Annotated in this window: 114 protein-coding genes, 1 tRNA gene and 2 pseudogenes; 55 read left to right on the top strand and 62 right to left on the bottom strand. The window is 38.2% G+C overall.

The annotated features are described in order from the left end of the window. Nucleotide 1: 1 nt before the first annotated feature. Nucleotides 2-478, bottom strand: coding sequence for a cyclophilin-like fold protein (locus HJG58_RS02570; RefSeq protein WP_170247822.1), 477 nt, complete (start codon nt 476-478; stop codon nt 2-4). Nucleotides 479-763: 285 nt separating this feature from the next. Here HJG58_RS02570 and HJG58_RS02565 point away from each other — a divergent pair, with 285 nt between their 5' ends. Then, entirely contained in the window at nt 764-1,654 is an 891-nt protein-coding gene (locus tag HJG58_RS02565) for a LysR family transcriptional regulator (protein WP_170247821.1), read from the top strand. Here the strand turns inward: HJG58_RS02565 and HJG58_RS02560 are convergent. After that, the gene (locus tag HJG58_RS02560; RefSeq protein WP_170247820.1) at nt 1,632-2,837 is read right to left on the bottom strand and encodes an MFS transporter; all 1,206 of its coding nucleotides are present in this window, start codon (nt 2,835-2,837) and stop codon (nt 1,632-1,634) included. The genes HJG58_RS02565 and HJG58_RS02560 overlap by 23 nt on opposite strands. Before the next feature lie 261 nt (nt 2,838-3,098). Here HJG58_RS02560 and HJG58_RS02555 point away from each other — a divergent pair, with 261 nt between their 5' ends. After that, nucleotides 3,099-3,383, top strand: a complete 285-nt coding sequence (locus tag HJG58_RS02555) for a GNAT family N-acetyltransferase (RefSeq protein ID WP_005069864.1) — start codon at nt 3,099-3,101, stop codon at nt 3,381-3,383. 120 nt (nt 3,384-3,503) lie between these two features. Here HJG58_RS02555 and HJG58_RS02550 read toward each other — a convergent pair whose 3' ends face one another. Beyond that, nucleotides 3,504-4,442, bottom strand: a complete 939-nt coding sequence (locus HJG58_RS02550) for a LysR family transcriptional regulator (RefSeq protein WP_170247819.1) — start codon at nt 4,440-4,442, stop codon at nt 3,504-3,506. A 91-nt stretch (nt 4,443-4,533) separates the two neighbouring features. Here HJG58_RS02550 and HJG58_RS02545 point away from each other — a divergent pair, with 91 nt between their 5' ends. Further along, on the top strand, nt 4,534-5,175 hold the full coding sequence (locus HJG58_RS02545) for a LysE family translocator (protein ID WP_170247818.1): 642 nt from the start codon (nt 4,534-4,536) through the stop codon (nt 5,173-5,175). An 89-nt stretch (nt 5,176-5,264) separates the two neighbouring features. Here the strand turns inward: HJG58_RS02545 and HJG58_RS02540 are convergent, their stop codons facing one another. Then, on the bottom strand, nt 5,265-6,002 hold the full coding sequence (locus tag HJG58_RS02540; protein WP_170247817.1) for an SDR family oxidoreductase: 738 nt from the start codon (nt 6,000-6,002) through the stop codon (nt 5,265-5,267). A gap of 125 nt (nt 6,003-6,127) precedes the next feature. Here HJG58_RS02540 and HJG58_RS02535 point away from each other — a divergent pair, with 125 nt between their 5' ends. Next, the gene (locus tag HJG58_RS02535; protein ID WP_170247816.1) at nt 6,128-7,048 is read left to right on the top strand and encodes a LysR family transcriptional regulator; all 921 of its coding nucleotides are present in this window, start codon (nt 6,128-6,130) and stop codon (nt 7,046-7,048) included. Between the two features lie 38 nt (nt 7,049-7,086). Here the strand turns inward: HJG58_RS02535 and yghU are convergent, their stop codons facing one another. From yghU to HJG58_RS02520, 3 genes are all read right to left on the bottom strand, one after another. Further along, entirely contained in the window at nt 7,087-7,947 is an 861-nt protein-coding gene (yghU, locus tag HJG58_RS02530) for a glutathione-dependent disulfide-bond oxidoreductase (RefSeq protein ID WP_170247815.1), read from the bottom strand. 32 nt (nt 7,948-7,979) lie between these two features. Then, a complete protein-coding gene (gene yfcF / locus HJG58_RS02525) occupies nt 7,980-8,606 on the bottom strand; it encodes a glutathione transferase (RefSeq protein WP_170247814.1) in 627 nt (208 codons plus the stop codon). A gap of 120 nt (nt 8,607-8,726) precedes the next feature. After that, nucleotides 8,727-9,632 carry a LysR family transcriptional regulator gene (locus HJG58_RS02520; RefSeq protein WP_170247813.1) on the bottom strand — a complete coding sequence of 302 codons (906 nt, stop codon included), beginning with the start codon at nt 9,630-9,632 and terminating at the stop codon, nt 8,727-8,729. A 110-nt stretch (nt 9,633-9,742) separates the two neighbouring features. On the opposite strand from HJG58_RS02520, the gene HJG58_RS02515 reads away from it, so the two are divergent. Then, complete coding sequence (locus HJG58_RS02515) at nt 9,743-10,174, top strand: CidA/LrgA family protein (RefSeq protein ID WP_171545197.1); 432 nt, start codon at nt 9,743-9,745, stop codon at nt 10,172-10,174. An 11-nt stretch (nt 10,175-10,185) separates the two neighbouring features. Beyond that, nucleotides 10,186-10,875, top strand: coding sequence for an LrgB family protein (locus tag HJG58_RS02510; RefSeq protein WP_033850199.1), 690 nt, complete (start codon nt 10,186-10,188; stop codon nt 10,873-10,875). A gap of 7 nt (nt 10,876-10,882) precedes the next feature. On the opposite strand, the gene pdxR is transcribed toward HJG58_RS02510, so the two are convergent. Further along, a complete protein-coding gene (gene pdxR / locus HJG58_RS02505) occupies nt 10,883-12,373 on the bottom strand; it encodes a MocR-like pyridoxine biosynthesis transcription factor PdxR (RefSeq protein ID WP_170247812.1) in 1,491 nt (496 codons plus the stop codon). 115 nt (nt 12,374-12,488) lie between these two features. Here pdxR and HJG58_RS02500 point away from each other — a divergent pair, with 115 nt between their 5' ends. From HJG58_RS02500 to madM, 11 genes are all read left to right on the top strand, one after another. Continuing rightward, nucleotides 12,489-13,124, top strand: coding sequence for an FMN-binding negative transcriptional regulator (locus tag HJG58_RS02500; protein ID WP_086266156.1), 636 nt, complete (start codon nt 12,489-12,491; stop codon nt 13,122-13,124). A gap of 42 nt (nt 13,125-13,166) precedes the next feature. Further along, on the top strand, nt 13,167-13,760 hold the full coding sequence (locus HJG58_RS02495; protein ID WP_170247811.1) for a GNAT family N-acetyltransferase: 594 nt from the start codon (nt 13,167-13,169) through the stop codon (nt 13,758-13,760). A 169-nt stretch (nt 13,761-13,929) separates the two neighbouring features. Next, nucleotides 13,930-15,609, top strand: coding sequence for a malonate decarboxylase subunit alpha (gene mdcA, locus HJG58_RS02490; protein ID WP_170247810.1), 1,680 nt, complete (start codon nt 13,930-13,932; stop codon nt 15,607-15,609). Next, complete coding sequence (locus HJG58_RS02485; protein ID WP_170247809.1) at nt 15,609-16,493, top strand: triphosphoribosyl-dephospho-CoA synthase; 885 nt, start codon at nt 15,609-15,611, stop codon at nt 16,491-16,493. The genes mdcA and HJG58_RS02485 overlap by 1 nt, the downstream gene beginning before the upstream one ends. Before the next feature lie 2 nt (nt 16,494-16,495). Then, nucleotides 16,496-16,795: a malonate decarboxylase subunit delta gene (locus tag HJG58_RS02480; protein WP_170247808.1), complete on the top strand. Its 300-nt coding sequence runs from the start codon at nt 16,496-16,498 to the stop codon at nt 16,793-16,795. Next, nucleotides 16,788-17,639 carry a biotin-independent malonate decarboxylase subunit beta gene (locus HJG58_RS02475; protein WP_170247807.1) on the top strand — a complete coding sequence of 284 codons (852 nt, stop codon included), beginning with the start codon at nt 16,788-16,790 and terminating at the stop codon, nt 17,637-17,639. The genes HJG58_RS02480 and HJG58_RS02475 overlap by 8 nt, the downstream gene beginning before the upstream one ends. Beyond that, entirely contained in the window at nt 17,636-18,463 is an 828-nt protein-coding gene (mdcE, locus tag HJG58_RS02470) for a biotin-independent malonate decarboxylase subunit gamma (protein ID WP_170247806.1), read from the top strand. The genes HJG58_RS02475 and mdcE overlap by 4 nt, the downstream gene beginning before the upstream one ends. After that, entirely contained in the window at nt 18,454-19,062 is a 609-nt protein-coding gene (locus tag HJG58_RS02465) for a malonate decarboxylase holo-ACP synthase (RefSeq protein ID WP_170247805.1), read from the top strand. Before mdcE ends, HJG58_RS02465 begins: the two co-directional genes overlap by 10 nt. A gap of 12 nt (nt 19,063-19,074) precedes the next feature. Next, entirely contained in the window at nt 19,075-20,007 is a 933-nt protein-coding gene (gene mdcH, locus HJG58_RS02460) for a malonate decarboxylase subunit epsilon (protein WP_170247804.1), read from the top strand. 53 nt (nt 20,008-20,060) lie between these two features. Further along, a complete protein-coding gene (gene madL / locus HJG58_RS02455; RefSeq protein WP_170247803.1) occupies nt 20,061-20,462 on the top strand; it encodes a malonate transporter subunit MadL in 402 nt (133 codons plus the stop codon). 42 nt (nt 20,463-20,504) lie between these two features. Beyond that, the gene (gene madM, locus HJG58_RS02450; RefSeq protein WP_002133212.1) at nt 20,505-21,266 is read left to right on the top strand and encodes a malonate transporter subunit MadM; all 762 of its coding nucleotides are present in this window, start codon (nt 20,505-20,507) and stop codon (nt 21,264-21,266) included. Nucleotides 21,267-21,320: 54 nt separating this feature from the next. Here madM and HJG58_RS02445 read toward each other — a convergent pair whose 3' ends face one another. From HJG58_RS02445 to HJG58_RS02425, 5 genes are all read right to left on the bottom strand, one after another. Next, the gene (locus HJG58_RS02445; protein ID WP_019458888.1) at nt 21,321-22,238 is read right to left on the bottom strand and encodes a LysR family transcriptional regulator; all 918 of its coding nucleotides are present in this window, start codon (nt 22,236-22,238) and stop codon (nt 21,321-21,323) included. A 100-nt stretch (nt 22,239-22,338) separates the two neighbouring features. Next, complete coding sequence (locus HJG58_RS02440; RefSeq protein WP_170247802.1) at nt 22,339-23,757, bottom strand: aminotransferase-like domain-containing protein; 1,419 nt, start codon at nt 23,755-23,757, stop codon at nt 22,339-22,341. 98 nt (nt 23,758-23,855) lie between these two features. After that, the gene (locus HJG58_RS02435) at nt 23,856-23,990 is read right to left on the bottom strand and encodes a hypothetical protein (RefSeq protein ID WP_000749813.1); all 135 of its coding nucleotides are present in this window, start codon (nt 23,988-23,990) and stop codon (nt 23,856-23,858) included. Nucleotides 23,991-24,004: 14 nt separating this feature from the next. Further along, on the bottom strand, nt 24,005-25,012 hold the full coding sequence (gene cydB / locus HJG58_RS02430; protein WP_170247801.1) for a cytochrome d ubiquinol oxidase subunit II: 1,008 nt from the start codon (nt 25,010-25,012) through the stop codon (nt 24,005-24,007). Next, nucleotides 25,005-26,450: a cytochrome ubiquinol oxidase subunit I gene (locus HJG58_RS02425; protein ID WP_170247800.1), complete on the bottom strand. Its 1,446-nt coding sequence runs from the start codon at nt 26,448-26,450 to the stop codon at nt 25,005-25,007. The genes cydB and HJG58_RS02425 overlap by 8 nt, the downstream gene beginning before the upstream one ends. Before the next feature lie 643 nt (nt 26,451-27,093). Here HJG58_RS02425 and HJG58_RS02420 point away from each other — a divergent pair. Beyond that, on the top strand, nt 27,094-27,912 hold the full coding sequence (locus HJG58_RS02420; RefSeq protein ID WP_170247799.1) for a hypothetical protein: 819 nt from the start codon (nt 27,094-27,096) through the stop codon (nt 27,910-27,912). Between the two features lie 118 nt (nt 27,913-28,030). Then, nucleotides 28,031-28,207: pseudogene (locus HJG58_RS02415) on the top strand (monooxygenase); the annotation flags it as partial. Nucleotides 28,208-28,341: 134 nt separating this feature from the next. On the opposite strand, the gene HJG58_RS02410 reads toward HJG58_RS02415, so the two are convergent. Beyond that, nucleotides 28,342-29,526, bottom strand: a complete 1,185-nt coding sequence (locus HJG58_RS02410; RefSeq protein ID WP_170247798.1) for a hypothetical protein — start codon at nt 29,524-29,526, stop codon at nt 28,342-28,344. Nucleotides 29,527-29,967: 441 nt separating this feature from the next. Between HJG58_RS02410 and tauA the strand changes: the two genes are divergently transcribed. The 4 genes from tauA to tauD are packed head-to-tail and all read left to right on the top strand — an operon-like array spanning nt 29,968 to nt 33,568. Then, nucleotides 29,968-31,008, top strand: a complete 1,041-nt coding sequence (gene tauA / locus HJG58_RS02405) for a taurine ABC transporter substrate-binding protein (protein WP_170247797.1) — start codon at nt 29,968-29,970, stop codon at nt 31,006-31,008. A 9-nt stretch (nt 31,009-31,017) separates the two neighbouring features. Further along, nucleotides 31,018-31,812 (top strand): taurine ABC transporter ATP-binding protein, encoded by a 795-nt coding sequence (locus tag HJG58_RS02400; protein WP_170247796.1) that lies wholly within the window; start codon nt 31,018-31,020, stop codon nt 31,810-31,812. Beyond that, the gene (gene tauC, locus HJG58_RS02395; RefSeq protein WP_017481613.1) at nt 31,809-32,678 is read left to right on the top strand and encodes a taurine ABC transporter permease TauC; all 870 of its coding nucleotides are present in this window, start codon (nt 31,809-31,811) and stop codon (nt 32,676-32,678) included. The genes HJG58_RS02400 and tauC overlap by 4 nt, the downstream gene beginning before the upstream one ends. Nucleotides 32,679-32,686: 8 nt before the next feature. Beyond that, a complete protein-coding gene (gene tauD / locus HJG58_RS02390) occupies nt 32,687-33,568 on the top strand; it encodes a taurine dioxygenase (protein ID WP_001099243.1) in 882 nt (293 codons plus the stop codon). A gap of 67 nt (nt 33,569-33,635) precedes the next feature. Here tauD and HJG58_RS02385 read toward each other — a convergent pair whose 3' ends face one another. After that, nucleotides 33,636-34,370, bottom strand: a complete 735-nt coding sequence (locus HJG58_RS02385) for an aspartate/glutamate racemase family protein (RefSeq protein WP_170247795.1) — start codon at nt 34,368-34,370, stop codon at nt 33,636-33,638. Beyond that, nucleotides 34,367-35,836 carry an NCS1 family nucleobase:cation symporter-1 gene (locus HJG58_RS02380; protein ID WP_170247794.1) on the bottom strand — a complete coding sequence of 490 codons (1,470 nt, stop codon included), beginning with the start codon at nt 35,834-35,836 and terminating at the stop codon, nt 34,367-34,369. The genes HJG58_RS02385 and HJG58_RS02380 overlap by 4 nt, the downstream gene beginning before the upstream one ends. Nucleotides 35,837-36,234: 398 nt before the next feature. Here HJG58_RS02380 and HJG58_RS02375 point away from each other — a divergent pair, with 398 nt between their 5' ends. Next, entirely contained in the window at nt 36,235-36,984 is a 750-nt protein-coding gene (locus HJG58_RS02375; protein WP_170247793.1) for a GntR family transcriptional regulator, read from the top strand. Nucleotides 36,985-37,024: 40 nt separating this feature from the next. On the opposite strand, the gene HJG58_RS02370 is transcribed toward HJG58_RS02375, so the two are convergent. Beyond that, complete coding sequence (locus HJG58_RS02370; RefSeq protein ID WP_170247792.1) at nt 37,025-37,918, bottom strand: LysR family transcriptional regulator; 894 nt, start codon at nt 37,916-37,918, stop codon at nt 37,025-37,027. A gap of 197 nt (nt 37,919-38,115) precedes the next feature. On the opposite strand from HJG58_RS02370, the gene HJG58_RS02365 reads away from it, so the two are divergent. The 3 genes from HJG58_RS02365 (at nt 38,116) to HJG58_RS02355 (ending at nt 41,003) form a co-directional block, all read left to right on the top strand. After that, nucleotides 38,116-38,802 (top strand): hydrolase, encoded by a 687-nt coding sequence (locus HJG58_RS02365; protein WP_003651277.1) that lies wholly within the window; start codon nt 38,116-38,118, stop codon nt 38,800-38,802. A 107-nt stretch (nt 38,803-38,909) separates the two neighbouring features. Then, nucleotides 38,910-40,784 (top strand): amidohydrolase, encoded by a 1,875-nt coding sequence (locus HJG58_RS02360; protein WP_170247791.1) that lies wholly within the window; start codon nt 38,910-38,912, stop codon nt 40,782-40,784. A 57-nt stretch (nt 40,785-40,841) separates the two neighbouring features. Further along, nucleotides 40,842-41,003: a DUF1427 family protein gene (locus HJG58_RS02355; RefSeq protein WP_000784879.1), complete on the top strand. Its 162-nt coding sequence runs from the start codon at nt 40,842-40,844 to the stop codon at nt 41,001-41,003. Between the two features lie 69 nt (nt 41,004-41,072). Here HJG58_RS02355 and arsC read toward each other — a convergent pair whose 3' ends face one another. Then, nucleotides 41,073-41,501 carry an arsenate reductase (glutaredoxin) gene (gene arsC, locus HJG58_RS02350; protein WP_170247790.1) on the bottom strand — a complete coding sequence of 143 codons (429 nt, stop codon included), beginning with the start codon at nt 41,499-41,501 and terminating at the stop codon, nt 41,073-41,075. 85 nt (nt 41,502-41,586) lie between these two features. Between arsC and HJG58_RS02345 the strand changes: the two genes are divergently transcribed. From HJG58_RS02345 to arsH, 4 genes are read left to right on the top strand one after another with little or no spacing between them, the layout of a single operon-like run. Continuing rightward, nucleotides 41,587-41,916 (top strand): metalloregulator ArsR/SmtB family transcription factor, encoded by a 330-nt coding sequence (locus tag HJG58_RS02345; protein ID WP_005069740.1) that lies wholly within the window; start codon nt 41,587-41,589, stop codon nt 41,914-41,916. Between the two features lie 4 nt (nt 41,917-41,920). Then, a complete protein-coding gene (locus HJG58_RS02340; protein WP_130118462.1) occupies nt 41,921-42,394 on the top strand; it encodes an arsenate reductase ArsC in 474 nt (157 codons plus the stop codon). Nucleotides 42,395-42,404: 10 nt separating this feature from the next. Continuing rightward, nucleotides 42,405-43,451, top strand: coding sequence for an ACR3 family arsenite efflux transporter (gene arsB / locus HJG58_RS02335; RefSeq protein ID WP_170247789.1), 1,047 nt, complete (start codon nt 42,405-42,407; stop codon nt 43,449-43,451). After that, nucleotides 43,438-44,151, top strand: a complete 714-nt coding sequence (arsH, locus tag HJG58_RS02330) for an arsenical resistance protein ArsH (RefSeq protein WP_068564293.1) — start codon at nt 43,438-43,440, stop codon at nt 44,149-44,151. Before arsB ends, arsH begins: the two co-directional genes overlap by 14 nt. Nucleotides 44,152-44,208: 57 nt before the next feature. On the opposite strand, the gene HJG58_RS02325 is transcribed toward arsH, so the two are convergent. Further along, entirely contained in the window at nt 44,209-45,111 is a 903-nt protein-coding gene (locus HJG58_RS02325) for a LysR family transcriptional regulator (RefSeq protein ID WP_033849754.1), read from the bottom strand. A 101-nt stretch (nt 45,112-45,212) separates the two neighbouring features. Here HJG58_RS02325 and HJG58_RS02320 point away from each other — a divergent pair, with 101 nt between their 5' ends. From HJG58_RS02320 to ahpF, 3 genes are all read left to right on the top strand, one after another. Continuing rightward, nucleotides 45,213-45,773 carry a chromate transporter gene (locus tag HJG58_RS02320; protein ID WP_001017026.1) on the top strand — a complete coding sequence of 187 codons (561 nt, stop codon included), beginning with the start codon at nt 45,213-45,215 and terminating at the stop codon, nt 45,771-45,773. Continuing rightward, nucleotides 45,773-46,294 (top strand): chromate transporter, encoded by a 522-nt coding sequence (locus HJG58_RS02315; protein ID WP_000501457.1) that lies wholly within the window; start codon nt 45,773-45,775, stop codon nt 46,292-46,294. The genes HJG58_RS02320 and HJG58_RS02315 overlap by 1 nt, the downstream gene beginning before the upstream one ends. A gap of 180 nt (nt 46,295-46,474) precedes the next feature. Next, on the top strand, nt 46,475-48,040 hold the full coding sequence (ahpF, locus tag HJG58_RS02310) for an alkyl hydroperoxide reductase subunit F (protein ID WP_216076488.1): 1,566 nt from the start codon (nt 46,475-46,477) through the stop codon (nt 48,038-48,040). Between the two features lie 52 nt (nt 48,041-48,092). Here the strand turns inward: ahpF and HJG58_RS02305 are convergent, their stop codons facing one another. The 8 genes from HJG58_RS02305 to HJG58_RS02270 form a co-directional block, all read right to left on the bottom strand. Continuing rightward, complete coding sequence (locus tag HJG58_RS02305) at nt 48,093-50,099, bottom strand: esterase/lipase family protein (protein ID WP_170247787.1); 2,007 nt, start codon at nt 50,097-50,099, stop codon at nt 48,093-48,095. Between the two features lie 116 nt (nt 50,100-50,215). Continuing rightward, nucleotides 50,216-51,157, bottom strand: a complete 942-nt coding sequence (locus HJG58_RS02300; RefSeq protein ID WP_216076487.1) for an ABUW_2363 family tetratricopeptide repeat lipoprotein — start codon at nt 51,155-51,157, stop codon at nt 50,216-50,218. A gap of 105 nt (nt 51,158-51,262) precedes the next feature. Then, on the bottom strand, nt 51,263-52,075 hold the full coding sequence (gene cysE, locus HJG58_RS02295; protein WP_170247786.1) for a serine O-acetyltransferase: 813 nt from the start codon (nt 52,073-52,075) through the stop codon (nt 51,263-51,265). Continuing rightward, nucleotides 52,068-52,907, bottom strand: coding sequence for an RNA methyltransferase (locus HJG58_RS02290; RefSeq protein WP_171545196.1), 840 nt, complete (start codon nt 52,905-52,907; stop codon nt 52,068-52,070). Before HJG58_RS02290 ends, cysE begins: the two co-directional genes overlap by 8 nt. A gap of 14 nt (nt 52,908-52,921) precedes the next feature. Further along, entirely contained in the window at nt 52,922-56,485 is a 3,564-nt protein-coding gene (gene dnaE / locus HJG58_RS02285; RefSeq protein WP_170247785.1) for a DNA polymerase III subunit alpha, read from the bottom strand. A 198-nt stretch (nt 56,486-56,683) separates the two neighbouring features. Continuing rightward, on the bottom strand, nt 56,684-57,751 hold the full coding sequence (locus HJG58_RS02280; protein WP_170247784.1) for a type II asparaginase: 1,068 nt from the start codon (nt 57,749-57,751) through the stop codon (nt 56,684-56,686). 680 nt (nt 57,752-58,431) lie between these two features. Then, nucleotides 58,432-59,739, bottom strand: coding sequence for a dicarboxylate/amino acid:cation symporter (locus tag HJG58_RS02275; protein ID WP_170247783.1), 1,308 nt, complete (start codon nt 59,737-59,739; stop codon nt 58,432-58,434). A gap of 473 nt (nt 59,740-60,212) precedes the next feature. Further along, a complete protein-coding gene (locus HJG58_RS02270; RefSeq protein WP_170247782.1) occupies nt 60,213-61,643 on the bottom strand; it encodes a pyridoxal phosphate-dependent aminotransferase in 1,431 nt (476 codons plus the stop codon). A gap of 239 nt (nt 61,644-61,882) precedes the next feature. Between HJG58_RS02270 and msrB the strand changes: the two genes are divergently transcribed. From msrB to HJG58_RS02250, 4 genes are all read left to right on the top strand, one after another. After that, nucleotides 61,883-62,302, top strand: coding sequence for a peptide-methionine (R)-S-oxide reductase MsrB (msrB, locus tag HJG58_RS02265; protein WP_002114184.1), 420 nt, complete (start codon nt 61,883-61,885; stop codon nt 62,300-62,302). After that, the gene (locus HJG58_RS02260; protein WP_005069704.1) at nt 62,299-62,784 is read left to right on the top strand and encodes a glutathione peroxidase; all 486 of its coding nucleotides are present in this window, start codon (nt 62,299-62,301) and stop codon (nt 62,782-62,784) included. The genes msrB and HJG58_RS02260 overlap by 4 nt, the downstream gene beginning before the upstream one ends. Nucleotides 62,785-62,792: 8 nt before the next feature. Then, nucleotides 62,793-63,629, top strand: a complete 837-nt coding sequence (locus HJG58_RS02255) for an AraC family transcriptional regulator (RefSeq protein ID WP_170247781.1) — start codon at nt 62,793-62,795, stop codon at nt 63,627-63,629. A 64-nt stretch (nt 63,630-63,693) separates the two neighbouring features. Further along, nucleotides 63,694-64,326, top strand: coding sequence for a LysE family translocator (locus HJG58_RS02250; RefSeq protein ID WP_170247780.1), 633 nt, complete (start codon nt 63,694-63,696; stop codon nt 64,324-64,326). A gap of 54 nt (nt 64,327-64,380) precedes the next feature. On the opposite strand, the gene dapC is transcribed toward HJG58_RS02250, so the two are convergent. From dapC to HJG58_RS02220, 6 genes are all read right to left on the bottom strand, one after another. Beyond that, entirely contained in the window at nt 64,381-65,550 is a 1,170-nt protein-coding gene (dapC, locus tag HJG58_RS02245) for a succinyldiaminopimelate transaminase (protein ID WP_170247923.1), read from the bottom strand. 25 nt (nt 65,551-65,575) lie between these two features. Then, nucleotides 65,576-68,239, bottom strand: a complete 2,664-nt coding sequence (glnD, locus tag HJG58_RS02240; protein ID WP_170247779.1) for a [protein-PII] uridylyltransferase — start codon at nt 68,237-68,239, stop codon at nt 65,576-65,578. A gap of 27 nt (nt 68,240-68,266) precedes the next feature. Beyond that, on the bottom strand, nt 68,267-69,484 hold the full coding sequence (gene purT, locus HJG58_RS02235) for a formate-dependent phosphoribosylglycinamide formyltransferase (RefSeq protein ID WP_170247778.1): 1,218 nt from the start codon (nt 69,482-69,484) through the stop codon (nt 68,267-68,269). 102 nt (nt 69,485-69,586) lie between these two features. Continuing rightward, entirely contained in the window at nt 69,587-69,976 is a 390-nt protein-coding gene (locus tag HJG58_RS02230) for a tautomerase family protein (protein WP_170247777.1), read from the bottom strand. A 127-nt stretch (nt 69,977-70,103) separates the two neighbouring features. Next, the gene (ygaH, locus tag HJG58_RS02225) at nt 70,104-70,445 is read right to left on the bottom strand and encodes an L-valine transporter subunit YgaH (RefSeq protein WP_170247776.1); all 342 of its coding nucleotides are present in this window, start codon (nt 70,443-70,445) and stop codon (nt 70,104-70,106) included. A gap of 1 nt (nt 70,446) precedes the next feature. Next, the gene (locus tag HJG58_RS02220; RefSeq protein ID WP_170247922.1) at nt 70,447-71,169 is read right to left on the bottom strand and encodes an AzlC family ABC transporter permease; all 723 of its coding nucleotides are present in this window, start codon (nt 71,167-71,169) and stop codon (nt 70,447-70,449) included. Nucleotides 71,170-71,290: 121 nt separating this feature from the next. On the opposite strand from HJG58_RS02220, the gene HJG58_RS02215 reads away from it, so the two are divergent. Further along, on the top strand, nt 71,291-71,761 hold the full coding sequence (locus HJG58_RS02215) for a hypothetical protein (protein ID WP_025464664.1): 471 nt from the start codon (nt 71,291-71,293) through the stop codon (nt 71,759-71,761). A gap of 74 nt (nt 71,762-71,835) precedes the next feature. Here HJG58_RS02215 and HJG58_RS02210 read toward each other — a convergent pair whose 3' ends face one another. Together HJG58_RS02210 and HJG58_RS02205 are read right to left on the bottom strand one after the other, a co-directional pair. Then, on the bottom strand, nt 71,836-72,171 hold the full coding sequence (locus tag HJG58_RS02210) for a hypothetical protein (RefSeq protein ID WP_170247775.1): 336 nt from the start codon (nt 72,169-72,171) through the stop codon (nt 71,836-71,838). Nucleotides 72,172-72,342: 171 nt separating this feature from the next. After that, nucleotides 72,343-73,050: a Crp/Fnr family transcriptional regulator gene (locus HJG58_RS02205; protein WP_170247774.1), complete on the bottom strand. Its 708-nt coding sequence runs from the start codon at nt 73,048-73,050 to the stop codon at nt 72,343-72,345. 92 nt (nt 73,051-73,142) lie between these two features. Here HJG58_RS02205 and HJG58_RS02200 point away from each other — a divergent pair, with 92 nt between their 5' ends. Beyond that, complete coding sequence (locus HJG58_RS02200; protein WP_170247773.1) at nt 73,143-73,664, top strand: Mpo1 family 2-hydroxy fatty acid dioxygenase; 522 nt, start codon at nt 73,143-73,145, stop codon at nt 73,662-73,664. Nucleotides 73,665-73,716: 52 nt separating this feature from the next. Here HJG58_RS02200 and ychF read toward each other — a convergent pair whose 3' ends face one another. The 7 genes from ychF to HJG58_RS02165 all read right to left on the bottom strand — a co-directional run bounded on the left by ychF (nt 73,717) and on the right by HJG58_RS02165 (nt 81,352). Beyond that, nucleotides 73,717-74,808: a redox-regulated ATPase YchF gene (ychF, locus tag HJG58_RS02195; protein WP_170247772.1), complete on the bottom strand. Its 1,092-nt coding sequence runs from the start codon at nt 74,806-74,808 to the stop codon at nt 73,717-73,719. Nucleotides 74,809-74,901: 93 nt separating this feature from the next. Continuing rightward, a complete protein-coding gene (locus tag HJG58_RS02190; RefSeq protein WP_170247771.1) occupies nt 74,902-75,561 on the bottom strand; it encodes a methionine ABC transporter permease in 660 nt (219 codons plus the stop codon). Further along, complete coding sequence (locus tag HJG58_RS02185) at nt 75,542-76,618, bottom strand: methionine ABC transporter ATP-binding protein (RefSeq protein ID WP_170247770.1); 1,077 nt, start codon at nt 76,616-76,618, stop codon at nt 75,542-75,544. Before HJG58_RS02185 ends, HJG58_RS02190 begins: the two co-directional genes overlap by 20 nt. A gap of 5 nt (nt 76,619-76,623) precedes the next feature. Beyond that, entirely contained in the window at nt 76,624-77,454 is an 831-nt protein-coding gene (locus tag HJG58_RS02180) for a MetQ/NlpA family ABC transporter substrate-binding protein (RefSeq protein ID WP_170247769.1), read from the bottom strand. A gap of 14 nt (nt 77,455-77,468) precedes the next feature. Next, on the bottom strand, nt 77,469-78,881 hold the full coding sequence (locus HJG58_RS02175; protein ID WP_170247768.1) for an LLM class flavin-dependent oxidoreductase: 1,413 nt from the start codon (nt 78,879-78,881) through the stop codon (nt 77,469-77,471). Then, nucleotides 78,881-80,104, bottom strand: a complete 1,224-nt coding sequence (locus tag HJG58_RS02170) for an SfnB family sulfur acquisition oxidoreductase (RefSeq protein WP_170247767.1) — start codon at nt 80,102-80,104, stop codon at nt 78,881-78,883. The genes HJG58_RS02175 and HJG58_RS02170 overlap by 1 nt, the downstream gene beginning before the upstream one ends. 12 nt (nt 80,105-80,116) lie before the next feature. Beyond that, nucleotides 80,117-81,352: an SfnB family sulfur acquisition oxidoreductase gene (locus HJG58_RS02165; RefSeq protein ID WP_170247766.1), complete on the bottom strand. Its 1,236-nt coding sequence runs from the start codon at nt 81,350-81,352 to the stop codon at nt 80,117-80,119. Nucleotides 81,353-81,696: 344 nt separating this feature from the next. On the opposite strand from HJG58_RS02165, the gene HJG58_RS02160 reads away from it, so the two are divergent. The 5 genes from HJG58_RS02160 (at nt 81,697) to HJG58_RS02140 (ending at nt 86,262) form a co-directional block, all read left to right on the top strand. Next, nucleotides 81,697-82,461 carry a glutathione S-transferase family protein gene (locus HJG58_RS02160; protein WP_170247765.1) on the top strand — a complete coding sequence of 255 codons (765 nt, stop codon included), beginning with the start codon at nt 81,697-81,699 and terminating at the stop codon, nt 82,459-82,461. Between the two features lie 533 nt (nt 82,462-82,994). Next, nucleotides 82,995-83,888, top strand: a complete 894-nt coding sequence (locus HJG58_RS02155) for an amino acid ABC transporter substrate-binding protein (RefSeq protein ID WP_170247764.1) — start codon at nt 82,995-82,997, stop codon at nt 83,886-83,888. Between the two features lie 94 nt (nt 83,889-83,982). Continuing rightward, complete coding sequence (locus tag HJG58_RS02150) at nt 83,983-84,825, top strand: amino acid ABC transporter permease (protein ID WP_170247763.1); 843 nt, start codon at nt 83,983-83,985, stop codon at nt 84,823-84,825. A gap of 2 nt (nt 84,826-84,827) precedes the next feature. Further along, entirely contained in the window at nt 84,828-85,505 is a 678-nt protein-coding gene (locus tag HJG58_RS02145; protein ID WP_032062410.1) for an amino acid ABC transporter permease, read from the top strand. 13 nt (nt 85,506-85,518) lie between these two features. Continuing rightward, nucleotides 85,519-86,262, top strand: coding sequence for an amino acid ABC transporter ATP-binding protein (locus HJG58_RS02140; protein WP_032062408.1), 744 nt, complete (start codon nt 85,519-85,521; stop codon nt 86,260-86,262). A gap of 50 nt (nt 86,263-86,312) precedes the next feature. Here the strand turns inward: HJG58_RS02140 and HJG58_RS02135 are convergent, their stop codons facing one another. After that, entirely contained in the window at nt 86,313-87,626 is a 1,314-nt protein-coding gene (locus tag HJG58_RS02135) for a DcaP family trimeric outer membrane transporter (protein ID WP_309171744.1), read from the bottom strand. Nucleotides 87,627-87,970: 344 nt separating this feature from the next. Between HJG58_RS02135 and HJG58_RS02130 the strand changes: the two genes are divergently transcribed. Next, nucleotides 87,971-88,441 carry an Lrp/AsnC family transcriptional regulator gene (locus HJG58_RS02130; protein WP_002050132.1) on the top strand — a complete coding sequence of 157 codons (471 nt, stop codon included), beginning with the start codon at nt 87,971-87,973 and terminating at the stop codon, nt 88,439-88,441. A 44-nt stretch (nt 88,442-88,485) separates the two neighbouring features. On the opposite strand, the gene HJG58_RS02125 is transcribed toward HJG58_RS02130, so the two are convergent. The 3 genes from HJG58_RS02125 to HJG58_RS02115 form a co-directional block, all read right to left on the bottom strand. Next, on the bottom strand, nt 88,486-89,235 hold the full coding sequence (locus HJG58_RS02125) for a YebC/PmpR family DNA-binding transcriptional regulator (RefSeq protein ID WP_170247762.1): 750 nt from the start codon (nt 89,233-89,235) through the stop codon (nt 88,486-88,488). Between the two features lie 161 nt (nt 89,236-89,396). Further along, nucleotides 89,397-89,942: a 1-acyl-sn-glycerol-3-phosphate acyltransferase gene (locus HJG58_RS02120; protein ID WP_170247761.1), complete on the bottom strand. Its 546-nt coding sequence runs from the start codon at nt 89,940-89,942 to the stop codon at nt 89,397-89,399. A 140-nt stretch (nt 89,943-90,082) separates the two neighbouring features. Then, nucleotides 90,083-90,655 (bottom strand): TetR/AcrR family transcriptional regulator, encoded by a 573-nt coding sequence (locus HJG58_RS02115; RefSeq protein WP_170247760.1) that lies wholly within the window; start codon nt 90,653-90,655, stop codon nt 90,083-90,085. Nucleotides 90,656-90,934: 279 nt separating this feature from the next. On the opposite strand from HJG58_RS02115, the gene HJG58_RS02110 reads away from it, so the two are divergent. Next, the gene (locus HJG58_RS02110; RefSeq protein WP_216076486.1) at nt 90,935-91,798 is read left to right on the top strand and encodes an iron-containing redox enzyme family protein; all 864 of its coding nucleotides are present in this window, start codon (nt 90,935-90,937) and stop codon (nt 91,796-91,798) included. A 169-nt stretch (nt 91,799-91,967) separates the two neighbouring features. Here HJG58_RS02110 and HJG58_RS02105 read toward each other — a convergent pair. Together HJG58_RS02105 and HJG58_RS02100 are read right to left on the bottom strand one after the other, a co-directional pair. After that, a tRNA-Ile gene (locus HJG58_RS02105) sits at nt 91,968-92,044 on the bottom strand. Between the two features lie 1,113 nt (nt 92,045-93,157). Then, nucleotides 93,158-94,042: a LysR family transcriptional regulator gene (locus tag HJG58_RS02100; protein ID WP_170247758.1), complete on the bottom strand. Its 885-nt coding sequence runs from the start codon at nt 94,040-94,042 to the stop codon at nt 93,158-93,160. Nucleotides 94,043-94,131: 89 nt separating this feature from the next. On the opposite strand from HJG58_RS02100, the gene HJG58_RS02095 reads away from it, so the two are divergent. Next, nucleotides 94,132-94,569 carry a PACE efflux transporter gene (locus tag HJG58_RS02095; protein ID WP_086264525.1) on the top strand — a complete coding sequence of 146 codons (438 nt, stop codon included), beginning with the start codon at nt 94,132-94,134 and terminating at the stop codon, nt 94,567-94,569. A gap of 60 nt (nt 94,570-94,629) precedes the next feature. Here the strand turns inward: HJG58_RS02095 and HJG58_RS02090 are convergent, their stop codons facing one another. The 3 genes and pseudogenes from HJG58_RS02090 to HJG58_RS02080 form a co-directional block, all read right to left on the bottom strand. Then, nucleotides 94,630-96,045, bottom strand: a complete 1,416-nt coding sequence (locus HJG58_RS02090; protein WP_170247757.1) for a purine-cytosine permease family protein — start codon at nt 96,043-96,045, stop codon at nt 94,630-94,632. 241 nt (nt 96,046-96,286) lie between these two features. Beyond that, the gene (locus HJG58_RS02085; RefSeq protein WP_170247756.1) at nt 96,287-96,751 is read right to left on the bottom strand and encodes a hypothetical protein; all 465 of its coding nucleotides are present in this window, start codon (nt 96,749-96,751) and stop codon (nt 96,287-96,289) included. A 237-nt stretch (nt 96,752-96,988) separates the two neighbouring features. Then, nucleotides 96,989-97,917: pseudogene (locus tag HJG58_RS02080) on the bottom strand (DMT family transporter). A 94-nt stretch (nt 97,918-98,011) separates the two neighbouring features. Here HJG58_RS02080 and HJG58_RS02075 point away from each other — a divergent pair. Further along, nucleotides 98,012-98,863 (top strand): LysR family transcriptional regulator, encoded by an 852-nt coding sequence (locus HJG58_RS02075; RefSeq protein ID WP_170247755.1) that lies wholly within the window; start codon nt 98,012-98,014, stop codon nt 98,861-98,863. Nucleotides 98,864-98,954: 91 nt separating this feature from the next. On the opposite strand, the gene HJG58_RS02070 is transcribed toward HJG58_RS02075, so the two are convergent. From HJG58_RS02070 to HJG58_RS02040, 7 genes are all read right to left on the bottom strand, one after another. Then, nucleotides 98,955-99,581, bottom strand: a complete 627-nt coding sequence (locus HJG58_RS02070) for a sterol desaturase family protein (RefSeq protein ID WP_080026919.1) — start codon at nt 99,579-99,581, stop codon at nt 98,955-98,957. A 97-nt stretch (nt 99,582-99,678) separates the two neighbouring features. Continuing rightward, the gene (locus HJG58_RS02065) at nt 99,679-100,683 is read right to left on the bottom strand and encodes an AraC family transcriptional regulator (RefSeq protein ID WP_170247754.1); all 1,005 of its coding nucleotides are present in this window, start codon (nt 100,681-100,683) and stop codon (nt 99,679-99,681) included. Nucleotides 100,684-100,767: 84 nt separating this feature from the next. Next, on the bottom strand, nt 100,768-100,947 hold the full coding sequence (locus HJG58_RS02060) for a hypothetical protein (RefSeq protein ID WP_003651366.1): 180 nt from the start codon (nt 100,945-100,947) through the stop codon (nt 100,768-100,770). A 561-nt stretch (nt 100,948-101,508) separates the two neighbouring features. Next, nucleotides 101,509-102,528 carry a fimbrial protein gene (locus tag HJG58_RS02055; protein WP_170247753.1) on the bottom strand — a complete coding sequence of 340 codons (1,020 nt, stop codon included), beginning with the start codon at nt 102,526-102,528 and terminating at the stop codon, nt 101,509-101,511. Further along, entirely contained in the window at nt 102,525-105,065 is a 2,541-nt protein-coding gene (locus HJG58_RS02050; RefSeq protein ID WP_456263972.1) for a fimbria/pilus outer membrane usher protein, read from the bottom strand. Before HJG58_RS02050 ends, HJG58_RS02055 begins: the two co-directional genes overlap by 4 nt. Nucleotides 105,066-105,120: 55 nt before the next feature. Further along, the gene (locus HJG58_RS02045) at nt 105,121-105,864 is read right to left on the bottom strand and encodes a fimbrial biogenesis chaperone (protein WP_170247752.1); all 744 of its coding nucleotides are present in this window, start codon (nt 105,862-105,864) and stop codon (nt 105,121-105,123) included. Nucleotides 105,865-105,937: 73 nt separating this feature from the next. Continuing rightward, nucleotides 105,938-106,474: a fimbrial protein gene (locus HJG58_RS02040; RefSeq protein WP_431832713.1), complete on the bottom strand. Its 537-nt coding sequence runs from the start codon at nt 106,472-106,474 to the stop codon at nt 105,938-105,940. 445 nt (nt 106,475-106,919) lie between these two features. On the opposite strand from HJG58_RS02040, the gene HJG58_RS02035 reads away from it, so the two are divergent. Together HJG58_RS02035 and HJG58_RS02030 are read left to right on the top strand one after the other, a co-directional pair. Further along, nucleotides 106,920-107,270: a hypothetical protein gene (locus HJG58_RS02035; protein WP_017386793.1), complete on the top strand. Its 351-nt coding sequence runs from the start codon at nt 106,920-106,922 to the stop codon at nt 107,268-107,270. 63 nt (nt 107,271-107,333) lie between these two features. Beyond that, nucleotides 107,334-107,546, top strand: coding sequence for a hypothetical protein (locus HJG58_RS02030; RefSeq protein WP_170247750.1), 213 nt, complete (start codon nt 107,334-107,336; stop codon nt 107,544-107,546). 46 nt (nt 107,547-107,592) lie between these two features. Here the strand turns inward: HJG58_RS02030 and bioB are convergent, their stop codons facing one another. Both bioB and queG read right to left on the bottom strand, forming a co-directional pair. Beyond that, nucleotides 107,593-108,582, bottom strand: coding sequence for a biotin synthase BioB (gene bioB, locus HJG58_RS02025; RefSeq protein ID WP_017386794.1), 990 nt, complete (start codon nt 108,580-108,582; stop codon nt 107,593-107,595). 87 nt (nt 108,583-108,669) lie between these two features. Then, nucleotides 108,670-109,770, bottom strand: a complete 1,101-nt coding sequence (gene queG / locus HJG58_RS02020) for a tRNA epoxyqueuosine(34) reductase QueG (protein WP_171545201.1) — start codon at nt 109,768-109,770, stop codon at nt 108,670-108,672. Nucleotides 109,771-109,796: 26 nt separating this feature from the next. Here queG and HJG58_RS02015 point away from each other — a divergent pair, with 26 nt between their 5' ends. After that, complete coding sequence (locus HJG58_RS02015) at nt 109,797-111,257, top strand: NAD(P)H-hydrate dehydratase (protein WP_170247749.1); 1,461 nt, start codon at nt 109,797-109,799, stop codon at nt 111,255-111,257. Nucleotides 111,258-111,260: 3 nt separating this feature from the next. On the opposite strand, the gene ruvC is transcribed toward HJG58_RS02015, so the two are convergent. Then, nucleotides 111,261-111,806: a crossover junction endodeoxyribonuclease RuvC gene (ruvC, locus tag HJG58_RS02010; protein WP_002121356.1), complete on the bottom strand. Its 546-nt coding sequence runs from the start codon at nt 111,804-111,806 to the stop codon at nt 111,261-111,263. Nucleotides 111,807-112,003: 197 nt separating this feature from the next. Here ruvC and HJG58_RS02005 point away from each other — a divergent pair, with 197 nt between their 5' ends. Together HJG58_RS02005 and HJG58_RS02000 are read left to right on the top strand one after the other, a co-directional pair. Beyond that, nucleotides 112,004-112,597, top strand: coding sequence for a helix-turn-helix domain-containing protein (locus HJG58_RS02005; RefSeq protein WP_017386796.1), 594 nt, complete (start codon nt 112,004-112,006; stop codon nt 112,595-112,597). Then, entirely contained in the window at nt 112,594-113,139 is a 546-nt protein-coding gene (locus HJG58_RS02000) for a GNAT family N-acetyltransferase (protein ID WP_170247748.1), read from the top strand. Before HJG58_RS02005 ends, HJG58_RS02000 begins: the two co-directional genes overlap by 4 nt. Before the next feature lie 75 nt (nt 113,140-113,214). Here the strand turns inward: HJG58_RS02000 and HJG58_RS01995 are convergent, their stop codons facing one another. After that, nucleotides 113,215-114,036, bottom strand: a complete 822-nt coding sequence (locus HJG58_RS01995; RefSeq protein WP_170247747.1) for an OXA-213 family carbapenem-hydrolyzing class D beta-lactamase OXA-1310 — start codon at nt 114,034-114,036, stop codon at nt 113,215-113,217. A gap of 410 nt (nt 114,037-114,446) precedes the next feature. Between HJG58_RS01995 and HJG58_RS01990 the strand changes: the two genes are divergently transcribed. Beyond that, a complete protein-coding gene (locus tag HJG58_RS01990; protein WP_017386799.1) occupies nt 114,447-115,013 on the top strand; it encodes an FxsA family protein in 567 nt (188 codons plus the stop codon). Nucleotides 115,014-115,072: the final 59 nt, after the last annotated feature.

Below are 115,072 nucleotides of genomic sequence, written 5' to 3'. Positions count from 1 at the left end.
CTTATTTCATTTGGGAAATTGAAATTTTGATGGGTTGTTTTTGCTTGAACTCTTGGGGAATAGCCTCAATTTTCCCAAGCAAAATAAGACCATTTGCGTACCCAACAGTTGAGTCTTTATAGAAAAAAGCCAGATTACCCCAAGGGGCGTAATAGGTAAGATCACCAGCTTGTCCTGCATAGCCATTGGGTGCATTCTGTGTAGTTAGCTTGGTGGGTAGGTCGGCTATTTTTTCAGTAGAGTCATAATCTTTAAGGGTTAATGTCAACGGAAGCTGCTTGGCAAAATCTTGAACAGTCGGTGTCATGGGTAATGTTGCAAATAGCGATTGCTTTGATCCCTCAATATCAATACGGATTTTCATCATCGATAACCTTTGTTGATTGTTGCCCGTAGGCCTTGTGGCATAAGAGATAGATATGGCTGAAAACGAGAAAAAGATGCTGAGTAAAGCGAGAAAAAACTTCTGATTAGCCATATCGAAGAACCTCATTTCTTTAAGAGAACGCACTTAAATACAGTGAAATTATTCAATTTCTAGCGTAAAGGTATGAGCTGAATTTATTAGTTTTAGATAATAATAAAATCAGGTACTTTTTATGCTTGAGCTCATCTAAATCTTGATGCTCACTGCTTGATATCGATTTTAATGAATCTTCTTTATAATAATTAGCCTAAAAAACAAACATGGACTTATGAGCAATATTCATAAATAGTTTTATCTTTTATAATTAAATTAAACCGTGAAAAGAGATAAAAGCAGATGATAAACAAAGAAAACTATAATGATCTTTATGCTTTTTTAATGGTGGCTCGAGAAGGGAGTTTTACGAAGGCCGCAGGAAAAATGGGAATTTCGCAGTCTGCGCTAAGCCATACCATTCGCGGTTTAGAAGAACGTTTAGGGATGCTACTTCTGACTCGAACCACACGAAGCGTTTCGCCGACAGCCGCGGGTGAAAGGTTAAAGCAAACCATTAGCGCCAGTTTTGACCAGATTGATAATGAATTATCGCTTTTAACATCATTTCGGGATCAACCCGCTGGTACGGTTCGTATTAATGCCAGTAGCCATGCGATACGGGAAGTGCTGATTCCAAAACTTGAAAAGATTGCTGGTGATTATCCTGATGTACAAGTTGAGCTAGCTGCCAATAGCGGTATGGTGGATATTGTTGCAGAGCGATTTGATGCAGGAGTTCGTTTTGGAAGTCGTGTAGCAGATGGCATGATTGCGGTACGTATTAGCGCAGATGTCAAAATGGCGGTGATTGCAACGCCACAATATTTTGAGAAATATGGAATTCCTGCAACCCCCAAAGATTTAATCAATCATCAATGTATTGGCTTTCGTTTAACCACCCAAGGCAGTGTGTATGCATGGGAGTTTTTGAAGGATGGGCAAGAAACAAAAATCAAAATTCAAGGACAATGGATATTTAATGAAAGCTACGATATTGTCGAGGCGGTTAGAGCTGGGTTTGGATTGGCTTACATTCCGCAAGAGCTGATCCAACAAGATCTAGATCAAGGCAAACTTGTTCAGGTATTGGAAGAGTACAGTATCCAGTTTCCCGGATACCATCTGTACTATCCACATCGTAGACAGCTTTCGCCTGCCTTAAGGTTGGTTATTGATGTGTTGCGTGAGTAGCACTTCGCCATGTAATAAAAGCAATGATAGCACCCAATAACAACACAATAGCGCTCATATAAAACGTAGCACTATAGCCTTGTGAGTCATATAGCAAGCCGCCTAAAGTTGCACCTAAAGTAATTGCAAATTGGATAATCGCAACCATCAAACCGCCACCAACCTCAGTATCTTGATGCAACGTCTGTGCAAGCCATGTGTTCCATGCGACAGGTGCCGAAGTTCCAATAAAGCCCCATAAACCCATCAATATTGCGACCAACCACAAGTGCTGACCACCAAGTACGAAGGCATAAGCAATGCTTGCCATCATTAAAGGAATAAGGATGAGGTAGCGATAGACATGTTGATGAAGAATAAAACTAATCACGAATGTGCCAGCTAAACCCGCGATACCTAATATGAGTAATAAAATGGATAACATGGCCGCATCGACATGACTGACGGTTTCTAGAAATGGGCGTAAGTAGGTAAATAGCGCAAATTGCCCCATAAATAACAATAAAATCCCTGTCATGCCATAAAACACAATCGGACGTTTCAGTAGTCCAAAGGGATTTTCTGACTTTTCAACAGACATCATTGCTGGAAGAGCGGGCATACTTTTAAATTGCCATACAAGCGCAATAATCGCGATAGGAACGATACAGAAAAAAGCACCGCGCCAGCCAATGATTGAACCTAGAAAACTTCCTAAAGGTGCGGCTATTGTGGTTGCTAGCGCATTGCCGCCATTTAATAGACCGAGTGCTTTAGGTACTGACAGAGGTGGAACAAGTCTCATCACAATCGAAGTCGACATGGCCCAAAAACCACCAATCACTACACCTAAAATTGCACGACCCGCCATGAATAACGCAGCAGAGTGAGCAAATGTAATCAGCATGCCAGAAATGATCATGAGTAAGGTAAGTAACAGCATGATATGACGGCGATCCCATGTCTTAAATACACGGCTAATAGTTAAGCTGGTAATAACAGCGAAAATGCCTGAAATTGCGATCGCCTGACCGACCTGGCCTTCACTCATATTTAAATCTGAAGAGATTGGTGTGAGTAAACTTACGGGCATGAATTCTGAGGCAATTAATACTGCGCAGCATAGTGACATTACAAATACAGCACCCCATGCAGGTGTGCTATTCTCATGTGCATCTTGCTCAATTTGATGGAAAGAAGACATAAAAGTTCCGACTTTAAAACCGTTAAATGTTCATAAAAGAAATGAATAAATCTGGTTGCAGAGCTTATCAGCAATGGTTTGAGAGGATTAGGCACAGAATTACGAATAGAATTATGAGTTTTATGCATGAATTGTATTTAAAAAGCATACAGACTCACTGCTAAAAATAGTCTATTTTTTTACACTTAAATTTGTTCTTATAGATAAAGATATATAAAGTCATTTTTAAATAAATTTGAGCCATAATATGAGGAATTCATTGTGAATATTCAACAAAAAGATGATGCAAAACACGGCAGCTTTAGCTTACTTGATGGTGAAACTGTTGCAGGCGAAATGACTTATACATGGGCAGGCGAAGGCATGCTGATTATTGATGCTACAGATGTAAATGAAAATTATCGGGGACAAGGCGTAGGTCGCCAATTACTGGATGCTTTGGTGGCTTTTGTTCGTGAAAAAGACGTAAAGGTGATTCCGCTTTGCCCATATGCTAAATCGGTTTTTGATAAAGACCCAAGCATTGGCGATGTACTTAGAAAATAAGCAGTAGATTAAAAATTATTTAAGAAAAATCGGGCGTTGGTGTCCGATTTTTATTGGATGTTATGAAATTGTGATTTATAAGATAACTTTAGGATTTGCAGATAATTTTAACTAAGTTAACTACACAAATGCTTTTAATAACGTTGGTTCTGCTGCTAGTTTATCTGCTAAATATTGAATCAACACACTTAATTTAGGCGGGACATGCCGTGTTGGTGGGTAAAGTAACCACAGCCCACCGCTATAATAGGTTTTAAAATCCCAGTCTGGTAAAACCTGAACTAAGGTACCTTGTTGTAGAGCATGGCGTGCAACGAAGTACGGCAAGCTCGCAATACCTAAATGCTGTAATGCAGCACTCAAACGCACACCCGTATGGTTTGCTGCATAACGACCACGCACAGCAACACTTATCGATTTATTTCCTTGCTGAAATTTCCATTTTGAGTCACTGGCTTGTTCACCTAAGTAAATACATTCATGCTGCTTTAAATCATGAGGATGGTTTGGTGTACCATACTTGGCCAAATACTCAGGTGTAGCACAAACCAAGTGATCAATATCAATCAGCTTTCGGCCCATAAGGCCACCCGGTGGTTGCTCTGTAATCCGAAGTGCTAAATCGACTCCATCATCAATGAGATCTACATAACGATCTTCTAAAAGCATTTGAATATCAATTTTCGGGTAGCGTTCTAAAAATTCGGGTAAATGCGGATGAATCATAAAATGTCCCACAGCTTTTGGAACACTCATGCGAATAATACCTTCTGGCTCGACATGAAATTGGCCTGAACTTTCCATGACTGCTTGCGCAGCATTCACCATGTCTAAACAGCGTTGATAGACCTGTTGTCCACTTTCACTTAAACGAAGTTTCCGTGTAGTCCGATAGAGTAAGCGGGTGCCTAAAGCACGTTCTAAACGAGCAATCGCGCGGCTCACAGCAGAAGGTGTTGTACCAAGCTGGCGGGCAGTTTCAGAAAAGCTTTCCGACTCGACAACCTTAACGAAAGTCGCCATTTCATTTAACAGAACCAGATTTTGATTTGTGCTCATGAGGCAAAAGTTATTTAGATTTTAATTGGATTATCGCGTCTAAAAAATCGCAATACAATCTTTTAGGTGATTTTCAGGAAACTAAATTGTTATGTGGCAGTTGTATGGACATGAGTTTTTAACGCTAGCTCTTATTCACTTTATGGCGGTGATTTTACCGGGACCAGATTTTGTGATTACGGTAAGACAAAGTGTACGTTATGGTTATTTGATTGGATGTTTGACCGCAATTGGTATTGGCGTCGGGATTTCGGTGCATGTGTTTTATACGCTTGTTGGCATTGGTTTTTTGATTCAACAAAGTGAATGGCTCATGTCACTGATTAGAACAGCGGGAGCATCCTACTTGCTGTATTTAGGATGGCAGTGTTTACACAGCCAGCCGAATACCAACAATATTGAGATTAATGGTCAAGCAGACAGTGACACGCCGAGTTTATTTAAAGCCTTTACGATGGGTTTTCTGACGAATGCGCTAAACCCCAAAGCCACTATCTTTTTTCTGGCAATTTTTACGACGATTGTAAGTACGACCACACCGATGAAAGTTCAGGTCTTTTATGGGGTGTGGATGTGTATGGTCAATGCCATCTGGTTTATGATAGTGAGTGTGCTGTTTGCACAGCCTATTGTACGGAAACGTTTTTTGGAGTTTGGGGTTTATTTTGAACGGGTAATGGGAGTTTTATTAATTGGAATTGCATTGAGATTGATTTGGGGGTTGTTTGTTTAATTTAACTTGATACGTTCTCATCACATTCATTTGATAAGTTTGAAATATATTTTATATATTCCAAACTTAGACTTTCTAAAATATAGAAATTAAGCAAATCCACCATTTACCCGAATGACTTGAGAATTTACCCAGCTCCCATCTGGACCAGCCAGCATGGCCACTACGCCAGCAATTACTTCAGGTGTTCCGATTCGTTCCAATGGAGCAAGTTTTGCGATAGCTGCTACTTGCTCATCAGTTTTTCCATTATAAAAAAGGTCAGTACCTGTCGGGCTGGGTGCAACAGCATTTACTGTAATATTTCGTCCACGTAACTCATTTGCTAACACATGTATTAAACCTTCGACACCTGCTTTTGAAGCAATATAAGGACCATATGCCGGAAAAGATTTGGCAATTACACTGGTTGAAAGCGTAATAATCCGACCACCATCTGGCACTGTTTTGGCCGCATGCGCCAATATTAAAAACGCACCACGTAAATTGGTATGAATCACTTTGTCGAAATCTGGCAGGCCTTCAGGTGTAATTTTTGCCATAGGCATAATACCGGCACTATGAACTACCACATCTACTTGACCGTTAATGGCCTTTGCCTCTTGAAATAAACGGCTCACCTCATGTTCATTTGCAACGTCCGCTTGAATAGCTAAGGCTTGACCACCTTGCTCAATAATATGTTCTACAGTGGCTTGGGCATGCACTTTATTGCCAGCATAATTAACAATCACATAAAAACCATCTTGAGCTAAACGTTCTGCAATAGCACGGCCAATACCACGTGATGCACCAGTAACCAGAGCTGTTTTTCTTGAAATATTCATTTTTAAATTGCCTGTTTGAGTAGGTATGGCTTATTTTAATAATATAGAAATATGGGATAAATCGTCAAAATTGGATAAGATAATTCCATATAAATTAATAATGGATAGGGTTAAAAGCGAGCACCATGGACAAATTTGATACCTTGCAACTTTATACCCGCATCGTAGAACTGGGTAGTTTTAGTCAGGCAGCTGATCAACTAAATATCCCACGCGCTACAGCAAGTAATGCCATTAAGAAGTTAGAGAGTAACTTACAGTGCCGTTTACTAGAACGGACGACTCGGCATGTAAGGCCATCGCTAGATGGGCAGGCATTTTATGAACGCTGTACACAAATATTATCGGAACTCGATGATGCCGAATCATCTTTACGTAATGTAATTGCACAGCCCCGAGGTTTACTACGTGTCGATTTATCAGGCGCACATGCGACTAAAATTGTTTTACCCAATATCGATCAATTTCATCAGTTATACCCCGACATTGAACTTGTAATTAGTACGGGTGACCGCTTGGTTGATCTGATTAGGGAAGGGATAGACTGTGTGGTGAGAGCGGGCCGTTTAGATGATTCCACTTTAATTGCTAGACATTTGGTCGATATGCCACAAGTGATTTGCGCGAGTCCTGACTATTTAAATAAACATGGAACGCCACAGCAACCAGAAGATTTGTTATCACATTATTGTGTCAATTTCTTTTCGACATCAGGCGGACGGAATTATCCATTTGAATTAATGGTGAATGGCAAAAAACAAGATTATTTTTTGAAAAGTTGGATTGCGGTAAATGACGCTGAAAACTATGTATTATCTGCTTTACGTGGGGCAGGTTTAATTCAAGTACCGCGCTACCATGTGGCAAATGAGCTCAAAAATGGGCGACTGGTTGAGGTTTTATCTGAATGGGAAATCCCGAAGATGTCAGTTTCTGCTTTATATCCGCAGCATCGGCAGCTCTCGCCACGCGTACGAGTTTTTGTCGCTTGGCTGAGTGAGTTATATATTGGGTATTTTGCCAACTTTGAATACCCGCAAAAATGAAATATCTTGCGGGTAAGTCAAAAACTGAATGATTTTTTTTAAGACTGATTCTGCAATTTATCTTGAGTCTTGGTCTCAAAATCACTCGCATCATGGCGTTCATGCAACTGCGTAGCTAAATCACCAAAAGTACGGTTGACCATACGACCACGTTGTACCGCAGGGCGCGCTAAAATCGCATCTGCCCAACGTTGAACATTTTTATATTGATCGACACCTAAAAACTCCGCGCCGTTATACACCCAGTTTTTAACAAGACCACCATACCAAGGGAATGCTGCAATATCAGCAATCGAATATTCAGAACCTGCCAAATATTCATGCTTTGCTAGATGCTGATCTAACACATCAAGTAAGCGTTTTGTTTCCAAGGCAAAGCGGTTAATTGCATATTCAACTTTAACGGGTGCATAAGCATAAAAATGCCCAAAACCGCCACCTATGTAAGGTGCGCTGCCCATTTGCCAGAATAACCAATTAAGGCATTCAGTACGTGCAGCAATATCAGTTGGAATGAAAGCTTTAAACTTTTCAGCCAAGTAAAGCAAAATTGAGCTAGATTCAAATACTCTTAATGGCGGGTTTTGGCTATGGTCAACCAATGCTGGAATTTTAGAGTTTGGATTAATTTCTACAAAGCCACTGCCAAATTGCTGACCTTCACCAATTTTAATCAGCCATGCATCATATTCAGCATCTTGATGTCCTAATGCTAAAAGTTCTTCTAGCAAAATAGTGACTTTTTGGCCATTAGGCGTTGCTAAAGAGTAGAGCTGGAGCGGATGTTTACCGACGGGAAGTGTATGCTCGTAACGCGCACCTGAAGTCGGTTGGTTTAAATCGGTTTTTTCTCCAGTCCATTGCCAAACTTGTGGAGGAATATAGGTTGAATCACTCATTTTTTATCTCGTGTTTGGTGTAAATAAAAGGCTTAGTTATTTCGCAAGGCGAGCCATTTTTGTACAGTCGGACGTTGCCATTGCTTTAATGCATAGTTTTTTAAACGTTCTGGTACAGCATCACCATTTTGGATAAGGCGTTGCAACATCAGGGCAAGTTCAGCATCCACAATGCTCCATGAACCAAAAAGAAATTCGGCATCAGACGCAAGAAGTTTTTCTGCAACAAAGAAAAGTTTCTCCGCAGCTTTTTTGCCTTCTTCTGAAAGTGGAGTGGACGTGGGCTGAATAAAAATAACATCGGTTGGACGTTCAGTTCTTATGGCAACTAAGTCCGATCTGAGCCATGCCTGAATTTGTCTTGCTCTTGCGCGTGCTTGAATATCTTTTGGATAAATAGATGTGTCTGGATAAAGCTCTTCTAAATATTCCAAAATGGCGGAGGATTCTGATAAGGCAAAATCATTATGCTCGAGTACAGGCACTTTGGCAGTTAATGACTTTGCTACATAAGATTTTTCAAACTGGCCTTGTTGGCCTAAGTTGATGGTCGCTATTTCAAATGGGATTTGTTTTTCATGTAGCCCGACAAAAACAGTAAATGCATAGGGGCTTAGAAATTGTGAATCTGTGTACAGCATAAAATGTTCATTATTCATTGTTATTGTCCATGTCATAAAACAATCGGATTTAGTCTAAGTGAGCTGATCCAAGATTGGGTAGCTTTTTTGTGGAAAAGCTTTATCAGTTTTTGAATTAAGCCATTTCAGTTTTCAACGTTAGGACTTAATGTGCTGAAAATGCTGACGAACAATACTAAGCCAAGCTTGTACTGCTGGTGAAACAGGAAGATTCTTTTTCCAAGCCATGACTAAGTGCCATTGAATATTTGGTTTTTCGAGTGGTACTGCTGCAAATAAATTAGGGTCAAGCATGTCGGTATAATATTTCGGGAGAAGCGCAATCCCCATTCGTTGTAACACCATATCTGCCAAAAGGTGCCATTGGCTGGTACGGCAAGCAATGGTTGGGTAGAAACCATGCTGTTTACATGCATCAAGGATAATACTGTTTAAAGAGAAATTTTCAGGAAACATTAAAAATGATTGGTGTTGTAGTTCTTCTAGATTTATTTTTTTGCGGGTTGCCCAAGTTGCATCACGCCGTAAAAGGACCATTAAAGGGTAGTTACATAACTCGATGCTATTGAAAATTTGGGTATCAAAGGGTTGCAATAAAACGCCAACGTCTAGTTCATTGTTAAGCAAAGCTTGCTCAATACCACGTGAACCAACCTCCATAAAAGCCAATTCAATATCTGGTAATTGCTGATGATAATCAAATAGGGCAGTGGTTAGGAGCTGCGAACCCAAAGGCGGAACGCCGAGTTTTAAAGTTCCTGTTTTTAATTCTTGATAGTTTTCAATTTCAAGAAAGATGTTCTGTTCTGCCTGAAGAAGCTCAATCGCATGTTGATAAATGCGCTCTCCAATTTCAGTTAATTCAATTTGTCTTTTACGGCCGTGATCGGGTTTAACCAAAAGTTGGACCTGGAGCTGTTCTTCAAGCTGCTGTAATATTTTACTAATAGTCGGTTGAGTCAGATACAACTCTTCAGCAGTACGGGTAAAACTTTTAGTTTTAACCAGAGTAACAAAGCACTGTAATGATTTTAGAGAAAGCATAATAAAGAATAGATTATTCCATTTTGGAATAATATTAACATGAATAATTCATATTTAGCAGGTTTAACCAAGCTAGCATAATAGTGTAGTTAACCATTTAATTTCGAAAAATGAGTATTGAATCTGCTTCTGGAACACCCTCACAACCATCACTGTTCGTGTTAGTTAAACAAATTCTCATATTGGCTGGATTTTGGTGGATCGGATATCTCTTACATCAAAAACTTGGTGTGCCTGTATCGGCAGGCATTTTAGGTATGTTTTTATTGCTTTTATGCCTGTTCTTTAAAATTATCAAAATGGATCAGGTGGCAGTGGGAGCAACTGTTGTTTTAGGTGAACTGTTGCTGTTTTTCGTGCCTGTTGTAGTCGCCGTTGTTCAGTATAAAACTTTGTTTATGACCGAAGGCTGGCAAATTGTGTTGAGCATTGCGGTTGGGACCATTTCTGTCATGCTCAGTACGTGTCTGACTATTCACTATTACAATCGTTTAAAGGCATATTTACAGGCTCGAAAACGTCTTCAACATAAGCATATCTAAGAGAAAATGACATGAATATCTGGTCAATTCTTTGTCTGATCTGGACTTTGTCAGCCTATGTTGTGGCAAAGCGAATCTATCAGAAAAATCCAAAACTTTGGTTATCACCCGCGATTAGTGTACCTGTACTCACCATTATTTTGATGACGATTTTTGGAATTTCCTATCAAACTTATGCAGAAGATACGCAGTGGATTGTTAATTTATTAGGGCCTGCAACAGTTGCTTTCGCTGTACCGATTTATCGTTATCGGGAAACGATTCGTAAAAACCTTGGCGTCCTTTCGATTGCAATTATTGTGGGCATGAGTGTAGGTGTGATGTCAGCCTATGAGATGGCGCAGTGGTTCCACTTTAGCCCTGAAGTGACCAATAGTTTGATGGCACGTTCTATTTCCACACCATTTGCCATGATTTTAGCGGAAGATATTCACGGTTCGGCAGCATTGGTTTCTTTATTTACTGTCATTACGGGTTTGGTCGGTATGATTTGTGGTGATGCAATTTTAGCGATTACTAAAATTCGTTCTAATGTGGCCAATGGGGCAGCCTTCGGAAATGCAGCCCACGGTTTTGGTACAGTTAGAGCACAGCAACGCAATAGCGAAGAAGGTGTAATTGCCAGTTTAACCATGGTCATTGCAGGTATTTTAATGGTACTGATTGGGCCATTTGCGATTCATCTATGGTTGCTGTTGTAGATTTTATCTAACTTGATTTGTCATGTTGTTGAATAATTCTTGATAATTTTTTTATGGCTTGCCTCATCAGTTCGGGTTCAAAATCGCCTAAGCCGACAATTAAACCCGAACGTCGCCGCTCTTTTGAAAATGTCGGTGAAATTGCTTTGATGGCAATACCTGCATCGACTGCCGAGCTTGCAACGTCAATATCATTAATATGTTGAGCAAGCCATAACACCATATGCATGCCTTGATCGCCCGGCTGTAACCAAGCTAGTTCTTGAGGTATGTATTTTTCAATCAGATCAATAATGTATTCTCGAACTTCTGCATAGACATTTCGAGTACGTCGAATATGCCGCTCTAAATAGCCCTCTTGAATAAAAGTAGCCAAAACGTGTTGGTCAGCAGCAGGCGGGTGTCGATCAATTAAGACTCTAAGCCCACAAAAAGGTGCTACCAATTCTTTAGGCAATACTGCATAACCAAGTCTAAGTGATGGAAATAGAACTTTGCTGAAAGTTCCAAGATAAATCACTTGGTCGGGTGCCATACCTTGTAAAGATGGGAAGGGTTGACCGTTATAACGGAGTTCACTGTCATAGTCATCTTCAATGATCCATGCATTTTGCTGTTTTGCCCAAGCCAATAAAGCAGTACGTCTTGCTAGACTCATCGGCATGCCAAGTGGATATTGGTGAGATGGTGTCACGAATGCGGCACGTGCATGTTTAGAAAGCTTAATTCCAGTTTCCACCTGAATGCCTTCTTCATCGACAGGAACACGTACCATCCGAATGTTTTGTACAGCATGCTCAAAAATGGCCGTTGTCCCCCGATAAGCCGGATCTTCAACCCAAACTTCATCTTTTGCTTCAAATAAAATTTGGCTGCAAATATAAAGTGATTGTTGAATGCCGGGCGTAATCACAATTTGTTCAGGTTCGCAGTGGACAGAACGTGACCGTCGTATATAGTCTGCTATAGCAATTCTTAGTGATAATACCCCTTGAGGTTCACCATAACCTGATGGAGCACCTGCACCCCGAGATCTAAATTTATTACCAAATTTACGCCAAATATCACTTGGTTGAGTACGTCCAGCGGGGACAGATACCGCAAAAGGAACATGGGGAAGTGGCTTAAATTCATCAAGCACTTTGGCATATGAACGTGCCGATTTGGTCAAAGAGATCAAGTTAGGTTTATTTTCTTTTGAAGAATGTTGTATTACAGATGTTTTAACCAAAGCATGAGACACATAAGTGCCAGTTCGTGGTTGAGAGTCAAACACACCTTCAGCTAAAAGCTGATCATAAGCTTCGATAATCGTTCCGCGAGCGACCCCAAGTGTTTGAGCCAGTTCGCGTGAAGAAGGCAACGGATCGCCGGGCTGTAAATCACCACTTTGTACAGCTTCACGTAAAGCTTGAGTCAGTTGAGCACTTATCTTCCCTTGTCTTTTATCAATCTTCGCAATAGACGGAAGTTCAACAACTTTTGCCATTCTGGCCATAATTCTGGTCTACTTAAAAAAATACAAAGTGGTTCTTTTTAATAAACCACATAAACCAGAAAATTTACAACACAAAATATAAATAACCCTGATATTTACAGTGAGGTTTTGAGCCATGTATATCCCCGATGATTATGCAGAAAACCGTTTGGATGTATTACATTCTCTTATTACCGAATATCCATTTGGTGTGCTTTTTACTCATGGAAGTAATGGCTTAGATGCAAATCATCTTCCATTTGAATTGCTGGTAAATGAAGAGAACTTGGGTGTGCTACATGCGCATGTGTCTAGAGTTAATCCTGTCTGGCAGGACATTAAAAATGGAGATGAGGTACTCGTCGTGTTTCAAGCGGGCGATGCTTATATTTCACCAAACTGGTACCCATCCAAACATGAACAGCACAGACAAGTACCGACATGGAACTATAGGGTTGTGCATGCATATGGCAAAGTGACGATTCGAGATGATGAGCGATTTGTCCGTGGCGTGGTGGCTCGTTTAACCCGTACTCATGAGGCATCTCAACCTGAACCATGGAAAATGTCAGATGCACCAAAGGACTATCTTGAACCAATGTTAAAGGCGATTGTGGGAATAGAAATTGAAATTACCAAGCTGCAAGGAAAATCAAAACTTGGGCAAAATAAAGAACGTCGTGACATTTTAGGCGCGGCAGATGGCCTATCGAAATCTGGTCATCAAACTATAGCGGACGCTATGTATAGTGTCGCTGAGTTAAATAAATAATTTTGAAAATATAAAAGCTTAATATCAATTGAGGAGATAAAGATGTCTTTGACTACACCTGTTGAGTTATTGGGTGAACACGTTATTTTAAAGCCGCTAGATGTAACTCAAACTGACTTACTGGCAGAGGCCGTTTGCGATGGGGAGCTCTATAATCTTTGGTATACCCGTGTGCCAAGACCTGAACAAATGGCTGCTGAAATTGAAAGGCGTCTTGGTTTACAAAAATCCGGCTCTATGCTGCCATTTTATATTGAAGATCGAAAAACGGGACGGGCGTTGGGCATGACAACACTAATGCATATTGAAGAAGCACATCGCCGTGTAGAAATTGGTTCGACATGGTACCGCAAATCTGCACAGCGTACGCCTGTAAATACTGAATGTAAGAAGCTATTGCTCGCTCACGCATTTGAGACTTTAAACTGTATTGCTGTTGAGTTACGCACATCTTCTTTAAATGTTCAAAGTCAAGCCGCGATTGTACGCTTGGGTGCAAAGCTCGATGGTGTGCTAAGAAGCCATCAAATTGTGAAAGATGATATTTTGAGGGATACCCATGTTTATAGCATTTTAAAACATGAGTGGCCTGCGGTTCGCCAAAATCTGGAATGGATGTTGAATAAACCACGTTAAAAGGAATTTTAAGCAAGCTGTTTTTCTCTTTTTGGGCTTAGCCAGAAGAGAGAAGCTGTGACAATCATTAACCTGAAGTTAATAACTACCGATGTAGGTTGATTGATCAAAATTCCATAAAGCGCTTTTATAGATTCAGAACAAAACTGCGATCTATATAGGTAAGCACATGGAAGGATCAGTTCAGAATAAAGAACGATTATGGACAAAGCGGCGTCATGCCAAACAGCTAAAACTGGAGATGGCAAGCCAATATACCGATGGTGTGGTCATTCCAACCCAAGACATTATTAAAGTCTTAGAAACCTTGATTACACCGGGTGACAGAGTCGTACTTGAAGGGAATAACCAAAAGCAAGCAGATTTCTTATCTCGATCTTTGGCACAAACCAATCCAGATGTTTTGCATGATTTACATATGATTATGCCAAGTGTCGGGCGTTCGGAACATCTTGATCTATTTGAAAAAGGTATTGCACGCAAGCTCGATTTCTCTTTTGCTGGCCCGCAAAGTTTACGTATTAGCCAGTTAATTGAAGATGGCCTGTTAGAGATTGGTGCCATTCATACCTATATCGAGTTGTATTCACGTTTGGTGGTCGACCTAATTCCAAATGTGGTGCTCTCGGCGGGTTTTATGGCGGACCGCCAAGGCAATATCTATACAGGCCCTAGCACCGAAGACTCTCCAGCACTCATTGAACCTGCTGCTTTTAGTGACGGTATCGTGATTGTTCAGGTCAATGAACTGGTCGATGACGTTTCAGATTTACCACGTGTCGATATTCCTGCTTCTTGGGTTGATTATGTGGTGGTGGCAGATCAGCCATTTTATATCGAACCGTTATTTACTCGTGACCCGAAACACATCAAGCCAGTGCATGTGCTTATGGCGATGATGGCAATTCGCGGAATTTATGAAAAGCATAATGTGCAATCGTTAAACCATGGTATTGGTTTTAACACTGCGGCAATTGAACTGATTTTACCGACCTATGGTGAGTCTTTAGGTTTAAAAGGAAAAATTTGCCGAAACTGGACTCTGAATCCGCATCCAACCTTAATTCCAGCGATTGAAACTGGATGGGTTGAAAGCGTGCATTGTTTTGGTACTGAACTCGGTATGGAAAAATATGTTGCAGCTCGTCCCGACGTGTTCTTTACAGGTCGTGATGGCGCTTTACGTTCCAACCGCATGATGTGTCAGCTTGCAGGTCAATACGCTGTTGATCTATTTATTGGCGCAACTTTGCAAGTTGATGGCATGGGGCATTCTTCGACTGTCACCAAAGGTCGTTTGGCTGGTTTCGGTGGGGCACCAAATATGGGGCATGATCCACGCGGACGTCGTCACGATACGCCAGCATGGCTAGATATGCGCTTGCAAGGTGCCAATGAAACAGAAACCTATTTGGCACGTGGTAAAAAGCTGGTGGTGCAAATGGTCGAAACCTTCCAAGAGGGTGGCAAGCCAACTTTTGTAGATCGTCTTGATGCGATTGATGTTGCTAAAACAGCAGGTCTGCCTTTAGCACCGATCATGATTTATGGTGATGATGTCACCCATTTACTCACCGAAGAAGGCATTGCTTATTTATATAAAGCAAGCAGCCAAGAAGAGCGCCAAGCCATGATTGCTGCGGTGGCAGGTGTGACTAGCATTGGTTTAAGCCAAGACCCGAAAACAACAGCACGTTTAAGACGTGAAGGTTTGGTGGTATTTCCTGAAGATTTAGGTATTCGCCGTACCGATGCCACACGTGAACTTTTAGCTGCTAAAAATATTGCCGACTTGGTGACATGGTCTGATGGTTTATATCAACCCCCTGCAAAATTCAGGAGTTGGTAATGATGGCACAAGTTAAATATCAAACGCTCAGCGATAGTCATATTTTGGCAAGTTTAGCGGTCGAAGCGTTAATTGATGAAGTTAATCTGACACCGAAACCAGCTTTGGTTGATCGGCGTGGCAGTGGCGCACATGATGACCTGACTTTGGAATTAATGGAGCGCTCTGCAAAAAGTTTAGAACCTATGTTTGAGGCAATGGCTCAAGCAGCCATACATCATGGTGAGGTTTGTTTAGCCTTGCGTGAACACATTGGAGAAATCGGTCGCCAAGGTGAAAAGACCATGATGTTGGCAACAAATGGTGTAAATACACACCGCGGTGCAATTTGGGCCTTGGGTTTAATGGTGACGGCCGCAGCATTGGCACGCACGAATCAACAATATTTATCGGCTGTTGAGCTATGCCATTTAGCTGGTCAGATTGCTCAGCTTGAAGATCGCTTTATTCCAAAGAAGGCTTTGAGTCATGGCCAACAAGTACAGAAAAAATTAGGCATCTTAGGTGCCAAAGAACAGGCACAACAAGGTTTTCCAACTATTGTGAATTTTGGGTTAAAGCAGCTTTACCAAAGTCGTAGTAAACCAATGAAAGAAGAGTTCGCTCGCTTAGATGCCTTACTTGCCATGATGACTGACCTGACCGATACCTGTGTGCTTTATCGCTCGGGAACATCGGGTTTAAAGCGTATGCAACAAGGTGCTCAGCAAGTACTTGATTTGGGCGGCAGCTCAAGCTTAGAAGGTCGCCGAGCTTTGCATCTTTTAGAGATTGATCTACTTCGGATGAAAGCCTCCGCTGGTGGTGCCGCAGATTTGTTGGCAACAACATTGTTTATAGATCGTGCTCAGCAGTCATCTTTAAAAAATAAAGAGGGATTTTGATTATGGAAACACTTCATTTTGAATTTGTTGCAACAGAGCCACCTGTAAAAAAAGCGTTGGTAGGATGTGTCGGCTCTGGCGATTTAGAAATTTTGATGGAACCTGGTGAAACTGGAAAAGCTTCTATTCATGTAGTGACTTCGGTAGATGGCAGTGCAGCACGTTGGCACAATGTTTTTGAACGAATTTTTACTGCGCAAATACCACCTGCCGTCAATATTGATATTCATGACTTTGGTGCAACTCCCGGTGTCGTGCGCTTACGTCTGGAACAAGCATTAGAGGAGATTGCGCATGACTGATATCCAAAGTTTATTAAATAAACAAGATTTTATTGAACTCAGCGCCAGAGAGCGTGCTAAAGCATTATTAGATGAAGGGACTTTTCGAGAGTTACTCGACCCATTTGCCCGTGTTATGTCGCCTTGGTTGGTTCAGCAAAATATTGTCCCACAAGCCGATGATGGTGTAGTGATTGCAAAAGGATCTATTCAAGAACGCCCAGTGGTTTTAATTTCAATTGAAGGCTTATTTCAAGGTGGAAGTTTAGGCGAGGTGGGCGGTGCCAAAATTGCGGGAGCCTTAGAGCTTGCAGTTGAAGACAACCTGAAAGGCATTCCAACAGCAGCAATCTTACTTTTAGAAACGGGTGGCGTTCGTTTACAAGAAGCAAATCTGGGTTTGGCAGCCATTGCTGAGATTCAGGCTGCAATTGTGAACTTACGTCAGTATCAACCTGTGATTGCAGTAGTTGCAGGCAGTGTAGGGTGCTTTGGCGGTATGTCAATTGCGGCTGGCCTATGTAGCTATATTGTAATGACACAAGAAGGGCGTTTAGGCTTAAATGGCCCGCAAGTAATTGAACAAGAAGCTGGTGTTCAAGAATATAACGCCAAAGATCGTCCATTTATATGGAGTATTACTGGTGGTAATCAGCGCTTCACTAGTGGTTTGGCAGATGCTTATGTAGACGATGATCGCCAGAAAATTCGTCAGCAAGTCATCGATTATTTAACTCAAGGCGTACCTCACCAGCATCGTAGTTCAAATTACTCATTCTATTTAGAAAAGCTACAACAAGTTGATACTGGTGAGCAAATTACCCCAGCACAAGTTCAAGCTTTGTATCAAGGAGAGCAAGCATGAATATCGCCGTTGATACATTAAAAGCATCTACTCGTGGTGCACATTGGTTTAAAGCACTGACACAAGGCTTTAAGACAGTTGAAGGTTTTCAAGCTTCTGTTTGGGTAGCTGATGGTCAGATTGATCAGCAAGCAGTGCGTGTGATTGCAGTTGTGCAAGATAGTAATAATCTGTTCCCACGGGCAAGACAAGGCGAAGTTGGACTCTTAGAAGGCTGGAATTTAGCAAAAGCGGTTGATGAGGTGATTCAAGCCGATGCAAATGCAGAAACTAAACGCGGCATTTTATGTCTGGTTGATGTTCCAAGTCAGGCCTATGGGCGCCGTGAAGAATTATTAGGCATTCATCAAGCTTTAGCGGGTGCAGTAGATAGCTATGCTAGAGCCAGATTAGCAGGCCATCCTATTGTTAGCTTGTTGGTTGGTAAATCGATGTCGGGTGCTTTCTTGGCGCATGGATATCAAGCCAATCGTATTATTGCCTTAAAAGATTCAGGTGTTATGGTGCATGCGATGGGTAAGGAATCTGCTGCACGCGTTACCTTGCGATCAGTTGATGAGTTAGAGCAATTGGCCTCAAGCATTCCGCCAATGGCTTATGACATTGAAAGTTATGCCACGCTTGGTTTGTTATCTGAACTGTTATCTGTTGAAAACCCTGAACAACCGACAAATGATGATCTTTTGTTAGCGAAGCAGGTGATTGCTCAAGCATTTAAAGAAATTAATGCTGAGCAGTCTAGAGGACTGGAACAAAGACTTCACGGACAAAACCGTCAGATGTCTAAGAAGGTTCGTGAATTATTGCGTGAGCAATGGTCATGAAACTTAATCTCGAAGCCCATGATTTGCTGTGGGGCATGACAGCCGACTGCTTGGCTGATGATGCTCCGCTTTGGGTGAAAGAGGTGTTACTACGCGGTGATCCCGTTGTAGTTCGACGGGAAATTACTCCTGAAGATCAGGTGGCTGTGGGTATAAGGGGGCAATTTCGTCATCAACGATATGCAGCGCAAATGCCACGATCTGCAATTAGCAGACAGCTTAAACCCGAAGAATTGACTCATGTAGATATGCAGCAGTTTGCACACTTGGCAGAACGTTTACAGAGCATTTCCAGCATTATGAAAAAATTTTCAGGATGTTGGGGATATACAGGAAGTTTCGGGTTTGAACTGGCAACTGGCATTAAAACAGTAACCCAACAAAGTGACATAGATCTGTTGATTCGAGCTGAACAATCTTTTGCCAAAAAGCTGGCAATTGAGCTACTCGAAAATTTTCAGCAAGCAGCGCTTAATGTGGATATACAACTGCAACTACCACAAGGTGGTTTGGCATTAAAAGAATGGGCTGAGAACAGTGGAAAAGTTCTATTGAAACGTTCTGATGGTGCTGTTTTATTAGAAAACCCATGGAATTAGGGAATAGATATCATGGCTTCAATTTGGGTATATCCGGGGCAAGGTGTGCAACGAAGCAATATGTTGCACGACTTACCTCAAACCGCTCTAGTTAAAGAATACCTTGAGCGTGCATCGGATGCACTCAAAGAAGATGTCTTGATGCTAGATAGTCCGGCTGCATTGCAATCGACACGTGCAGTACAGCTTTGTTTACTGATTTCAGGTGTGGTGAGTTCTGCACTATTAAGTGTGGAAAACTTAACACCAGATTATGTTGCGGGCTTATCAATCGGTGCATGGTCAGCGGCGGTTGTAGCGGGAGTTTTATCCTATGAAGATGCTATTCGTTTGGTTGCCTATCGCGGTGAACTCATGCAAAACGCCTATCCGGTGGGCTATGGTATGACCGCCTTGATTGGTGCAGATCGTTCAGCAGTAGAAGTATGGGTCAAACAGATTTATGAAATAACGCCACAGGTGTTTGTTGCAAATATTAATGCACATAACCAGATCGTTATTTCAGGAAGCTTTGAAGCCATGTACCAAGTTGCTGTTTTGGCAAAGCAACAAGGCGTGGTGGCAAAAAAATTAGATGTATCGGTGCCATCGCACTGTGAATTATTAAGTCAGCAAGCAAAGCAACTTGCAGCGTCTATGGAGGGAGTGACTTTAAAGCAGCCTAAAATACGTTATTTAAGTGGTACAACGGCTCGTACGCTTAGCAGGCCAGAACAGATTGGTGATGACTTGGCTTTTAATATGAGCCGAACTGTAGATTGGGAAAGTACCATCCAAGCTGCATGGGAGCGAGGTGTGAGGTTGCAGATTGAAGCTTTACCGGGAACGGTGCTTACTACACTTGCACGTCGAATATTTAAAGAAGGAACTGTATTGTCATTTCAGGGAACACGTTTAGACAGCATTCAGTTAGCAATGCAAAATGAAAATAACGCTTCTTTGTAATTACAATATAAATTAAAAATTGAGTAATAACCCAAGGATATGAGGGATTTACAATGATTATATATGGAACAGCAATATTAGCGATCTGCCATTTATTAGGCGACTATCTTGGCAATACCTTAGGCATGGTATTAGGTGTTAAAGCGAATGTCGGTGGCGTTGCTATTTCAATGATTCTGTTGATCTTATCTAAAGAATTACTGGCAAAAAAAGGTTACTTACCTCAAGTCACACAATTCGGCATTTTGTATTGGTCAGGTATGTATATTCCGATCGTTGTTGCGATGTCGGCAGGTCAAAATGTCGTTGCAGCTTTATCGGGTGGCATGTTAGGGCTGATTGTCTCTATTGCATCGTTAATCGGTACGGTTTTAGTCATCCGTTATTTAAATAGAATTAGTGGTGACTATGAAACCTATGAATGGACAATAGAATCTAAGGAAAAAATAGCCTAAGCAATAAAACTACAAGAAGTTCAATCAAAAAGGATTTAAATGATGGACGCTATAATTGCTGTGTTATCAAAAAATGCATTAGTTACTGCTCTTGCCGTAACGGGTTTAATGATGTTTGTTTCCCATTTACTCTCAAAATATTTGACGAAGGGAAAATTACAAAGCTCTGCAATCGCGATTACTTTAGGTTTGGTTGTTGCTTACTTTGCAGGAGTTTATACGCAGGGAACCAAAGGTGTTTCGGACATCGCTATTTTTTCTGGTTTTGCGCTCTTGGGCGGAGCCATGATTCGTGATTTAGCTATCGCTTCAACTGCATTTGAAGTTGATGTGAAAGAGGTGAAGAAAGCAGGCAAAATTGGTCTAATTGCATTAATGCTTGGTTGTGTTGTGCCTTTTGCAATTGGAGTTCTGGTCGCATGGGGCATGGGGTATCGAGATCCAATTTCGATGACAACGATCGGTGCAGGTGCAATGACTTATATTGTTGGTCCGATTACAGGAACCGCAATTGGTGCAAGCTCTGATGTGATTGCTCTTTCTATTGCAATTGGATTAATCAAGTCAGTTTTCTTTATGGTAGGGACGCCATTGCTTGCGAAATTTATGTATCTAAAAAGTCCGCGCTCTGCCATGGTCTTTGGTGGTTTGGCTGGAACAACCAGTGGCACCGCAGCAGGCCTAGCTGGCACTGATGTACGACTTGTACCTTATGGCGCTTTGGTTGCAACCTTCTATACAGGACTTGGCTGTTTACTTGGACCTTCTGTATTTTTCTTAACGGTTAATGCGATTTTTGGATAAATTTTTGAAAATCCTATAACGGCAACTCATTATTCTTTAATAAGTTGCCGATATTTATCTTTTAAAATTAGTGGCGAACATACGACATTCAGCAATCAGAGCAAGTAAGTTTGGGTCGCGTTCTTTACTTTTTAGAAAGACTAAACCGATTTCTTGTTGCATATGATATTGCTGTTTTAGTGGAATAAGTTTTACTGAACTTTCATAGACGGCAGAAATACGACCGGGTAGTAGAGCAAAACCGACACCTGAGCTGACCATACTAATGAGGGTAAAAATATCATTGACCTGTAAAGCAACTTTTGGTGAAAAACCTGCTTTTTTAAAAATGATGTCGCTGTCGTTATGAGTTGCAAAACCCTTAGTTAAAGTTAAAAAAGTTTCTTCTTTTAAAAGGCTTAAATCAATATCTTTAAAATCGGCATATTTTGAATCTTTATTGACTGCCAGAAAGATATCGTCTGAAAACATCGGCAAAATTTCAAAGTCATCATCTTGAGTGGTTTCATTTAAAGCCACGATAATTGCATCCAGCTCAGTTGCTTTAAGCTTTTTCACCAAATCCTGATTCGAACTCAGCAACAGTTGAATATCAAGCTCACTGCGTCTGAGTTTAAGGCCGCTAATCACATTTGGAATGGTGTTTACCGTCAAAGAATAAAGAGAACCTAGATGTAAAACCTTGGCTGCAAAACCTGCTGCTTCTCTGGTTTTATTTACGGTAATAAAAATGTCTTGTACGATTTTCTGTGCCCGTTCTTCAAAGACATAAGCACTTTTTAAAGGAATGAGGTTACGGCCTTCATTTTTAAAAAGAGGGCAACGTAAAGCACTTTCTAAAGAATGTAAGGCTTTATGAACACTGACATTGCTCAACTGCATTTCTGTGGCTGTTTTAGACAAATTTCCGCAGCGCATGAAAGCTAAAAAAATCTGTATTTTTTTAAGGGTGAGTTCTTCATCAATTTCCATATTAATTCCTTGAACCAGTTTCCCTTAACACTATAGATTTGAGCTATAAAGTTAGCACAAAATAAAGACTATAAAATTGTGCTTAGGTCGAAGCATATCTTTATAAACTTGCTTCAACTCTTTGTTGAATGGTTTTGATAACCTGATCTAATGCATTTTGAATTTTAGTGTTCCATTCAAAAGAGCAATTGATTCTTAAATAATATTGCTGTGCAGGTAAAACACTAAACAAAGGGCTTGGCGCAACGCCAATGTCTTGCTGAATCAATTCTTCATAAACTTGCATACTGTCCAGCGTACTAGGAAGTTTGACCCATAGAAAATAACCACTTGGGTAGTAATACACTTCACAAGAGCTAGGTAAATGTTGTTTTAAATAATGATAAAACTGCTTTTTATAACGCTCAAGTGAAAGCCTAAGCGTACGTAAGTGTTTTTCATAATGATGATGAGACAAAAACTCAACCAATGCATTTTGAATGAGTGCATTCACTGAAATAGTACTCATGAGCTGTAAGTGTTGAATATGGTCTGAAAATTTACCCGCATAGACCCAACCGACCCGAAAACCTGCACCTAATGTTTTAGAAAAAGACGAACAGTGCAGTACCAGATTTTGTTGATCAAAATACTTCATTGAAAGTGGTTTTTGCCCACCGTAATAAAGCTCTTCATAGACATCATCTTCAATTAAATAGATTTGATGTTCGTGAAGCAACTTAGCAATTTTATATTTAATGTCATCACTGACTGTAAAACCAATCGGGTTGTGGCTATTTAACATGAGCCAACATACTTTAATTGGATATGTATGAATAACCTGTTCAAAAGCCTCTAGATCAAAACCATGTTGCGGATGCTCAGGAATGGTAATCACTTTAAGTCCTAAACGCTCAGCGGCTTGCCAAGCGCCGTAAAACACGGTTTGTTGCAATAGAATATAATCGCCGGGTTGAGCGACAGCTTGTAGCGAAAGGTTTAGTGCATCTAAACCTCCAGATGTAATGACAATGTCATCTGGATCGGTCTGTATACCTTGCATACAGTAGCGCTGAGCAATCAGTTTTCTTAACGCTAAATTACCAGGAGGCAAGCTTGTGGTCTGGTCATAGCTTTGTCTTTTGCGCGCAAGTTGCCCCATAATTTGAATAAGTTTAGGTGCTGTTAAAAGCTGACTGTCTGGAAAAGCTGAGCCAAAAGGTACGACAGACTCATGTTGAATTGACTTAAGATATTTAAAAACTAAGGAATTAATTTCAATTTTAGAGTTTAGTGAAACAATTGAATATTGTTCGAGTGGCTTTAGTGCAATTTGCTCGGCAACAAAGTAGCCAGATTTTTCTTTTGAATAGATCAGACCTTGTGATTCAAGCTCCTGATAAGCATTCATGACGGTCATTAAACTAAAACCAGAACGTTGTACCTGATCTCTCAATGACGGTAATTTCTCATGTGCATTTAAAGTGCCGCTCTCAATGAGTTGGCGAATGCTATGAGCGAGTTGTTCTGATTTATACATGTAGGGGCTGCACGAAATAACAAAATGAAAGAAGCACTTAATCAATAATAAATGCCGTTTGCAGAATCTACAAACGGCATTTGTTTAGAACAATAGATTTACTTTAAGTAAGGGGCTGCATAAATCAAGATAACTTTAAACAATCCCGCAATCACAGCTAAGGCTAAAAAACCACCGAGCCATAGCAAAATAAACCATTGGGTTTGATTGAGTTTAACGGATGACTTTTTCATAAAACCCTCCATACTTAGTGATAGCCTTCGTCACCTACACGAACTTTGTCTCTAAATACCCAGTAAGACACAATGGTGTAAGCAATAATGATCGGAATCAGAATAAGTGCGCCAACCAAAGCAAACATCTGGCTTGAATGCGGTGCTGCGGCTTGCCAGATTGTGACTGATGGCGGAATAATATATGGCCATAAACTAATCACAAAACCAGTAAATGCAAGGAAAACGAGAGCCAATGTATATGCAAATGGTTTGAGGTCATGATCTTGCTTTTTACATGCCAATAAAATCAGGCCAACAAACAATAAGACCAAAATCGGTACAGGACTAAAATAGAACAGATTTGGTAAAGAGAACCAACGATCTGCAATTTCAGGATGAGTCAACGGCGTATATAAACTCACGCCACCAAAAATAATGAGCAGCGCAATAATTAGCTTTGGCATAAGCTCATACATACGTTGCTGCAAACCTTTTTCGGTTTTTAAAATCAGCCATCCACAGCCTAAAGTAGCATACATGGCAACTACGCCAATACCTGTGAAGATCGTAAACGGAGAAAGCCAATCAAGAGACCCACCAGCAAAAATACCATTTTCGGTTTTGATTCCTTGAATATAAGCACCCAAAATAATCCCTTGAAGGAAGCTCGTTAAAACTGAACCCCAAATAAAAGCCAAGTCCCAAAGATGTTTGGTACGGTGAGCTTTAAAACGGAATTCAAAAGCAACGCCACGGAAAATCAGGGCAATTACCATAAAAATGATCGGTAAATATAGTGCGGATAAAACTGTTGAATAAACCAGCGGGAAGGCAGCATATAGACCAGCACCACCGAGAACCATCCAAGTTTCGTTACCATCCCAAACAGGAGCGACGGTATTCATCATGACATCACGTTCTTGGCTGTTCTTAATGAAAGGGAACATAATTCCGATTCCTAAGTCAAAACCGTCCATGACCACGTAAATTAAAACACCTAAACCAATAATACCGACCCATATTAAAGAAAGATCAATCATGATGTTTCTCCCCAGATTTTTGATTATCGTCAATGTTTTCATCGACCGCACTGAGTGGACGCATTGGTGTTTTAAAGTGTCCAACGCCACCAGTTTCAACATTTGGTGTATCGATAAATACAGGGCCTTTATTAATCAGTTTTAAGGTGTAGTAGATACCGCTACCAAAAACGATGGTATAGACCACCACAAAAATAAACAGGCTAAGTCCGACCTGATCTGCGGAAACAGTATGTGAAAGCCCGTCTTTTGTGCGCATAATGCCGTATACAACCCACGGTTGACGACCGACTTCAGTTGTTACCCAACCTGCAAGCATGGCAACGTAACCAGAAGGCCCCATTACTAAAGCAAATTTATGGAACCAAGATGTTTCATAGAGTTTTCCACGCTTACGTAACCAAAGCGCAATTAAAGACAAAGTGACCATGAGTACACCAAGACCCACCATCACACGGAAGCTCCAGAAAACGATGGTTGAATTTGGACGATCTTCTGGTGCGAAATCTTTTAAACCTGTCACTTGGCCATCTAAGCTATGCGTTAAAATTAAGCTACCCAAATAAGGAACACCTACTTCGAAGTGGTTACGTTCTTCTTTCATATCGGGAATTGCAAATAGCAATAATGGCATTGGTTCATTGTGATTAGTTTCCCAATGTCCTTCCATTGCTGCAAGTTTGGCAGGTTGATGTTCACGGGTGTTTAACCCATGGTTATCGCCAATCACTACTTGCAAACATGAAGTCACAAGTACCATCCAGAGACCCATCGAGAACGATTTTTTCACCAACTCATCGCGACGGCCTTTTACTAAATGCCATGCAGATGTTCCGACGACCAATAATGATGAAACTAAGAAAGCTGCTGCACCCATGTGGGCAAAGCGGTAAGGGAAGGATGGGTTAAAGACAATTGCAAACCAGTCTTTTGGCACAATAATGCCATTTTCGATAGCAAAGCCTTGAGGGGTCTGCATCCAGCTATTCGAAGATAAGATCCAGAACATGGAAATACATGTTCCGATGGCAACCATAAGTGTTGCGAAGAAATGGGCTCGAGGACCAACACGGCCCCAACCAAATAACATAATGCCTAAGAAACCTGCTTCTAAGAAGAAGGCACTCAAGACTTCATAGGTAAGTAAAGGACCAGTAATACTTCCGGCGACACGTGAAAATTCACTCCAGTTCGTACCGAACTGGTAACTCATGACTACGCCCGAGACCACACCCATACCAAAGGCAACGGCAAAGATCTTAATCCAGTATTTAAATAGATCTTTATAAATCGGGTCTTGGGTTCTTAACCATTTCCACTCTAACACTGCTAAAAAGCAGGCAAGACCGATGGAAGTGGCCGGAAAAATAATATGGAAGGATACTGTAAAAGCAAATTGTATTCGCGCTAATTCTAGAGCGGTTAGACCGAGGCTCATAAACTTTCCCCCTGTGAACTAGCTGATGATGATTGAATGAGTTAAATACTTATTTTCAGGCAACAAAGTATTTTGGCGATTAAACTTACTTCTGTGATAAATGTTCTTAGCAAGTAAAATGCCAACAGGGTTAAGCAATATAATTGCTTGATATTCCAAGAGAATAGACTGATTGATTGTTCTCAATCTGTTAACAAAGTTTATGCTTGATGTTGCATTTGTAAAAATGCATGTTGCATTGAAACATTGATGAAATATCTGGCGATATGCAATAGATCGTCTCATGAAAACTACCTACCTTAAGAAGTTTCCCTAATCATGCACTTACTCTTTTTGTATATGTAGATACAGAAATTTTTTATAAAACTATAACAGTCTGGAGCAGTCATGAGGTGTGCTATAGTTTTTTTTCAATTATCTGTAGCTATGTATCCATTCTTCAAAAGTCCAAAATAAATGAACAAGATTTACGAATGGCCAAAATCACTCTCCAAAACAAAGTGAATGCGACTTTGGGTAATAAGCGCAGAATAGTTTCTTCTCTTTTATTCCTTTGTTGTTTTGCGTGAGGTCTGGTTGTTACGTAGGTTATTAAAGACCTGATTTAAGTGTAGCTCTTCTAAAATAGCTTGGATGTTAAAAAATGTTTATTACTTCTCAACTCAATGTCCTGCATAAAATTATTAAAAATCAGCCTATTCCTGTATCTACATTAGTTCAGTTAGAGCAGACTTACGTTAATTTTGAAGCTACTTTATTAAGAGCGAAAGTACTCAGAGACTTTTCTAAATCTGAAACTGTATATTTAATCCAATCTCATATTGAGCCACAGCAAAGTAGTGTGGCTTATCTATTTTCACCATTTATTTTTGCTAACCTAAATAAGGCTGCTATTTATACAACGCCTGCGACTACGCCTGTGCTTTCTATTCTTAATAAATATTACCAAGCTGAAAAAAAAGCCTTATTCAAAGTAGATGACGTTTTAGAAAGTCTAAAAATTTATATCGATTTGGAACTTGCAGAGCTTAATGAAGTCGAATTTATTTATCTAAGCTTAATCAAGGCACTATGCCGAAGTGATATCTCTACAGTTTTTTTAATAACATATTTAGAAATTGATTTAGAGGCTCTAAATCAACTTGAACAGTTTTTAAAAATAAAAATTTATTGGATTAAAACCACAAAACATGATGACTTAAAAAACCTCAATGGCTTAGAAATGCGGAAATTATTATTCAAAAATAAAGATGAAACTTATGTCAAATTATGCGCGAAATTTGCTCAAATGAATGCTGAATTGGTAGGACTCTGTGACACTTTCACGACGCCTCAAATGACGCATTTAATTGACGACATGTTTTATTCAGAACATATTTTTGAAAAGTTATCTGTCTATTCAGAATATATGCAAACCTTATTGCAAAGTCAGCATAGTCTTAACAAGAAAGAGATTGCTTAGCGCTTTCAGGCTTTTGTTTTGCTTTATATAAAGAATGAATACAGTTATAAAAAAATAATCGTTTTCATGTGAAATAAATATTTTATGGTAAAAGCAAAGCAATATTGGTTTTACTTACATGAGAAATTTAAATTTTGAGCATCATCTCGGTTCACTAACGCATGCAGCACTTAGTCAGGCCTTAAGTATTTCTCGCGTGTGGGGTGAAGCAGTCATCACGTTATGATGAATTGGCAGAAAATTTCAGACCGACTTTTGCCCGTATTAAAAAAAGGGGGCTTTAATCCGTGAGCAGTATACGAAGATGTCAATGTTATCGATGAAGATAAAACAGAACTTCCTCTCAGCAATTCACCAGTAATTGATTAGAGTGAAAGTAAATCTCTAAATAAAATAAAGGCCAACATCTGTTGGCCTTTATTTTTAGAGTTAGAAGTAATAAGCAAAAATTACAAACGCTTTTTTATTCCATTTATCGTTAGTTCCACCAGCTGCCAGACCCTCACTATCACCTAAATATGGGTCATGTTTGCCCATCAACAACTCGGCTTGTACTGTCAATTTTTGATAGTTAAAGGCAATACCGGGTATAAAACGGGTTGAGTCTTTAAAGCCATCTTGTTCTTTTCGGTAAGAACTATAGTTTAGGTACGGGCGGACAGAGGTAATCGGGCCAAACTGCTGAGGAAATAAATAGCTCAGTTCGGCTGAATAAATCTGACCTTTGGTTGCAGAGTTAAATGAATAATCGAAACCGCCCAGAGTCAGATGATCTTTATATTGAGTGTCGGCATTATCAATGTCTTGATAACCGGCCAAAAGCTGTAAATTCCATTGGTTATAATTGGTATTGCTAAAAACCGAATAGACTTGGCGATCGCCATCTTGCCCTGAACGTTTATTTTCAATGGTGGAATACCATGCAGATGCACCCAGTTGAGTAGAGAAATTTTCTTGGCCTAAGACATTTTTAAAGGTATGAGCACCGCGAACAACAATGGAGTTCTTTTCTTTAGTATTGGTGCCTTGTGGTACAGAGTCATCCGCATTGATAGGGTTGATACTAAATCGACTCGAGTCTTTGCTTTTACCTCTATAGGTGCCACCATCGGTAGGATAAAAGGCGAGTTGTGCTTCATTGATTCCATCATTGAAATCATATTTCACCCCAAGGTTGTGTACATCTTCCCAACCAGCACTATTGGCAATGCCTAAATAATAAGTATTTCCCCAAAAGCGACCCAAGCCAAAAGGAACGGGGTTTAAGCCAGCAATAATTTTACTGTTATCATTAATTTTATAACCTAACCATGCATCGGTGAGCCAATTGGCATCGCCTAGACGTCCGTAATATTCATAAACTCGATAATCTAAACGACCAATCCATTTCGGAGAGTTATAGTCCAGCCATAATACTGCGTCATTAAAAGAAAATTTACTGGTAGTGGGATCAGAGTCAAAATCATAAACATATTTAGCTCGAACAGTACCGCTTACTTTAAGTTGACCTTCTTCAGCATTGCCAAAGGTAAGCGCTGCATGACTTGAAAGGCTGAATGTAAGCAAAGATGTTGTAATTAATGTTTTTGTCAAAATTTGAGAATGTTTAAACAAAAGAATTTTTCTCCTCTTAAAAAATAAAAATTAAATTTGCGTCATGTATAAACCAGAAAAAGATTTGTCCAAATCTCAATATTTGCAGAGGTTTTAAGATAAAAAGATAATAAAATCTAAACCTTATATAAAAGAAAGAAAATTAATTAGATGCAAAACTCTGGATACAATAAGCAAAAATAAAAATGATCAAATATCAGAGGATAAAATACTAAAGGGCATATGTCAGGCTTTCACAATCATATGATTTGGGAATGTCGTTTTTACTTATTGATATATAAGTATTTTAATTTTGTATCTATTCTATAAGATTATTTAAAATTTGCTTTTTCCCAAAAGATAAAAACTTATAAGGAAAAGTTATTTATAAAAACCTGATAAGCAACTCATATTTTTTTATTTTTCATTATAAAGCCGGCTGCATACCATGGGCTTATATTATTGAAAGATCATGAAATTATGAGCACAAAGACCAAACCGTTGATTATCACGGCAATTGTGGTTGTAGCAATTGTTGCATTTATCGTATGGCAAAATAAGAAAGATAATAATACGGGTGCTTTAGTTCGTGACAACAAACCTGTCGTGATTGCTTATCAAACCGGAGTTGACCCAAGCAAAGTTGCACAGGCGAATGGAGACTATGAAAAACATAGTCAACGTATCATTCAATGGAAAAAATTTGATGCGGGTTCAGATGTTGTAAACGCACTTGCTTCAGGTGATGTCGTACTTGGCAATATTGGCTCAAGTCCACTTGCTGCTGCAGCAAGCCGTGATTTACCGATTGAAGTATTCTTAATTACATCAAAACTTGGTGGATCTGAAGCATTAGTAGTAAGTAATAAGTCAGGAATTAAAACTCCTCAAGATTTAATTGGCAAAACCATTGCTGTACCGTTTGTTTCGACAACCCATTACAGCCTTTTGTCTGCACTTAAACATTGGAACATTCCAGAAGACAAAGTAAAAATTATTAACTTGCGTCCACCTGAAATTTCAGCGGCGTGGGAACGTGGTGATATTGATGCTGCCTATGTTTGGGAACCTGCTTTAAGTAAAGCCAAAGCATCTGGTACGGTTTTAACCGACTCAAAACAAGTCGGTGAATGGGGCGCTCCAACTTATGACTTATGGGTTGTACGTAAAGATTTTGCAGAGAAAAATCCTGACTTCTTGAAAGCTTTTGTTCAAACCACACTTGAGCAACTCGAAAAATATAATCAAGACCCAGCCGCTTACGTTAAAGATGCCGATAACGTGCAAAAAATTGCGCAGCTCACAGGTTCTGATGCAAAAGATATCCCGCTTTTATTAAGAGGAAATATTTACCTTGACCACGCTCAGCAAAAACAAACGTTAGATGGTGAATTTGCGCAAAATATTTTTGATACAGCGAAGTTCTTAAAAGGTCAGGGCAAAGTCGATCAACTGAAAGCCGATTATAAAGGCAATGTGAATTCTTCATTTTTGCAGCCTTAAGGAGTTGTCATGAGTGTACTAGAAGCCAAACATATTCATCTGACTTTTCCTAAACAGCAAAAGCCAGTTTTACAAGACATTAACCTAACCATTGAAGAAGGTTCTTTAACCGTGATTTTAGGTGAGTCGGGTTGTGGCAAAACAACTTTGCTTAATATCTTGGCAGGGTTTCAAAAGCCGAGTTCAGGTGATGTGCTTGTAAATCATGAAGTCGTAACTGGACCAGATGTAACTCGTGCTGTTGTATTTCAAGATCACGCCTTACTTCCTTGGTTGAATGTTGCAGATAATGTTGGCTTCGCTTTGCAGTTAAAAGGTTTAAAGCGCGCGGATATCGAAGCACAAGTGAACGCAATTTTAAAAATTGTGGGTTTAAGTCACGTTGAAAAAGCCAATATCTGGGAACTTTCCGGTGGTATGAAACAACGTGTTGGTATTGCCAGAGCTTTGATCAGTCACGCGCCGTTTATTTTATTAGATGAACCTTTTGCCGCATTAGATGCTTTTACGCGTGAAAACATGCAGCAGTTAGTGCTCGATTTATGGATTCAACAAAATAAAAGCTTCTTTTTGATTACTCATGACATTGAAGAAGCATTATTGCTCAGCAATCAGCTGGTACTAATGACAGCGCATCCAGGCAAAATTGTAGAAACTCTACATCTCGATTTTGCCCAACGATATCGTCAGGGCGAGTCTATTCGCTCAATTAAATCGGATTCTCAATTTATTCAGCTCAGAGAACAGCTATTTGAAAGTTTAAGGGTACAAAAACAAAGCGGTAAGGAGGCGTTACCTACATGAACACTAAAGATAACGTCTATGAATATGACAAGGCAGAGCTAAAAATTAAGCCAGATGTACAAACAGAAAGTGCTTCTTTTCTATCGTCATTCTTTGAGAAGCATCGTACTTTGGCGGTCAGCATAATCAGTGTGGGAAGTGTAGTTGCACTCTGGTTCCTCATTACTGCTTTGCATGTTGTACCTGAACTGTTTTTACCGAGTCCACAGGCAGTCTGGCAAAAATTTATATCGGTCAGCCAAGAAGGCTTTATGAAAGCAACTTTGTGGCAACATTTGGCAGCCAGCATTTCTCGTGTATTTTTAGCTTTGATTGCTGCCGTGGTGATTGGTGTTCCGCTGGGTTTGTGGATGGGGCTGAACAAATGGGTTCGTGCTGTTCTAGATCCTTTGGTTGAATTGCTACGACCAATTCCGCCGTTAGCTTATTTGCCGTTACTTGTTATTTGGTTCGGTATTGGTGAAACCACAAAAGTACTTTTGATTTTCTTCTCGATTTTGGCGCCTGTCATTATTAGTAGTGCGCATGGTGTGTTAAGCCATCAGCTTAATCGTGAACGTGCAGCATTGTCGCTAGGGGCAAGTCAGTCACAAGTCTTTTGGCATGTCATTTTACCAACAGCCTTACCTCATATTATTACCGGTATTCGTATTGGTCTTGGGGTGGGTTGGTCAACATTAGTTGCAGCAGAGTTGGTTGCAGCGGACCGTGGTATTGGTTTTATGGTGCAATCGGCAGCACAGTTCTTAATTACCGATACGGTGATTCTGGGCATTATTGTGATTGCGATTGTCGCAGTTAGTTTTGAGCTGTTTTTACGTTGGTTACAAAAACAGTTTTCTCCTTGGTATGGTCAGCAGTTGTAGTAAAGAAGATGAATACAGTAGTAGCAAACTTAAATATAGAAGTGATCAAGCCTACCATTGGCGCAATTATTCACGATATTGATTTGAATGCGTTAAATGAACAGACAACGCAACAAATCCAGCAGGCTTTGCTTGATCATCAGGTCATTTTTTTTCGAAAGCAACAATTAGCACCACAAGCACAAGCAGACTTGGCCCGTAGTTTTGGCACATTGCATGTGCACCCGATTTATCCTTCAATTGAAGATGTACCTGAGGTGATGGTGCTCGACAGTTGGAAACAAGATTTGCGTGACAATGAACTTTGGCACACAGATGTGACTTTTAGTAAAACTCCACCTTTAGGTTGTGTGTTGCAAGCTATTAAAATTCCACCTGTAGGTGGTGACACGTTGTGGTCGAGCAACACAGCAGCTTTTAAAGGGCTTCCGCTTGAGTTACAGCAAAAATTGCGTGGCTTAACTGCAACACACGATATTCGTAAGTCTTTTCCACTTGAGCGTTTTGCTCATAACGAAGAAGAACGTGAAAAGCTGTTACAAACCTTTAAGCGTAATCCTCCAGTGGTTCATCCAGTGGTGCGTACCCATCCGGTCACAGGCGAGCCTTTGTTGTTCGTAAGTGAGGGTTTTACCACACACATTAATGAGTTACCCGAACAAGAAAGTGAGCAATTACTTAATTTCTTGTTTGAACATGCGACCCAAGAGCAATTTCATTTACGCTGGAAATGGCAAGACGGTGACGTCGCGATTTGGGATAACCGTTGCACACAACATAAAGCATTATTTGATTACGGAGATGCTCATCGAATTATGCACCGCGCAACTATTAATGGCGATGTGCCATTTTATAAAGAAGAACAACAGCCAGAGTTAGCAGAGGCTTAATTCCTTTAATTATTCTTTATTTCAATTCCAACTCTGAGTTTTGAGCTGGAATTGAAATATTAACTCTTTAGCGCATTCCAAATCCTGACAATATGCCTGTGTAGTTCTTTACAGGAGGTGAGGCCCAATCACCAACTTTGCTGGTTTTTAAATTTAACTGAACTAACATTTCAGCTTGTTTAACTGCTGCTGCAACGCCGTCAATAACGATTACGCCTAACTCGTTTTGTAGCTTTAGACACAAATCACTCATACCTGCACATCCTAAAACAATCGCATCGCTTTTATCTTCAGCGAGTGCTTTTTTGCATTCATCTCGTATGGTTCGATAAGCATCTGAGTCAGGAAGCTCCAATTCTTCAACGGCAATGTCACAAGCTCGAACATTTTTGCAAAATGGCGTAGCCCCATAGCGATGAGCCAGATGCCAGCTCATATTCACTGTGCGTTGTAAGGTTGTCACCACACTAAAACCAGTACTGACATAACTTGCAGTTCGCATGGCTGCTTCGGCAATCCCAATCACAGGTGCCGAAGTGATTTCACGGGCGGCATAAAGCGCAGGGTCGCCAAAACAGGCAATAACATAAGCATCTACATTTTGCTGTTCACCTTGGCAGATTTCCTCCAGCACACCTACGGCACTTAGGGCTTCATCATAATAACTTTCAATCGTTGCAGGGCCCATTTGAGGACTCACTGCAATAATTTGAGTACCAGAACTCGCGACTACCTTTGCTGATGCAGCAATTTTGTCTGTCATGCTTTGAGTAGTATTAGGATTAATAATTTTAATTTTCATTGTACTTTTACCTTAGTCATTGCCGATTTAGCATGGGCAAGCGGTTGGTTAAGAAATCGGTAAATGACAAAACCGAATCCCATCCCAATAAACCATGTGAAATTAGCAAGCCCCGACAGTTGTGGTAAAAGTACGCAGAGAATAGGAATTAATGAAGCAGGAATTAAGGCATAAAAGGCAGAGTGGTTATAACCATTTTTGTACCAATACGAACCTTTGGTATCTAAGGTATATAAATCATCTACCACAATTTTTTGTTTTTTAATGAGGTAAAAATCGGCGAGCAATATACCAAAAAGTGGACCGATAAATGCGCCTAAAATATCAATGGTGTAATGGATCACTTGAGGATTATTAAACAAATTCCATGGGGTAATGAAAATCGAACCAACTGCTGCGATCATTCCACCCATGCGCCAGCTAATTTTGCTCGGTGAAACGTTGGAAAAATCAAAGGCAGGTGAAACAAAGTTAGCGACAATATTAATCCCAATCGTGGCAATCATTAAGGTCAAACTACCTAGAATCACCACAAAGGTATTATCCAGTTTACCAACCATCTCGACAGGGTCTGTAATGAGCTTGCCGTAGACTGGAAGCGTTGCCGCAATACATACAACAGTAAGTAAAGAAAAGCCTAAGAAATTAATTGGTAGTCCAAGAAAGTTGCCCATTTTAATCGCGTTAAAGCTTTTGCCATAACGAGAGAAGTCACCAAAATTCAGCATCGGACCTGAAAAATATGAGACAACGAGAGCAATAGCACCAATCATGACAGGTACAACCGCAAAACCGTCGTATTGAACACCACTTAGGTTTAAATCAATATTCTGCCATCCAGCTTTCCATATGAGCCAGACTGCCATCGCAAACATCACAACGTAGACAGCCGGACCTGCCCAGTCAATAAATTTACGAATGCTGTCCATGCCAGACCAAAAAACAATCGCTTGCAGTAACCAAAGCAGCATAAAGCCAACCCATCCTAAATAGGAAAGCCCAAGAAAGCCGTAATTTGAAACATCGGCATAGACGGACCATTCTGGAAAGAACTTTAAAATGACCAATAAGAATGCACTTGAGGCCAAATAGGTTTGAATGCCATACCATGCGACAGCAATAAGCCCACGAATAACAGCAGGAATATTTGCACCAAGCACACCGAAGGTTGCACGGCAAATAACAGGATAGGGCGTGCCAGTTTGTTGACTAGACTTGGCAATCAGGTTTGTAAAAAACTGAACAATGGCAATGCCGATCAGTAAAGAGAGAAGTACCTGCCAGCTATTGAGCCCAAGTGCAAAAAGGCTCCCAGCCATGACATAACCGCCGACACTATGAACATCAGACATCCAAAAGGCAAAAATATTATAAGCGCCCCAAGTTTGCTTTTTTAAAGGAGCTAGGTCTTGATTTGTTAGCTTTGCATCATAAGAAGGTTTAATTATTGCTTCGGTATTATTCATCTTGAACACTCACTTCCCTATGTTGGGCGGGCACGTTCTTCAGCAGCTTGAAACTCTGACTAAAAGAAAGAAGTTAAAATTGTGCACAATGTGTTATTTTGATTGTGCACAATTCTATTGAGCAAAAGTTGTGCCAAATTCGCGGGTAGCATTGATGAGATTGTTTAAACTGGTACGGAATTTGGATATAAAGAGACAGTTTTATAAAATGAGAAGAGATTAATTTTTATAAAAAGTACATAAATTTAGTTATATAAGCTGATATTTTAAGGTTTATTTTTGAATTGTTCAGTAGCACATAGATGCTGCGGAAATGAGAGTAATATTCCCAAAAGGTTAAGTTAAACTTACACTACAGTTAGTAGATAAAGTTTTAAAAAGAGGAGGCGTTAACAAAAATGGAGAAATCAATGCCATCGAATGCACTAAAAAAAGCCGTAGAAAAGAGCAATGATGAAATTGATGACCATATATATAACGCTATTGTTGATGCCATTTTAAATAGGCAACTTACACCCGGGGCGCGTTTGGTTGAAGCACCCCTATGTGAGGCATTCGGTGTAACGAGGGGAGTGTTAAGACGTGTTTTCGTAAAACTTGCCCATGATAAGGTCATCGAAATTCAGCCCAATCGTGGGGCACTCATCGCAAAACATAGTGCTCATGAAACAAAAGAAGTCTTTGAAGCACGCAGCATGCTTGAAATTGTCACTGTAAAAAAGTTAGCTCAAAAGTCTCATCACTTAGATTTTAGTGAGCTTCGAGCCTTAGTCGATCAAGAGTCGCAAGAGCGATTAGCTGGTAATTGGGCTGAGTGGATTAAGCTATCAGGACAATTTCATTTGAAATTGATTGAAGCAAATCAGAATACGATCATGACTAATTATTTGCAGACACTTATTGCGAGAACTTCGTTATTAATTGGGTTATATGAAATTCCAAAACATAATAATTGTTCGGCAGATGAACATCGTGCAATTTTAGATGCAATTGAGCACGGTGATGAAAAACGAGCAACTCAATTGATGGAAGAGCATTTAGAAAACTACGCGACCACATTTATTGAAGAAGACAGCACAACGTCAGCAGAACAAAATTTATTAAATTTATTTAAAAATAAGAAGATTGAAACAATTCAAACTAACTGAAAATCAAGGGCCAATTTCCTATGGAAAAGGCCCGGATTGGTTATTTTATAGGAACGATTTGACGTGTTAAAAAATCAATAAATAATTTTACTTTCTTCGACAAAATCTTACGGTTTGGCCATGTGACATATAAGTGAAGCGGCTGACTGGTGTAGTCTTCCAAACATTTCTGTAATTTACCTTCTTTGTAGTAAGGCTCTGCAATAAACTCTGGAAGAAAGACAATACCGTGATCTTTTAGACACATATCTAATAATAATTCACCATTATTACAGGTCATCACAGGGAAACAATTAAAAGACACTTCTTTTTGATCTTTTTGGAAAATCAACTTCTTATGACGGCTATCTTGATAATAAATTAAAAATTTATGATCTTTGAGTTCCTCTAAAGAAGCGGGTAATCCATGCTGATTAAAATACTCAGGCGTTGCGTATAAGTAACGTTGATAGGTATTTAATATTTTACTATTTGCCAAATTTGGAGGAGAGCCATCTACACGAATGGTTAAATCAAATTTATTATTATTATTCATGTCTAATAGCTGATCTGTCATGAATAAATCAATTTTGATACTAGGGTATTTTTCAATAAAGTCTGAAATTATATTTTGAAGAAAAATATTGCTAAAAGACATGGGGGTATTGAGCTTGAGTTCACCTTCAGGGTACTGCTGATTGTAGTTAATTTCATAGGCAGCCCATTCAAACTCACTTAAAATGACTTTGCTATGTTGATAAAACTTTTCTCCACAAGAGGTGAGGTTCATCTGTCTTGTGGTTCTGGTTAATAGTGTAGTTTTTAGGTCATTTTCGAGGTAGCAAACGCGCTTGGCAACCAAGTCACGAGAGATATCGAGTGCTCTGGCTGCACTACTAAAATTACCATGTTCTACGACACTTACAAAAGTGGAAATACAGTCTAATCGATCCATGGATAAGCGAAAGTTAAAAAAATATATATCAATGATTAAACTATAAAAATTAAAAAGCAATCATTGTTTTTATTGTATTCATGCAGGATACAGATTCGTGCTGATTTGCTGTCTATGCTTTTACATTTTTATCTGTTTTGATAATGACCAGTAAGCAATTTTAATGCATTACTCATAAGGAATAATGGAGTTTACCCATGAATAAATCACTTTTAGAACAACTTTCACCAACGAATTGTCAGGTTATTTTTATTGATCACCAGCCACAAATGGCTTTTGGTGTGCAGTCAATAGACCGCCAAGTATTAAAAAATAATACTGTAGGGTTAGCAAAAGCAGCTAAAACGTTCAATATTCCTGTCACCATTACTACGGTTGAAACTGAAAGCTTCTCTGGCCATACCTATCCTGAGCTTTTAGATGTATTTCCCGATGCTCCATTATTAGAACGTACTTCAATGAATTCATGGGATGACCAAAAAGTACGTGATTCACTTGCAAAAAATAATCGTAAGAAAGTGATTGTTTCAGGTTTATGGACTGAAGTGTGCAATAACACTTTTGCTTTTGGTGCTATGCTTGAAGGCGATTATGAGATTTATATGGTTGCGGATGCTTCTGGTGGTACATCGAAAGAAGCGCACGATTATTCTATGCAACGTATGATTCAAGCAGGTGTTGTTCCAGTAACTTGGCAACAAGTATTACTTGAATGGCAACGTGATTGGGCACACCGTGATACCTATGATGCAGTTATGGCAATTGTACGTGAGCATTCTGGTGCTTATGGTATGGGCGTTGATTATGCTTATACGATGGTACATAAGGCACCTGAACGTACCACATCAAAACACGAAGTACTTGCACCAGTTCCTGCAAAATAAAATACTACTGATTTGGTAAAGGCATGTCTAGTATTCAATATTTAAGTGATATTAATACAGATATGCCTTTATTTTTAGAACGATAATTCACAAGAATGGAGTTCAGAATGACCGAAATAAATCTCATACTCAAAAACGGTAAAATCACAACTTTAGATCCAAAAAATCCAGAAGTACAAGCAATTGCCATAGCAGGCGGTAAAGTCGTATGCACAGGTACGAATGATGATGTCATGAAGCTCGCAACAGCGACGAGCAAAGTAGTAGACTTAAATGGCCGTCGCGTTATACCGGGTTTAAATGACAGCCATCTACATATTATTCGGGGTGGCCTGAACTACAATATGGAGCTGCGCTGGGAAGGTGTGCCATCCGTTGCTGATGCATTACGCTTACTCAAAGAACAAGCAGATAATACCCCAGCTCCACAATGGGTACGTGTGGTTGGTGGTTGGACTGAATTCCAGTTTGCCGAAAAGCGTTTACCGACTTTAGAAGAAATCAACAAAGCTGCACCAGATACTCCAGTATTTGTTTTACATTTATATGCTAGCGCCTTGTTGAACCGAGCGGCACTTGATGTCTTGGGTTTTAATAAAGACACACCAGACCCGCCCGGCGGCAAGATTGTACGAGATGAAAAGGGTGAGCCAACGGGTCTGTTGCTCGCAACTCCATCGGCTATGATTTTGTATTCGACCTTAGGGAAAGCACCGAAATTGCCAGTTGAAGATCAAGTCAATTCAACTCGTCATTTCATGCGTGAATTGAACCGATTAGGTATTACTTCTGCAATCGATGCGGGTGGCGGTGGGCAAAACTATCCTGAAGATTATGATGTGATTAAGCAATTGCATGATCAAAATCAAATGACAGTGCGAATTGCTTACAATCTATTTGCTCAAAAGGCAGGCCAAGAGCTTGATGACTATCGCCGTTGGACAGAAATGACATTCCCAGGCGATGGTGATGAGTTATTTAGAATGAATGGAGCAGGTGAGAACCTGACTTGGTCAGCGGGTGACTTTGAAGATTTCTATGAGCCACGTCCAGATTTACCAGAAAAAATGGAAGGTGAACTAGAAGCTATTGTAGAGCACTTGGCTGAAAAGAAATGGCCATTCCGTATTCATGCAACCTATGATGAAAGTATTAATCGTTTGCTCAATGTATTTGAGAAAGTAAATTCAAAACAGCCTTTTGCAACTCGATTTATTATTGACCATGCCGAAACTGTATCTGAGCGTAATATTGAACGTTTAGGTGCGTTGGGTGGTGGTATCGCCATTCAACACCGTATGGCCTACCAAGGTGAGATTTTCGTAAAACGCTATGGTGCCGAGGCTGCTCAGGCAACGCCACCAGTTAAGAAAATGTTAGAACTTGGTGTTCCTGTTGGTGCGGGCACAGATGCGACTCGTGTTGCCTCTTATAACCCTTGGGTGTGTTTGTATTGGCTAAGTACTGGTAAAACAGTCGGTGGTTTACCACTCTATGATGAAAAAAATCTGTTAGATCGCCAAACAGCGCTTATGCTCTGGACCAAAGGTTCGGCTTGGTTCTCTGGTGAAAAAGATGTCAAAGGTTCACTAACAGCAGGGGAACTCGCTGACTTGGTCGTGTTGTCTGATGACTACTTTAAAGTGGAAGCAGAAGATATCCAGTGGATTGAGTCTGTACTTACTGTCTTAGGTGGCAAAGTGGTCTATGCAGGGGCAGAGTTTAAGCACGACGATCCGCCGTTACCACCAGCTTCACCAACATGGTCACCAGTAAAGCGCTTCGGTGGTCAGTGGCGGTTATCTGAGAATCGTAATGCACCTTCTAATCAATCATTACAGTCACAAAGTGCTTTGTGTGCATGTGCTAGCAGCTGTGGTATGCATGGGCATAGCCATGCTTGGATGCTTGATATTCCTGTAAATGATAAGGACAAAAAATCTTTCTGGGGCGCACTTGGGTGCTCGTGTTTTGCATTTTAAATAAAACAGTATGGGAACCTGCTTCATTAAATGGCTTAACTCTCTAAGGTATGTACGATGAAAATGTACTTGTTATCTTTGGCTGTAGGGTTGCTTGTTGGTGTCTTATATTATGTTCTAAATGTTAAGTCACCAGCTCCACCTCTTGTTGCATTAGTCGGTTTATTGGGCATGGTGATAGGAGAGCAACTTCTTCCTTTCATTAAGTCTTATTTTTAACCTGTTTAATTCAAAAAAAGCTAAATGGTGTTATGCCATTTAGCTTTTTATATTAATAAGTATCTTTAATTACTTTATACGATGACCTTGCTCATCAATGATCACTTCGCCATCTTCTTTTGCGAAATAGCCTAAGTTTTCTACATCTAAAATATCAAGGACAATTTCAGAAGGGCGGCAAAGTCGTGTACCTTTTGGTGTAACCACGAAAGGACGATTAATTAAAATTGGATACTCCGCCATAAAATCAATTAACTGTTCCTCAGTCCAGTGACCTTGTTCCAACTCTAAATCTTTGTATGGATCAACATTTTTACGAATTGCTTCACGTACAGTTAAGTTTGAATCCTGAATGAGTTGTACCAGTTCAGCTTTCGTTGGAGGCGTTTGTAAATATTCAATAACGATAGGTTCAAGGCCTGCATGATGAATAAGCGCTAATGTATTACGTGAGGTTCCGCAAGCAGGGTTATGGTAAATCTTCACAGGATTTGTCATGACGAATTCACAATAAGTTGAGATATTGCATTTATATATGGATATGCGTATATTTGCAATAACAGATATTAAATGAGGAGCTGACATGGTCAACCAAGTTGATTTTTTTAAGTGTCTATCCGATTCAACACGACTAAACATTCTAAAACTTGTGTTAAATCAACAAAAAATTTGTGTTTGTGATTTGACCGAACAGCTTGATTTAAGCCAGCCGAAAATTTCAAGACATTTAGCATTGCTACGCACACATGGCATCTTACTTGATGCACGACAGGGACAATGGGTTTATTACAGTTTGAATCCCAATTTACCTGAGTGGGCTGTCGACGTTTTAAAAATTATAGGCGTGCAAGATGAAGATTCGATGAAACACCAATCTTCACAGTTTTCTTCTATTTCTACCTATTGTGAGTGAGGCCATGAAATTTTTATTTTTATGCACTGGAAACAGTTGCCGTAGCATTTTGTCAGAAGTTTTATTTAACAGCCGTGCACCAGAAGGTTGGAAAGCTTATAGCGCTGGTAGTAAACCATCAGGACAGGTACATCCATTAACGATTGAAACACTTGAAAATTTAGGCCTTCCCACAGATGGATTATGGAGTAAAACTATTGATGACTGTGAACAATATCAACCAGATGTTGTTATTACAGTCTGTGACTCCGCTGCACAAGAAGCATGCCCATTATATTTAGGTGGTGCGATCAAAGCACACTGGGGTTTAAGTGACCCATCTCACTTGGATTTGCCGAAAGAAGAAAAGCTTAAAGCATTCCAAGAGACCGTAGCTCATATTAATCGTCGTTTAGATGCATTGTTTGCACTTGATGTTGCGAATCTAAACCGTTCACATTTAATTGCTGAGATTAATGAAATCTCTCATATTGAGTAAGAGAGCAGACATGACTAAGCAAAAGCTTTCCTTTTTAGACCGAAATCTGACGCTATGGATTTTTATAGCCATGGCCTTAGGCTTGGCTATTGGAGTTTTCTTTCCTCAGGCCTCGGTTTCTTTGAACCAGATGAGTGTGGATAACGTTAATATCCCAATCGCAATCGGCTTAATTTTGATGATGTATCCACCTTTAGCAAAGGTTGACTACGCTACGTTACCGGAAGTATTTAAAGATAAAAAAACGTTGGCTTTGTCTTTAGTACAAAACTGGTTAATTGCTCCAATTTTGATGTTTGCTTTAGCGATTATTTTTCTCCATAACTATCCGGAATATATGACAGGTTTAATCCTGATAGGCTTGGCACGATGTATTGCAATGGTATTGGTCTGGAACGGTTTGGCATGTGGGGATAACCAATATGTTGCTGCTTTAGTTGCTTTTAACAGTATTTTCCAAATTTTATTTTTCAGTACCTATGCATGGTTATTCTTGACATTTTTGCCGCCTTATTTTGGTGTGGCTGGACAAGTCATTGATGTGAATTTCTGGACCATTACCCATGCGGTTTTGGTGTATTTGGGTATTCCATTTTTAATGGGGTTCTTGACGCGTTTGATTTTAGTCAAGTCGAAAGGTTTGGAATGGTATCAAACTAAATTTTTACCAAAAATTAGTCCGATTAGTTTAATTGCTCTACTTTTTACCATCGTGGCGATGTTTAGCCTAAAAGGTGGTGATGTAGTGAGCTTACCTTTAGATGTATTACGTATTGCAATCCCACTGACGATTTACTTTGTGTTGATGTTCTTCATTAGCTTCTTTATGAGTAAACGTATGGGGAATAACTATCCACGTACCACTGCTATTTCGTTTACTGCGGCTGGTAACAATTTTGAGTTAGCTTTAGCGGTTGCCATTGCAACATTTGGTTTGGCATCACCTGTGGCATTTACCACAGTGATTGGACCATTGGTTGAAGTTCCCGTTTTAATTTCACTCGTTACCGTTTCTCTTTGGTTAAAGAAAAAGTATTTCTCAGATGAACAGTCTTAATAATGATTTATCAAATGTAGTATTAGATCTTCTTGATAAGCCTACATTTGAGCAAGTGCAAGCACAGCAGCTTGAGCATCCACCTCGCATTTTATTGCTATATGGTTCTAATCGTGAACGTTCTTATAGTCGTTTTGCTGTGCTGACTGCTGGTCGAATCCTTGAATACTTAGGTGCTGAAGTCAAAATCTTTCATCCTAAAGGTTTACCTTTACCTGAGGATGCAGGAACTGATCATCCGAAAGTTCAAGAATTACATGCGCTTTTGGCTTGGGCAGAAGGTATGGTCTGGTGCTCACCTGAACGTCATGGTGCAATGAGTTCAATTTTAAAAGCCCAGATTGACTGGATTCCTTTGGCAGCCGGAGCAATCCGTGCAACTCAAGGTAAAACCTTGGCAGTCATGCAAGTTAGTGGTGGTTCGCAGTCATTTAATGCGGTCAATCAAATGCGTATTTTAGGGCGTTGGATGCGCATGATTACCATCCCAAATCAGTCTTCAGTTGCTAAAGCTTTTTTAGAGTTTGAAGAAGATGGCAGTATGAAACCATCCTCTTACTATGACCGAATCGTTGATGTTATGGAAGAATTGTATAAGTTCACTTTATTAACACGTGGGCAAAAACAGTATTTGACAGATCGCTATTCTGAGCGCAAAGAATCAGCAGAAGAGCTGTCAAAACGAGTAAATCAAAAATAAATAGTTTCATAAAAAAGTGCTCCACTCGGGGCACTTTTTATTGCTTAGTTTTTACACTCAGGCCATTGTGGGCAAAAGTTTTTGTAATAGTTCAATAAAATTTGAAACTTTGGCAGAGCTCTCATTTTCTCTTGTAATCAAGTAAATAGGCGCATTCATTTTTATTGAATCATCAAAATCGCGATACACAATTTCATGTTCCCAAAAGTTATGCATTGAGGCTGGCACAATCGTTATACCAATCCCAGCAGCAACTAAATTTAATGTTGCAGTTGGCCGAGGTGCTTCCTGAATAATACGTGGACTAAAACCTGCTTGGTAGCAACTATATAAAATATTGTCATATAAACCTTGTCCTGAAGAACGACGGTATAAAACAAAATTTTCATTTGATAAGTCATTTGAGCTAATTTTTTCTTTTTGTGTAAGTGGGTGGCCTATAGGCAATGCCACCATCATTGGTTCATCTAATATATGAAGATGTTTTAACCCGATATCACGGCTGATCGGTGCTCTTAAAAAAGCAATATCAAGTTTCTCGGAGATTAACCAATCTAACTGTTTTTGGCTGCCTGCTTCTTCAAGTTTGGTTTGTACCTTTGGATATATTTCTCGATATGAGCGCAATACTAATGAAATAAGAGGATGCAAACCTGCGGAACTTGTAAAACCAATATTGAGTTGACCAGTTTTACCTTGGCTAACATCTTGGACTAATTTCGGAATATGTCTGGCATGTTCTAATAAAAGTTGTGCTTCTTTAAATAAGGCTAAACCAGCCTCAGTTGGTTCAATTCCTCGAGGCTGGCGAATAAGTAATTGTGTGCCGAGTTCTTCTTCCAGCTTTTTAAGTAAACGCGTTAGAGGTGGCTGTTGAATAAACAATCGGTTTGCGGCATGCGTAATATTCCTTTCTTCAACTACCACAACAAAGGCATGGAGCTTATGTAAATCGAGCATAGGAATACCTTTATGGTATGGCAGATGAAAATAAAAGCATTTGTAGATATATCACAAAAGTATCATTCTATCTTGGTCAGATAAAGTGAAAAGTAACGAAAATGAACCATGTTGAGATTGCTGTGCAGAAGGAGAGTGTCCCGACCTGCACAGAGTTATTTTTAGGTTTTTTAACATTAGGTTTAATTGGATTCGGTGGCGTGCTGCCTTTAGCCCGTAAAGTTATTGTAGAGCAGAGGCAGTGGTTAAGCCCTGAAAAATTCACTGAGTTACTTGGTCTGTGTCAATTTTTACCAGGCGGCAATATTATTAATTTATCGGTTGCGATTGGCATGGAGTTTCGCGGTGTTCGTGGGGCAGTGAGCTCACTCATTGGTCTGATCCTTGCACCTACGATAATTGTTGTACTTTTACATTATGTTTATGAGCAGTTCCAAGATAATTTAATGGTTAAGCATCTTTTTGAAGGTTTAGCTGCTGCTGCGGCTGGGCTTCTAGTTGCAACAGGTTTAAAAATGCTTAAGCCATTGTTACGTAATCCATTAGCGATTTGCGTAGTGGTTGCTGCAATTATCAGTATTGCTTTTCTAAAAATCTCTTTACTAGTGACTATGCTGATTTTGTTGGCATTTTACTCGGCAATCATTTGGAGACGTGTGTAATGGGTGCAGTTCTACTTACTTTAGCGATCATTTTTACTCAATTGTCTCTTATTGCATTTGGTGGTGGAAATACGATTTTGCCTGAGATGCAACGCCAAGTAGTTGATATTCATCACTGGATGACGGCGCAAGAATTTAGTGCATTGTTCGCCATGGCCCAAGCTGCACCCGGTCCGAACATGATGATTGTACCGTTGGTGGGATGGCATGTAGCAGGGTTGTCAGGTCTACTTGTAACGTCTACCGCTAAATTTTTACCTTCATCTCTAATTACTGTATTTGTGATGAGAGGCTGGTCAAAATTTAAAGATAAAAAATGGAGACGTGTTTTACAGCTTGCTTTACAACCTGTCACTGTGGGAACTGTACTTGCTAGTGCTTGGATTATTTCTGAGGCAGCGGCAATAAATACGTTACTCATTATTATGGTAGTCATTGCGACTTTATTATCTTTAATTAAAAAGGTTCATCCTTTACATGTCTTGATTGCTGGGGCTGTATTTGGTGTGGTCTTACTCTAGTTTAACCAGTTTGCCGACCTGCGCTGGATGAGTTCAGGTTGGCTTTTTTGATTTGAAGTAAATAATAATTAAATCTAAAAAACCGATCAAATATATAAAAACATACTGTTTTACCTATTTTATGTTTTCACGTACTATGCATCTATTGAAAGAATTTGGATGCATTGGAGTAAAAAACAGATGTTAGATCAAAACATTAAAACTCAATTAAAAGCTTACTTAGAACGTCTAGAAAGTCCAATCGAATTAGTTGCTGCTTTAGATGAATCAGATAAAGCTGCTCAAATTAAAGAACTAGTGAGTGAAATCGCTGAGCTTTCTGACAAAGTGACTGCCCGTTTTGACGGTAACAATACACGTCGTCCAAGCTTTGGTGTGGCTAAAGCAGGTGAACAGCCTCGTGTGTTCTTTGCAGGCTTACCAATGGGCCATGAGTTTACGTCTTTGATCTTGGCGCTGTTACAGGTGTCTGGCTATGCACCTAAAGTGTCGGATGAAGTGCTTAACCAGATTAAAGGTTTAAACCTCAAAGCCAACTTTGATGTGTTTGTATCACTCAGCTGTCATAACTGTCCGGATGTGGTACAGGCGCTTAACCTGATCGCGATTTATAATCCGAACACTACAGCAACCATGATTGATGGTTCATTCTTCCAAGACGAAGTGGAACAACGCAAAATCATGGCTGTACCAATGGTATTCCAAGACAATGAACACATTGGTCAAGGTCGTATGACCATTGAAGAGATTGTGGCAAAACTTGATACCAACTCAGCTGAAAAAGATGCAGCAGCACTGAATGCCAAAGATGCTTTTGATGTGTTGGTGATTGGTGGTGGCCCTGCAGGTGCAACAGCTGCAATCTATGCTGCACGTAAAGGTATTAACACAGGTATCGTGGCTGAACGCTTTGGTGGTCAGGTCATGGATACCATGGACATTGAAAACTTCACTTCTGTGCAAAAAACTCAAGGTCCTAAGTTTGCTGCTGAAATGGAAGCGCATGTTCGTGAATACGATGTTGATATCATGAATTTGCAACGTGTCAGCAAAATCGTTGGTGCAGATCAAACTGCAAATGGCTTGGTTGAAGTTGAACTTGAAAACGGTGCAAAGCTTGAATCGAAAACAGTGATCCTTTCAACAGGTGCACGTTGGAGAGAGATGAATGTACCGGGTGAGCAAGAATACCGTACCCGTGGTGTCGCGTACTGCCCACACTGTGATGGTCCGTTGTTCAAAGGTAAACGTGTTGCTGTGATTGGTGGCGGTAACTCAGGCGTAGAAGCTGCAATTGATCTTGCAGGGATTGTTGAGCATGTAACTCTGGTTGAGTTCGACACTAAACTTCGTGCAGACCAAGTGTTGCAAAACAAATTGCATAGCTTGCCAAACACAACGGTGATTATGAATGCCTTAAGTACCGAAGTGTTAGGCGACGGATCACAAGTGACTGGCCTTAAATATAAAGACCGTGCCACTGATGAAGAGCATGTGGTCGAGCTTGCAGGGATCTTTGTACAGATTGGTTTACTCCCAAATACTGACTTCTTGAAAGACAGTGAAGTTGAATTAACTAACCGTGGCGAGATCATTGTGAATGACCGCAACGAAACCAATGTACAAGGTGTATTTGCTGCGGGTGACTGTACCACTGTACCTTACAAGCAAATCATTATTGCTACAGGTGAAGGTGCTAAAGCATCACTCTCTGCGTTTGATTACATCATCCGTTCTGGGCAGTAAAATTTAATCCCAAAACGAAAGAGCCAAAGGGGAACCTTTGGCTCTTTTCTTTTTATGGTTTATATAACCCGTGTTCGACTAAATGCTCTCGTAAAATACGGCGCAATTCTAATACAGCTTGAGGTGTAAGCTGGATGGAATGACCACCTGGAAGAACTTTCTCAGATTTTGCTCCGTCTAAGTGAGCACTTTTGTACGGGACGATGCCATCGGTAATCACATTTGGATCATCACTCTTAGTAATATTTCCCATAATTGAATGGAAAACTAATCCTTGGTGTGGATTAATATTTTTAGTCAGCTCCATAAATTTAGATTGATGACTTAAATCGCTTGGTCCATTTTGAATCAAACCATTATCAATATTACTCAAGAAATCCTTAACATCTAAATTTTCGGTTGTCAGTGACGTGGCAACAGCCGACAAAAATGCACCAGGTAAACGAATAATTTTACGCGCTGCTAAAGTAAACCAGCGATCAGCATAATCTGTACCGCGATGAGGGGAAGCCAAGAAAATCGCACGATCAAAATTATTGATTGAATGCATTTGCAATCGTTCAGTGACCATTGGATGTTTCTTAAAGCGGTTTTGCTGACGGATCGTCATTAACTCTAAGGCAGGTTTAGTAATATCTCCATCACTGACCAGTAAACGGCTGATAATGCCTCCCATGCTATGTCCAACAAGAACAGCATCATGTGCGGCAGGGTCACTTGGGTTTAGTGAACTAAAAGCTTGTTTAAGCAGAGCATAAATCTGGAAACGGCTTTCTAAAATCGGCATGTTAGTCGAATAAAAAACTTGCCAAACTTGATAATTATCTCTTAAAACCGTATCGCCCATAACATCATTGGTGAGTGCAATCCACGCTTCGGGACTACTGGCTAAGCCATGTACTAACACAATAATTTTCTTATTGGGATTGTATGGTTCAAGCATGTAGAGATGCGGCATAGTTAAATGCTGATCGCGGTCAATCAGAGTTAAATAAGCTGCGACCCCTAAATTATTTTCGGCCAACCATAGACCGTAAGGCGCAGAAAAGTTAGCAGCTAGAGGATATTGTTTCCCCGCTACATTAATATTATCTGTTCGATAAGGATCATAAACTCGGATCACGAATTCTGGATTATTAATGATTTCTTCGACGGTAGTCGCATGTTTGGGTTCAGCAACAATAGTCGCAGCCAAGTAGCGTGCATGATGAATATTTGGATTAACACCATTTTTGTAATTGTATTTAAGTGGATCTAAAATATATTCATTAATATCTTCTTTTCCTGAGCTAGGAAAAACAGCAACAAATTCAGATCCAAAACCATCACGGCGGTTAATGGTTCTTAAGCCTGAAAAATTTAAGTTATAACTCGAAATTAATTTTTCTAATTTTTGGCCTGATAGTTGTTTATGAAATTCAAAATCAATTGAGTAAACACTTTTACCAATATGAATTTGCGGTTCAACAACATTTTTTTGTGGGTATCTTAAATCATAAATACTCACCATTTTTGCTATGGCTTGGTTATAGAAGTCACGTATTTGAACTTGTCTATTATCAAAAATACGGTCATTAGGCTGACGTTTTGTTGAAAACAAATACGCATAGCTATAGCGAATACTTTTATCCAATAAACTCAATTGATGATCTAAACAATCATCATATCTATTTTGGATATTCTTTTGTTCTTCTTCAGACTTATGCTTAGTAAATCTACTTGTTTTACAATCAGATGTATTTGATAAAGTCATAGCTTTTGCCAAATACATTTCACTTGCAGCTGATAAGAATTGCTCATCTACAATTTGGGGAAGATTTTTGAGTTGATTTACGCAAATCTCTGGTTTATCTGTACAAACTTTAGCTTCCTGACCAGACATGGATAAAACATTCAGGCTCGCTTCGCTGAGTTTGTCTTGCGTTAGAATGCTATTACGTTCATTAGCAATAGTTACATTCAAATCTTGCTGTTTAACATTTACGACTTGACAACCACTCAGAATTGAACCGAGTAGTATGACCGTCAACTGTATTTTGCTTCTTTTTATTGAAAACATTATGGTCAAAATATAGTGGCTCAATGGTAGGTAGATCATACAAATTTTAAGATATTTTTCAAATGATCAAATATAAAAAAGGGCTGTCAAATCAGCCCTTTTTTATAGCATTAAGTTTATTTTTTAGGTTCGGCTGCGGAAGTTGTTGCTGACATTGCTGGGTTAGTTAAAACTTGCCATACGTTCCAACGGCCTTGTTTTTCAATTTCTTGAATTAAACGATCCGCAATTTCGGCTTCATCTGGATATTTAACTTTATAATTCTTGAGCGTCTGGATAGCATTTTTCTTCTGCTCCATCGCAATATAATTATTTGCAGCAGCTAAATATGCCTCTTGAACATTAGCTTTAATTGCTTTGTTTAAATATGGAATGGCTTCACGTTGGCCACCACCTTCAGATAAACCAAAACCGAACCAGAAATTTGTTTCCGCGTCATCAGGACTAATTTTCAAAAGTCTTTGAGCATATTCTAAAGATTTAGTTGTATGAACAGTACCTAAATCAAGGTTACGTGCAAGAACACTTGCTTTAAAAGCACGAATTAGAATATCAAATGATGCATTTGGATTTGCAGCAAGTGTATCCAGTTGCTGTGTAACTTCTTTGAGTTTACTTTCAAAGCCTTTACGTTCTTGACGGTCAGTAAAGCGTGGTGGGTAGTGACGTGCTTTACCTTCTACTAATTGTAAAAAGTCATCAATAGTAGTCACGTCAATTTCATTCTCACCAGCTAAAACTGCATATTTCATTGAACGTTGTGAATTATTGACAGTCGGAACGATCAGCTTATTGACGTCGAGAGTAAGTTGTTTAGTTGGGTCATCTTGACGATTAACCACCATTTTCGTTACAGGCTGTGCAGCAGCTTCTTTTAATGCAACTTCAAATGCTGGGGGCTGATCATAGTTAAAAGGATTTAGTGCATAAAAAGGAGGAGTAAGCTCTGGTTCCTTGAAAACAAAAGGCTCAATTTTTTGTTCTTTTAGGGGGGCCATTGTACAAGCGGTTAAACTTGAGGTCGCAAGGATTATATATGCCAAAGGCTTAAAATTCATAGGATCTTCCGTTCATTTTAGTAAAGTCAGATTTGGTACAGGTAAGTCTAGGAAAAGCTAAACAGACATGCAAGGGTAAGCGTGTTACAGTATGAATCAAGAATATTACGTTTTTGATGTCTTATCTTGTGCACCGCATTCACGACGAACTTCTTCAATATTTTTTAGTTCTTCATCGCTAAAAGGCTGTTCATCCTGACTTTCTTTTTTGAAGCTAGGATCTAGCTCTGATAAACGCTGGCATAAATTATTCATACGTGTTTCGTTGTGCTGAATACGATCAAGTAAAACACGCATACCTTCTAAAATAGGGTCTGACTGATCAGCAGTTGTCGCATATGGGGCAAAGCCAATACTTTGTGCATAATCACGACGACGTTCTTCATCTTTATTCTTGTCGGTGGCATCTTTATAAATATAGCGAGCAGGGTTTCCTACAGCGGTCACACCAGCAGGGACTGCTTTAGTCACTACAGCATTTGAACCGACTTTAGCGCCTTTACCAACTGTAAATGGACCTAAAATTTTTGCACCAGCGCCAACAACCACACCATCTTCTAAAGTTGGGTGACGTTTGCCAGTCTTCCATGTTGTACCACCTAAGGTCACACCATGATAAAGCGTAACATCATCACCAATTTCAGCCGTTTCACCAATCACAACACCCATGCCATGATCAATAAAAAAACGTTTACCGATTTTGGCACCTGGGTGAATTTCAATACCTGTTGCAAAACGACTAAATGAAGAAAGAAGGCGAGCAGCACCTTTACAATCTTTTTGCCATAATTCATGAGCAACACGATGCATCATGATCGCATGAATGCCAGGGTAGGTCGTGAGAACTTCGAGAGTATTGCGGGCAGCAGGATCTCGCGCAAATACAGCCTTTATATCTTCTTTCAGCTGTTTAAGCATTGGATTGATCCTCCTTGTCAGATAATGTCTTTTTCCATTTACCACTGGTTAGGGCTTGTACACGACTAAAAATACCGCGAAGTAAATGATATTCCATACGATCTAATTGTATACGACCAAATAAACGACGCAAGCGTAAAGGTAATAAACGTGGATTGTCTGGATCTAAAAATTCAATTTCAGTCAGCATTTTCTCTAGATGAGGATAAAACTCTTCCATTTGTCGCTGAGTAACCAGAGGCTCATCCCATTGCATACTTTGGCCTTGCACTAGTGGCATTTCATCTGCATCTTGATCCACGTTTTGTTGTTCCAGAGCTGACATGCGAAGCTCGTAACATACAACTTGAATCGCTTGCGCAACATTTAATACGCCATAGTCAGGATTGACAGGAATCGTTAAATGATAATTTGCTAGTGCTAATTCTTCGTTGGTTAAACCACGATCTTCACGGCCAAAAACAATCGCAATTTGTTGTCCTTGAGTAGTAGCCTTAATAGCTTCTTTGGCAGCAGGTCGCACGTCAAGTAAAGGCCAAGGAATAGTACGGCTACGTGCACTTGTTCCAAATACTAAATGGCAATCTTTAATAGCATCTTCTAAAGTATCGACAATCTCAAGATGTTCAAATAAATCTTGGGCACCAGCAGCAAGCGCTTGTATGTCTGGGTGGGGATATGTTTTAGGCGCAACAAGAACTAATTTAATTAGCCCCATTGTTTTCATAGCACGTAACGCACTGCCAATATTGGCAGGTAAGGTTGTGTTTACCATGACAATACGCACTTGTGCTAATTGTTTTGACACAGTGTTGTGATCAAACGAACTCATAAGATTTCCAGAAATTACGAATATTGAGAAACTTCGCTTTGGTATAAATCCAATGCATCGTCCATAGTCATGTCCGCGTGAGGGGAAGCAACGGTTTGCGGACGAGTAGGTTCTGCTGCTTTAGCTGCTTTCGACTTTACTTGATATTCAATGTAAATATTATCTTTACCAAAATAATCTCTGAGTTTAGCAAGTAATTCATCGAGAGGAGCAACTTTCCATTGCGGACCAAGTTGAAGCTCGGCTTGAGCATAAGGTTGATCAATCTGTAGCTGTAGAGTGATATGTTGATGCATATCTACATTGCAAAATGGCAAGATTATGTTTTGTAAATCTTTTGCCAAAGTGGCTTGCATAAACTCTTCTGTTAATTTGATCTGAATACTGTTAGCACGTTTTTGTCGTATTTCATTTAAAGTAAAAGCCTTAGTTAAACGGCCCATCGGACGTTCAAAGCCTTCTCTTTCATAAATTTCGCCTTCAAAGACAACAACACGTTCAACTTGAATAATATCTTTAAAACGTTGGAAACGTTCATGGTTGCAACTTACTTCAATACGAGCTGTACCATCATCTAGTATAATAACTACGCGATTTGGGAAGTTTGCGACGTCAATGACTAAACCTGCATAGACTGTTGTAACACCACGACGTGTAGCCGTAATTTCATTAAGTTTTACAGGAATAAAAGCTTTAAGCTCTTGGCGGTAAACATCAATTGGGTGACCAGTGAGATATAGACCAAGCGTGTCTTTTTCGCCTTGTAGACGAACTTCATCACTCCACGGTTTAACAGGTTTAGCTGGCTTACGCTGAACTTCATCAACCTCACCAAATAAATCCATAATACCGCTTTCACGGTTACTGCGCGCTTGTTCGGCAGCTTGAACAGCTTCAGGCAATTGCGCCATTAAGCTTGCGCGTTCAATTCCTAAGCAATCGAGTGCACCTGCACGAATCAACGCTTCAAGAGTACGCTTATTGATTTTCTTCAAATCAATACGATGGCAAAAATCGAATAGATCTGAATAAGGACCAAATTGTCGACGAGAGTCAATAACTGACTGCATCGCTTGTTCGCCAACGCCTTTAATTGCACCTAAACCATACACAATAGTTTTATCATCGCTCGCATGGAAATGATAAGTTGACATATTGACGGATGGTGGTAAAACTTCCAGGCCATTATTTCGGCAGTCATCAATTAAAAATACAACACTGTCGGTGTTCTGCATTTCCGATGACATTACCGCTGCCATAAACTCAGCAGGATAATGTGCTTTTAACCATGCAGTGTGATAAGCAACGAGGGCATAAGCTGCGGCGTGAGATTTGTTGAAACCATAGCCTGCGAACTTTTCCATATAGTCAAAGATATGGTTGGCTGTACTTTCATCAATCCCTTTTTCTGCAGCACCTGCCAAGAAAATTTGGCGCTGCTTAACCATCTCCTCAGGTTTCTTTTTACCCATTGCACGACGTAGTAAGTCCGCGCCACCGAGCGTATAACCCGCACAGATCTGTGCAGTCTGCATCACCTGTTCTTGGTAAACCATAATCCCGTAAGTTGGCTCTAATACACCTTCAAGAAGTGGGTGAAGATATTCAAAATCTCCACCATGCATACGGTGAATAAAGTCAGGAATAAGATCCATTGGACCAGGACGGTACAATGATACGAACGCAATAATCTCTTCAAATTTACTTGGACGTGCTTCTTTAAGCATTCGTTTCATGCCGACGGATTCAAACTGGAATACCGCGGTTGTATTTGCATCGGCAAAGACAGAATATGCTTTAGCATCATCAAGTGGAACATGCGAAATTATGAGCGGATTATTACTATCGCGATTTTTATTAATATTTTGAATTGCGTCTTCAATAACGGTTAAGTTACGTAAACCCAAGAAGTCGAATTTGACGAGACCTGCTGCTTCTACATCGTCTTTATCATATTGAGCAACACGGCTGGTTCCGTCTTCATCACAAAGCACAGCCGAGAAATCGGTAATCTTACCTGGTGCAATAACAACACCGCCGGCATGTTTACCAGTATTTCGAGTGATACCTTCCAATTTTAATGCCATTTCCCAGATTTCACTCGCGTCATCATTATCTGGGTTAGATGGGTTGGTAACGATATCTTTAAGCTGAGGTTCCATCTCGATAGCAGTGGCTAAGTCCACACCCAGCGGTTTAGTGGGCACCATTTTTGAGATACGGTCAGCTAAACCGTAAGATTTGCCTAATACACGGGCAACGTCGCGAATTGCACCTTTTGCCGCCATCGTACCGAAAGTTGCAATTTGCGACACGGCTTCACGTCCATAGGTACGGGAAACATAATCAATGACGCGGTCACGTCCAGCAATACAGAAGTCGACATCAAAGTCGGGCATCGAAACACGTTCTGGGTTTAAGAAACGTTCGAAAAGTAGATCGTAACGAAGAGGATCAAGGTCGGTAATTTTTAAGCTATATGCAACGAGTGAACCCGCACCTGAACCACGGCCAGGTCCGACAGGAACGCCATTATTTTTTGCCCACTGGATGAAGTCCATGACGATAAGGAAGTAACCAGGAAAACCCATTTTGAGGATAATGCCGACTTCGTAATCAATTCGTTCATCGTAAGGTTTACGAATCTCTGGCCAGTCTTCACCACGTTTTTCAACTGGGTAAAGATAATCTAAACGTTCTTCTAGACCTACTTTTGATAAATGCTCAAAGTAAGTGTCAATGGTAAAGCCATCTGGAATTGGATAGTCAGGTAAAAAGTAGGTGCCGAGTTGTAGGCTAACATTACAGCGTTTTGCAATATTGTAGGTATTTTCGATAGCACTTGGGATATCTGAAAACAACTCAATCATTTCGTCCGAGGTTTTAAAATGTTGCTCAGGACTATATAAGCGTGGACGACGGTCATCTGCTAATACATAGCCATCAGCAATACAAACACGGGCTTCGTGAGCTTCAAAATCTTCTTTTTCTACAAAGTGCACATCATTATGTGCAACTACACCCACATTATATTGAGCAGCAAGTTTAGCGGCTTCTTGAATAAAGTCTTCTTCACCGGGACGATCGGTACGTGTTAAAGCCAGATAAACACGGTTACCAAATTTTTCGATCCATGCTTCTAAAAGCGGAGCTGCTTTTTGAGGGTTAGATGAGCAAAGCATCTGACCCACATCACTATGTTGACCAAGTAAAACAATAATATCTTGATGCTGTTCAAGCACCCATTCTTTTTTTACACATGGAATACTAAGTTGTTGACCTTCAATAAAACCGCGTGAAACGATTTCGGTGAGACTTTTCCAGCCTACATTACTCATTGCAAGTAAAGTTGCACGATGTTGAGCATCGTCAAGGCGGATTGTGCTACCTAAAAGCGGTTTAATTCCTTTTTTTAAACAAGAATTATAAAATTTTACGGCTGCATGCAGGTTTGATAGATCGGTTAATGCCAGCGCAGGCATTTGGTCTTTAACCGCAGCGTTGACCAAGTCAGGTATGCGAACTATCGACTCTGTAATCGAAAATTCTGTATAAATACCGAGATGAACAAACTGCATAAACCAATCCTTAATACGACTGCAGCATAGTTTAGCACGCAAAGTTAAAACGAAATGCTTAATATTTTGGCAAACTGTTAAGGATTTTATTATTTAAGAAGAATGATTTGAATATCTATTGTACAGATTTAATATAAAAGAGCTTATTTTTAAGAAATAGGACCAACCCAAACTTTGTGTTTGGGCTGGTTGAAAAACTTAGTACTGCCAGAATATGCGCTGAATTTCTTTCGTGTCATTCGTCTTAGTAAGAGCTAAAGCTGCAAGAAGACGCGCTTTTTGAGGGTTTAAATCATGTGCTGCTACCCAACCATATTTAGAGTCAGGTTGTTCTGCATCACGTAATACGAAACCTTGTGCGACACGTGATGAACGGATAATTTGAATACCATTTTTGTCGTGAAGATTTTGTAAGGTTGGTACGATATATTTTGGTACAGAACCGTTACCAGTACCTGCATTAATGATCGCTTTAGCACCAGCTTTTGCATAAGCTTCATATGCATCTGGAAGCATAGAGTCCGAACCATAAACGATCTGTACAGTTGGAAGTGCATCGCCTTTAATATTTTCAATATTAAATTCTGAAGTATTTGTATGACGTTTTACAGACTGTCTGAACCAGTATGGTTTGCCTTCAACTAATGTACCTAAAGCGCCCCATTGGCTAACAAAAGCATTTGTATGAATATTAATACCTTTAGTTACATCACGTGCAGCAAAAATAGAGTCGTTCATAAGAACCATAACGCCTTTATTTTTTGCATCATCTGAAGCTGCTAAAGCAACTGCACTATAAAGGTTAAGTGGACCATCAGCTGAAAGAGCAGTTGAAGGACGCATTGAGCCAACAAGTACAATCGGTTTATCAGTATGAACAACCAAATTTAAGAAAAATGCTGTTTCTTCTAAAGTATCTGTACCGTGTGTAATTACCACACCATTAACAGATGGCTTTTTAACAAGCTCATTCACTTGACGAGCAATTTCTAATAATTCCTTGTCAGTAATACTCTCAGAAGCGATTTGTAAAGCTTGAATACCAGTTACATTTGCCAAATCTTTGATTTGTGGAACTGCGTTAATTAGGGTGTCAACAGGAACTTTTGCAGCAGTATAAGTTGCACTATTTGCCGAGCTTGCGCCAGCACCAGCGATAGTACCGCCAGTGGCAACTACGACAACATTATTTTTTGCATAAAGTGGGAGAGAGCAGGCTAATAAGCCCATCGCTAAACCTAAAGATTTAACAGTTTTAGTCAACATCGAAAATATCCTTATGAAGTGACGAAGTAAAAGTTTGTCGAATATGTGTGCTTTTCCTAAGCAAAATACATACCGTGTAAGACATATTCCAAACTTGTTTGAATAAAAAGCATCCCTGAATAGCAGTTTGTTTCATCAACAATTGCTTAGTCATTGCTTTTATTTAGCGCTAATAAATAACATGAATAAAATAAAAAATCTATTAAGTTTTTCTAATTTATCTCGATTTGTTTATTTTTTAAGATAAGTAAATAAAATGGTTTATTTATCTTTATAAAATTAAAAAATAATGGAGGGTTTTAGTTCTTGCTTATTGTTTGATATATGCAATTTATTGATTTTTAATTGGATAGTCTGAATTTAAATTTATGGAAATGTTTTTCATATAAGCTGAATAATAATATCAATAGTTTAATGTGAATAAGTCTTAGTAAATTGAATTAAAATTTAGTCATTTGATGTTTATTTTTTAACGTATAAATTTTATTTGTGTAGATTTTATTCTGTTTTTAAGGTTTTGATTGAATAAATTTAATAGGGCTAATAGTTATTATTGGCCTAATATTTAATATGGGAATACAGATAAATTTTTATTGTTTAATTTTAGAATAAAAAAAGAGCAATTTTATAAGGTCATATAAAATTGCTCTTAAGTTGGGAGAGTGGGAGAAAAGAGAAACTTATGCGGTCGTTTGTTCTTGAGTTGATTTAATTAATACTGGCTCTGGTAGTTCTTCAGTATCAGCCACTTTATCGCCTTCAAGCTTGGCTACAACGGCGGTAGCAATACTGTTACCTACTACGTTTGTTGCAGTACGGCCCATATCAAGGAATTGATCGATACCGAGTAATAAGAGAATTCCGGCTTCAGGTAAATGGAACATAGTGAGTGTTGCTGAAATAACCACAATTGAAGCTCGTGAAACACCAGCAATACCTTTACTTGTCACCATTAGGGTTAACAAAATTAAGACTTGCTGAGTAAAGCTAAGATCAATATTGTAAGCTTGAGCAATAAAGAGCACTGCAAATGTGGTGTACATCATTGAACCATCTAGGTTGAATGAATAACCTAAAGGTAGTACAAAGCTCGTTACTTTTTTAGGCACACCAAATTTATTTAGTGCATCCATAACTTTAGGATAGGCTGATTCACTTGAAGCTGTAGCAAAAGCAAGAGTTACAGGTTCACGAATTAATTTACCTAAGCGGAAAATATCTTTTTTAAGTACGATTGCACCTACAGAGAATAAGATGATCCACAGTAATAAAAGACCGAAGTAGAACTCTGCGATTAAAATGCCATAGTCAACAATCAAGCCTAAACCTTGTACTGTAATTGCTGAAGCGATTGCTGCAAATACTGCAACAGGTGCAAACATCATGACGTAATCGGTAATGCGGAACATGATCTTGCTGAGTTCATCAGTCAAACGAATGATAACAGAATCTTTTTCTTTGCCTTGATTTACAAAAGCAAGGACTGAGCCAAAGAAAATAGAGAAAACAAGCACTTGCAAAATATCATTGTTTGCCATTGCTTCGGCAATACTGCGTGGGAAAACATGGCTTAAAAATGATTGTAGAGTGAAACCTGCGGTTGCTGGAACAGAAGAGCTACTCAGTTGTTGTGCAGTTGGTAATACTAAATCTAAAGCTGCACCAGGTTGGAAAAAGTTTGCCAAACCCATACCAATAGCAAGCGATACGAATGAAGCAGTAATAAACCAAGTCATTGATTTAAGGGTGATACTGCCGATTGATGTAGATTTCCCCATTGAGACAATGCCTGAAACAATTGTGGCAAATACCAATGGAGCAATAATCATTTTGATAAGGCGTAAAAAGATATCTGTAGGTATGTTGAGATAAGAAGCGATTTGCTTCAGTTGTTCACCTTCATTAAAGAAGTGGTGACAAATCCAACCTGTCAGTATGCCAAGTAAAATAGCAACAACAATATACTTGAGCAATTTCTTTTGCTTCATGTGAACCTCTATCCATTTGATTCAATCATCCTTTGATGGGAGTTGGATGATCGAAAGCTTTCCTTGTTAGTTCAGTCCGGTCGTTCTAACGATGTTATCTTCCTAGATTTGTATCTGTTTTAACCGAATTGAATATGGCGATGTTGTTATGGAGATGGATTGTTGCTCGATTTTGAAGCAGTGTGAAATGCAAAAAAATATTGATCCATGCATTTTTTGCATAATTAAAATTTGCTAAGTGGACAGAATATAAGTAGTTTTGAACGTATGGTAAAAATATAAAAATAAAAAATTGAACTAATTTTTCAAATTAAAAGAATGAGAAATTTTATAAAAATAATTTAACTTCAATGTCTTATTTTTAGATGGTGCGGTGTAGTGAAAATATGTAATTCTTCTTTTGTAAAAATGAATAAAATAAAATTATAAAAAAAGCACCTAGTTTAAGATGCCTTTTTTATTATGTATTTTTTTTAACGACGATTGGCTAAGAAACGCCCTAGTCGTGTAATTGCTTCACGTAATTCATTTTCAGCAGGTAGGAAAACCACACGGAAATGATCTGGAGTTGGCCAATTAAAGCCTGTACCTTGAACCAATAAAACTTTTTCTGCACGTAGAAAATCAAGCATTAACTTTTCGTCATCTTCAATTGGATAGATGTTCGGGTCGAGGCGAGGGAAACAGTACATTGCTCCATCTGGTTTTACACAGCTTACACCTGGAATTTCATTAAGCATTTCCCAAGCAATATTGCGCTGTTCGTATAAACGGCCACCAGGACGAATCAAGTCATTAATTGATTGATAACCGCCTAGGGCAGTTTGAATCGCATATTGAGCTTGAACGTTTGCACATAGGCGCATTGATGCCAACATGTCTAATCCTTCGATATAGTCAGCAGCACGGCTTTTATCACCCGTAATTGCCATCCAACCTGAACGGAAGCCTGCAATACGATAAGCTTTTGATAAACCATTAAAAGATACACAAAGCTGGTCGCCGGCTAATGATGCTACTGAAACATGTTCAATACCGTCATAAATAATTTTGTCGTAAATTTCATCAGCAAATAAAATTAGATCATATTTTTTTGCAATCGCTACAATCTGTTCAAGAATATGGCGTGGATATACCGAACCCGTAGGATTGTTTGGGTTAATGATGACAATACCGCGAGTATTTGGAGTAATCTTACTTTCAATATCAGCAATATCTGGGTACCAGCTATTTTCTTCATCACATTTATAATGAATTGCTGTGCCACCTGAAAGATTAACTGCTGCTGTCCAAAGCGGATAATCCGGCATTGGAATCAGCATTTCGTCTCCGTCATCTAATAAGCCTTGCATAGCCATTACGATGAGTTCAGATACGCCATTACCAATATACACGTCATTGACATGCATATTGAGAATTCCTTTTTGCTGGTAATACTGACAAATTGCTTTACGAGCAGGGAAAATACCTTTTGAGTCAACATAACCAATTGCATTTGGTAAGTTTAAAGCAACATCATTAATAATTTCTTGTGGCGCTTCAAATCCAAAAGGAGCTGGGTTACCAATATTCAACTTGATAATCTTATGTCCTTGCTCTTCCATTTCATTGGCGGCTCGTAAAACTGGTCCACGGATGTCATAACAAACATGCTCAAGCTTCGATGATTTTTTGATTTCTCGAGTAGATGGCATGGAATGGATGGTAGCAGTATTTTTAGACATAACGGGATTCACTTTTGCATATCGGTATAAATAACTTTTAAATGTTTTAACTGTTACCAAATTTAGATCATGTTGATCTTTCAATAGTTCAACAATTTTTTCATGGGTAAAACCCGATTGTTGATATTGTTTAATAATTGGTAGTAGTTGTTGGAAAACCACACTTTTTTTCTGAGACATGTTCTGTCCTATACAACCGTGCGCATTTAGAATAGCACTATGTTTGCTTGCTTTAAAGAGGATTAGCAATAAATTTGCTTACTTTTAATTTTGCATTTTGCTTACTTTTTGCTTTTTGTTCTTTATATGTTTAAATTCCAACAAATTTTACGTTCAGTGACTAGTGTTTTTGTGATGAATGGCGTAAATATAAAACTCGATCATCAGAAATGTTTACTTCAGAATAAAAGGTGTATGTCATGGGAAAAGTCAATAAAACAGACCGGGAATGGCAAAGAGAGTTATCACCAGAAGAGTATCGGATTACACGACAAAAAGGCACTGAACCTGCATTTACGGGGCAATACTGGAATACTAAGCAACATGGTACCTATGTTTGCCGTTGCTGCGGCGCAGAGTTGTTCTCATCAGATACCAAATATGATAGCGGTTGTGGTTGGCCAAGTTTCTTCCGTCCTATCAATGGTGCAGTCATTGATGAACATGAAGATTTAACGCATGGTATGGTCAGAACTGAAATTGTTTGTCATGATTGCGAGGCTCATTTAGGGCATGTATTTGAAGATGGACCACAGCCGACTGGTTTGCGCTATTGCGTAAACTCGGCATCATTACAACTGAAAACAGAAGAAAAAAATGATGAGGAAACCTATCCATGAGTAATATTTATCAGTTTGAAGCTGAGCTATTAGAGGGTGAAGTTAAGCAGTTCGCTGATTACAAAGGTAAAGTTTTATTAATTGTAAACACTGCGAGTAAATGTGGTTTTACCCCACAATTTGCTGGTCTCGAAAAACTTTATGAAAAATATAAAGATCAAGGGTTGGAAGTTTTAGGTTTTCCCTGCAACCAGTTTGGTGGGCAAGATCCAGGAAGTAATAAAGAAATTGGTAGCTTCTGTCAGCGTAACTATGGGGTGAAATTTCCTATGTTTGCTAAAGTTGATGTAAAAGGTCCGGAAGCCCATGTAATTTTTAGATATTTAACACGTGAAGCTAAAGGTATTTTGGGCAGCAGTAGCATTAAATGGAACTTTACTAAATTTTTAGTAGGTAAGGATGGCGCTGTTTTAAACCGATATGCGCCTACCACTAAACCTGAAGCTTTAGAAGCTGATATTGAAAAAGCTTTAGCGAGTTAATTGTTTAAATGAACGCTATTCCTCAACCTTTTGAGTTTTGGCAAGATGTGCGAATGCCGTATGTTGAAACCAGAAGGTCCTGTTTTAGCCGAACATGTTATAAGTCTCATAGTCATCCAACGTTTTCTATCGGGGCTATAGACGAGGGGAATAGCGTTTTTCAAAGTTCATTTGGTACGCCCCAAAAAATTGATGCTGGTACTTTGGTGATCGTACCCGCACATATTGAGCATTCATGTAACCCTTTGCCAGATCAGGCTTGGAGTTACCAGATGCTACATTTGGATACAAGGTGGTTAAATCAGCTTTATTCAGAATTTCGAGAACATGGTTTGGATTTGCTTCTGCCACAGCATAAGCCGCTCATAATAAAAGAAGAAAATTTATATCAGGCTTTTTCTCATATGAATGAAACTTTATTTGATCCTGAAAAATTAATTCTGGAAAAAGAACAGTCGCTAATCTATTGCCTTACACAGTTGCTACTTCCTCATTTCGTATTAGAAGAAATACAAAAAACTGAATATTTGTATGAAGATTTTTTGGACTTAATTCATATTATTAAATCGTCAGAACAATTTATTTCTCTTGAAGAGCTTGCAGAGTGGGTTGGTCTTAGTCGATATGCAATCATTCGTTTATTCAAGGCCAATGTTGGTCTAACCCCACATGCATTTCAAATTAATTTAAAGATTAATCAAGCCAGAGCTCAATTAAAACAAGGGATTTCACTCGCAGAGTTAGCTGTCAATTTAGGCTTTAGTGATCAAAGCCATTTTCATAAAGCTTTTAAAGCACATACAGGAATTACTCCTCGACAGTTTCAACTTGCAGCAGCGCAATAATTTACAAGAAATTATTTTTCTCTATTTTTAAGCTACTCCATACAGTTTTAAAGATGAAATCGTTATGGAAGTTTTTTTGGTTATCGCCTTTACTCACTTTTTAGCACTCCTATCTCCGGGACCAGATTTTTTTCTAATTCTGACCAGTCTTTTGCAAAAAGGAGCGCGTTATACCTATGGCGTTATTCTGGGAATTACTTTGGGTAATGCTCTTATCTTAATGGTATGTATATTTGGATTTATGGTGCTTGGTAATTTAAGTACAACGATTCTTTTAGTACTTAAATGGCTGGGGGCTGGATATTTAGCTTATTTGAGTTTTCTTTGTTTTAGAGCCACTCAAGGAACAAACTTAAATATTACTGTTGCTGAAAATAGTTTGGTTGAACAAGAGTCTAGTTATAAAAGTAAAGTTAAAAGCTTAGCTCTGGGTTTGCAATCCAGTCTTCTTAATCCTAAAAATATTATGTTTTATAGTAGTTTAATGCTGCTTATTCAACAGGAATTTAGCTTATTTCAAAAAATACTAATGAGTATATGGATGACAGGAGTGGTTCTTGGATGGAATTTATTATTGGTTCGTCTATTACGTCAAGAGCAGGTATTAGCACAGATTAAACGTTCTGCCAGAGGAATCTATTATTGCTCTAGTCTGGCTTTCATTTTTTTCGCAGTGTTATTGATTGGCTATAGTTAATGTAGATTGCATAGCCTTCTAAATAAGACTGAAGGCTATACAATTTTGCTGGGTTTAAAGAATCGCTTTTAAACGTTTAACCACTTCTTCGCATTGTGCCAAATCTGCTACTAAAGCCATACGCACATGGTTGGCACCAGGGTTACCTTGTTTTGTATCACGAGATAGGTAACGGCCCGGTAAAACTTTAATATGTACTTTTTCCATCAGCATTTTGGCAAAAGTTTCATCATTATCTACTTTTAACCAGTAATAAAAACCAGCATCAGGTTTTTGTAATGGGAGCAGATGGCCTAGCTCAGATTGGAATAAATCAAACTTTGCGCGATATTGTTTACGGTTTTCTTCAACATGGTTTTCATCGTTCCACGCTGCGATTGAAGCAAGCTGGTGTTGTACTGGCATTGCAGCGCCGTGATAGGTACGGTATTGCAAATATGGCTTTAACAGATCGGCATCACCCGCTACAAAACCTGAGCGCAGACCCGGTAAGTTTGAACGCTTTGAAAGTGAATGAAATACGATACAGTTTTTGTAGTCATCACGACCAAGCTCAGCACATACTTCTAATAGACCAGTAGGTGCTTGGTCAAACCAAAGCTCTGAATAGCATTCATCAGAAGCAATAACAAAATTATATTGATCAGATAAGGCAATTAGCTTTTTAAATTGTTCTTTAGAAAGCACAGTACCTGTTGGGTTACCCGGTGTACATACAAAAAGAAGGGCTGTCTTTTCCCAAACTTCTGCTGGTACAGCATCAAAATCACCTAAATAGCCATTTTCTTCTGTGCAATTAATGAAGTAGGGCTTTGCACCTGCAAGTAAAGCCGCACCTTCATAAATTTGATAAAACGGATTCGGCATCACCACATAAGGTGCATCTTCACGATTAATTAATGCCTGTACAAAAGAGAAAATCCCTTCACGAGTACCAGAGACAGGCAAGATGTGGTTTTCAGCACTGATGCTGTTAAGTTTAAAGCGCTTAGTTAACCAATCTGCAATGCTTTGGCGAAGCTCTGGTAAGCCTTTGCTGTTTGGATAAGTTGATAGGTGGTTAAAGTTATCAATAATAGCCTGTTTAACAAACTCTGGTGCTGGATGCTTAGGTTCGCCAATTGATAGAGGAATCAAGGGGAGGTTAGCAGGAGTAGTATCCTTAAAAAGTTGGTTTAACTTTTCAAATGGATACGGGTGTAATAACGACAAGCTAGAGTTCATTAAACAGTTACCAAGTAGTTGAGTTTCAGTGCTGACAAATTTGATTAGATGCTTCATCTAATGCAGCTTTCAGTTTTTCAGAGAAGAGTTTGACCTCTTCGTTATTCAGTGGTTTACCATCTTTTTTGGTGACAAAGAAAATATCTTCGGCACGTTCACCTAAAGTTGCGATTCGGGCTGAATGGATGTCTAAGCCTTGCATCATAAATAAACCACCCACGCGTGCAAGTAGGCCGGGATGATCGAGTGTTGAAATTTCGACCATATTTTGTTGTAAGGCTTCATTTAATGTTACATCTACTGTGTTTTCAATGTCGAAGTGACGTAACTGTCGTGGAATACGACGTTGCATGAGTCCCGGATATTGGTCTGGTTGGCTAAGCGCTTTCACTAATGCATTTTTAACGGTTTCTTCACGCTCTGGGTCGGTAAGCAATGTACCGAAACGATCAAGTACAACATAAGTGTCTAAGCTAAACGCTGTACTTGCTGTGATAATTTTTGCGTCTTGAACATCTAGGTTCATTCGGTCTAAAACGGCAACAGTGGTGGCAAAGAGGTTAGGTTGATCGCGAGTATAAATAAAGATTTGCACCGCATCTTGAGCTGCTTTACGGTGAGCACGCAAGAGCACTAATGGCTCTGGATTATCACCATGTTTTAAGATTGCTTGTGTGTGCCATGCAATTTCGTCTGCTGATTCTTTAATGAAGTATTCATCACCAAGTTCTTGCCATACCTTTTCTACATCTGCCAAGGCGAAGTTATTTACCAGTAATTCACTTGCTGCAAACTTGGTGTCTTCAATCAGCATTTGGTAGTCAACAGGGCGGCCTAAGCCAGTACGAATTACATCACGAGCGTGCGTATAAAGTTGACGCATAAGTGATGCACGCCATGTGTTCCATAGTTTTGGATTTGTCGCGTTAATATCGGCAACTGTTAAAGTATAGAGATAATCAAGATGCTCCATGTCGCCAAGTTTTTCTGCAAAATCTTTCACGACGTCTGGATCAGAAATATCTTTTTTCTGAGCTGTAAGTGACATGAGCAAATGGTTTTGAATAAGCCATGCAATTAATTTGCATTCACGCTCTGTAAAGCCATGTGCACGTCCAAACTCAATCGCGTCTTCTGCGCCAAGTTCACTATGGTCACCACCACGGCCTTTTGCGATGTCGTGGAATAAAGCAGCAATAAAGACAATATCTTGACGGGCAAGACGTTGGAAAACTGAACTTACTACAGGGAATTCTTTAGCGAATTCAGGTTCTCTAAAACGATTTAAATTACGCAGCAATAATAATGTGTGAGCATCGACCGTATAGATATGGAACAGGTCATATTGCATAAGGCCCATAATTTGGCCAAAAGCAGGAATATAGTTTCCTAAAACACCATATCGTTTCATCGCAACCAAGGTATCGTATAAACGATATGGTGAGCGAATAATCGACATAAACAGTGCTTGATGCTCTGGATTATCGCGATAACTTTGGTTGATTCGTTTCGCAGCAAGAATAAGTAAGCGTAAAGTCCGAGCGCGAATACCTTCAATATCTGGTCGATTGGCTAAAATATAGAATAACTCTAAAATCGCGCTTGGATGCTCTGCGAATATTTTGTGATGTTGTACGGCAAGTTTATTATCGACAATTTTAAAGTGATCGTTAACAACTTCAATTTTGCGTTCATAGTTGGGGAGACGAGGAGTAATTACCGATTCGCTAAAATACGCCAGCAACATTTCATTGAGTGTTGAAACTTGCTGCGCCGTACGATAGTAGCGTTTCATGAACTGCTCAACACCATAATTTACAGGTTGGCCTTCTTGACGCACATATCCAAATTTGGCGGCAATTTCCCTTTGATGATCAAAGAGTAAACGGTTTTCATCACGTTTAGCTAAACGGTGTAAATGATGTCGAATTTCCCAAAGAAAACTTTCAGCTTCTTCTAAAACTGCCAATTCAAACTCTGAAATGAAACCTAAATGCACTAAGTCATAAATGCGGTTTACGCGGAAGTGGCGTTTGGCAATCCAGCCAATTTGGTTAATGTCACGGATACCGCCCGGTGCATTTTTAATATCGGGTTCTAAATTACTTTCAGTATTGTTGTGTTGATGGTAACGCTTGGCTTGTTCGGCCATTTTTGCGTCATAAAATGTTTTATCTGTCCATGTCTGCGAAACAATACGGCGAGGCCATTTCGCAAGCTGATTATTACCAGTAATTAACCGCGCCTCAATTAAAGTTGTTGCAACGGTTAAATCGGTAGCGGCCTGTTCAACACAGCTTTGAATCGTGCGAACACTAATGCCGGGTTTGAAATTGCCAACGTCCCATAAAGACGAAATAAATGTAGAGATACGTTTTTCGTTTTCTTCATTAATTTCATGCTCCGATAGGATCATGATATCGACGTCAGAATAGGGCAACATTTCACGGCGTCCATAACCGCCTACAGCAAAAAGGCCCAGTTCTGTCTGATCGAGTTCAGCATGTTTCCATAAAAAGATCAGTGCTTCATCTACTAAATCTGAACGGGCTTTAATGATTTCACGAATAGATTGCCCATTTTCATATGAATCTTGCAACTGCTTTTCTACATCCGTTCGCCATTGATTAATGGCTTTAATATCATGATGACTTGAGACATAGTTCAACAATGGCGATATATTGATCATGAAAATGGGTCTACCAATAAGTAAAAATTAAGAGTTTGTTTGAACGCTTACTTGATCAGCGGTTTCTTTCGCTAAAGTACGAGCAAGATCAGTATTTTCGGCACGAGTGGTTGCTACACCCATACGACGACGTTTGAAACCTTCCGGTTTGCCAAACAGGCGTAAATCGGTGTCTGGGTGTGTTAAAGCCACATTAAGGTTGCTATAACTTAAATTGTTAGCATCAACTCCAGCATAAATTACTGCACTTGCTGCAACACTGTGGCGTGCTGTGTTTACAGGTAAACCTAAAATTGCACGTGCATGCAGTTCAAATTCACTTTGAAATTGTGATGCTAAAGTTACGAGTCCTGTGTCGTGTGGACGAGGTGAAACTTCACTGAACCAAACCTTGTCACCTTTAATAAACAGTTCTACACCAAAAATACCACAGCCACCAAGTGCAGTTGTCACTTTATTTGCAATACGTTTTGCTTCTTCGAGTGCCGCTGCCGTCATTGGTTGAGGTTGCCAGCTTTCTACATAATCCCCGCCATCTTGGCGGTGACCAATTGGGTCACAGTAATGAGTTTCGATTTCACCAGTTTCAGGGTTTTTAGCGCGAACGGTAAGTAATGTAATTTCAAAATCAAAATCAATTTGAGATTCAATAATAACCGTGCCTTGGTTAACACGGCCACCTTGCATTGCATATTCCCAAGCTGCATCAACTTCATCGAAACTTTTTACACGAGACTGACCTTTACCTGAAGATGACATGACCGGTTTTACAAAGTTTGGATAACCAATGTCATCGCAAGCGGCGCGGAAGCTTTCGAGCGTATCAGCAAAGCGATAAGCAGAAGTAGGTAGGCCAAGTTCTTCAGCCGCAAGACGGCGGATGCCTTCACGGTTCATTGTGAGGTTTACAGCTTTAGCAGAAGGGATGACAGTTGCTGTTTTGCTCGCTTCAATTTCAAGTAAAACTTCTGTCGCAATTGCTTCAATTTCTGGAACAATTAAATTTGGTTTAATTTTCTCGATGAGTTGTTTTAATTGGGCAGGATCTGCCATGTTTAATACATAAGAAAAATGTGCAACTTGCATTGCTGGTGCGTGATCATAACGGTCGGCTGCATGTACTTCTACACCAAGGCGTTGTAAGGAAATTACAACTTCTTTGCCAAGCTCTCCTGAACCTAACAATAAAACTTTAAATGCAGAAGATTGAAGTGGGGTACCGAGTGTCACGCTCATGCGAATCATCCTGACAAAATTATTTTTTTAAGCATAGCAGAACTTATGGTGGAGTTAAGCCTTATCATGCATAAAAAAAGTAATTTTGTCGGACAATTAAAAAAGTGGTTTTTAGACATTAACCTGATAGTTTAAAAGCAATTCATCAGCATTTTTACCACGGATGCCCCAATTTTCTTTAGGTGTTTCAAAAATAGTAATTTCAATGTCTTGTGGAGAAATTTTGCATTGTTCTTGAATATTACGGAATAAGGTTTGAATAAGTTGCTTTTTAGTGGCTGGACTGCGGCCTGCAAACATTGAAAGTTCGATGATAATGTAATGCTGGCTTCTGTCAGATGGATAAATAAAATTCTCAGGTTTAAGACTAATGAAGCGTTGAAATCTTTTCTCGACAGGATACTTCAATTCTTCAATAAGTGCTTGATGGATCGCATGAGAGAGCAGTTCGCGATACTGAATAATGGTTCGTTCATTTGCATAAATTTTAACTTGTGACATTTTTATCTCTAATCGCTAGATGGATTTATCTTTTAATAAATTTCAAAAATGAGTTTTTTGCTAGAAGTTATTATTCTTAATCACTTCTGGCATTTATATATTATATAAGGTTGATCAGTTTATCTATTTATAAAGGTAAATAAGTATAGATCAGGCCATAAACGATTGCGGCTGTTAAGGTGGCAGGAACAATTTTTTTAAATTTAAAATAAAGACCAGCTAGAACCATAAAACCGATAAGCATTGCTAAACTCTTATTTGGGGTTTCAAGTAAAGGTGGAAGAGTAGCAACTACAAGCATGGCGCTAATTGCAGATATTCCAATACTTCCTAAGGCAATTTTGAACCAGATTGAGCCGCGTCTTTGCTGTGAACCTTGTAATTTTTGTATTACGAAAAAAGGTCCAAAGCGTGAAGCAAAGTTGGCAATACCCACAATAATGCCGACCAGAATAATTTGTAGGTTCATATTAAGCCTCAACCTCATCATGTTGTTTCAGCACATAATGTTTAAATAGACCAGCTAAAATGCCTGAAAAAATACCTATAAAAATAGCCGCTGATAAGTTAATCCAATAACATGCCAAAGCTGAAACTACTAACGATACAGCAACAACAAGGCTATGCTTTCGTTCAAATGCCGCTAATAAAAAACTTAAAAATAAAGCAGGTAATAAGAAGTCTAAAGCTGCTTGTAAAAACTTTGGTAAATGAGCAACTTGATCGGCGAATAATCCACCTAACAAAGAGCCACTTGCCCAAGCCATCCAACTAAATAGACTTAGGCCAAGCATCCAAGACTCGGACCATTGTTGTCTGCGCTGTGAAAGTTGGATCATTCCACTGGCAAAAACTTCATCCGTTAAGCCCCAAGCCCATACTGCCGTTTTCTTAAGATTTAATTTGTTTGGAATCAGGTTGTATAGAGCAGGTCCATAAAGGACATGGCGAATATCTAGTGCAATAACTGTTAATGCTGTTAGCCAGATGGATGAACCACTAGCCAAAAGCGCGACAACCAAAAATTGGCTAGCGCCGGCATACATTGAACAAGATAGGAAAAAAGCTTCCCATGGCGTAAAACCAAACTGAGATGCAGAAACGCCAAAGGCAAAAGAAACGGGTAAATAGGTGAGTACGATAGCTTGGCTATCTTTGGCGCCTTGCCAAAAAGTTGCTGTTTGGGCAGTCATCAATTGTTGTTCGGACACAATACACCTTGGCAATAAGCCAAATGATAAAAATACTTGAAAGATTGAGTATTGTAGCCGAATTTAATAGCATAGTGCCGAAATGTTTAATCGGCAGTTTGATATGTTCAAGGCAAAGATTCGTTTAGTTTATATCGCCATGATGAGTGCAGGTATTTTTACATTGCAGGGCTGTGATAATGGTAATCAAGGTGCAGAAAAAAAAGTAGAAATTAAGCCAGCACCGAAACTAACCAATGATGCAACTGTTTATGCTCAAAAAGCATGGACATTAATTAACACGGTTGAGCATTTAGTTTATGAAAAACAACTCAGCCAAATTGATGACAAAGTACGTAAACCTTTACGCCAATTGAGTACAGACTGGCGCATTAATGTAAAAATGACGGACTCAGTGACAGAAGGGAAATATGCACTCTGTCGTAAGGCCTTGACAAGTTTAGATATATGGGCACGCGAAACACTAGAAAACAATAGTTCAGTTGCCCAAAAGCAAGCGGACTATGAGCGAGATAAGGCTCAATGTAAGGATGCGATCGATACGCCAAATCTTGGAAATACTTCGCCAAAATAAAACTAATGAATGTAAAAAAGCGAGATGTTAAATCTCGCTTTTTTTGCTTTTAAACGATAATGAGTGAATGTGAATTACGGTTTTGTGGCAGCTTTAGCGGTGTTTGCAGTTTTCACAGCATCTTGTTTCATTTGATGAGTCATTTGCTGTGATTCATGTTGAGCATGTGTCGCGCTGATCATTGCATCATGTTTTTGAGTGCTTAAGTCTTTTTTAACATCCTGTTTAGTTTTAGTTACCTCTTTCTTGGCTTTTTGAGCTGTAGTTTTTCCATGTACCGCTACACATTTTCCACCTTTGTGATTCGGTCCTGTACCGCCTTGTAGTTGAGTTCCTTTTGGACATGCAAATGCCGAAACACTTAACATAGCCAATACGCCTGATGTAAGAATTGTTGATAATTTTTTCATGTTAATCAGCGCCTTGTTGAGTATTATTGCTCAGCTTGAGTGTAGGGTGTAAATATCTGCTTTAACACATTTATTTTGTGGAAATAGAGTTTGACCAATGTGTTGTTTTGCAGTGTTATCTAATTTTTTAATTTAATTTTAAGTTTTTATTATTTAGCCGCTTTTAAAAAATTAGCATTGTGCTTGAGCAACTACTTTCAATTTCTCAATATCTAGAATCTCAATTTTTCTGAAAGCAATTTTGATGATTTTCTGTTTTTCGAGCAGGCTCAGCTCATGATTGATCGTCTGTCTAGATGTGGTCAGCATATTTGCCAACTGTTCTTGAGAAATATGAATTTGATGATCTTGAATAAGAATATGGTTACCGTATCCCTCTAAAATGAACAGAAGACGCTGAGCAAGCCGTTGAGAAATACTACGTGTTTGGATAGCAATCTGTTCTAAGAAAACATACCTGAGTTTTTGGCTCGTTAAACGTGCGAAAAAATACCAATAATATGGATTTTCCTTGAGTAGATCATTTAATGGTTTTGCAGGAATATGTAGAACTGTACTTTTTTTCAAGGCAATGGCATCGTGTGAGCGCGGTTCATGGTCAATTAGTGATATTTCACCAAACCACATAATCGGCTCAGCAATTGCAGAAAGAGCTTCATTACCATTTACATCGACATAACCCAAGCTAATTGAGCCTTCAAGTACGGTATAAATGCCATCAAACTCATCTTGAGCGTGGAAAACGTAGCTATTTTTATCAAAAATAATTTGCTTGCCATGTTCTAAAATAAAATTTTGGAATGTTTCTGGAAGCACACTAAACCAAGTGTTCTCTTTTAGTCGGTTAATATAAATTAGATCCAAAATTCGGTCATCCATGAAAAAATTCTTTACTTTGTCAGATAGCTGACAACTTTAAGTTTTCCTTATTTGTACAGTATGACTATATGTTGATGAATAGGGAATAACTCATGTCAAATCTGGAGCAACAGCTTAGCAAATATGCGGCTTATCATTTAAATCATAAAAATATATTGACGCATTTTATTGGTATTCCGCTTATCGTGTTTTCAATTTTGTGTTTAACCGCAAGAGCAGGCATCGATATTGGTAGTTTTAAACTGACTTTAGCCATAGTACTGATTGCAGCTAGTACGATCTATTATTTTATTTTAGATAAAGTATTTGGCTTACTCATGCTCGTTCTTTTAGTCGCTGTGTATCCACTAGCCAATCAAATTGCACAGTTATCTTTTGGAGAGTGGTTGGCAGCAAGTATTGGCTTCTTTGTTGTCGGTTGGGTCTTTCAGTTTGTGGGACATTATTTTGAAAAGAAAAAACCTGCTTTTGTTGATGATGTGATAGGACTTGTGATAGGACCATTATTTGTATTGGCAGAATTTATATTTATGCTAGGTTTTAGAAAGTCACTGCATGAGCGTATTTTACAAGAGGCGCGTAGTAAACGAGAGACGATGGATTTAAGTCATTAAATATAAAAAAAGCCCCAACATATTGGGGCTTTTTCTTTCTTAAGTTTAAAACTTAAACGTTAAAACGGAAGTGCATTACATCACCATCTTGAACAACGTAAGTTTTACCTTCTAAACGCCATTTTCCAGCTTCTTTAGCGCCGTTTTCACCGTTGTATTGTACGAAGTCCTCATATGCAACAACTTCAGCACGGATAAAACCTTTTTCGAAGTCAGTATGAATCACACCAGCTGCTTGAGGAGCGGTTGCGCCAACTTTTACAGTCCATGCACGAACTTCTTGTACACCAGCAGTGAAATAAGTCTGTAAACCTAAAAGTGCATAACCTGCACGAATAACCACATTTAAACCTGGTTCTTCCATGCCCATTGCTTCTAGGAACTCAGCACGATCTTCATCTTCTAATAATGAAATTTCAGCTTCGATTTGGTTGCATAGAGGAACAACGATAGCGTTTTCTTCAGCCGCAAGTTTTTTAACTGCGTCTAAGTGCGGGTTGTTTTCAAAACCATCTTCTGCAACGTTTGCAATATACATAGTTGGTTTTAAAGTCATTAAACCAAAACCACGAACTAATTTGCGTTCGTCATCAGATAAATCAGCTGCACGCGCTGGTTTACCTTCGTCAAGTAACGGTTGGATTTTTTCTAAAACTGCTTTAGTTGCTACAGCTTCTTTATCACCGCCTTTAGCAACTTTAGTTAAACGTAAAATTGCTTTAGCAACAGTTTCGAGATCGGCAAGTGCAAGTTCAGTATTGATGGTTGCGATGTCGTCTAACGGATCAATTTTACCATTTACGTGAATCACGTTTTCGTCTTCGAAACAACGTACAACATGAGCGATTGCATCAGTTTCACGGATGTTAGCAAGGAATTGGTTACCTAAGCCTTCACCTTTTGACGCACCAGCAACAAGGCCTGCAATATCTACAAATTCCATTGTAGTTGGCAAAATACGCTGTGGTTTAACAATCGCAGCAAGTTTGTCTAAACGTGGATCTGGTACAGGAACAATACCTGTGTTTGGTTCAATGGTACAGAAAGGGAAGTTTTCCGCTGCAATCGCTGCTTTCGTTAATGCATTGAAAAGGGTAGATTTCCCTACGTTTGGCAGACCAACAATACCGCAATTAAAACCCATGAAAACCACTCACAAATGTGTAAATTAAAAATTGTCGATGATTTTACATGAAAGCCATGACAAAGTCATGGCTAGAGCAGGGTTGTATTGCTTTTAAACTTTACGTTTATCAAGTTGCTGGGCTAATGCATCGCCAGTCGCTTGTACTAACATGACTAAAACAATTAACACTAAAATGACGGCCACCATAATTTGCATATCAAAACGTTGATAGCCATAACGATAAGCAATGTCTCCTAGACCACCTGCACCAATAGCACCAGCAATCGCAGAGGAATTGATCATAGTCACAATAGTCACGGTAAAACCCGCCACAATACCCGGCAAAGCCTCTGGTAAAAGTACATGCCAGATAATTTGTTTACGGTTACAACCCATGGCTTGTGCAGCTTCAATTAAGCCTTGGTCGACTTCACGTAAACTGACTTCTGCAATACGCGCAAAAAAGGGAATTGCCGCAATAGTTAAGGGAACAACGGCTGCCCATACACCGTAACTTGTACCTACGATCCAGCGAGTTAGTGGAATCAGAGCGACCATTAATATAAGAAAAGGTACAGAGCGAGTAATGTTGATGATCCAACCCAAAGCTTGATTAATCTTTTGTGAGGAGTGAATGCCGTGCTCGGAGGTACTTACTAAAACAACGGCAATGGGTAAGCCAATTAAAAAAGCAATAAATGCAGATGCACCTACCATGAGTAAGGTGTCTACAGTTCCAGTAATTAATAAATCAATGAGCTGGTCGTGCATAGCCAAGTACCTCAAATTGTGCAATTGCAGTTAATGTGTCTTGTCGTATAGATGAAAGATCAATTTCTACGTTAGGAATACCGACTAAAAGTGAGCCAATAATGTGCCCTTGAATGGTATCGACCTGACTTTGATATAAATTGACAGGTGCTTTAAATCTGGCAAGTAGTTCTTGAATATCGGGAGCCTGATGTGCGTCAGCCTCATATTTCAGTTTTACAATAATATGCGTCGAATTTTCATCGGGTAGAGGACTGATTTTAAAAGGCAGAGTGATCTGTTCAAGATTCAGCAATTCTTGAGTAATCTGTTGTTCTGGTCGTGAAAATACAGACCAAACTTGTCCGGCCTCTACTATCTCACCTTGGTCAATCACCACCACTTGATCACAAATTTCTCGAATGACCTGCATTTCGTGAGTAATTAATACAATAGTAAGACCCAGCTCATGATTAATCTTTTTAAGTAAAGCCAAAATAGTGGCAGTACTTTCTGGATCAAGTGCTGAAGTGGCTTCATCACAAAGTAAAATTTCTGGATGGTGAACAAGTGCACGTGCAATACCGACGCGTTGCTTTTGTCCGCCTGAAAGTTGAGATGGGTAGTAGCCAGACTTATCAGCTAATCCCACCAGTGCCAAAACCTCATTTACACGTTGGTCGATATCTGCTTTGTTGTAATTGGAAACTTTTAAGGGCAATGCCACATTTTCCCAAACTGTTTTTGCAGACATTAAATTGAAATGTTGAAAAATCATTCCAATTCGTTGGCGAGTTTGAATAAGCTCGGCATGGCTCAATTCAGCAATGTTTTGTTGATGAATATGAATACTGCCAGTATTTACCTGTTCTAAGCCATTTAAAGTACGGAGCAAGGAAGATTTGCCTGCACCACTTTTACCAATAATGCCTAAAATCTTACCTTGAGGAATATCAAGGTTAATCTCTTTTAAAGCATGCAGTTTTTGACCTTGCGATTGGTAAAACTTATTTAAACCGCGAATTTTGATATGGGGTAGAGAAAAATCAACTTGTGATCCAAAACTCACCATTGTCATTCTCCTTATTTCCAGCCAGGGAACCAAAGTGTTGGCCCAATCTCAGCATCTAACACAGCTTTAACTTTTGGTGAGTTTTGATAGATCTCAACAAATTTCTTTAACTTATCGCCCGTATCTTGGTAGTCATCACGCACTACAAACAAAATTGCATAACGTTTATTGGTATTGTCATCAAGTAAAAGTGCACTTTCGGGGTCAGCTGTTTTTGCTAAGCGTAGGTAATGCGGATAGCCAAAAGCCAAGTCAACATCATCAATTGCACGAGCAGTCTGTGGCCCTTCAACCTCTACGAATTGCAAATTTTTAGGGTTTGAAACTACATCTTTTAGTGCAGATAAATGATTATTTGAATCTTTAAGCGTAATTAATTTAGCTTGCTGTAAAAGTAGTAGGGCACGACCTTGATTCACTGGATCATTTGGAATGACTACACGTGCGTTTTGTGGCAATTCATCAAGGCTTTTATATTTCTTTGAATAAAGTCCCACATGTGATGCTGCACCCACTGCAAATGCTTTTAATTTAAAGCCAGTTTCTTTAATTGCATTGTCTAAGAAAGGTTGGTGCTGGAAAAAGTTCGCATCAATATCCCTATGATTTAAAGTAATGTTTGGTGTATTCCAGTCAGAAAATTCGACCAGTTTTACATTTAAACCCTGTTTCTTTGCTTCATCGGCAGCAGCTTGTAAAGTTTTTGCAAATGGGGGACTAATCCCAATCACAAGTTCATTTGAGCCACTTTGGCGATGTTTATTCCAAAAGATTAAAGCAGCAACAAGGACTACAACGACTAAGCCTATGCCTAGCCATTTTTTTGAGGCTGTTTGAGCCATGTCTATCTCCAAATTTAGGCGGTTATTTCTTCAACTGTTGTTAAGTTTTTGCTGTTGTTATAGGGACTACATCGGAACGCTTGAACGGGGTGTTGTTCTGGTAATTGGTCACCCCGATTAAAAATTTTGTTCCGTAGTGAACCCGTTTTATATGTAGTTTTATAGCGACCACGTTGTTGTAGCTCAGGAATGACCAAGCGAATAAAGTCGTGGTGAGACTCAGGTGCAACTGTACGTGTCAAATTAAAGCCATCAATATCGGTTTCATCTAAAAGATGAATTAGGTATTCAGCAACTTCTTCGCCACTACCCACAATGAGTGGATAACGACCACCCAAAACATGTTGAGCTTTTAAGTCATTTTTTGTGATTTGTTGCTCTTTAAATTTTTCGGTAATCGAAACAATACTGTTACTTTTTTGGTAAGGAATTGCTTCATCGTCGGCAAATTTACTTAAGTCGATGCCAGTTGAGCTCGCATAATGCGCTAAGCCAGCTTCAGGACTTGCATATTGACGATATTCATTAAGTTTCTGTACAGCGAGATCATGTGTTTCGGCAACAACAACGGTGATGCCAACGAAGACTTTAATGTCATCCGCTGAACGGCCTTGCTGTTCTGCAAGAGCACGAATCTTTTTCACTTGTTCTCGTATTTTTTCGGGTTTGTCGCCGCCAATAAATACACACTCAGCATGACGCGTCGCAAACTGCATACCTTTGGGGGAAGCACCTGCTTGAAACAGTGTTGGTGTGCGTTGTACAGAAGGAGACACCTGAAACACACCTTCACTTTGGTAATATTTTCCGTGGTGGTGAATGGTGTGAACTTTAGATGGATCTGTAAAAACACGTCGTGCTTTATCTTTTTTAACGGCGTCGTTTTCCCATGAACCTTCCCAATATTTATAGCAAAGCTCTAAAAACTCTTCGGCTTGTTCATAGCGGGCATCATGGTCTTTTAAACCTTTTTGGCCAATCAAACGTTCAGCACTATCGAGATAACCCGTCACGATATTCCAGCCAATACGACCTTGAGTTAAATGGTCGAGACTCGCAAAGCGGCGTGCAAATTGATACGGATGTTCATAGCTTAAGTTCACAGTGACCCCAAAACTCAAGTTTTCAGTGACTGCCGCCATTGCTGAAATGAGTGTAGATGGGTCATGGCTTGGAAGTTGAATGGACTCTTTTAAAGTCAGATCAATACCATTTTGATAGACGTCATACACACCTGTAATATCTGCTATAAACAAGCCGTCAAATAAACCACTTTCTAATGTTTTGGCTTGTTCTGTCCAATAGCTCAGTTCATTAAAGCGGTGTGATTCATCACGTGGATGTGTCCATAAGCCATGATTGATATGTCCAACACAGTTCATGTCAAAGGCGTTTAATAAAATCTCTTTTGCTTTAAAATCTGCCATTACAATGTCCCCCGTCGAGGTGGTAGAACACCGTTAAGAACATAGTTCCCAATAAAGTAATATTTCCATCGTGCAGCATCATGTAAGGTATGCACACGCGCATTGCGCCAGAAACGGTCTAGACCATCTTGTGATTGACTACCACGGCTACCAGCAAGTTCAATCAGCTTAGACGAAGCTTTTAGCGCCGTATCACTACTATGAGCACGTACTTTGGCAACATCGATGGATGCTTTCGCAATACTTTCAGGTGTGGTCTCAATTTTTGCGGCATCGATTGATTGCGCAGCTTGTTTTAATAAAACTTCACTTGCTCGTACATCTACAGCAATGCGTCCTAGCTCATAAATCGTTAAAGGATCTTGGTTGGCTGTTTCTACTTGTGAGTCAATCCATGGACGAGCTTGATGTACTCTTTGCAAGCTTTCTTCAAAGGCTGCACGTGCAATACCTACCTCAATCGATGCATGCATAATTTGGGCAAAAGGACCCACTAAGGTTGGTTGTAAAAATGCAGTATCAAAAGGAATAACATCATCAACATCGACAAAAACCTGATCAAACTTAACTGTGCCGCTGCCTGTCGTTTTCTGTCCGAAGCCAGACCAGTCATCAACAAGTTTTAATCCTTGTGAACCACTTTTTACAAAGGCTAGACACTCTCGACCTGCATCATCTAAAACTAAGGTTGGAATACGGTGAGCAAATAAACTTCCTGTGCAGTAAAACTTTTCACCCTGAATCAGGTAGCCATTTTCGTGTGGACGGATATTGGTTTGCTTATGAGTTGAAGTTTTGGTTTTAAACTCAGCAAGTGCATTACCAAAGCGAGTGCCATTTAAAACTTCGCCATATAACCGTTGTTTTTGAGCTTCTGTACCTGTATTGCGTAACACTTCTAAGGCATAGAAGTGGTTTTGCGGAATTTGTCCGATTGAACCATCTGCACCGCTTAAAAGAGCAATTACTTTAGCAACGGTATGACTTGAAACTTCGGCACCGCCATATTGCTTAGGTACTGTAATTGCCCAAAGTCCAGACTGGCTCAATGCATCAATTTCGGTATACGGTAAAATTCGCTTAGCGTCTCGCTCAACTGCGGTTTTTTTAAATTGCTCAGCAAACTGTGTGGCAACTTCTAATGCTTCAGCATCATTTTGAATAATGTGCGCTTGGCCAGATGCCGACGTTTGTTTGGTTTGAACCGATTGATATGAAGTCATGACAATTTCTCCTTAAATCCAGGCATGGCGGGCAGGGAAATGACCATTAAGGTAATAATTGCCAATGGCATGTAGTTTCCAACGAACAGGGTCGTGTAAGGTATGTACACGGGCATTTCGCCAATGTTGATCCAAATTGTGTTGGCTTAAACTTGAACGGCTACCGCCTAGCTCTAGTAATTTTTCAGAGATCTGTAGAGCCGCATCATTGGCATAGACTTTTGCTTCGGCAACCAAAATTGAAGCTTTTGCTACTTGTTCGTCAGTCACCGTTTGAAGTTGATCAAGTTCATCTAAATATTCAGCAGCTTCATCAAGCAGTAAAATTGCTGCGTCGAGTAAAATATTTAACTTACCTACCTCTTGCAGGGTGTAATGTTCAAAGCTGGCTTTTTCAACATTTGCATCAATAATTGGACGTGCTTTATGAATAGTCGATAAAGTATCATCAAAAGCAGCTTCCGCAATACCGACATCAATGGCTACTTGTAATAACTGAGAATAAGCACCGCGATAAGTAGGGGCTTTAGTTAATAAGCGTTCATCAAAAATGAGTTCTGGATTAACTTCAACATGATTTAATTTAACCGTACCACTCGCTGTCGTACGTTGCCCAAATCCATTCCAGTCATTAATGACTTCAATACCTTGAGCATCTCGGTTAACAATCACTAAAACCACATGGCCTTCGGGATGAATCGCTTTAATTGCAAGCCAATGCGCAAAACTTGTTCCCGTCGAATAAAACTTTTCACCGTTTAAAATATATTTGCCGTTTTCAACAGTAAGATTGGTTTTTAAGGTTTTTGAATCATGGGTATTACGTTCTGGTCCACCATTGGCAAGACGCTTGCCGGCTAATATTTCTGAAAAGATAAATTGTTTTTGTTGTTCTGTACCCATGATTTCAATCAGGTTTAACAGACTAATCTGATTTTGTGGAATCTGACCAACATTCGCATCACCTTTACTCAAAATACGGAAAACTTGAGCCAAAGTTTTATTGGAAACAAAAGCACCGCCGTATTTTTTTGCAATGCGAATACCACCTAGACCTTTTTGGCTAAAGTTTTCGATTTGCTCATGCGGTAATAAGCGTTGTTGATCACGTGTATTACGACCCTCTAAAGCATAATCCGCCACTTGATAAGCAGCATTAATCGCTTGTTGATCATTTTGAATGATTTGGACGTAGGCAGTCGTTTTTGATAGAGAATTAGACATAATGACACCTTGTATTGCTGTCATTACCTTACAAAAGAAATATTTTTCCACTAAACGAGGACTTATGCTCAGCTTATGAAATAAAGTGCAAAGCATTTTTTTTGCTTTTTAATGAAAAAATAGAGATATCGAAAGATTATAAAAAACAATAGTTTAAGGTTATTATGTGGAAAAATAATAATAGAATTGGTTTTAATATGAAAAAGAGCAATAAGTACGGTAAAAAAAGATATAAAAAAATAGACTTAAGTGTCAGTGAAAAATGAGCACAATATCCATTGTTTTAACTAAAAATAGCTTCTAAAGTATCTACTTACCGACGACCATTTTTGTACAAATAGTCAAATAAAAATAAACGTGGAGATTTTATGCGGGTTTTGTATCAGTTTCCTTTGTCCCATTATTGTGAAAAAGCTCGCTGGTTGTTAGACCATAAAGAACTTGATTATGTGGCTCATAACTTAATTCCAGGCTTTCATCGTGCTTTTGCACAACTCAAAACAGGCCAAAATTTACTGCCTATTTTGAAAGATGATCATCAATGGATCGCTGAATCGACTAAAATTGCACTTTATCTGGATGATACTTATCCGGAGCATTCACTGTTACGTCGTGATGAACAATTAAGACAGCAAACATTAAAAATAGATAGTTTGGCTGATGAGCTAGGTATTCATGTCCGTCGTTGGGCTCTAGCTCACACGTTGGCGCATGGAGACCATGCTTTAGAAATTATGATGGGTGAACAAGGCTATTTACGTCAGTTTGAAAAAATATCGAAGCCATTCCTCAAAACACTGGTAAAGAAGAACTATAAACTTGAAGAAGAGCTAGTCAACCAGTCAAAAGAGCACATGGATGAGCTCATAAATGAATTAAATAACTGCTTAATCGAAAATCAGGCACGTTATATGGTGGGTGATCGCTTAAGTCTTGCTGATATTTCTGTTTGTTCTATGCTTGCTCCTTTATTAGAAATAAAGGGCACGCCGTGGGAGCGGGAAGAAGCTGAAGGTGTTTCAGAAGAATGGAATAACTATCAGCAAAATTTACTCGATTTACCTCTAGGTCAGTATGTTTTAAGAATATATCAAACTGAGCGTAATGCGCGAGTAGATTGGCGAGGAATTTAAAATTATAAAATGCCCTGAGAAAATCGGGGCTTATTTTTATCTTTGCTAGTTATTTTATTAATGTAGATATTACTATCAATTTTCTAAATGATTTTTATTAAGCCATTTGTTTATATTATTTTGCCGCCAAAATTACTTTTTACAATATAAATTCAATTTTATCTAAATGACTAATAACTTTAATTTTTATAATTTTTTGGAAAATACATTTTTTCTAAATACTATTTTTAGCCAAAGTTAAGCCACTTTATTGTGCATGTGTTTACATTGTAATCAATAATTGCCACATTTAAGTGTAATTAGATGAGCTTAATAATAGACAGAAGATTAAAACATAGATTAAAGTAGAAACATGTGAGCAGTTTTAAAGGTATTAATTCTGCAAAACAGATTGAATAGAATAAGTGAAGCAAATGGATGGATCCGACTTGGAAAAGTTGGCTCGATAATTGCAATTTAATAAAAAATCACTCTATTGCTCTATATGAATGATTCTATAGATAAATAGAGAGAATGATCATCAAGGAGTTCTTATGAAACGTTCTGCAACCTCTCTCATTATTTCAACAGTTATGCTTTGTACGGTTGGCGCTACTTCTCAAATTCAAGCAGCAGATACATTAGCTAAAATTAAAAGTACCGGAAAGATCGTAATTGGTCATCGAGAATCTTCAGATCCAATTTCATATGTTGTTGCAGGTAAACCAGTAGGTTATGCAGTCGATATCTGTAACCAGTTTGCAAATGACATTAAAAAAGAACTGAAAATGCCTAGCTTAAAAGTTGAGTACAAGGCTGTAACTTCATCAACACGTATTCCTGAGCTTTTGGCAGGCAATATCGATATGGAATGTGGTACTACTACAAACTCTAAACAACGTCAGCAACAAGTTGGTTTCTCAACTAACTACTATGCAACTGAAGTGCGCATGGCTGTTAAAGCAAATTCAGGCATTAAAAGTTTGGCAAACTTAAATGGTAAAGCTGTTGTTACCACTCAAGGCACCACATCTGACAAATACATCAAGATGAATGAGAAAGGTCAGGCAATTAATGTTCAAAATATTTATGGTAAGGATCATGCTGATTCTTTTGCCATGATGGCATCTGGCCGTGCTGCTGCATTTGTAATGGATGATAATATTTTAGCAGGCTTGATTGCTAAATCTTCTACACCTAAAGCTTTTGCAATTGTAGGTCCAGTACTTTCATCTGAACCTTATGGAATTATGCTTGCTAAAGATGATCCAAAATTTAAAGCGGTTGCAGACCGTACTGTAAAGAACTTGTGGAAAACTGGTCAAATGGACGCTTTATATAAGAAGTGGTTCTTATCTCCAATTCCACCAAAAAATACGAATTTGAACATGCAACAAAGTTCATCTTATAAGAAATTAAAAGCTAACCCAACAGATGCTGGAATCTAACTGGATCTTTTTGTCCTAAATTTACTTGTGTAAGTGTAAAGATTCATTTGCACAAGTGGTCTATTTTCTAAAGATATTAATTTAAGGGGCAAACATGTCAGTCGGCTCGCTAAACTGGACTATATTCTGTGCGGAGTCTAATGAATATGGTGTCGATAAAGCCGCATGGGCAGAATCAGTTTGTAAAGCTATTGGTAGCTCAAGCTACAATGCTTATGCTGAGGCACCCACATGGTTACAAATGTTAGGTTCAGGCGTGTTCACTATGGTTTGGACAGCTATTATAGCCTTTCTTATCGCATTTTTATTAGGTTCTCTCCTAGGGGTAATTCGTACATTACCTAACAAACCTCTCGCATTTATCGGCAATTGTTACGTTGAAATTTTCCGTAATATTCCACTTATTGTGCAACTATTCTTCTGGGCTTTTGTTTTTCCGGAATTTCTACCGGACAGCTTAAGTGCAGGTAGTGGGGATGTGGTTGCTGGTGGATGGTGGAAAAATCTATTAAATCAACAACCAGCGGTTATTGGTGTTTTTGCATTAGGTCTCTACACGGCTGCCCGTGTATCTGAGCACATACGTGCCGGAATTAATACCGTTTCTCGTGGACAGAAGTTCGCAGCTTCCGCTATGGGTTTTACTACTGCACAAAGCTATCGTTATGTCATTTTACCGGTTGCATATCGTACCGTATGGCCAACGATTACATCTGAAGCAATGAACGTTTTCAAAAACTCAGCTGTTTTATATGCGTTGAGTGTGTTGAATTTCTTTGCTTATACGAAAACGATGCGTGAAGAAACTTCTCAGGACATCATCATTCTTATCCTCTCTACACCTGTTTATTTGATTATCACTTATAGCATTAAGTTTGTAATGGCATGGATTGAGAAACGAATGGCTGTACCTGGCTTAGGTTCAGGAGGGAAGTAATCATGGATTTTTCTTTATTACAAAACCCTGACGTGATCGCAGCACTCAAAGAAGGTTTCATTTTTACGCTTACCGTAACGGTACTAGCAATGATGGGCGGTATCCTAATTGGAACCCCATTGGCAATGATGCGTTTATCTAGCAATGCCATCGCAAGTAATTTTGCAAAATTTTATGTTGATCTGTTTCGTGGTATTCCACTGATTCAGGTGATCTTTATTTTCTACTTTTTGTTACCAAAAATATTTGAGTTTCAATCTGATACCTATTGGGGGCCGCTATTTTCGAGCGTTGTAACTTTTGCTATTTTTGAAGCTGCATTTTTTTCGGAAATTGTACGTTCTGGAATTCAGTCTATTTCAAAAGGTCAGGTACATGCAGGCTACGCGCTTGGTTTTACCTATGGTCAATCAATGCGCTATGTGGTTTTACCTCAAGCCTTTCGCAACATGCTTCCGGTATTGTTAACTCAAACCATTATTCTGTTTCAGGATGTATCGTTAGTTTATGTGATTAGTGCACCAGACTTTTTAGGTCGTGCAGATACATTAGCTAATACTTATGGACCTGAAACGAAAGCAACATTCTATTTAATCGTCGCTGTAGTGTATTTCTGTAGCTCGTTTGTGCTGTCGCAATTAGTCAAACGCTTACAGCAAAAAATTGCCATCATTCGCTAATTGGAGATTTTAAATGCCAATGATAGACATCCAACATATCTCTAAATGGTATGGTGATTTTCAAGTTTTAACAGATTGCACGACGAGTATTGAAAAAGGTGATGTCGTTGTTGTTTGTGGACCATCTGGTTCAGGAAAATCAACACTCATTAAAACAGTAAATGCTCTAGAACCATTTCAACAAGGTGACATTATTGTTGATGGGATTTCGCTTAAAGATCCAAAAACAGATCTGGCTAAATTCCGTTCACGAGTGGGAATGGTCTTTCAGCACTTTGAACTTTTTCCACACATGACTGTTTTGGAAAATTTGACGATTGCTCAAGTTAAAGTGTTAAAGCGTTCAGTTGCAGATGCTCGCGAAAAAGGTTTGAAATATTTAGAACGTGTAGGTTTACTTGCACATAAAGATAAGTTTCCGGGGCAGTTATCGGGTGGTCAGCAACAACGTGTCGCGATTGCACGTGGCTTGTCTATGGACCCAATCTGTATGTTGTTTGATGAACCAACTTCTGCACTTGATCCTGAAATGGTCGGTGAGGTTCTTGAAGTTATGGTACAGCTCGCACATGAAGGTATGACCATGATGTGTGTTACGCATGAAATGGGCTTTGCTAAAAGAGTATCTAACCGTTTAATTTTTATGGATGAAGGTAAAATTTTAGAAGATTGCCCAACTCATGAATTCTTTGATAATTTAGAAGCTCGTCATGAGCGTGCTAAACTTTTCTTAGAAAAAATTCAGGCGATGCACTAATAACCCTAATAAAAAAGAGCCATTAAAGGCTCTTTTTTTATATCTAATTTTTAGAAACTATACTTTGCTAGCAGGTTGATACGTGAATAATCCCCCTTGTCACCGGCAAAAGTTTCACGTTGACCGTAAGTATATTCGGCTCCTAAATCAATATTTTTAACTGGGTTCCAGATTAAATTGACTAAAGCGTTATAAATTTCTTTGTTATAGCTAGTATTGGTTAAATTGCTATTTGCATAGACATTATCATCTTTATATTGAATACCACCTATAGCAAAAGTAGAACGTAGAATAGGGCTCCATTTACGTTGATATCCAATTACTGCGCTATCAAATTCACCTAAATTAATATCCTGTGTTGTTGTGTCATAGTTATAAGCTGAATTGCTATAAAGTAAATAACGGCCATCGCCTTTAACATGATAGTAGTTAGCAACTACGCTATCTTGAGGCGTTAAATCATATTTACCACCAACACCTACACCCCAACCAAATTTTTCTTCAGAAGCACTATCTTTTGGAGCTACACGGTTTTCATGGGCAAGACCATGTAACTGTAATAGGCCTTTGTTATTTGTAGTTTTGAAATCATATCGTGCTGTTAAAGCAGGAAAGCGGCTTCCACCGGCAGCATTACCAGCTTTTTCAACATCACCACCTTCTAAGGCAACTAATATTTTCTGTTGTGCATTAATTGGCTGAGTGTATCTAACCTGTACTGTACGTGTAGTACCTGTACCAATAGCGCCATTAAAATCTACTGTCTCTGGTGATGTATCTGTGTTTACAAACGGTGAAGTTGTTTGACCAGCTAACCATTTTCCTAAAGACATATAGGCATGGCGAACACGGAAAGTACCATTGCCATTATCTCCATTGCCACCCATGAAATCGGCTTCAATTTTACCTGTTAAATCTCCATATTGAGTTGGACGAGTAATATCTAAGCCAATTCGTGAAGTTGCTGCAGATACATTGAGTGAGTCTTGTTTTGGATCATCTTTATTGAGTGGATAATTGGCACCATTTGAAATACTGCCATTTGAACCTTTAAAGTCATAGGTTGCATCTGCACGAACACTACCATAAAGCTTGACTTGAGTTTGTCCATCGGCCATAGCCATCCAACCTGGTTTTGATGCAGGAGGTGTAGGGGGCGCTGGTGCTGCGGGAATTGTTGCTGGAGCAGTGACATTTAAAGCTGTTTTTTGTTGATCAGATAGTTTCTGAACGAGTTGTTTTAACTCCTTTACTTCATCACGTAAGGCGTTAACTTCAGCATCTGTAGCGGCATGCACAGGCATCGTCACGCCCATTGCACCTAAAGAACTCATTGCTAACACTAGTGTTTTGATCTTATTCACAGGAACTCCCCCGACATGGATAAAAATTTTCCTGCAAATACATAACAAAAATGATGCCAACTTTACGAAGTTTGAAAAATAGTCAAATTTTGATGTTTACTTCCTTTTTAGCCTCAAATGATAGTGAGAATAAGGATTTTGCATCGATAAATCAGATTTAAGCATAAACTGACTCTCTAAAATGAACCTCCCCTGACACTACTTGCACGTTTAAAAGGCATAAAAGAATTAAGGTCTATAAAAGAAAAAGAGTTTTGCTGCCCATAAACCTTTGTATTTTCAATGCAGAGGTGGTGGTATAGGGTTATACTGTCTTTACTGTGAAATTCTGGCTGGAGATAAGAGTGGAGTTAGATCGTTTTGATAAACAAATTCTAGAAATTTTGTCTCATGAAGACTTAAATTTGAATGAACTTTCAGAACGGATCAATCTGTCAGTCAGTTCTGTGCATCGACGTATTAAGCACCTGATTGAAGCCAACATCATGGGGCAGCTCAAAAGGGAAATTAATTTTAGTAAGCTTGGTTTTACTTTACATATTTTATTGCAAGTATCATTGAGCAAACATGATAGTGAAACATTTGATAAATTTTTGTCTGAAATAGAGGCAATTCCAGAAGTAACAAACGCATTCTTAGTCACAGGGCAAAGTGCAGATTTTATTTTGGAGCTTGTAGCACGCAACATGGATGACTACAGTGAAATTTTATTAAGACGTATTGGAAAAATCGACAATGTAGTTGCTTTGCATTCTAGCTTTGTCATTAAAGAATATAATGTGTTTAATTGCTATAACTTGCTCAACAAGCTATAAAAAACGCACCAAATGGTGCGTTTTCTTTGATTCAAATGTTTGATTTAAGCATCAAGTTGAGCCAAAACCTCATCCGAGAATTCAACGTTAGTATAAACGTTTTGTACATCGTCAAGATCTTCAAACATATCAATCATTTTAAGAATTTGTTTTGCTTGATCAACATCTGTAATTTCAGCTTTTGTGGATGGACTCATCACAACTTCTGCGTTATCAGATTTTAAACCAGCAGCAGTAAGGGCATCTTGTACTTCACCGAAAGTCTCAGGTGAGGTGATTACTAAAATGCCATCTTCTGAAACTTCAATATCTTCAGCGCCAGCTTCTAAAGCAACTTCCATGATTTTGTCTTCTAAAGAAACATCTTCAAAAGTAATCTCACCACGCTTAGTAAATAGATAAGACACAGAACCCGCAGTTCCTAAGTTACCATTTGTTTTACTAAAACAGTGACGTACATCTGGCACTGTACGGTTTAAGTTATCTGTCATTGTTTCAACAAGAACAGCAACACCGCCAACCCCATAACCTTCGTAAGTTACTTCTTTTAAATCATCATTATCTTCACCACCAGCACCACGTTGGATTGCACGGTTAATGGTGTCACGTGTCATATTAACTGAGAGAGCTTTTTCAACTACTGCACGCAGACGAGGGTTGCTAGCAGGATCTCCACCACCAAGTTTGGCAGCAGTCACAATTTCACGAATATATTTAGTAAAAACTTTACCGCGACTTGCATCTTGTTTAGCTTTACGATGCTTAATATTGGCCCATTTAGAATGACCCGCCATGGACGTGAACTCCAAAAAAAGAAAATGCAAAAGTGCTGGAATATTAGCATAGGCTTGGTTTTGTTGAAAACTGTTGCCCTGCGTTTTGTTAGCCAATTGAATAAGAACAATAAGCTTAAGACCTAATGAGTGAGATTTGGTCAAATCAAGTCCAATTTGATTTAGTTAATTTTTACATCTATGTCAAATTGAGCATATAACTCTTTAATGGTTTCCAAGTCTTTTTGTAAATCAGTCGGGTAAATTTTACCTAAAATCCCACCTTGTTTACTTCGAGCATTGGCATACATTAAAACAATAGGAACATTAGCTGCTTTGGCAATATGCCAAAAACCTGTACGGATAGGCTTTCGTTCAGAGCCATCTTTAGCACGTGTAGCTTCTGGAGCAATCACTAAGTTAAATGTTTCATGGGTTTGAAATTGTTCAACCATTTGCGAAACGATATCTTTACTTGCTTTACGGTCAACAGGAATGCCACCAAGTTTTTCTAGAAGGGGCTTAAGTGGGCCCTTAAAGAGTTCCTTCTTTATTAACGTATGAATTTTGATGTCTAACATTTGGAAGAGGGCAATCGATAGCACTGCATCTAGATTTGAGGTATGTTCAAAGCCAATAATAACTTGTTTTTTCTCAAGAATTTGAGGGTCTACATTGTAAGTCCAGCCAACGGCTTTAAAGATAGAATTACCTAGAAATTTTTTCATACATCAGTGCAAGGTGATAAATTTTCAGGATTCTAATATGAGTTTGTAAAAAAGCCTAGAAAAATTATGAAAGCTAAAGTAGACCACAAAAGTTAAAGGTTATCTAAGTTATAGAATAATAAGCTTAGATAATTTTAAAATTAAGATGCCTGTTCTGGTATCTCTTCATTAATTAAATATTCAATATATTTCCAAATTTTTTCAGGGTTAATAAGGTTTTTATCTGTCGTCCCATCAATAATCATCCCATCAATAATAGAAATAATGATATGAACAAGGGGAGTTGGATTTTCTATGCCTAATTGAGTAAGTTTTTCATGTAATAAATTAGTCAACCATTTTGTATATTCATAAAATGGTTCACGAATTGAAGTATATTGTTTGGATACTTCAATAAATGCCTTTTTAAATAAACATCCATTAAATGTTTCGCTATTGATCCATTCAATATACCAATTAAAAATAATATGAATTTGTTCTAGCGGAGTAGCATCTTTATGCAAACTCAACTGTTCATTGATAGAGTTTTGGATATTTATATTCCGATGTTGCAAACATTCCATAATTAAATTTTCCTTTGAAGGGAAGTATTTATAGAAAGTCATTTTTGCAACATTTGATTCGGCAATAATACGGTCGACACCAGTAGCATTGTACCCAATCTGATTAAATAAATTTAAAGCAGTATTTATAATATCTTCTTTTTTTGACATTACTATTCCATATAGTTAAAACTAATTATAACTTAATCTAAAATATTAAATTTTTAATACAAATTATGATAATGAAAAAGTGAATTTGATTCAAGTTGAGATTGTGATAATGATTATCATTAATTGAAGTTTTTTTTAAAATTTTTATTTGATTTCGTACCATTTTAATTCTAATATTAATTGATGATGGAATAAGTTTAAACATTAATTTAAGTCATTGTTTTTATAATAAAATATGTAAAAATTGATCATGCTTCAATAAGTTTAATGAGAGCGAATATGCCTAAGAAATTTGAGAATTTTAATAATCCTAGAAAGAAAGCACTCGCAGGGATGAAGCAAAGCATTTCAGTAGAACTATGGGAAAAAAATTCAAACTTTTTAACTCACTTAAGAGCAAAAATTGCTAAACATCCAGTATCCCATCATCCGGCAATTGATACTTTAAATAACGGCGAAATTAATAAAGAAGACTTAAAAAAAATTCACTTAGAGTATCGTCATGCAATTGTGCAAACTTTTACTGATGCATTGCTCATGGCCCAATTTCAAACAAAACAATTGGAACCGAGATTGCATGCTGGTGCAAAAATGTTTCCGCGTTTTCTGTTGAGTTTAAATATTTTTGATGAGTTTGGATTTCGTCCAGGATTAGATAAAGATGGCTACTATCAGGGAAATCCTGAATATGCTCATTATCCTTTATTTGAAGATATATTGAATGATTTTGGTATCACTGAACAAGATCGCCAAAATTATCACCCGAGTAAAATTGCAGATCAGGTTAGGGTATTTTTAGAAAATACTTATGATGACTACAAAGCAGTTTCAGCCTTATTAGCAGTTGCAGAAGAAGAGGTGATTCTATATAGCCCACCTTTACGGAGAGCAACTAAAGCAGTTGGTCTGGATGTGGACGGTGGTGGTTATTATCATGTACATGGTATCTCTGAGGATGAAAGTGCTGAAGCAGCAGACGATGATCATGAAGAAGATTTATGGTATGTGTTGATGCAAGCTTGTACAGAAGAAGATTATAACTATATTGAAAAGATATGCTTAGAATATTGTGATTTATGGGAAAAGTTCTGGGATACACAATTAGAGAATTCTGAGCCCATACGAAAGCAAATCTTAGCTTAATAGATTAAAGATGAATATTTAGTAAGGAACGTAAGTGTATTTTAAAACATCTAAAATTTAGGGATAAAATAAATTTAAATTTTGAGTATTTTTTATAAGAGTAAAGCATATTCTATTTGGATATATATTAAAAAACCCCATAAACTTTTTGTTTATGAGGTTTGGTATTTGGTGGGCCCACACAGACTTGAACTGTGGACCAACGGATTATGAGTCCGCTGCTCTAACCAACTGAGCTATAGGCCCTATAAGTCAGAAAAGCTTTTAATCTCAATGCTTTTCAGTGCGTGCAATACTAATCAATTTTTTAATTAAACACAAGTCATTTTCTGAAGTAGACGCAAACTAAACCAAAAATATTGTGTCATATTGGTTAATATTTCAAGCGATAGTGATTCTAGCTTAAGTGTACTTCAAGAGTAAAGTGGGAGAAGTTATTTATCGATCAATTAGAATTTATTCCAACAATCTATTGTGACGATGACTTAATTGTATTTGTAGTTTGAGACATTAATTTATATAAAATAAATTTTGTTTAAAATATGAGCAGTAAGTGTTGGTGTATTGTTTGAATGTTTTGAAAGACTGGAGTTAGAAAAATTTACTTAAGATAAATATAAATGGAGGTTAAAAATACTATATAAAATTTTCTATATTTTTATACTGTAATTAAGCTTTAGATATATAATAAATCGTCTTTTATATATCTTTCGAAAGATAATAGTTGCAATAATTCTCTTAATAAGATTCTAGCTTATAGGTAGTAAAGAAAATATAAACTATTAGGTCCAAATTACTTAAGAAAATAGTATTATTAATTTTTATAATAGGTTGAAATTTAAACTCAACTTATTAAAAAGCAAACATTAAGCTATAAAGTTAGCAACTTTAATAATGAAACATAAAATTAACAAATTCAAGGGATTTAATATATTTTATTTAAATAAATTTAAACACAATAAATACTTTTTCTTAAAGTATTTATTGTGTTTTGCTAAAAAAGCTGTTAAGAGAGGTAATAGAAATTTTTATCATTAAACTATCTTTCTCTAAAATATTTTCTATATAAAACCTAAATTGTGACTGTCTTCACAATAATATAAATGTTTGTATCTTATAAACTTTATACTTGACTGAAACACTTGGTTTTAATAAAGTATAAGTGTATTTTTTACAAAATAAAATATTATTGCTTAATCCTGAAATACAACAAGAGGCCTACTTTCTAAGTAGGCTTTTTGTTTTTAGTAGTATTTAGATATAGAGTACAGAGTAATAAGCTTAAGCTTTAAATAACTAGATTTAAAAAGAATTAAAATTATAAAAATCCTTAGACTTTCAGAAATAACCTATAAAATTTTATAAATTTTCTTGAATAATTTGGATGAGTTCTCGAGTCGCTTTAGATAATGGGCGGTCTTGAAGCCAAATTAAGTAAATGGATAGAGGTAAATGATTTTTGGTATTTTTAAAATCTAAAAGAACTAAATGACCTTGATCGATTTTTTCTTGTACTAATGATAACGGAAAATTTCCCCAACCGAGTCCCGCTTCAACCATGTTAATTGCTGTTTGTAGACTATTCGTTTTCCAATACATTGCACCAATAATTGAACGGGGATCTTTCATTTCATGTTCACTACTCGCCACAACAATTTGTCTAATATTGATTAATTCTTCAATAGAAAACTGTTTTGTTTTATCTTGTAGAAGACTATGACTAGACGAAATTGTGGCAACTACTGTTTCAGTCATGACCAATTGCAAATTTTCACGCATTTTTATATTTAGGTCTGAACCTGCTAAGCAAAGACTGATTTGCTCCGTATAAAGTAAATTAACAATGTCGTCTTGGGGAGCCGTAATAATCTCTATGTTCAGTAAAGGGAATTTATCGGCTAACTTTTTTATAGAAGAAAACAATAGTTTGGTATTTACATCAGAAACAACGCCAATACGCAATTTACTTTCAAGGCCTAAAGAAAGTTCATGTGCATGATTGCTAAATAGCCTAAGTTGTTCAGAGATAATTCGTGCTTGAGGTTCCAAAGCTAATGCGGTAGCGGTTGGAATGACCTTTCGAGGAGTCCGTTCAAATAATATGTAACCCAATTCTGCTTCTAAATTAGCAATGGCCATACTTACCGCTGAGGGGACTCGATTGAGTTTACGAGCGGCCGCAGAGAAAGAACCTGTATCAAGTACAGTTATGAAAAGTTCAATATTTTCACTGTTAAAATTCATTTTGATATCAGCTAAACTGAAAGCTATTAACTTTATATATGATTTTGACTGAAATTAAAATATAAGGAATGAAGCAGAGTTTGTTGATTATGCAAGGTATAAAGCGTCGAATTGTATATGTTTCTTCCTATGAGATAATCGGCATGATTATTTCATCAGTAGGGTTAGCGATTTTGGCAGGTGATAGTGTTGAACATACAGGGCCACTATCTGTCATGATTACGACCATCGCTGTGACTTGGAATTTTATCTACAATATTTTATATGAGAAATGGGAAGCTAAACAAAGCAGTCATATCCGTACAGTTAAGCGTAGAGTTGGACATGCCATCGGTTTTCAACTTACTTTGGTTCTGTTTTTAATTCCGCTTATTTCATGGTGGATGGATATTTCCCTCATTGCTGCTTTTTGGTTAGATGTGGCCTTTATTATCATTATCCCTATCTATACTTTTATATTTAATTGGAGCTTTGATAAGTTATTTGGATTGCCTATTTCGGCGCAGGCTAAAGCGCTACCAGAATAACTGTAAAATCATTTTAATAAGCTATCAAGGTGATCGACTTTGATAGCTTATCTAGCTTCATTATTTGATTTGATCAATAGCTAACTTTTTTGAAAACTTTAATTGAGCTTTCTTGGCGAAAATATAATAAATTAAAGCAGTTGAGATAAGGCCTACCAGCCACGATAAATCGATTCCTCCTAGCATTGCCGCAATTTGACCCGTATAAAATTTACTATCAATAAATGGTAGTTGAATCAAAATACCTAGAAAGTAGCAGGTTATACCAATCCGATTCCAACGTCCATACTTACCATTTGGATCATAGAGCGCATCAACATCACATTCTTCTTTAGAGATAAAGTAGTAATCAACAAGATTAATGGCACTCCACGGAATAAAAAAGGTAAGCAAAAACAAAATAAATGCTTTAAAGGCGCTTAAAAAAGTATGTTCACCTATAATTGCAATAAAGGTTGAGACTACAACCATAGCAAGGACAATCAATAATCTTGTTATTTTTGAGATTTGATTTGTTGATTTGAAACTATTCCAAATCGTAGCAATACACATAAAACTGCCATAGGCATTTAAGGTCGTCAGAGTAACTTTCCCAAAAGCGATACTAAAATATAGAAAAGTCACGACAAGGGCAATTGGGTTCATACCAACAACATATTGAACTTCATTTCCGACAAAATTGCCGTTTGCAACTTGAGCGATTAAAACGCCTAAGCTCATAGAAATTTGTGAGCCAATTAAAGAACCTAAGCCCACTGCCCAAAAAACACGAGATGAAGATGTTTTAGTTGGCAGATAGCGAGAATAGTCTGCAACATAGGGGCCAAAAGAGATTTGCCAAGAAGCAGAAAGGGAAACTGCTAATAAGAATGAAGACCAGCTGAAATGACGTACTGCTAAGAGCTCAGAAAAATCAGAAAGTGCTAAGATCTGAGTCAAAATAATCACAAAAGCAATCAAACCAATAATACTGGCTACTTTACCTACCAAATGGATTAAACGGTATCCAATCGTTGCGAATAAAATGATTAAACTTGCATAAATTAAGATGCCAGTTGTATTGCTGACATGTGCTAAATGTGCAATTGCTTTACCCGCTAATACCTCTCCAGTTGCGGTAAAGCCAATATACATAAGGCAAACGAGTATGATTGGAATGCACGCGCCATAAACCCCAAATTGCACACGGCTTGAAATCATTTGAGGCAGACCAAGTTTAGGACCTTGGGCAGCATGTAGTGCCATGACGGCAGCACCAAAACATTGTCCTACTAATAAGCCAATAATAGACCAAAAAACATCCCCACCTAACACAACGGCTAGCGCGCCTGTCACAATGGCTGTGATTTGTAAGTTAGCCCCAAACCATAGGGTGAATTGGGCAAATACTCCGCCATGTCTTTCATTTTCAGGAATAAAGTCGATGCTTCGGTTTTCTATAAAACTACTATTAGGTTTCCCAGCCGATGAGTCCATTTCACTCTCCTTATCCTTTAAGAGCCATCCTATTCTTATTTATTCATATTTGTATAATCAAATATAAACATGTATATATAAGTAATTTTAAGAAGAATCAAATATTTTTGAAGTATTGGATATTAAAATTGAGTTAAATAATTCATAGATAAATAGAAAAAGTATTTGACTGATTTTATTTTTAAAAAGTTAAATGATAAAAAAATAATATATAAAAAAGCCCTCTGAAGAGGGCTCGATTTTATGCGTTTGCGTCTAAAACAAGTTGGAAATAAGTGGGAAGTTCAGAAAATTGTACCAGTTGGGTCTTATCTTCTTGCTTAAAATAATACTGATAATTTGGAGTGTCTAAATGGTTATCTAGATATTGGGTTGCATCTGTAAACTGTGCTTTTGCAATCGGCTTATCTTTCTTGCATTTAATAATAACAGGATTTACGGAGTTTAATTTTACAGGAACTCCATTTTCAAATTTAGCAGTTTCAATCAATAAGGAAATTTTGAAATCTCCGAAGGTTACACAGAAGTGACCTCCTTTTTCTGTCTTAATTTCTCGGTCGGAGAAAAGATCTTTAAATAAATTCTTTAGGGATTCTCTGTGCTTATCTAAGGCAACTTGAAATTCATGATCTCGTTGCTCGATCTTTTCTTGCTCTTCTTGTAGCAATTTGGCTTGCTTTTCAATTGTTGTAAAATCCAGCTTCATTTTAATATCTCCTTTGGTAGTTTTAAAACTATATATGGCAATCTTTCATTAAGTTTTAAAGAAACATACAGTATTTGTTACAACGGAATAATTAAGATGAGCTTTTGTATAAACCATCACAAATATAAAAAAATATTTTGAAAATATAAGAATTTAAAAAAATTGTTGAGAGATAATCTTTACATTTGGAAATGCTGCTACATATTAATAATAGATTTTAATGTAGCAGCATATTTCTTATTTTGTACAATGTTTTACCATAAGTGGAGTGCTTTTAATTTTAAAAAATCCTCCGCTACTCATAACACCAAGCATCACTAAAACTGTTCCTAGTAACTGCCAGATATTGAGGGTTTGACCAGTAAGTAGAGCAATTATCATACTGAACACTGGCACAAAGTTAAAAAAGACAGAAGCACGACCAGCACCTAACTTTTGTATGCCATTAAACCAGAATAGATAAGCAATCATGGTAGAGCAGATAACAACATATGCCATGGCTAAATGTGCATTTAAAGGTGCAGATGCAATTGCTGTAAGAGGATCTTCAAATATCACACTCAACAAACCAAGTGTTATTGCCCCGAACAACATAGAAAAAGTTGTTGTTTCTAAGGGAGTAGCATTTTTTACATAACGGCGAGACAGTACATTTGCTAAGCAAAATCAAATGCGCCCAATAATATAAATAGATCTCCAATGTCTATTTTGAGGTGCAGCAAAGTCGTTATATGTCCCTGACTAATCACCAGTAACACACCACTTAAGCCAAATAAAACGCCTAAGAATTTATGAGTGTTAAGTTTTTCTCCATCTAAAAGGATTGTCATTAATAGAGTCATTAATGGCGTAGTTGCCATAATCAAAGCACCGTTAACAGCTGAGGTGGTTTGAAGTCCATAAAAACAGCCAATGTTAAATCCCGCAATTCCGATAATACCAATAATCAGATAGATAACTAGATTCTGTCTTAAGGCTGTCCATCTAAGCTGGCCTGTTATTGAAAAGATTAAGAGTAAGCCTAGACTTGCAATAAAAAAACGTTCAGACGCAGCAGATAACGGGGGCATATGTTGAATAATATAAGACATTGCATTAAATGCTGATCCCCAAAAAAACATCGTTAAGACAACACCAGCATAGGCATAAGCCACCGTTCTGTTCATGGACAGGCTCCCATTAAGAAAGGTTTTATTCTCGACAAATCTATAAAGGTGTACAATTCCATATTAATACACTTCTAATGTGAAAAATTGCACAATGATTGATTGGGAAAATTTGCATTACTTTTCAGTTTTTACCGAAGAAAAGTCACTTTCCGCTGCTGCCAGAAAATTGGGCGTAGACCATGCAACTGTCTCCAGAAGAATTGCCCAGCTAGAACAAAACTTAAAACTTAAATTAGTGGATCGTAGACCACGCACATACATACTTACCCCTGATGGAGAGCATCTTGCACAAGTAGTTGCTCGTATGATGGAAGAAACGTTTTCTATTGAACGTTTAACTCAGGCTGGTCAGCAAGAAGTGATGGGTAGTGTTTCTATTAGTATGCCTCCTTTAACGGCAGCGCATCTTATCATGCCTCATCTGGGAAGGTTTTATCGTCATTATCCCCAATTAAAGTTGCGTGTACTCGGTGATGTTCATTATGTTTCTTTGCAGCATAGTGAGGCTGATATTGCTGTACGATTTGGACGCCCTAAAGATGAAAACTTAGTTGCTCGTAAAGTAGGTGAAATTCCTTTTGGGATATACGCTGCTCCAAATTATTTAGCTTCAACTGATTCTGAAAGTTATGAATGGAACAGCGTAGAAGTCGGGGGTGTACATGGTCAAAAACAGCAGAAGTTAAAAGAAAGATTAGGTAATAAAGAACCTATAATGGTTACAAATCATCCTGAGCTTCAGTGGAGAGCCGCATGTGGAGAAGCTGGGTTAGCTGTGTTACCTGATTTTTTAGGCACATTGAGTAATTTGGTCAGATTGCAAGATGATCACCCCATGAGTGCTGAAATCTGGTTGGTAACCCACGAAGATCTACGACATAGTCCTGCAATACGTGTAGTAATGGATTTTCTGGTGAGTTGTTTCGAGTCTTTTAGAACTTAAACTTGGTTAGTTAAATGCTAACTCTTAGAAGTCTGTTTAAAGAAGCTGCCTTTTTTCCGCAGCTTCTTTTGAATTTAGTTAGATCAATAGGCTAGGTCAGACTAACTTCTATGCCTTCACGTAAATTAGATTGATCTTGACGAGAGTTTAAATCAATTTTGGCAAAAGACTTAGCAAGTAAACGTCTAGCAGCTGAATTAATAGGTTTTTCTACCCATTTAGGTAATTTTATTCCTAAAGGATTGGTTTCGGTTTTAGATACTTCGGTGGTTACTCTTGTTCCCATAATATAGTCAAACCAAGGTCTGGTAACGCACCAATTAGCATTCTGATTACTTGTCATATGGTGATCATAATGCCAAGGAATACGTTTTTTTGCATATTCTGGGTCTAAATGAGATTTAGCATGTACACGCCAATAATTCCATAAACCATAATAGAGTCCAGCTGTAAAAAAAGGAGCTACAGGTAAAAAAATGGTAGCAGCACCTGCTAATCCAATTAAGGCTGTTTTTTCATTATAAATTTCAGCATTTTTAAGCATAGATTCGGCATAGCCTTCGTCATGGAAGCCATTTAAACGGGCACGTTTATGATGTGCGATATGGGTGAAAAATGGGCTATTACGATACTGGCTTGGAAACTCATGCAGCCAAACTTTATGAAAGTACCATTCCAAGCCATTTGCTACAAAAACACCTACAGGGAATCCAAGCATATCGGTCACTTCTTCTTAATTACAATTTAAAGCCATTGTAAAAGAAGAATGTTTTATCCCTTTGACCTAATAGGCAGTAGACCAATTGCCTTTAGAATCAATTTGATTGTTTTTGTTTACGTTGTCGATAAGCACTTGGAGTTTCATTGGTCCATCGTTTGAATGCACGTGTGAACGCAGAGGGCTCTGAAAAACCGGTTAAATAAACAATTTGATCAATAGTTTCTTGTGTATTAGCAAGCAAACGTCTGGCAAGTTTTTCTCGATGTTGATTTAGAATCTTTTCATAATTTGTATTAATAGCTTGCAAATCAGCGCGAAGAGTACGAGGGTTGCGGTTTAATTGTTCTGCAATCAATTTTTGATCGAATTGACCAGATTCAAGTAAACCATTGCTGAGCAAGCGCTCAATTGCATAAACAAGTTGATGCTTTTCTAAGTTTGATAGTTGCTGTTCAGCAATTGTTTCATGAATTTTTAATAATTCAGGTTCAGCCGCTGGTGATGCTTTATTCAATAAAGTACTAGGAAAAATTATAGCGCCTTGTTTTTGGTTTAAAATTACCGGGCATTTCCAAGCTTCTTGATAATTATTAGCTGAAGCGCCTTGTTGATAAGGTAATGTAATTTGGCTAGGCCTAAACTCGTTATTTGTAATATATTTAAAAAAATTAAGAAAAATACCGATGCCACATTCAAGATAATGTCTTACGGGATGCTCAAAACCCGATAATATTGCTTGATCTTCATTAATGGTTAAGGAAAGGCTAAATACATCTGTAAGTAGGGCTTGATATCTTAGAGTGCGCTGCAATCCTTCACCAAATGTAGAGCTGCTCAAAAATAGATATTCAATGACCAAACCCCGGAAAGGCGGCATTTGCTTACCTACATGTAAGCCAATATCAGGATCTTGGCTGATTTCTTCAGCAGCTGTCCAAAAACGATGTTGGGTAGAATTATCTCTACGAATATTTTTATCGGGTGGTTGATTAGGCAAATTTACACTTGCAAAAATAGATGCTGCATCTAAGCCCATCTTTTGCATAGTCTCGTAAGTCATCCATAAAAAAATTCCAGCGTCTGAAGAATTTTTAGACATAATTTGATGACAACCCTATAAACTATAGCGCATATTCAATCATGATTTTATTGCTGATTCTATATCTCAGAAACTTATATTAGTTTAATGATCAGGAAAGAAACCCGCATCTTCACGTGCTTGTTTTAAAGCTAAGATAAAAGAGGTTAATAAAAGCAAACCTATAAAAAAAAGAAAAAGATCGATGTTACTAATCGCAAAACCTATACTTGTAGCGCCTAGACTTAGTAATAAGATACATAATATTTTCCAAAAAATGAGCATGTTACGTTCTGATAAAAAGTCTAAAGATATTATTGGCAATTGAAGGAGATTTCTAAATTTATTTATGTTTTTTTTATTATAAATTATGTAATTCTGTAAAATTTAATTTTTTGATGATTTTAATATAACTACATGAAATTAAATTGATTTTTAATTTATTCGACTTGACGGATGTCTTTTTAATTATTCTTAAAATTAAGTTTTTATTAATTAATAGAATGATAATTCTTTAGAAGCACTATAAAATAGCGGTTATAAATTAAATTTATTTTTTTAATTTATTTAAAACAATATGTTATAATGGTTTTTTAAATTTTTGTTAAAAAAAAGACTTGATCTTTAAGCCGAATTTTGAAATTATACTCATGCAAATTGTGATCTATTTCCCACAATTTGTATTTCAGGTTAAGTGGTTATCACTAATGCTCATTTGCTATTTTTGCTTATGAGCATTTTTTTATGTGATTTTTTAATAGAACTACAAAGTTTTTGAAATGTTAAATTTTAAGATTATTTAGCTGAGCTAAGCTTAATTATTTTTAATAAATTTTAAGAGATAAATTAATCATATTGAATAGTCACCGTCGCTGTGGCTTTAACCTCACCTGCGGTTACATTGGTGGCAGTCTGATAGTAACGAGCAGTTAAAGGTATATCATATTCAACTGTTTGGTTGGAACTCACCATACCTATATTTAGTTTGCTTGCTTTTTGAATCGGCTGATTTGCTCCATTCATATTCCATAACAGTTCGACACCCACACCGTTGGCTTTAATTGAATTCGCGGCACTGTTGTTAATCACCTGATTATTGGAGGTATCAGAATTATAATCAAAACTTAAGCTGATCGTATTGCTCGTAGCGATCCCAGAGTTGTTTTCGCCACCATTACATAAGATTGATAGATTAAAATTCTGTTCCCCTTGGGTTGACCCAATCGCTTTAAAGCCTGATTTCATCACGGTTGGAAGTTGAACTGGTGAATCTACACCATTTTGAATTTCACAAGATGAAGACGCAATAAGAATAGGGGCATTACTTAATACAGTAGTGGTTAAAAATGGGCGGTTCTGTTGCCCTGATACATAATAGGTACTGTAACGGCCTGCGACTAGTGCTCCAGAGCCTGTTGTCATGGCAGTTTTAATAACTTCCATAACAAAATGCCCAGGGGAAAGTGTATATGTTTGATTGGGTGTTAATGTACGTCTATAAGGATAGTATCCTGAAAAATCTGAAGCATCTGCTGCTTCACGATAAAGACGAATACCAATACCGGGAATATTGGTTGCATATACATTATTACCTATTGGGCTAACTGGATAATTTAAGGGGAGAGCCGCAATAATTTGATCACTCGCGCGATTACAAGTTGCAGTTGAATTATTAGGAGATATTGTAAAAGTATTCTTTTGTAAGATCGTTCCTATTGGATCATTTGGTTTTACTACGATTTTACCTATAGTCATCGGAATATCGACGGTAGTAAATCCTTTACTTAAATTACAATTTGCATTTGTATGGCTATAAGCAAATAGACTTACTGCCAAAAATCCAATTTTTTTTAAAATATTCTTCATTTACAGACTGCCTTTGTCATAATAATTGGTTGGTTGTTATGCTTTATTTGATCCGCTATATCGTATTCAATTTCGCATTTTTCAGTGCTCGTATTTCCCCATTTCACATATAAACGGTCATGGGTTAGGGGTGTTCGTAAATAAATGCGACTGCCTTGCGCAACAATACCTATTACTTCGTTATTCTGGTTGTATACCTGTGCGGCAAAAGGTAGATGTGAGCCATCTAATGTTGTTGTACTAATAAAAAGTGCATAACCTTTTTTTGTCGAGAATTGAACTTTAGTGATCGAACCTGCATAAGGGGCAATCCGTAAACTGCTCTCACCAAGTTCAACTTGTGTGGACATGTCTTGTGGGTTAAGACTTATGTCATTCATACGATAAGGCGTAACATAAGGAATAACGGCATATCCCTTTTTGTTAATACTGAGCCCTGGTGTATTACCGACTTGTGCTCCCGTAGCATCCGGTGCATAGACCAGCACCATGGTTTGAGCCTGATCGGGCCCAAACAGAATTCCATGGGCGTGGGCAACGATATTGCCACTCAAGTTAAGCATTTCTTGTTGATATGAGTCAGCGTAACTGAATGAAGCACCTAATGTTGTGTAGTTTGTCTTATAGTTGCTATTAATGTTGAGGTTTGTTTGAGCATGGTCTTGACTGGAAATTGATGCACCATAATTCAAACGGCTTCCTGTAAAACCGCTAAAGCTCAAAATTTGGCTATCTTTACTTAGAAGACTATTATAGTTTAAAGAGCTTTTCTTAAAATCTAAGGGAAAGGATAGAGAAATGAGGTATTGAGTATCTTGGTCAGCTCGCCCACCAGCTTCAATAGTTTCACTATTAATTGCAGAGAAACTATAAGTTAAATCTTTAAATTGATTGCTATAACCTAATTGGAATTGCTTATTAGTAGTAGACTGGTTCCAATAGTTTGTCCAAGAACCTACTAAATAGAAATTTCCCCATTGATTTGGAAGAGCTTGATTTAAATTAATCTGGAATTCACTTTTTTGCTTACCTACTGAAAAACTATCAATATTTTGCTCTTGTAAGTCTTGAATTAAAATTGCGTCACGCAGTTTGAGATAGTTTTGTGTTGAATAACGATAAGTTGCTAGTGTTAGGTTAGTATGCGTTGGAGCAAATAACTTATTGTAACTTAGACGATAACTTTGCCCTGTCATTTTAGGTTGATGGGAAAAATTGGCATTTGAATGTGTTGCATCAAAAGAAATAGCACCAACTGGCGTTGAAAAAGCTGTACCTAACAATACAGAGGAATACTGTTGAGTCCCTTGAATTGCGCTATAAATTGTAAGGTAATTATTGATTCCGCGTTGATATTTACCCTGTATCAGCCATGGAGTTAACTTAAGGTTCGGGTCTCGAAATTGTCCTAAGGTGAATGAATATCTGCTCATTTGAGGACGTAGCATTTCAATGACAGAAGCATATGGAATAGAAAATTTTTGAACTACTCCATTAGATTCAAATACCGAAACTTGTAACTCACCTCCAAATCCTGTGGGATAAAGATCATTAATTTCAAAGTTTCCTGGTGGGACAGTGGTTTGGTAAATTAAATTACCTTGTTGTCTAACTTCGACTTTTGCATTGGTTTTGGCATAACCTCGAACTCTTGGAGCATAACCGAGCATACTATTTGGAAGCATTCGGTCATCACTTGAAATATTTACCCCGCGATAGGGCAAAGAGTCAATAAAATCGCTATTAGTAAAATAATCGCCTAAAGTCACAACGCCATGAATTTTCGGAAATGCTTTTTGTAGATATGTATTCGTTGAAGTGTAAGAAGAATTATCAGTTTGAAAATCAGTATGGTCTTGCCATTTCCATTGCCCATTATGGCGCAATTGCCAACTCGCTAAATTTGCTCCAAGATTCGTACCTATAAAGGCATATGTACTTTCATGTTGTTCGTTAACTATCCGATATGCTGTGGCGTTATAGCTTAAAAAAGCTGCATTAATACCGCGATCCCACAAATGTGGATCGATATAACCTTGCGGATTTTTTTCTAAGACAACTTGCGGGATCGAAATATCAATTCTTAAACGGGAACTATCAAATACATAAAAAGCACTATCTATCCATGAAGCGAGAGCTTTACATGAAAGTGATGAATTAGAGTCATGTTGACTTAGAACATCAGCTTTTACCCCATATTCAAGCAACATGGCCTCTGTAAAACATGTTTCAGCATTTGTGTTATGAGCTGAGGTAGTAAATCGCATACGCCGTTTACCCAGCCATTGACCATTAATATAAACATCTAAGCTATATTCACCAGGCAAGATCGGGTTTCCGTATTTGAAGCGAGCTATATCAATTTTTTGTGCATTACCTACTAAGAAATTGCTATCAAATTCAGCCTTTATAAAATGTGGAACATCAATATTATTTTCAGCATATATAGCCACAGGCATGAATAGCGTAATACTTGAGACGACATACCAAGTAAAGGGGCTTTTTAAACATATATAAGGTATAAACCATTTAGACATAGCTCTAGAGCCTATTCATGATAGGTTTTAAATTTTCTTAAGTAATACAATGAGGTTAGAATTTTATTGGGTGCTCAACTCTTCCACCATAATCATTGATATATACAAAGCTCATATCTGCTAAGTTTTTATTTTTTAGTTTAATTTTATCCTCTGAAAAAGGGGCAATCATTAAGCCTTGTTGCAATAAGTCTGTTTTATGGCTTTCACTTCCTTGAAAAATGGAGCTAATAGTCAGAAAAAAGGGAGTCGGGTTCTTCACTACTAGATATTGATCATTTATTTTCCATTGAACTTTCTCACTTAGTTGCTCAATATTTTCTTTTAGATTTATAGGGCGATAAAAAAATTTAATGCGCGAACGAACAGCAAGCTGTAAAAAATTATTAGAAATAGTGGTGTTTTGGTCTTGTTGAGTTTTTCCTTCCGGTTTAGGAGGTATATCTAAAACATTAAGCCAAAAAATAGATTCTTGTTGCTGATTTAATTGAGACGTATTAGGCAGAGCTGTAATTCTTAAGGTCTGGCCTTTAGTCGCTTCTACTCGTGAAATCGGGGGAGTAATAATGAAGGGCACATTTGCTTCATCGGGAGTCGACTTTGCATTTCCATCATCGATCCAAGCTTGAACAAGAGAGGGAGCTGTACCGTTATTACTCAGTTGCAAAGTGATCTCACGTGCATTTGAAGGATAAATGACACGAGTTCCATGTAAAACAATTTCAGTATGCCCTGTGGTAGTCAGTGTTACCTGTAGACAAACTAATCCCCAAAAAAACTTACGACCACGAAAAAGCATGAGTCATATTCTCAATAATGAATAATAGATAGGAGATAGCTTCTATCTTTAAATAGAAGCTTCAATTTTAATTTTATTGATAAATAATGGTGTATTTTACTTGCGATGTTACCGTACCCGCAGTAGAAGCACCTGTAGCATAGTATTCAGCATAATAGTTAAGGTCAGCATCACCACCTGCCGAAACACTCACCCATTGTGAGTTGGTCTGAGCCGCATTCGTGCCTGTAGCGAGTACAGGAATTACAGCATTATTACTGCCTAGCAACTGGATATTCACGTTTGTTGCGCCGCCCGAGGTTGCTTGGTTTAATAAACGACCAGTATTAAAGTCAACGGTAGCACCCGGCTCAAAATAAGTTGCTACTTTACCAGCCGAAGCACAGTTCGTTAAATTAATTTGAAATGGGGTGCGACCAGCTACATCACCTGCATTTTTTAAGGTTTGAGATGAAACTGTAGGCAGGTTAATTGTTAGATTTTTATCTCCAGTATCAATCGTACAAGTATTATCCGTGACAAGACCATTAATAGTAATTGTGCCATCTGCAGCTTGTGCATTTGTTATATTTAAGAGAGAAACCGCCGCCATAAAAATAAATCTTTTCATAAAATCCCCAGAATAGCCTTTTAAAATAAATTCCATTACTTTTCAGCAAGTTTATTCTGCTTAAGTAAGGCGAAGGAAATATATCACTTTTCAACCAAAAAACAAGAAAAACACTATATTTATATATATTTTGAACGGTTGTTTTTATTAATAAATATTTTGGAAATATGTTTTTTATCAGTTGGTAAAATAATTCATGATCCATTTTTAAAATAAAATAAAAAAACTCGTAATATTTAAGTAATTGTATTTTATTAAATTAATCTAACTTTAAAAAAATTAAGATAGAAGTTGTCTGGTGTTGTGGTGTAAATTATTGTTTTTTAACCATAAAATTATTTTTTAATTTATCTTGTGAATATATTTATTTTTTAAGAATTTTTTAAGATTCAATTCCTACTGTTTTAGTTGTAATTCAATAAAAGATAATCTGGAGTTCAGTTCCATGAATACTATGAAGTATAGCTATAAACCTAATTACTTTTTCTTTGCTCATAAATTAGTTTTATTTTTAAAGGATTATCTCATCAAGCATCCGACGGAGCAGCAAACAACGTTTAACTTGCAAACGATTTATGACATCTTTAGCCATGATCTTGCTTCAAGTACGACAAACCTTGAAGGTATCTTAAATATTGCAGATGAATATGTCTTTGAAACAGAAGATGGCTTACTTCCATTAATTAGTAAGCATTCAGTCAATCTCAAAAATCATGTGCTTTCTTTAGAATTTACACCTCAAGCCTTGGCAAGTCTGTTATCAGGTCATTCGTTAGTAAATCCTAAAGCAGCTTAGATTTTCTTTTAAGGTAGAGTGAACTCATATAAAATTCATAAAATTTATTTTTAAGAGTTATTTATGAGTAAAGACTTTAAGGCCTTAACTTATATTGTGGATGATAATGTAGCAGATACAGTAACTTGGCTTTTACTCCATCAAGATGTTTTTGATTCTTTTAATTTTGATGTGTTGAGCCAAGAGTTCACAGTAACGCATGCTGCAGGGAAGGATATTATTCGAGTCGGAACCTTCCTGAATGCCACTTACGGAATATTAGTAACTTCTGTTTAAATAAAAAGCCCTGAATGATCAGGGCTTTTAAATCTTTTAACTTGAGTTAAGCACTCATTGCATCTACTGATAAATCAGCAACTGTTGGCTTTGGTTTTTCAGCTGTTAAACCTAGTTTATTAAATAAAGCTTGGTCTTTACCTTCACCGGCATTTGGTGTGGTTAGTAGTTTATCACCAGAGAATAATGAGTTTGCACCTGCCATAAATGCTAATGCTTGATCTGAATCACTTAATGATTCGCGGCCCGCAGAGAGACGGATATAACTGTGAGGCATGATAATACGTGCCACAGCAATAGTACGAATCCACTCAATAACATCAAGCTTTTCAACATCTGCTAAAGGTGTTCCTTCAATAGGAACAAGCATATTGATTGGCACAGATTCAGGATGAATTGGTAAGGTAGCTAGTTCATGTAATAAACCAATTCGGTCTTCACGAGTTTCGCCTAAACCCACAATACCGCCACTACAAACTTTCATACCAGCTTGACGAACATAATCAAGGGTATTTAAACGATCATCAAAAGTACGAGTACTAATAATGTGAGAGTAATACTCACGAGATGTATCTAAATTGTGGTTGTAATAATCTAAACCAGCAACTTTTAGGCGTTCTGCTTGAGATTGGTTAAGCATGCCTAAAGTCATACAGGTTTCCATACCTAATGCTTTAACTTCACGTACCATTTCTAAAACATAAGGCATATCGCGCTCATGTGGGTTACGCCAAGCAGCACCCATACAAAAACGTGAAGAACCGGAATCTTTTGCAGCTTTCGCTTCACTAATCACTTTTTCAACAGCAATACGTTTTTCTGCTTCTAGTTTTGATTCGTAATGTGCCGATTGTGAGCAGTATTTGCAATCTTCAGGACATTTACCCGTTTTAATAGATAAAAGGGTGCTGACCTGAATTGAATTGGCAGTGAAGTGCTCACGATGTACTTGTTGAGCCTTGAAAACTAAATCCAAAAAAGGTTGTTCATATAAAGCTTGGATTTCTTCACGATTCCAATCATTACGTAGAGTCATTGTCATATCCATGATGATGGCATTAATTCACTATACATAATCATACAGAATTCGTATTAAAGCTATAGGGCAAAAAACATCATTTTTTTAATTTGATAGCTGAAGTTGATTAAGTTGCTGTTCAATTGCCCAATCAATATGCACATTGACGATTTCGTCATGCAAGTTTTTGCCATTTTGTAGTTGATCTACAATTTCTTTTGAATAAGGAGCATTTCCTAATCCGATTGCAATATTACGTTTAAATGATTGATAACCTGTCCGGCGGATAGGGCTACCTTCCGTATTGGCTAAAAAAGTGGCTTCATCCCACTGCCAGATGTCAAGTAGGCTAATATTATCTAACCCATGTCTAGGATTAAAATCAGAAATAGATGCTGTTTTGGCAAAGCTATTCCAAGGACAAATTAATTGACAGTCATCACAACCAAATATTCGGTTACCTATACCTGCACGTAATTCTTCAGCAATAATTCCTTTATATTCGATGGTTAGGTAAGCAATGCAGCGCCTAGCATCTAACATATAAGGCTCGACAATTGCTTGCGTCGGGCAAATATCAATACACGCACTACAAGAACCACAATGTGCTGTTGCAGGCTCGTCAAACGGTAGGTCGAGTGAAGTAAATAGCTCACCTAATACGAAAAAAGAACCTGACTTTTTATGAATGAGCAAGGTATGTTTACCTGTCCAACCCATTCCAGCACTTTCAGCTAATGATTTCTCAAAAATAGGCGCTGAATCTGCAAAAGGACGAGATTCAAAGTCACCAACTTTTTCACGAATTCGTGTTGCTAAAGTTTTCAATCGGCCACGCATGACTTTATGGTAATCACGCCCACGTGCATAGCGGGCGATAATGGCAGAGTTAGGTTCCAAAGGTACATATCGGGGTTTTGGAGATTCCACAAGATAATTCATGCGGACACAAATAATACTTTTTGTGCCAGGCACTAATAGTGTTGGATCAGCTCGCTTTTCTAGATTTTCTTCTAAATAGGTCATGTCTGCATGATAACCACGTTCAAGGTACTCCAAAAAACGTGGCATTTGCTCTTGAGCATCTGGTTTTGCGATGACACAATCAGCAAAACCCAAGTCTAATGCTTGAGCTTTGATCCATGCTTTTAATTCATGTGGATCAATTTGTTGCACTGTAATACGTGATGTGTCGGAAGATGTCATAAACCAAAATGCAAGAGGATAATAATATGCAGGCGGTAGTTTACCATAGCGATGATATTCGAGCATGGGAGCGGCGCTGGTTTGCTGCGCAAAACTCCTCATTAGGTTTAATGCAGCAAGCGGCTTGGTCAATTGCCCAGCAACTTATTGAGCTTTTTAAAGATCAGGCTATTAAGAATATTGCTATTTGGTGCGGACAAGGCAATAACGCAGGTGATGGTTACTTTATAGCAAGTTACCTTAAACAAGCTGGATTTAATGTTGAAATCTTTGCAGCTCAATTGGGTGAGTCAGCCGATTTACATTGTGCAGCGCAATTTGCTAAAGAAATAAAAGTCCCAATTCACTCAAATTTTGAGATTAAAAGAACATTTGATTGTCATATTGATGCTTTATTTGGCATAGGTTTAAACAGAGAATTAAATATAGGTTGGCAACAAGTAATTCAAAAGTTTAATGAACAAGTGGGCCTAAAAATTTCGATTGATATACCGAGTGGCTTACAAGCAAATACAGGGCAAGTCTTACCTTGTGCAGTAAGAGCTGATCATACCTTTACTGTTTTAGGTCTTAAGGCAGGGTTATTTACAGGACAAGGAAAAGAATATGCGGGGGAAATTCATTTAATTAATTTAACTCCTACAGACCACGAGTTGAAACCTTTAGCTTATTTGTCACCCACAAACATTAAACTTCCTCAGCGTATGGCATTTGGTCATAAGGGAAGTTTCGGGCATGTTTTAGTGGTGGGTGGACATGAGCAAATGGGTGGGGCTGTTATTATGGCTGCTGAAGCTGCTTTTCATGCAGGTGCAGGTAAAGTGACGGTGGTTTGTCATCGTAATCATCATCAAGCTATTTTGTCACGGGCTCCTAATATTATGCTTCGTGATATTAATGCTTTAGATGAAAACAGTATTAAAGAGATTCTATCTCAGGTCGATGCAGTATGCTTTGGAATGGGATTAAGCCGTGACGATTGGGCAAAGCAGATTTACCAGCAATGGTTTAATTTGTTAAATCAGAGTACACGCCTAGAAGTTGTTTTAGATGCAGATGCTTTATGGTTTCTGGCTAAACAGCCTGAAAAGTTAAATACACATATTTATGCCACACCTCATCCTGGAGAAGCTGCTACTTTACTTGGTTGCTCTACAGCGCAAATTGAAAATGACCGAATTGCTGCAATTTATGCCTTACAACAAAAATATGCAGGCCAGTGGGTACTTAAAGGAGCGGGTAGCTTAATTTTAGAAGATAATTTGTATATTTGTACGCAAGGTAATGCTGGTATGGGAACTGGTGGAATGGGAGATGTGTTAGCAGGAATGATTGCAAGCTTAAAAGCCCAGTTTCACAAAGGTATTGCATTACATGAGATAGTGACTCTGCATGCTCAAGCAGGTGATAAACTTGCAAAACAAGGTATGCGTGGTTTACAGGCCTACCAAATGAATCAAGCCATTACTCAGGTTGTAAATCAATAAATTTTAACGTCTACGACTGCTAGAACGGCTTCGTCCACGTGCCATACCACCTAAGGCATTTAAAACAGACAATTTGCTCATACTTCCCGATGCATGAGCATGGCAGATAGCAGCAGCAAGGGCATCGGCTGCGTCGGATTGAGGTTTAATGGTCAAATTAAGTAATCGCATCACCATCATTTGGACTTGTTCTTTATCGGCAGCGCCATAACCAACCACAGACTGTTTAATTTGACGGGCAGTGTATTCTGCAACTTGTAAATCTAAATTCACTAATGCGGCTATGGCAGCACCACGGGCTTGTCCTAGTTTTAAGGCAGAGTCTGGGTTTTGAGCCATAAAGACTTGCTCAACCGCAGCTTCAGTTGGACCATGAAATTTCACAATTCGCTCAACGCCTGCAAAAATACGTTTTAAGCGTTCTGGCATTTCTTGAGTTTCTGTTCGGATTGTACCGGCATCAACAAAACGCAGTTTACTACCATCTTTTTCAATGATTCCATAACCTGTTAAGCGTGAACCCGGGTCAATACCAATAATCAGTGCCATGTGAAGACTTATTTAAATAGTTTAGAGAGTATTGTTACATAGCCAAAAAGGTTCTGCATGCGTAATTTAAAGAATGCTGCGATGAATGGTTATTTTTCGGTTTTTATGGGACTAATTTATATCTTTAAAATAATTTGATGTAATTCTATTTTAGTGGAATACTTATCTATAATTTTGGAATTAAATTTTATCGGTAGATGGAAGATATTAATATCCGCATTGCGCAGCAAGTGCGTGAAATACGTCTAGCGCGTGGATATACTCTAGATGTTCTTGCTAGTCGATGTCAGGTAAGCCGTTCTGCAATTTCACTCATTGAAAGAGGAGAAGCGAGTCCTACAGCTGTTGTCCTTGAAAAGCTGGCAAATGGTTTAGGAGTGCCTTTGACTCAGCTATTTGATAGCCCACAGAATACTCAATCGCCTCAACCTATGGTACGACGTAATCAACAATCACAATGGAAAGATCCGGAAACAGGGTATATTCGCCGTCAAGTTTCCCCTCCAAATTGGAAATCTCCATTTCAAATCGTTGAAATTGAATTTCCTGCTCAGTCTCGTGTTACGTATGAAACAAGTGTAAATTCTAAGGTTGTATTACAGCAGATTTGGGTAATTGAGGGGCAAATCGATATTCAATTGGGTGAAAACTTTTATGCTTTACAAGAGGGTGATTGTTTGGCGATGCAATTAGGTCAACCGATCATATACAGCAATCCTTCTTCTAAAACCGCTCGCTATATTTTAGTTGTATGTAATGAGCTCGTCTCTGTTCTTAAGGAATCTTCATGATTAAAAATCTTAATCCAAATTTACGTTTAATTGATTGTCATGAAGCTACACATGCAAAGGCTATATTAGATATTTTGAATGAAGCAATTATCAATTCTACCGCTTTGTATGACTATTTGCCGCGCTCTGAAGAGTCAATGAAAAGTTGGTTTGCAGTTAAAAGAGAAAATGGTTTTCCTGTCATTGGTATTGTAGATGAGACAAATAAGTTATTAGGTTTTGCAAGCTGGGGAACCTTTAGAGCTTTTCCTGCCTTTAAATATACGGTCGAACATAGTATTTACATTCATCATGAACATCGTGGTAGCGGATTAAGCAAAATTTTAATGCATGAATTGATTAAGCGTGCTCAAGAGGCAGATTTGCATGTATTGATAGGCTGTATCGATGCAACCAATCAAGCAAGTATTGGTTTACATGAAAAAATGGGCTTTATCCATGCAGGTACTTTTAAGCAAGTCGGTTTTAAGTTTGGCCAGTGGCTGGATGCTGCTTTTTATCAGTTAAATTTAAATACACCGCAGCAGCCAGTTGATGGATAAATAATAAAGCTTTCAAATTTTAAGCAAATAGCCCAGTTCATGATGATGAAATTAAATTGGGCTATAGGGTGTAAATTATAAAATACCTAATTGTTCTAATCCTTTATAAGCAATTTCTTTTCGAATAGAACTAGGTATTCCTTTTTTCATTTCTAAATTAAGTGCGAACGCTACAATTTCTCCTTGTGGTTGAACCACCCAGCCTGTAAACCAACCAACTTGTGGTTCAACATCCCATCCCCAACCACTTTTAGCATAAATTTTTCGTCCATTTTTTTCTTCTATGAACACCATAGATTGAACTTGTTCTTGCACATTTTTGCTAAAAGGAAGAGTTTTATGGGCTAGTTCATAAGCAAACTGGGCTTCTTGTTGAGGTGTAATTTTAAGTGGACCAACAAGCCAAAAATTATCTATTTTTGAACCAATATCAGCATTACCGAAACCAATACGCTTCACCTCTTTAGACATAAGATCAAGACCAATTCGTCGAGCTAGTTCCTGATAAACTGGAATAGCAGAAGCTTTCATAGCATCGCCTAATGTCATGTCTTTTTCCCAATCGGGAAATAAACGCTTTTGCCCATCCCATTTAAACACTTCAGTTGGTGTTGCTTTATGATGCTCAAGGCCGATCAAAGCATTTAACATTTTAAAGGTAGAGGCGGGAACATATTCGGTTGATGCTCTTTTAAGATCATTACCATAGACTTCCTCTGTTTGGCCACGTTTTATAATTAAAACACCTGTAGTTTGTGCTTGATCAAACAATGATTGAATTTTCTCTGAGTTTTTATTGGTAGAAATTGACTGTATTTGATGTTGTTCTACGGTATTAAAAGAACACGCCGATAAAAACATCGTACCAATGGCAAAGAAAAGAGCTTTTTTAGTCATGAGTCTATGTAGCTTTAAAAGAGTTATTCTTTAATTTAACTTGAATAGAGGTACTTTTAGATAGAGAAAATGTAAGTTATTTAGGAAACTCTATACCCATAGCTACTTTTTAAATTTCATAAAAAACTATACAAACAAAGAAATAAGTCCAAATTTTCTAAGAACCTAAGTTTTTATTGTGCTAAAAACTGCTTTTTTGAGGGCTTTTCGTTTAACTAGAGTAAAAAAATTAAAATCTGATTAAAGTTGCACTTGATAAACTTGATACAGCACTCATTAATAATAAAGCATGTTTGTTTTTATCGAGTTAAAATCAAATGTACTCTAGTATTGCAGACTCTGGCTGTTTCGATAGGGTTGGGGCAAATAAACTGCAATGAATTTTCTTTTTGAGATAGATAAAGTTTTACATGAATTTACTTCTTATTGTAGTTCTGGGCGCGATTGTTGAAATTGCTGTATGGATTGGCGTAGCACAGTTCATCAGTGGATGGTATGTATTCTTTTGGTTCATTCTTGCTTTCTTTATTGGTTTAGGACTTATTCGCAGAAGTACTGCTGGTATTATGCCTCAATTACAGCAAATGCAGATGACTGGCCAACTCGGTAATGATCCGGCAGTAACTAAAAAACTTGCTTATGCTTTTGCAGGTTTCTTATTAATGTTGCCAGGTCTTGTTTCTGATGTTTTAGCGGTTTTAATTTTGATCCCTGGTGTTCAAACTGCTTTCCGTAATATAGCGATGAGAACTCTCGCAAAACGCCAACAAGCTATGATGGAAAAAATGATGGGTGGTATGGGCGGTAATATGGGGGGGCAAAACCCATTTGCTGATCTAATGCGCCAAATGCAAGATATGCAGAATCAACAAGGTGGTGGTAGTCAAGGTCAATACCGTGATTCAAGCATTATTGATGGAGAAGCACGAGAAGTCACTCCAGACCATAAGAAAATTGAACATAAAAATAAGGATTAATAAAGACCTTATCTAAAGGCCTAAACCTCCAAAGTTTAGGCCTTTTTTATTTTTTAAGA

The organism is Acinetobacter geminorum, from assembly GCF_013009345.1.
Lineage (GTDB): Bacteria > Pseudomonadota > Gammaproteobacteria > Pseudomonadales > Moraxellaceae > Acinetobacter > Acinetobacter geminorum.
The sequence above is the reverse complement of the archived record's forward strand: the minus strand, read 5'-3'. Positions and strand labels throughout refer to the sequence as shown.

What these genes read in the sequence shown, in the direction of transcription:
- HJG58_RS02570 (WP_170247822.1), bottom strand. Translation starts at nt 478, where the DNA reads ATGGCTAATCAGAAGTTTTTTCTCGCTTTACTCAGCATCTTTTTCTCG.
- HJG58_RS02565 (WP_170247821.1), top strand. Translation starts at nt 764, where the DNA reads ATGATAAACAAAGAAAACTATAATGATCTTTATGCTTTTTTAATGGTG.
- HJG58_RS02560 (WP_170247820.1), bottom strand. Translation starts at nt 2,837, where the DNA reads ATGTCTTCTTTCCATCAAATTGAGCAAGATGCACATGAGAATAGCACA.
- HJG58_RS02550 (WP_170247819.1), bottom strand. Translation starts at nt 4,442, where the DNA reads ATGAGCACAAATCAAAATCTGGTTCTGTTAAATGAAATGGCGACTTTC.
- HJG58_RS02545 (WP_170247818.1), top strand. Translation starts at nt 4,534, where the DNA reads ATGTGGCAGTTGTATGGACATGAGTTTTTAACGCTAGCTCTTATTCAC.
- HJG58_RS02540 (WP_170247817.1), bottom strand. Translation starts at nt 6,002, where the DNA reads ATGAATATTTCAAGAAAAACAGCTCTGGTTACTGGTGCATCACGTGGT.
- HJG58_RS02535 (WP_170247816.1), top strand. Translation starts at nt 6,128, where the DNA reads ATGGACAAATTTGATACCTTGCAACTTTATACCCGCATCGTAGAACTG.
- yghU (WP_170247815.1), bottom strand. Translation starts at nt 7,947, where the DNA reads ATGAGTGATTCAACCTATATTCCTCCACAAGTTTGGCAATGGACTGGA.
- yfcF (WP_170247814.1), bottom strand. Translation starts at nt 8,606, where the DNA reads ATGAATAATGAACATTTTATGCTGTACACAGATTCACAATTTCTAAGC.
- HJG58_RS02520 (WP_170247813.1), bottom strand. Translation starts at nt 9,632, where the DNA reads ATGCTTTCTCTAAAATCATTACAGTGCTTTGTTACTCTGGTTAAAACT.
- HJG58_RS02515 (WP_171545197.1), top strand. Translation starts at nt 9,743, where the DNA reads ATGAGTATTGAATCTGCTTCTGGAACACCCTCACAACCATCACTGTTC.
- HJG58_RS02510 (WP_033850199.1), top strand. Translation starts at nt 10,186, where the DNA reads ATGAATATCTGGTCAATTCTTTGTCTGATCTGGACTTTGTCAGCCTAT.
- pdxR (WP_170247812.1), bottom strand. Translation starts at nt 12,373, where the DNA reads ATGGCCAGAATGGCAAAAGTTGTTGAACTTCCGTCTATTGCGAAGATT.
- HJG58_RS02500 (WP_086266156.1), top strand. Translation starts at nt 12,489, where the DNA reads ATGTATATCCCCGATGATTATGCAGAAAACCGTTTGGATGTATTACAT.
- HJG58_RS02495 (WP_170247811.1), top strand. Translation starts at nt 13,167, where the DNA reads ATGTCTTTGACTACACCTGTTGAGTTATTGGGTGAACACGTTATTTTA.
- mdcA (WP_170247810.1), top strand. Translation starts at nt 13,930, where the DNA reads ATGGAAGGATCAGTTCAGAATAAAGAACGATTATGGACAAAGCGGCGT.
- HJG58_RS02485 (WP_170247809.1), top strand. Translation starts at nt 15,609, where the DNA reads ATGATGGCACAAGTTAAATATCAAACGCTCAGCGATAGTCATATTTTG.
- HJG58_RS02480 (WP_170247808.1), top strand. Translation starts at nt 16,496, where the DNA reads ATGGAAACACTTCATTTTGAATTTGTTGCAACAGAGCCACCTGTAAAA.
- HJG58_RS02475 (WP_170247807.1), top strand. Translation starts at nt 16,788, where the DNA reads ATGACTGATATCCAAAGTTTATTAAATAAACAAGATTTTATTGAACTC.
- mdcE (WP_170247806.1), top strand. Translation starts at nt 17,636, where the DNA reads ATGAATATCGCCGTTGATACATTAAAAGCATCTACTCGTGGTGCACAT.
- HJG58_RS02465 (WP_170247805.1), top strand. Translation starts at nt 18,454, where the DNA reads ATGGTCATGAAACTTAATCTCGAAGCCCATGATTTGCTGTGGGGCATG.
- mdcH (WP_170247804.1), top strand. Translation starts at nt 19,075, where the DNA reads ATGGCTTCAATTTGGGTATATCCGGGGCAAGGTGTGCAACGAAGCAAT.
- madL (WP_170247803.1), top strand. Translation starts at nt 20,061, where the DNA reads ATGATTATATATGGAACAGCAATATTAGCGATCTGCCATTTATTAGGC.
- madM (WP_002133212.1), top strand. Translation starts at nt 20,505, where the DNA reads ATGGACGCTATAATTGCTGTGTTATCAAAAAATGCATTAGTTACTGCT.
- HJG58_RS02445 (WP_019458888.1), bottom strand. Translation starts at nt 22,238, where the DNA reads ATGGAAATTGATGAAGAACTCACCCTTAAAAAAATACAGATTTTTTTA.
- HJG58_RS02440 (WP_170247802.1), bottom strand. Translation starts at nt 23,757, where the DNA reads ATGTATAAATCAGAACAACTCGCTCATAGCATTCGCCAACTCATTGAG.
- HJG58_RS02435 (WP_000749813.1), bottom strand. Translation starts at nt 23,990, where the DNA reads ATGAAAAAGTCATCCGTTAAACTCAATCAAACCCAATGGTTTATTTTG.
- cydB (WP_170247801.1), bottom strand. Translation starts at nt 25,012, where the DNA reads ATGATTGATCTTTCTTTAATATGGGTCGGTATTATTGGTTTAGGTGTT.
- HJG58_RS02425 (WP_170247800.1), bottom strand. Translation starts at nt 26,450, where the DNA reads ATGAGCCTCGGTCTAACCGCTCTAGAATTAGCGCGAATACAATTTGCT.
- HJG58_RS02420 (WP_170247799.1), top strand. Translation starts at nt 27,094, where the DNA reads ATGTTTATTACTTCTCAACTCAATGTCCTGCATAAAATTATTAAAAAT.
- HJG58_RS02400 (WP_170247796.1), top strand. Translation starts at nt 31,018, where the DNA reads ATGAGTGTACTAGAAGCCAAACATATTCATCTGACTTTTCCTAAACAG.
- tauC (WP_017481613.1), top strand. Translation starts at nt 31,809, where the DNA reads ATGAACACTAAAGATAACGTCTATGAATATGACAAGGCAGAGCTAAAA.
- tauD (WP_001099243.1), top strand. Translation starts at nt 32,687, where the DNA reads ATGAATACAGTAGTAGCAAACTTAAATATAGAAGTGATCAAGCCTACC.
- HJG58_RS02385 (WP_170247795.1), bottom strand. Translation starts at nt 34,370, where the DNA reads ATGAAAATTAAAATTATTAATCCTAATACTACTCAAAGCATGACAGAC.
- HJG58_RS02380 (WP_170247794.1), bottom strand. Translation starts at nt 35,836, where the DNA reads ATGAATAATACCGAAGCAATAATTAAACCTTCTTATGATGCAAAGCTA.
- HJG58_RS02375 (WP_170247793.1), top strand. Translation starts at nt 36,235, where the DNA reads ATGGAGAAATCAATGCCATCGAATGCACTAAAAAAAGCCGTAGAAAAG.
- HJG58_RS02370 (WP_170247792.1), bottom strand. Translation starts at nt 37,918, where the DNA reads ATGGATCGATTAGACTGTATTTCCACTTTTGTAAGTGTCGTAGAACAT.
- HJG58_RS02365 (WP_003651277.1), top strand. Translation starts at nt 38,116, where the DNA reads ATGAATAAATCACTTTTAGAACAACTTTCACCAACGAATTGTCAGGTT.
- HJG58_RS02360 (WP_170247791.1), top strand. Translation starts at nt 38,910, where the DNA reads ATGACCGAAATAAATCTCATACTCAAAAACGGTAAAATCACAACTTTA.
- HJG58_RS02355 (WP_000784879.1), top strand. Translation starts at nt 40,842, where the DNA reads ATGAAAATGTACTTGTTATCTTTGGCTGTAGGGTTGCTTGTTGGTGTC.
- arsC (WP_170247790.1), bottom strand. Translation starts at nt 41,501, where the DNA reads ATGACAAATCCTGTGAAGATTTACCATAACCCTGCTTGCGGAACCTCA.
- HJG58_RS02345 (WP_005069740.1), top strand. Translation starts at nt 41,587, where the DNA reads ATGGTCAACCAAGTTGATTTTTTTAAGTGTCTATCCGATTCAACACGA.
- HJG58_RS02340 (WP_130118462.1), top strand. Translation starts at nt 41,921, where the DNA reads ATGAAATTTTTATTTTTATGCACTGGAAACAGTTGCCGTAGCATTTTG.
- arsB (WP_170247789.1), top strand. Translation starts at nt 42,405, where the DNA reads ATGACTAAGCAAAAGCTTTCCTTTTTAGACCGAAATCTGACGCTATGG.
- arsH (WP_068564293.1), top strand. Translation starts at nt 43,438, where the DNA reads ATGAACAGTCTTAATAATGATTTATCAAATGTAGTATTAGATCTTCTT.
- HJG58_RS02325 (WP_033849754.1), bottom strand. Translation starts at nt 45,111, where the DNA reads ATGCTCGATTTACATAAGCTCCATGCCTTTGTTGTGGTAGTTGAAGAA.
- HJG58_RS02320 (WP_001017026.1), top strand. Translation starts at nt 45,213, where the DNA reads ATGAACCATGTTGAGATTGCTGTGCAGAAGGAGAGTGTCCCGACCTGC.
- HJG58_RS02315 (WP_000501457.1), top strand. Translation starts at nt 45,773, where the DNA reads ATGGGTGCAGTTCTACTTACTTTAGCGATCATTTTTACTCAATTGTCT.
- ahpF (WP_216076488.1), top strand. Translation starts at nt 46,475, where the DNA reads ATGTTAGATCAAAACATTAAAACTCAATTAAAAGCTTACTTAGAACGT.
- HJG58_RS02305 (WP_170247787.1), bottom strand. Translation starts at nt 50,099, where the DNA reads ATGTTTTCAATAAAAAGAAGCAAAATACAGTTGACGGTCATACTACTC.
- HJG58_RS02300 (WP_216076487.1), bottom strand. Translation starts at nt 51,157, where the DNA reads ATGAATTTTAAGCCTTTGGCATATATAATCCTTGCGACCTCAAGTTTA.
- cysE (WP_170247786.1), bottom strand. Translation starts at nt 52,075, where the DNA reads ATGCTTAAACAGCTGAAAGAAGATATAAAGGCTGTATTTGCGCGAGAT.
- HJG58_RS02290 (WP_171545196.1), bottom strand. Translation starts at nt 52,907, where the DNA reads ATGAGTTCGTTTGATCACAACACTGTGTCAAAACAATTAGCACAAGTG.
- dnaE (WP_170247785.1), bottom strand. Translation starts at nt 56,485, where the DNA reads ATGCAGTTTGTTCATCTCGGTATTTATACAGAATTTTCGATTACAGAG.
- HJG58_RS02280 (WP_170247784.1), bottom strand. Translation starts at nt 57,751, where the DNA reads ATGTTGACTAAAACTGTTAAATCTTTAGGTTTAGCGATGGGCTTATTA.
- HJG58_RS02275 (WP_170247783.1), bottom strand. Translation starts at nt 59,739, where the DNA reads ATGAAGCAAAAGAAATTGCTCAAGTATATTGTTGTTGCTATTTTACTT.
- HJG58_RS02270 (WP_170247782.1), bottom strand. Translation starts at nt 61,643, where the DNA reads ATGTCTCAGAAAAAAAGTGTGGTTTTCCAACAACTACTACCAATTATT.
- msrB (WP_002114184.1), top strand. Translation starts at nt 61,883, where the DNA reads ATGGGAAAAGTCAATAAAACAGACCGGGAATGGCAAAGAGAGTTATCA.
- HJG58_RS02260 (WP_005069704.1), top strand. Translation starts at nt 62,299, where the DNA reads ATGAGTAATATTTATCAGTTTGAAGCTGAGCTATTAGAGGGTGAAGTT.
- HJG58_RS02255 (WP_170247781.1), top strand. Translation starts at nt 62,793, where the DNA reads ATGAACGCTATTCCTCAACCTTTTGAGTTTTGGCAAGATGTGCGAATG.
- HJG58_RS02250 (WP_170247780.1), top strand. Translation starts at nt 63,694, where the DNA reads ATGGAAGTTTTTTTGGTTATCGCCTTTACTCACTTTTTAGCACTCCTA.
- dapC (WP_170247923.1), bottom strand. Translation starts at nt 65,550, where the DNA reads ATGAACTCTAGCTTGTCGTTATTACACCCGTATCCATTTGAAAAGTTA.
- glnD (WP_170247779.1), bottom strand. Translation starts at nt 68,239, where the DNA reads ATGATCAATATATCGCCATTGTTGAACTATGTCTCAAGTCATCATGAT.
- purT (WP_170247778.1), bottom strand. Translation starts at nt 69,484, where the DNA reads ATGATTCGCATGAGCGTGACACTCGGTACCCCACTTCAATCTTCTGCA.
- HJG58_RS02230 (WP_170247777.1), bottom strand. Translation starts at nt 69,976, where the DNA reads ATGTCACAAGTTAAAATTTATGCAAATGAACGAACCATTATTCAGTAT.
- ygaH (WP_170247776.1), bottom strand. Translation starts at nt 70,445, where the DNA reads ATGAACCTACAAATTATTCTGGTCGGCATTATTGTGGGTATTGCCAAC.
- HJG58_RS02220 (WP_170247922.1), bottom strand. Translation starts at nt 71,169, where the DNA reads ATGACTGCCCAAACAGCAACTTTTTGGCAAGGCGCCAAAGATAGCCAA.
- HJG58_RS02215 (WP_025464664.1), top strand. Translation starts at nt 71,291, where the DNA reads ATGTTCAAGGCAAAGATTCGTTTAGTTTATATCGCCATGATGAGTGCA.
- HJG58_RS02210 (WP_170247775.1), bottom strand. Translation starts at nt 72,171, where the DNA reads ATGAAAAAATTATCAACAATTCTTACATCAGGCGTATTGGCTATGTTA.
- HJG58_RS02205 (WP_170247774.1), bottom strand. Translation starts at nt 73,050, where the DNA reads ATGGATGACCGAATTTTGGATCTAATTTATATTAACCGACTAAAAGAG.
- HJG58_RS02200 (WP_170247773.1), top strand. Translation starts at nt 73,143, where the DNA reads ATGTCAAATCTGGAGCAACAGCTTAGCAAATATGCGGCTTATCATTTA.
- ychF (WP_170247772.1), bottom strand. Translation starts at nt 74,808, where the DNA reads ATGGGTTTTAATTGCGGTATTGTTGGTCTGCCAAACGTAGGGAAATCT.
- HJG58_RS02190 (WP_170247771.1), bottom strand. Translation starts at nt 75,561, where the DNA reads ATGCACGACCAGCTCATTGATTTATTAATTACTGGAACTGTAGACACC.
- HJG58_RS02185 (WP_170247770.1), bottom strand. Translation starts at nt 76,618, where the DNA reads ATGACAATGGTGAGTTTTGGATCACAAGTTGATTTTTCTCTACCCCAT.
- HJG58_RS02180 (WP_170247769.1), bottom strand. Translation starts at nt 77,454, where the DNA reads ATGGCTCAAACAGCCTCAAAAAAATGGCTAGGCATAGGCTTAGTCGTT.
- HJG58_RS02175 (WP_170247768.1), bottom strand. Translation starts at nt 78,881, where the DNA reads ATGGCAGATTTTAAAGCAAAAGAGATTTTATTAAACGCCTTTGACATG.
- HJG58_RS02170 (WP_170247767.1), bottom strand. Translation starts at nt 80,104, where the DNA reads ATGACTTCATATCAATCGGTTCAAACCAAACAAACGTCGGCATCTGGC.
- HJG58_RS02165 (WP_170247766.1), bottom strand. Translation starts at nt 81,352, where the DNA reads ATGACAGCAATACAAGGTGTCATTATGTCTAATTCTCTATCAAAAACG.
- HJG58_RS02160 (WP_170247765.1), top strand. Translation starts at nt 81,697, where the DNA reads ATGCGGGTTTTGTATCAGTTTCCTTTGTCCCATTATTGTGAAAAAGCT.
- HJG58_RS02155 (WP_170247764.1), top strand. Translation starts at nt 82,995, where the DNA reads ATGAAACGTTCTGCAACCTCTCTCATTATTTCAACAGTTATGCTTTGT.
- HJG58_RS02150 (WP_170247763.1), top strand. Translation starts at nt 83,983, where the DNA reads ATGTCAGTCGGCTCGCTAAACTGGACTATATTCTGTGCGGAGTCTAAT.
- HJG58_RS02145 (WP_032062410.1), top strand. Translation starts at nt 84,828, where the DNA reads ATGGATTTTTCTTTATTACAAAACCCTGACGTGATCGCAGCACTCAAA.
- HJG58_RS02140 (WP_032062408.1), top strand. Translation starts at nt 85,519, where the DNA reads ATGCCAATGATAGACATCCAACATATCTCTAAATGGTATGGTGATTTT.
- HJG58_RS02125 (WP_170247762.1), bottom strand. Translation starts at nt 89,235, where the DNA reads ATGGCGGGTCATTCTAAATGGGCCAATATTAAGCATCGTAAAGCTAAA.
- HJG58_RS02120 (WP_170247761.1), bottom strand. Translation starts at nt 89,942, where the DNA reads ATGAAAAAATTTCTAGGTAATTCTATCTTTAAAGCCGTTGGCTGGACT.
- HJG58_RS02115 (WP_170247760.1), bottom strand. Translation starts at nt 90,655, where the DNA reads ATGTCAAAAAAAGAAGATATTATAAATACTGCTTTAAATTTATTTAAT.
- HJG58_RS02110 (WP_216076486.1), top strand. Translation starts at nt 90,935, where the DNA reads ATGCCTAAGAAATTTGAGAATTTTAATAATCCTAGAAAGAAAGCACTC.
- HJG58_RS02100 (WP_170247758.1), bottom strand. Translation starts at nt 94,042, where the DNA reads ATGAATTTTAACAGTGAAAATATTGAACTTTTCATAACTGTACTTGAT.
- HJG58_RS02095 (WP_086264525.1), top strand. Translation starts at nt 94,132, where the DNA reads ATGCAAGGTATAAAGCGTCGAATTGTATATGTTTCTTCCTATGAGATA.
- HJG58_RS02090 (WP_170247757.1), bottom strand. Translation starts at nt 96,045, where the DNA reads ATGGACTCATCGGCTGGGAAACCTAATAGTAGTTTTATAGAAAACCGA.
- HJG58_RS02085 (WP_170247756.1), bottom strand. Translation starts at nt 96,751, where the DNA reads ATGAAGCTGGATTTTACAACAATTGAAAAGCAAGCCAAATTGCTACAA.
- HJG58_RS02075 (WP_170247755.1), top strand. Translation starts at nt 98,012, where the DNA reads ATGATTGATTGGGAAAATTTGCATTACTTTTCAGTTTTTACCGAAGAA.
- HJG58_RS02070 (WP_080026919.1), bottom strand. Translation starts at nt 99,581, where the DNA reads ATGCTTGGATTCCCTGTAGGTGTTTTTGTAGCAAATGGCTTGGAATGG.
- HJG58_RS02065 (WP_170247754.1), bottom strand. Translation starts at nt 100,683, where the DNA reads ATGTCTAAAAATTCTTCAGACGCTGGAATTTTTTTATGGATGACTTAC.
- HJG58_RS02060 (WP_003651366.1), bottom strand. Translation starts at nt 100,947, where the DNA reads ATGCTCATTTTTTGGAAAATATTATGTATCTTATTACTAAGTCTAGGC.
- HJG58_RS02055 (WP_170247753.1), bottom strand. Translation starts at nt 102,528, where the DNA reads ATGAAGAATATTTTAAAAAAAATTGGATTTTTGGCAGTAAGTCTATTT.
- HJG58_RS02050 (WP_456263972.1), bottom strand. Translation starts at nt 105,065, where the DNA reads ATGTCTAAATGGTTTATACCTTATATATGTTTAAAAAGCCCCTTTACT.
- HJG58_RS02045 (WP_170247752.1), bottom strand. Translation starts at nt 105,864, where the DNA reads ATGCTTTTTCGTGGTCGTAAGTTTTTTTGGGGATTAGTTTGTCTACAG.
- HJG58_RS02040 (WP_431832713.1), bottom strand. Translation starts at nt 106,474, where the DNA reads ATGAAAAGATTTATTTTTATGGCGGCGGTTTCTCTCTTAAATATAACA.
- HJG58_RS02035 (WP_017386793.1), top strand. Translation starts at nt 106,920, where the DNA reads ATGAATACTATGAAGTATAGCTATAAACCTAATTACTTTTTCTTTGCT.
- HJG58_RS02030 (WP_170247750.1), top strand. Translation starts at nt 107,334, where the DNA reads ATGAGTAAAGACTTTAAGGCCTTAACTTATATTGTGGATGATAATGTA.
- bioB (WP_017386794.1), bottom strand. Translation starts at nt 108,582, where the DNA reads ATGACTCTACGTAATGATTGGAATCGTGAAGAAATCCAAGCTTTATAT.
- queG (WP_171545201.1), bottom strand. Translation starts at nt 109,770, where the DNA reads ATGACATCTTCCGACACATCACGTATTACAGTGCAACAAATTGATCCA.
- HJG58_RS02015 (WP_170247749.1), top strand. Translation starts at nt 109,797, where the DNA reads ATGCAGGCGGTAGTTTACCATAGCGATGATATTCGAGCATGGGAGCGG.
- ruvC (WP_002121356.1), bottom strand. Translation starts at nt 111,806, where the DNA reads ATGGCACTGATTATTGGTATTGACCCGGGTTCACGCTTAACAGGTTAT.
- HJG58_RS02005 (WP_017386796.1), top strand. Translation starts at nt 112,004, where the DNA reads ATGGAAGATATTAATATCCGCATTGCGCAGCAAGTGCGTGAAATACGT.
- HJG58_RS02000 (WP_170247748.1), top strand. Translation starts at nt 112,594, where the DNA reads ATGATTAAAAATCTTAATCCAAATTTACGTTTAATTGATTGTCATGAA.
- HJG58_RS01995 (WP_170247747.1), bottom strand. Translation starts at nt 114,036, where the DNA reads ATGACTAAAAAAGCTCTTTTCTTTGCCATTGGTACGATGTTTTTATCG.
- HJG58_RS01990 (WP_017386799.1), top strand. Translation starts at nt 114,447, where the DNA reads ATGAATTTACTTCTTATTGTAGTTCTGGGCGCGATTGTTGAAATTGCT.